At 58.2% G+C, this 113,963-nt stretch carries 102 protein-coding genes and 1 tRNA gene (1 of these 103 running past the window's edge); 58 read left to right on the top strand and 45 right to left on the bottom strand.

The window, feature by feature from the left end:
* Window positions 1–2,237, bottom strand: partial view of a glycosyl hydrolase family 2 protein gene (locus HNR46_RS11250; RefSeq protein WP_184018817.1) — the 5' portion only. The gene continues 97 nt to the left of window position 1, outside the view; only the first 2,237 of its 2,334 coding nucleotides appear in the window; it begins with the start codon at window positions 2,235–2,237; the stop codon falls past the left edge of the window.
* A gap of 119 nt (window positions 2,238–2,356) precedes the next feature.
* On the opposite strand from HNR46_RS11250, the gene HNR46_RS11245 reads away from it, so the two are divergent.
* From HNR46_RS11245 to HNR46_RS11210, 8 genes are all read left to right on the top strand, one after another.
* Complete coding sequence (locus HNR46_RS11245; protein WP_184018815.1) at window positions 2,357–4,336, top strand: DNA gyrase/topoisomerase IV subunit A; 1,980 nt, start codon at window positions 2,357–2,359, stop codon at window positions 4,334–4,336.
* Between the two features lie 63 nt (window positions 4,337–4,399).
* On the top strand, window positions 4,400–5,116 hold the full coding sequence (locus HNR46_RS11240; protein WP_184018813.1) for an NlpC/P60 family protein: 717 nt from the start codon (window positions 4,400–4,402) through the stop codon (window positions 5,114–5,116).
* Between the two features lie 20 nt (window positions 5,117–5,136).
* Window positions 5,137–6,597 carry an MBL fold metallo-hydrolase RNA specificity domain-containing protein gene (locus tag HNR46_RS11235; protein WP_246418051.1) on the top strand — a complete coding sequence of 487 codons (1,461 nt, stop codon included), beginning with the start codon at window positions 5,137–5,139 and terminating at the stop codon, window positions 6,595–6,597.
* 65 nt (window positions 6,598–6,662) lie between these two features.
* Entirely contained in the window at window positions 6,663–7,742 is a 1,080-nt protein-coding gene (locus HNR46_RS21400; protein WP_184018811.1) for a GNAT family N-acetyltransferase, read from the top strand.
* Between the two features lie 4 nt (window positions 7,743–7,746).
* Window positions 7,747–8,472: an aminotransferase class IV gene (locus HNR46_RS11225; RefSeq protein WP_184018809.1), complete on the top strand. Its 726-nt coding sequence runs from the start codon at window positions 7,747–7,749 to the stop codon at window positions 8,470–8,472.
* A gap of 95 nt (window positions 8,473–8,567) precedes the next feature.
* Window positions 8,568–9,620, top strand: coding sequence for a sugar phosphate isomerase/epimerase family protein (locus HNR46_RS11220; protein ID WP_184018807.1), 1,053 nt, complete (start codon window positions 8,568–8,570; stop codon window positions 9,618–9,620).
* A gap of 10 nt (window positions 9,621–9,630) precedes the next feature.
* Complete coding sequence (locus HNR46_RS11215; RefSeq protein WP_221285124.1) at window positions 9,631–10,797, top strand: Gfo/Idh/MocA family protein; 1,167 nt, start codon at window positions 9,631–9,633, stop codon at window positions 10,795–10,797.
* Between the two features lie 5 nt (window positions 10,798–10,802).
* Entirely contained in the window at window positions 10,803–11,669 is an 867-nt protein-coding gene (locus HNR46_RS11210; RefSeq protein ID WP_184018805.1) for a ThuA domain-containing protein, read from the top strand.
* 194 nt (window positions 11,670–11,863) lie between these two features.
* Here HNR46_RS11210 and rpsU read toward each other — a convergent pair whose 3' ends face one another.
* The 5 genes from rpsU to HNR46_RS11185 form a co-directional block, all read right to left on the bottom strand.
* Entirely contained in the window at window positions 11,864–12,121 is a 258-nt protein-coding gene (gene rpsU / locus HNR46_RS11205) for a 30S ribosomal protein S21 (protein ID WP_246418050.1), read from the bottom strand.
* Between the two features lie 127 nt (window positions 12,122–12,248).
* On the bottom strand, window positions 12,249–15,422 hold the full coding sequence (secA, locus tag HNR46_RS11200; protein ID WP_184018803.1) for a preprotein translocase subunit SecA: 3,174 nt from the start codon (window positions 15,420–15,422) through the stop codon (window positions 12,249–12,251).
* A gap of 194 nt (window positions 15,423–15,616) precedes the next feature.
* Entirely contained in the window at window positions 15,617–16,405 is a 789-nt protein-coding gene (locus HNR46_RS11195) for an SDR family oxidoreductase (RefSeq protein ID WP_184018800.1), read from the bottom strand.
* Window positions 16,406–16,467: 62 nt separating this feature from the next.
* A complete protein-coding gene (locus HNR46_RS11190) occupies window positions 16,468–17,205 on the bottom strand; it encodes a hypothetical protein (protein ID WP_184018798.1) in 738 nt (245 codons plus the stop codon).
* A complete protein-coding gene (locus HNR46_RS11185) occupies window positions 17,156–17,989 on the bottom strand; it encodes a fructosamine kinase family protein (protein WP_184018796.1) in 834 nt (277 codons plus the stop codon). Before HNR46_RS11185 ends, HNR46_RS11190 begins: the two co-directional genes overlap by 50 nt.
* A 58-nt stretch (window positions 17,990–18,047) precedes the next feature.
* Here HNR46_RS11185 and HNR46_RS11180 point away from each other — a divergent pair, with 58 nt between their 5' ends.
* Window positions 18,048–18,431 (top strand): hypothetical protein, encoded by a 384-nt coding sequence (locus tag HNR46_RS11180; protein WP_184018794.1) that lies wholly within the window; start codon window positions 18,048–18,050, stop codon window positions 18,429–18,431.
* A gap of 1 nt (window position 18,432) precedes the next feature.
* On the opposite strand, the gene prfA is transcribed toward HNR46_RS11180, so the two are convergent.
* Both prfA and rpsP read right to left on the bottom strand, forming a co-directional pair.
* Window positions 18,433–19,503, bottom strand: a complete 1,071-nt coding sequence (gene prfA / locus HNR46_RS11175; protein ID WP_184018792.1) for a peptide chain release factor 1 — start codon at window positions 19,501–19,503, stop codon at window positions 18,433–18,435.
* A 139-nt stretch (window positions 19,504–19,642) separates the two neighbouring features.
* Complete coding sequence (gene rpsP, locus HNR46_RS11170) at window positions 19,643–19,894, bottom strand: 30S ribosomal protein S16 (protein ID WP_184018790.1); 252 nt, start codon at window positions 19,892–19,894, stop codon at window positions 19,643–19,645.
* Window positions 19,895–20,102: 208 nt separating this feature from the next.
* On the opposite strand from rpsP, the gene HNR46_RS11165 reads away from it, so the two are divergent.
* Together HNR46_RS11165 and HNR46_RS20920 are read left to right on the top strand one after the other, a co-directional pair.
* A tRNA-Pro gene (locus HNR46_RS11165) sits at window positions 20,103–20,179 on the top strand.
* A gap of 358 nt (window positions 20,180–20,537) precedes the next feature.
* Window positions 20,538–20,888 carry a hypothetical protein gene (locus HNR46_RS20920; RefSeq protein ID WP_246418049.1) on the top strand — a complete coding sequence of 117 codons (351 nt, stop codon included), beginning with the start codon at window positions 20,538–20,540 and terminating at the stop codon, window positions 20,886–20,888.
* A gap of 454 nt (window positions 20,889–21,342) precedes the next feature.
* On the opposite strand, the gene HNR46_RS11155 is transcribed toward HNR46_RS20920, so the two are convergent.
* Window positions 21,343–21,966 (bottom strand): response regulator, encoded by a 624-nt coding sequence (locus tag HNR46_RS11155; protein WP_184018786.1) that lies wholly within the window; start codon window positions 21,964–21,966, stop codon window positions 21,343–21,345.
* Window positions 21,963–23,972 (bottom strand): sensor histidine kinase, encoded by a 2,010-nt coding sequence (locus HNR46_RS11150; RefSeq protein ID WP_184018784.1) that lies wholly within the window; start codon window positions 23,970–23,972, stop codon window positions 21,963–21,965. Before HNR46_RS11150 ends, HNR46_RS11155 begins: the two co-directional genes overlap by 4 nt.
* 124 nt (window positions 23,973–24,096) lie before the next feature.
* On the opposite strand from HNR46_RS11150, the gene HNR46_RS11145 reads away from it, so the two are divergent.
* The 9 genes from HNR46_RS11145 (at window position 24,097) to HNR46_RS11105 (ending at window position 32,708) form a co-directional block, all read left to right on the top strand.
* Window positions 24,097–24,900 (top strand): MotA/TolQ/ExbB proton channel family protein, encoded by an 804-nt coding sequence (locus tag HNR46_RS11145; protein ID WP_184018782.1) that lies wholly within the window; start codon window positions 24,097–24,099, stop codon window positions 24,898–24,900.
* Window positions 24,897–25,373 (top strand): biopolymer transporter ExbD, encoded by a 477-nt coding sequence (locus HNR46_RS11140; protein WP_184018780.1) that lies wholly within the window; start codon window positions 24,897–24,899, stop codon window positions 25,371–25,373. The genes HNR46_RS11145 and HNR46_RS11140 overlap by 4 nt, the downstream gene beginning before the upstream one ends.
* A gap of 6 nt (window positions 25,374–25,379) precedes the next feature.
* Window positions 25,380–25,802 (top strand): ExbD/TolR family protein, encoded by a 423-nt coding sequence (locus HNR46_RS11135; protein ID WP_184018778.1) that lies wholly within the window; start codon window positions 25,380–25,382, stop codon window positions 25,800–25,802.
* Window positions 25,803–28,235 (top strand): LamG-like jellyroll fold domain-containing protein, encoded by a 2,433-nt coding sequence (locus HNR46_RS11130; RefSeq protein ID WP_221285123.1) that lies wholly within the window; start codon window positions 25,803–25,805, stop codon window positions 28,233–28,235. It begins immediately after the preceding gene.
* Between the two features lie 179 nt (window positions 28,236–28,414).
* Complete coding sequence (locus HNR46_RS21395) at window positions 28,415–29,548, top strand: ABC transporter permease (protein ID WP_221285122.1); 1,134 nt, start codon at window positions 28,415–28,417, stop codon at window positions 29,546–29,548.
* Between the two features lie 7 nt (window positions 29,549–29,555).
* Entirely contained in the window at window positions 29,556–30,329 is a 774-nt protein-coding gene (locus HNR46_RS11120; protein WP_184018931.1) for an ATP-binding cassette domain-containing protein, read from the top strand.
* Between the two features lie 8 nt (window positions 30,330–30,337).
* Window positions 30,338–31,339, top strand: coding sequence for an MlaD family protein (locus tag HNR46_RS11115; RefSeq protein WP_184018772.1), 1,002 nt, complete (start codon window positions 30,338–30,340; stop codon window positions 31,337–31,339).
* 26 nt (window positions 31,340–31,365) lie between these two features.
* Window positions 31,366–31,962 carry a PqiC family protein gene (locus HNR46_RS11110; RefSeq protein ID WP_184018770.1) on the top strand — a complete coding sequence of 199 codons (597 nt, stop codon included), beginning with the start codon at window positions 31,366–31,368 and terminating at the stop codon, window positions 31,960–31,962.
* 65 nt (window positions 31,963–32,027) lie between these two features.
* Window positions 32,028–32,708 carry an outer membrane lipoprotein-sorting protein gene (locus tag HNR46_RS11105; RefSeq protein ID WP_184018768.1) on the top strand — a complete coding sequence of 227 codons (681 nt, stop codon included), beginning with the start codon at window positions 32,028–32,030 and terminating at the stop codon, window positions 32,706–32,708.
* 21 nt (window positions 32,709–32,729) lie between these two features.
* On the opposite strand, the gene HNR46_RS11100 is transcribed toward HNR46_RS11105, so the two are convergent.
* The 6 genes from HNR46_RS11100 to HNR46_RS11075 all read right to left on the bottom strand — a co-directional run bounded on the left by HNR46_RS11100 (window position 32,730) and on the right by HNR46_RS11075 (window position 37,646).
* Window positions 32,730–33,359 (bottom strand): YqaA family protein, encoded by a 630-nt coding sequence (locus HNR46_RS11100; protein ID WP_184018766.1) that lies wholly within the window; start codon window positions 33,357–33,359, stop codon window positions 32,730–32,732.
* Between the two features lie 102 nt (window positions 33,360–33,461).
* On the bottom strand, window positions 33,462–34,508 hold the full coding sequence (locus HNR46_RS11095; RefSeq protein WP_246418046.1) for an NAD(P)H-dependent glycerol-3-phosphate dehydrogenase: 1,047 nt from the start codon (window positions 34,506–34,508) through the stop codon (window positions 33,462–33,464).
* The gene (plsY, locus tag HNR46_RS11090) at window positions 34,465–35,172 is read right to left on the bottom strand and encodes a glycerol-3-phosphate 1-O-acyltransferase PlsY (RefSeq protein ID WP_184018764.1); all 708 of its coding nucleotides are present in this window, start codon (window positions 35,170–35,172) and stop codon (window positions 34,465–34,467) included. Before plsY ends, HNR46_RS11095 begins: the two co-directional genes overlap by 44 nt.
* Window positions 35,173–35,196: 24 nt before the next feature.
* Window positions 35,197–35,955 carry a hypothetical protein gene (locus HNR46_RS11085; protein ID WP_184018762.1) on the bottom strand — a complete coding sequence of 253 codons (759 nt, stop codon included), beginning with the start codon at window positions 35,953–35,955 and terminating at the stop codon, window positions 35,197–35,199.
* Between the two features lie 54 nt (window positions 35,956–36,009).
* Window positions 36,010–36,717, bottom strand: a complete 708-nt coding sequence (locus HNR46_RS11080; RefSeq protein ID WP_184018760.1) for an SDR family oxidoreductase — start codon at window positions 36,715–36,717, stop codon at window positions 36,010–36,012.
* Window positions 36,714–37,646, bottom strand: a complete 933-nt coding sequence (locus HNR46_RS11075; RefSeq protein WP_184018758.1) for a thioredoxin domain-containing protein — start codon at window positions 37,644–37,646, stop codon at window positions 36,714–36,716. Before HNR46_RS11075 ends, HNR46_RS11080 begins: the two co-directional genes overlap by 4 nt.
* Before the next feature lie 135 nt (window positions 37,647–37,781).
* Here HNR46_RS11075 and trpS point away from each other — a divergent pair, with 135 nt between their 5' ends.
* Both trpS and HNR46_RS11065 read left to right on the top strand, forming a co-directional pair.
* Window positions 37,782–38,747 (top strand): tryptophan--tRNA ligase, encoded by a 966-nt coding sequence (trpS, locus tag HNR46_RS11070; protein ID WP_184018756.1) that lies wholly within the window; start codon window positions 37,782–37,784, stop codon window positions 38,745–38,747.
* 258 nt (window positions 38,748–39,005) lie between these two features.
* The gene (locus HNR46_RS11065; RefSeq protein ID WP_184018754.1) at window positions 39,006–39,329 is read left to right on the top strand and encodes a hypothetical protein; all 324 of its coding nucleotides are present in this window, start codon (window positions 39,006–39,008) and stop codon (window positions 39,327–39,329) included.
* 77 nt (window positions 39,330–39,406) lie between these two features.
* On the opposite strand, the gene HNR46_RS11060 is transcribed toward HNR46_RS11065, so the two are convergent.
* A complete protein-coding gene (locus tag HNR46_RS11060; protein ID WP_184018752.1) occupies window positions 39,407–39,811 on the bottom strand; it encodes a hypothetical protein in 405 nt (134 codons plus the stop codon).
* A gap of 361 nt (window positions 39,812–40,172) precedes the next feature.
* On the opposite strand from HNR46_RS11060, the gene HNR46_RS11055 reads away from it, so the two are divergent.
* From HNR46_RS11055 to HNR46_RS11040, 4 genes are all read left to right on the top strand, one after another.
* On the top strand, window positions 40,173–40,925 hold the full coding sequence (locus tag HNR46_RS11055; protein ID WP_184018750.1) for a YebC/PmpR family DNA-binding transcriptional regulator: 753 nt from the start codon (window positions 40,173–40,175) through the stop codon (window positions 40,923–40,925).
* 17 nt (window positions 40,926–40,942) lie between these two features.
* Window positions 40,943–42,787: a transcription termination factor Rho gene (rho, locus tag HNR46_RS11050; RefSeq protein ID WP_184018749.1), complete on the top strand. Its 1,845-nt coding sequence runs from the start codon at window positions 40,943–40,945 to the stop codon at window positions 42,785–42,787.
* Between the two features lie 293 nt (window positions 42,788–43,080).
* A complete protein-coding gene (locus HNR46_RS11045; protein WP_184018747.1) occupies window positions 43,081–45,762 on the top strand; it encodes a valine--tRNA ligase in 2,682 nt (893 codons plus the stop codon).
* Between the two features lie 46 nt (window positions 45,763–45,808).
* Window positions 45,809–47,074, top strand: coding sequence for a DUF4332 domain-containing protein (locus tag HNR46_RS11040; protein WP_184018745.1), 1,266 nt, complete (start codon window positions 45,809–45,811; stop codon window positions 47,072–47,074).
* Here the strand turns inward: HNR46_RS11040 and HNR46_RS11035 are convergent.
* The 4 genes from HNR46_RS11035 to HNR46_RS11020 all read right to left on the bottom strand — a co-directional run bounded on the left by HNR46_RS11035 (window position 47,064) and on the right by HNR46_RS11020 (window position 50,321).
* Complete coding sequence (locus HNR46_RS11035; protein ID WP_184018743.1) at window positions 47,064–47,855, bottom strand: MBL fold metallo-hydrolase; 792 nt, start codon at window positions 47,853–47,855, stop codon at window positions 47,064–47,066. The genes HNR46_RS11040 and HNR46_RS11035 overlap by 11 nt on opposite strands.
* Window positions 47,852–48,724, bottom strand: coding sequence for a 4-hydroxythreonine-4-phosphate dehydrogenase PdxA (gene pdxA, locus HNR46_RS11030; protein WP_184018741.1), 873 nt, complete (start codon window positions 48,722–48,724; stop codon window positions 47,852–47,854). Before pdxA ends, HNR46_RS11035 begins: the two co-directional genes overlap by 4 nt.
* 7 nt (window positions 48,725–48,731) lie before the next feature.
* Entirely contained in the window at window positions 48,732–49,739 is a 1,008-nt protein-coding gene (locus tag HNR46_RS11025; RefSeq protein WP_184018739.1) for a peptidylprolyl isomerase, read from the bottom strand.
* 153 nt (window positions 49,740–49,892) lie between these two features.
* A complete protein-coding gene (locus tag HNR46_RS11020; protein ID WP_184018737.1) occupies window positions 49,893–50,321 on the bottom strand; it encodes a hypothetical protein in 429 nt (142 codons plus the stop codon).
* 133 nt (window positions 50,322–50,454) lie between these two features.
* On the opposite strand from HNR46_RS11020, the gene HNR46_RS11015 reads away from it, so the two are divergent.
* A complete protein-coding gene (locus HNR46_RS11015) occupies window positions 50,455–50,628 on the top strand; it encodes a zinc ribbon domain-containing protein (RefSeq protein ID WP_184018736.1) in 174 nt (57 codons plus the stop codon).
* Window positions 50,629–50,954: 326 nt separating this feature from the next.
* Window positions 50,955–51,545 carry a ribosome biogenesis GTP-binding protein YihA/YsxC gene (gene yihA / locus HNR46_RS11010; protein ID WP_184018734.1) on the top strand — a complete coding sequence of 197 codons (591 nt, stop codon included), beginning with the start codon at window positions 50,955–50,957 and terminating at the stop codon, window positions 51,543–51,545.
* Between the two features lie 9 nt (window positions 51,546–51,554).
* Here the strand turns inward: yihA and HNR46_RS11005 are convergent, their stop codons facing one another.
* The 5 genes from HNR46_RS11005 to nuoD all read right to left on the bottom strand — a co-directional run bounded on the left by HNR46_RS11005 (window position 51,555) and on the right by nuoD (window position 56,144).
* Window positions 51,555–52,004, bottom strand: coding sequence for a DUF805 domain-containing protein (locus tag HNR46_RS11005; protein ID WP_184018732.1), 450 nt, complete (start codon window positions 52,002–52,004; stop codon window positions 51,555–51,557).
* A 126-nt stretch (window positions 52,005–52,130) separates the two neighbouring features.
* On the bottom strand, window positions 52,131–53,543 hold the full coding sequence (gene nuoF, locus HNR46_RS11000) for an NADH-quinone oxidoreductase subunit NuoF (protein ID WP_184018730.1): 1,413 nt from the start codon (window positions 53,541–53,543) through the stop codon (window positions 52,131–52,133).
* Window positions 53,544–53,553: 10 nt separating this feature from the next.
* Window positions 53,554–54,135: an NADH-quinone oxidoreductase subunit NuoE family protein gene (locus HNR46_RS10995; RefSeq protein ID WP_184018728.1), complete on the bottom strand. Its 582-nt coding sequence runs from the start codon at window positions 54,133–54,135 to the stop codon at window positions 53,554–53,556.
* 21 nt (window positions 54,136–54,156) lie between these two features.
* Window positions 54,157–54,876 carry a thioredoxin-like domain-containing protein gene (locus tag HNR46_RS10990; protein ID WP_184018726.1) on the bottom strand — a complete coding sequence of 240 codons (720 nt, stop codon included), beginning with the start codon at window positions 54,874–54,876 and terminating at the stop codon, window positions 54,157–54,159.
* Between the two features lie 17 nt (window positions 54,877–54,893).
* Window positions 54,894–56,144: an NADH dehydrogenase (quinone) subunit D gene (gene nuoD, locus HNR46_RS10985; RefSeq protein WP_184018724.1), complete on the bottom strand. Its 1,251-nt coding sequence runs from the start codon at window positions 56,142–56,144 to the stop codon at window positions 54,894–54,896.
* Between the two features lie 206 nt (window positions 56,145–56,350).
* Here nuoD and purD point away from each other — a divergent pair, with 206 nt between their 5' ends.
* From purD to HNR46_RS10960, 5 genes are all read left to right on the top strand, one after another.
* Window positions 56,351–57,604: a phosphoribosylamine--glycine ligase gene (gene purD, locus HNR46_RS10980; protein WP_184018722.1), complete on the top strand. Its 1,254-nt coding sequence runs from the start codon at window positions 56,351–56,353 to the stop codon at window positions 57,602–57,604.
* A complete protein-coding gene (gene pyrR, locus HNR46_RS10975) occupies window positions 57,601–58,122 on the top strand; it encodes a bifunctional pyr operon transcriptional regulator/uracil phosphoribosyltransferase PyrR (RefSeq protein ID WP_184018721.1) in 522 nt (173 codons plus the stop codon). The genes purD and pyrR overlap by 4 nt, the downstream gene beginning before the upstream one ends.
* Window positions 58,119–58,928 carry a hypothetical protein gene (locus HNR46_RS10970; protein WP_184018720.1) on the top strand — a complete coding sequence of 270 codons (810 nt, stop codon included), beginning with the start codon at window positions 58,119–58,121 and terminating at the stop codon, window positions 58,926–58,928. Before pyrR ends, HNR46_RS10970 begins: the two co-directional genes overlap by 4 nt.
* On the top strand, window positions 58,918–59,841 hold the full coding sequence (locus tag HNR46_RS10965; protein WP_184018719.1) for an aspartate carbamoyltransferase catalytic subunit: 924 nt from the start codon (window positions 58,918–58,920) through the stop codon (window positions 59,839–59,841). Before HNR46_RS10970 ends, HNR46_RS10965 begins: the two co-directional genes overlap by 11 nt.
* A gap of 86 nt (window positions 59,842–59,927) precedes the next feature.
* Window positions 59,928–60,668: a purine-nucleoside phosphorylase gene (locus tag HNR46_RS10960; protein ID WP_184018718.1), complete on the top strand. Its 741-nt coding sequence runs from the start codon at window positions 59,928–59,930 to the stop codon at window positions 60,666–60,668.
* A 12-nt stretch (window positions 60,669–60,680) separates the two neighbouring features.
* Here HNR46_RS10960 and mfd read toward each other — a convergent pair whose 3' ends face one another.
* Window positions 60,681–63,836: a transcription-repair coupling factor gene (gene mfd, locus HNR46_RS10955; protein ID WP_184018717.1), complete on the bottom strand. Its 3,156-nt coding sequence runs from the start codon at window positions 63,834–63,836 to the stop codon at window positions 60,681–60,683.
* Window positions 63,837–63,946: 110 nt separating this feature from the next.
* Here mfd and HNR46_RS10950 point away from each other — a divergent pair, with 110 nt between their 5' ends.
* Complete coding sequence (locus HNR46_RS10950; protein ID WP_184018716.1) at window positions 63,947–64,681, top strand: peptidoglycan recognition protein family protein; 735 nt, start codon at window positions 63,947–63,949, stop codon at window positions 64,679–64,681.
* The gene (locus HNR46_RS10945) at window positions 64,678–65,082 is read left to right on the top strand and encodes a YkgJ family cysteine cluster protein (RefSeq protein ID WP_184018714.1); all 405 of its coding nucleotides are present in this window, start codon (window positions 64,678–64,680) and stop codon (window positions 65,080–65,082) included. Before HNR46_RS10950 ends, HNR46_RS10945 begins: the two co-directional genes overlap by 4 nt.
* Before the next feature lie 12 nt (window positions 65,083–65,094).
* On the opposite strand, the gene HNR46_RS21390 is transcribed toward HNR46_RS10945, so the two are convergent.
* A complete protein-coding gene (locus HNR46_RS21390) occupies window positions 65,095–66,171 on the bottom strand; it encodes a LuxR C-terminal-related transcriptional regulator (RefSeq protein ID WP_184018712.1) in 1,077 nt (358 codons plus the stop codon).
* A gap of 127 nt (window positions 66,172–66,298) precedes the next feature.
* Between HNR46_RS21390 and HNR46_RS10935 the strand changes: the two genes are divergently transcribed.
* From HNR46_RS10935 to HNR46_RS10925, 3 genes are all read left to right on the top strand, one after another.
* Window positions 66,299–68,356: a penicillin-binding transpeptidase domain-containing protein gene (locus tag HNR46_RS10935; protein WP_184018710.1), complete on the top strand. Its 2,058-nt coding sequence runs from the start codon at window positions 66,299–66,301 to the stop codon at window positions 68,354–68,356.
* A gap of 136 nt (window positions 68,357–68,492) precedes the next feature.
* Window positions 68,493–68,918, top strand: a complete 426-nt coding sequence (locus HNR46_RS10930) for a DUF6941 family protein (protein WP_184018708.1) — start codon at window positions 68,493–68,495, stop codon at window positions 68,916–68,918.
* On the top strand, window positions 68,918–69,721 hold the full coding sequence (locus HNR46_RS10925) for an SDR family NAD(P)-dependent oxidoreductase (RefSeq protein WP_184018706.1): 804 nt from the start codon (window positions 68,918–68,920) through the stop codon (window positions 69,719–69,721). Before HNR46_RS10930 ends, HNR46_RS10925 begins: the two co-directional genes overlap by 1 nt.
* Before the next feature lie 39 nt (window positions 69,722–69,760).
* Here the strand turns inward: HNR46_RS10925 and dnaB are convergent, their stop codons facing one another.
* The gene (dnaB, locus tag HNR46_RS10920; RefSeq protein WP_184018704.1) at window positions 69,761–71,188 is read right to left on the bottom strand and encodes a replicative DNA helicase; all 1,428 of its coding nucleotides are present in this window, start codon (window positions 71,186–71,188) and stop codon (window positions 69,761–69,763) included.
* Window positions 71,189–71,376: 188 nt separating this feature from the next.
* Between dnaB and HNR46_RS10915 the strand changes: the two genes are divergently transcribed.
* The gene (locus HNR46_RS10915) at window positions 71,377–71,826 is read left to right on the top strand and encodes an SRPBCC domain-containing protein (RefSeq protein ID WP_184018702.1); all 450 of its coding nucleotides are present in this window, start codon (window positions 71,377–71,379) and stop codon (window positions 71,824–71,826) included.
* Between the two features lie 48 nt (window positions 71,827–71,874).
* Window positions 71,875–72,294, top strand: coding sequence for a hypothetical protein (locus HNR46_RS10910; RefSeq protein ID WP_184018700.1), 420 nt, complete (start codon window positions 71,875–71,877; stop codon window positions 72,292–72,294).
* Window positions 72,295–72,348: 54 nt separating this feature from the next.
* Here the strand turns inward: HNR46_RS10910 and HNR46_RS10905 are convergent, their stop codons facing one another.
* Window positions 72,349–72,594, bottom strand: a complete 246-nt coding sequence (locus tag HNR46_RS10905; protein ID WP_184018698.1) for a glutaredoxin family protein — start codon at window positions 72,592–72,594, stop codon at window positions 72,349–72,351.
* Window positions 72,595–72,609: 15 nt separating this feature from the next.
* A complete protein-coding gene (tyrS, locus tag HNR46_RS10900; RefSeq protein ID WP_184018696.1) occupies window positions 72,610–73,794 on the bottom strand; it encodes a tyrosine--tRNA ligase in 1,185 nt (394 codons plus the stop codon).
* 124 nt (window positions 73,795–73,918) lie between these two features.
* On the opposite strand from tyrS, the gene HNR46_RS10895 reads away from it, so the two are divergent.
* Complete coding sequence (locus HNR46_RS10895) at window positions 73,919–74,503, top strand: hypothetical protein (protein WP_184018694.1); 585 nt, start codon at window positions 73,919–73,921, stop codon at window positions 74,501–74,503.
* A gap of 13 nt (window positions 74,504–74,516) precedes the next feature.
* On the opposite strand, the gene HNR46_RS10890 is transcribed toward HNR46_RS10895, so the two are convergent.
* The 3 genes from HNR46_RS10890 to HNR46_RS10880 are packed head-to-tail and all read right to left on the bottom strand — an operon-like array spanning window position 74,517 to window position 80,622.
* A complete protein-coding gene (locus tag HNR46_RS10890; protein WP_184018692.1) occupies window positions 74,517–75,173 on the bottom strand; it encodes a hypothetical protein in 657 nt (218 codons plus the stop codon).
* An 11-nt stretch (window positions 75,174–75,184) separates the two neighbouring features.
* Window positions 75,185–77,173 carry a BamA/OMP85 family outer membrane protein gene (locus HNR46_RS10885; protein WP_184018690.1) on the bottom strand — a complete coding sequence of 663 codons (1,989 nt, stop codon included), beginning with the start codon at window positions 77,171–77,173 and terminating at the stop codon, window positions 75,185–75,187.
* Entirely contained in the window at window positions 77,170–80,622 is a 3,453-nt protein-coding gene (locus HNR46_RS10880) for a translocation/assembly module TamB domain-containing protein (RefSeq protein ID WP_184018688.1), read from the bottom strand. The genes HNR46_RS10885 and HNR46_RS10880 overlap by 4 nt, the downstream gene beginning before the upstream one ends.
* A gap of 96 nt (window positions 80,623–80,718) precedes the next feature.
* On the opposite strand from HNR46_RS10880, the gene HNR46_RS10875 reads away from it, so the two are divergent.
* The 6 genes from HNR46_RS10875 (at window position 80,719) to HNR46_RS10850 (ending at window position 87,706) form a co-directional block, all read left to right on the top strand.
* Window positions 80,719–81,519: an ion transporter gene (locus HNR46_RS10875; RefSeq protein WP_184018686.1), complete on the top strand. Its 801-nt coding sequence runs from the start codon at window positions 80,719–80,721 to the stop codon at window positions 81,517–81,519.
* A 176-nt stretch (window positions 81,520–81,695) separates the two neighbouring features.
* Window positions 81,696–83,348, top strand: a complete 1,653-nt coding sequence (locus tag HNR46_RS10870) for an ATPase, T2SS/T4P/T4SS family (protein WP_184018684.1) — start codon at window positions 81,696–81,698, stop codon at window positions 83,346–83,348.
* A 25-nt stretch (window positions 83,349–83,373) separates the two neighbouring features.
* Window positions 83,374–85,050: a GspE/PulE family protein gene (locus HNR46_RS10865; protein ID WP_184018682.1), complete on the top strand. Its 1,677-nt coding sequence runs from the start codon at window positions 83,374–83,376 to the stop codon at window positions 85,048–85,050.
* An 84-nt stretch (window positions 85,051–85,134) separates the two neighbouring features.
* On the top strand, window positions 85,135–86,439 hold the full coding sequence (locus HNR46_RS10860; protein WP_184018680.1) for a type II secretion system F family protein: 1,305 nt from the start codon (window positions 85,135–85,137) through the stop codon (window positions 86,437–86,439).
* Between the two features lie 36 nt (window positions 86,440–86,475).
* On the top strand, window positions 86,476–87,036 hold the full coding sequence (locus HNR46_RS10855) for a type II secretion system protein (RefSeq protein WP_184018678.1): 561 nt from the start codon (window positions 86,476–86,478) through the stop codon (window positions 87,034–87,036).
* Between the two features lie 91 nt (window positions 87,037–87,127).
* Window positions 87,128–87,706, top strand: a complete 579-nt coding sequence (locus tag HNR46_RS10850) for a hypothetical protein (RefSeq protein WP_184018676.1) — start codon at window positions 87,128–87,130, stop codon at window positions 87,704–87,706.
* Here HNR46_RS10850 and HNR46_RS10845 read toward each other — a convergent pair.
* Window positions 87,700–88,272, bottom strand: coding sequence for a hypothetical protein (locus tag HNR46_RS10845; protein WP_184018674.1), 573 nt, complete (start codon window positions 88,270–88,272; stop codon window positions 87,700–87,702). The two genes, HNR46_RS10850 and HNR46_RS10845, sit on opposite strands and share 7 nt — an antisense overlap.
* A 133-nt stretch (window positions 88,273–88,405) precedes the next feature.
* On the opposite strand from HNR46_RS10845, the gene HNR46_RS10840 reads away from it, so the two are divergent.
* Genes HNR46_RS10840 through hemB form a run of 3 tightly spaced genes read left to right on the top strand, consistent with a single transcriptional unit; the run spans window position 88,406 to window position 91,004 of the window.
* On the top strand, window positions 88,406–88,603 hold the full coding sequence (locus tag HNR46_RS10840; protein WP_221285121.1) for a hypothetical protein: 198 nt from the start codon (window positions 88,406–88,408) through the stop codon (window positions 88,601–88,603).
* 25 nt (window positions 88,604–88,628) lie between these two features.
* Window positions 88,629–90,014, top strand: coding sequence for a cysteine--tRNA ligase (gene cysS, locus HNR46_RS10835; protein ID WP_184018670.1), 1,386 nt, complete (start codon window positions 88,629–88,631; stop codon window positions 90,012–90,014).
* A gap of 3 nt (window positions 90,015–90,017) precedes the next feature.
* Complete coding sequence (hemB, locus tag HNR46_RS10830; RefSeq protein ID WP_184018668.1) at window positions 90,018–91,004, top strand: porphobilinogen synthase; 987 nt, start codon at window positions 90,018–90,020, stop codon at window positions 91,002–91,004.
* A 21-nt stretch (window positions 91,005–91,025) separates the two neighbouring features.
* Here hemB and HNR46_RS10825 read toward each other — a convergent pair whose 3' ends face one another.
* The 6 genes from HNR46_RS10825 to glmM all read right to left on the bottom strand — a co-directional run bounded on the left by HNR46_RS10825 (window position 91,026) and on the right by glmM (window position 97,084).
* The gene (locus HNR46_RS10825) at window positions 91,026–91,406 is read right to left on the bottom strand and encodes a DUF3127 domain-containing protein (RefSeq protein WP_184018666.1); all 381 of its coding nucleotides are present in this window, start codon (window positions 91,404–91,406) and stop codon (window positions 91,026–91,028) included.
* A gap of 24 nt (window positions 91,407–91,430) precedes the next feature.
* Window positions 91,431–91,907, bottom strand: a complete 477-nt coding sequence (locus tag HNR46_RS10820; protein ID WP_184018664.1) for a dihydrofolate reductase — start codon at window positions 91,905–91,907, stop codon at window positions 91,431–91,433.
* 2 nt (window positions 91,908–91,909) lie between these two features.
* Entirely contained in the window at window positions 91,910–92,719 is an 810-nt protein-coding gene (locus HNR46_RS10815; RefSeq protein WP_184018663.1) for a thymidylate synthase, read from the bottom strand.
* 306 nt (window positions 92,720–93,025) lie between these two features.
* Window positions 93,026–94,867: a glutamine--fructose-6-phosphate transaminase (isomerizing) gene (gene glmS / locus HNR46_RS10810; RefSeq protein ID WP_184018662.1), complete on the bottom strand. Its 1,842-nt coding sequence runs from the start codon at window positions 94,865–94,867 to the stop codon at window positions 93,026–93,028.
* Between the two features lie 15 nt (window positions 94,868–94,882).
* Window positions 94,883–95,722 carry a hypothetical protein gene (locus HNR46_RS10805; protein WP_184018661.1) on the bottom strand — a complete coding sequence of 280 codons (840 nt, stop codon included), beginning with the start codon at window positions 95,720–95,722 and terminating at the stop codon, window positions 94,883–94,885.
* Window positions 95,723–95,731: 9 nt separating this feature from the next.
* Window positions 95,732–97,084, bottom strand: coding sequence for a phosphoglucosamine mutase (gene glmM / locus HNR46_RS10800; protein ID WP_184018659.1), 1,353 nt, complete (start codon window positions 97,082–97,084; stop codon window positions 95,732–95,734).
* Window positions 97,085–97,246: 162 nt separating this feature from the next.
* Between glmM and HNR46_RS10795 the strand changes: the two genes are divergently transcribed.
* Window positions 97,247–98,584, top strand: a complete 1,338-nt coding sequence (locus HNR46_RS10795; RefSeq protein ID WP_184018656.1) for an alkaline phosphatase family protein — start codon at window positions 97,247–97,249, stop codon at window positions 98,582–98,584.
* On the opposite strand, the gene HNR46_RS10790 is transcribed toward HNR46_RS10795, so the two are convergent.
* Window positions 98,559–99,383 (bottom strand): histidinol-phosphatase HisJ family protein, encoded by an 825-nt coding sequence (locus tag HNR46_RS10790; protein WP_184018654.1) that lies wholly within the window; start codon window positions 99,381–99,383, stop codon window positions 98,559–98,561. The two genes, HNR46_RS10795 and HNR46_RS10790, sit on opposite strands and share 26 nt — an antisense overlap.
* A gap of 68 nt (window positions 99,384–99,451) precedes the next feature.
* Here HNR46_RS10790 and HNR46_RS10785 point away from each other — a divergent pair, with 68 nt between their 5' ends.
* Complete coding sequence (locus tag HNR46_RS10785; protein WP_184018652.1) at window positions 99,452–100,525, top strand: phosphate acyltransferase; 1,074 nt, start codon at window positions 99,452–99,454, stop codon at window positions 100,523–100,525.
* Between the two features lie 36 nt (window positions 100,526–100,561).
* Here HNR46_RS10785 and HNR46_RS10780 read toward each other — a convergent pair whose 3' ends face one another.
* The 3 genes from HNR46_RS10780 to HNR46_RS20635 all read right to left on the bottom strand — a co-directional run bounded on the left by HNR46_RS10780 (window position 100,562) and on the right by HNR46_RS20635 (window position 103,624).
* Window positions 100,562–101,416, bottom strand: a complete 855-nt coding sequence (locus HNR46_RS10780) for a transglutaminase family protein (protein ID WP_184018650.1) — start codon at window positions 101,414–101,416, stop codon at window positions 100,562–100,564.
* Window positions 101,417–101,559: 143 nt separating this feature from the next.
* Window positions 101,560–102,573, bottom strand: coding sequence for a PLP-dependent cysteine synthase family protein (locus HNR46_RS10775; protein ID WP_184018648.1), 1,014 nt, complete (start codon window positions 102,571–102,573; stop codon window positions 101,560–101,562).
* A gap of 19 nt (window positions 102,574–102,592) precedes the next feature.
* Entirely contained in the window at window positions 102,593–103,624 is a 1,032-nt protein-coding gene (locus HNR46_RS20635) for a TlpA family protein disulfide reductase (protein ID WP_221285120.1), read from the bottom strand.
* Between the two features lie 584 nt (window positions 103,625–104,208).
* On the opposite strand from HNR46_RS20635, the gene HNR46_RS10765 reads away from it, so the two are divergent.
* The 6 genes from HNR46_RS10765 (at window position 104,209) to HNR46_RS10740 (ending at window position 113,665) form a co-directional block, all read left to right on the top strand.
* A complete protein-coding gene (locus tag HNR46_RS10765) occupies window positions 104,209–104,844 on the top strand; it encodes a VPLPA-CTERM sorting domain-containing protein (RefSeq protein WP_184018646.1) in 636 nt (211 codons plus the stop codon).
* Between the two features lie 121 nt (window positions 104,845–104,965).
* Window positions 104,966–107,377 carry a lectin-like domain-containing protein gene (locus HNR46_RS10760; RefSeq protein ID WP_184018644.1) on the top strand — a complete coding sequence of 804 codons (2,412 nt, stop codon included), beginning with the start codon at window positions 104,966–104,968 and terminating at the stop codon, window positions 107,375–107,377.
* A 61-nt stretch (window positions 107,378–107,438) separates the two neighbouring features.
* Complete coding sequence (locus HNR46_RS10755; protein ID WP_184018642.1) at window positions 107,439–108,068, top strand: PEP-CTERM sorting domain-containing protein; 630 nt, start codon at window positions 107,439–107,441, stop codon at window positions 108,066–108,068.
* Window positions 108,069–108,094: 26 nt separating this feature from the next.
* Window positions 108,095–108,997, top strand: coding sequence for a GNAT family protein (locus HNR46_RS10750; protein ID WP_184018640.1), 903 nt, complete (start codon window positions 108,095–108,097; stop codon window positions 108,995–108,997).
* Window positions 108,994–111,354 carry a tetratricopeptide repeat protein gene (locus tag HNR46_RS10745; RefSeq protein WP_184018638.1) on the top strand — a complete coding sequence of 787 codons (2,361 nt, stop codon included), beginning with the start codon at window positions 108,994–108,996 and terminating at the stop codon, window positions 111,352–111,354. The genes HNR46_RS10750 and HNR46_RS10745 overlap by 4 nt, the downstream gene beginning before the upstream one ends.
* 298 nt (window positions 111,355–111,652) lie before the next feature.
* Entirely contained in the window at window positions 111,653–113,665 is a 2,013-nt protein-coding gene (locus tag HNR46_RS10740) for a carbohydrate-binding protein (protein ID WP_184018636.1), read from the top strand.
* Window positions 113,666–113,963: the final 298 nt, after the last annotated feature.

The raw sequence follows: 113,963 nt of genomic DNA, 5'->3' as shown, positions 1-113,963 counted from the left end.
TGATGACTGCCTGCGGCGAGCACGGGGAGGGCCAGCGCTGCAGGGTTTCCAAAGAGGGTCCCGATGGGCTCTCCGTCGATCTTCACGCTGCCCGTCTGGGAGACTTTTCCGAAATCCAGCAACCACCGATCCGCGCCGTCGGGCAATTCAAAATCGAGGTGGTAGCGCACCGGGTCCGTAGTGAGGGCCCATTGGGGATCGGCCAAAGTTCGCCAGGAGCCGAGAAGCGGCAATTCGAGCTGACCTCCGTCCTGAAACGTCAGGGTCCAGAGGCCCCTCAGATCGATTCCGGGTAGCCGTTGAGGCCACCGAGGAGGGGATTCCAAGGGCTGCCGGAAAGTCCGGATGAGGCGGGACTCGTGAGGCTCAAGCCGGAGAGGAAAGCGTATCCGGCCGTATTCAGTGGATTCGGTGGCGACGGTGCCGGCGCGATCAGGAATGGCGGGGTCGAGAAGGACCAGTGCCGAGGCGGGCCGGGAGAGTTCCACTTCGGTATCGACGACCTTGTCGGTGGGATTCAGCAGCCAATAGTGGTGACCGTCTGCATGGTGGCGGCGGATGCCTCGAAGCCCTGCGGCGGCGAAGGATTCCCCGCGAATTCCGAGTTTTTCAGCGAGTCTTACGGGGTCGTCGTCTTCCTCACTGCGGTGAATATCCTCAAGTGCTTGGACGAGAGTTCCCCGCCGGATGTCGGGTGCTGGATACCCGGGCACATCTGTTGGCCAGTCCCCGAGGATGCCGATTTTCCCGCCACGGCGGGAGAGATCGCGGAGTAGGATGGCGGTGGTTTCGGGCAGGCGTTCCACTTCCGGAAGCATGATGGCTTGGTAGAGCAGCCCTCCGAGAATGATCCCGGATTCGGAAGCGGTGGCGCTGGCCAAAAGGCGATCACTGACAATGTCGTAGGAGATCCCGGCTTCATCCAAAGCCTGCATGGCATGGCCGAATCCGCTGGAAGCCATCCAGAGGAGACGTTCGTCGGGGTCATGGGGGAGTCCGCCCCGAGTGGCGAGGAAATCGTGATATGGGTAGTAGAGAAGCAAATCCGGATCTGGCGCTCCTGATTGGAGGATGGTCTGAATCCGGGTGACCCAGTCGGTGAGCGCGGGAATTCCCAGGTGAAGCGCGGGGTCGATAGGAGGGAATTCAAGTTGGTTGGCACCTCGGAGCCACAGGGCTTCGCAGCGGCGCCGGATTTCGTTGGGGGATGAAGTGAGCCCCCCCACGACCACTCCTGTGATGAGGGGTTTGAGGGCAAAGTGGGCGGCGGATGCGGCGAACGGAGGATCCGCCGGATCGAGAACTCCTGGAATATCAGCGATCGCTTGGAGGTCGATGGGGTTTCCTGGATTGCCGCGGAGCACGGATCGACTCAGGGCTCCTTCTTCCTGGGTTCGGAGCCGCCAGGCATCCAGAGCATCAAGGTGCATTTCGCCGAGGGTTTCGCGGTAGTCACTGACGACACGCAGGGAGTTTCCCGGGTCTCCTTGGCCAAACAGAGCGGGAAGTTGCTCGCGCAGGTCGTAGCCACGAAGCTTCTGGAATGCGTCGAGGAGGGCCGGGCTCCAGCTTCCTTCGGTCGCGGCGGTGCGTTCGAAAACCTTGGCCCGAGGCGGCAATAGGCCCTCGGCTTCAAGGGGCTTTTCCTGAAAATCTAGCCACAGAGTCATGGCGTAAGCGGAAAAGGGATCCAGTTCTTCTCCTGCCTTCCGAGTGCCGAGTCCGAAAACTCGCCAATCGCCGACGGGCGCGGGCCAGGCAAGGGTGCCGTCTTCTCCAAGGTACGGGGTCAGATCCATCGGCGCTCCTTGATGGGGCCAGGCGCCCAGGGTTTCAAAAGTGCGATCGGGGAGGGAAAGGGAAACCTCCTGGCCGCCCTGAATCCTGTCCGAAAAGGGTTCGAGGACCTCGGAACGCAATTCGTCAAGTGCGGTGGCGGGTCGGGGTAAGGCGTTGAGGCGGAGATCGAATCCCAATCCTCCTCGCTGTGCCTCGGCCGCGGCGGCGCGTGCTTGCTGCTGCCAAGCGGAAGCATCGCTTCCCATGGCGGGGAAAACCAGGCCGCCCCAACCGTCGCGGGCGAGCGCATCTCCATCGGGCCCGGAGTCTTCGCTTCCAGAGTCGGAAAGGGTGAGTTCGAGCCACGGCCGCGCATCTGCAGGTGCCTCTGGCCAGGTGGTCACGGGGGACGCGGTCACCTCGCCAAAGACGGCGGTGAGCCCAAGCCCCGCTTGCATGCCTCGCTTTGCCCACCCCATCATCCGCGCCCATCCCCTAGGGCATGGGGCTTGGGAGGACAAGCCCGTCTCCCAATTCCCCCTTGCCGGGTGCTTAAGAACGCTTAACGATCTGCTCCATGAGTCACGACCCCGATCAGCACGCCTCCCTGGGCGAGATGTATTCGGACTATTTTTTGGATTACGCATCGTACGTGATTCTTGAGCGGGCGGTTCCGCATCTTCTGGATGGGTTTAAACCCGTCCAGCGCCGGATTCTTCACTCGATGAGGGAATTAGACGACGGCCGCTACAATAAGGTGGCCAATGTCATCGGCAACACGATGAAGTACCACCCCCACGGCGACGCTGCGATTGGCGACGCGACGGTGAACCTCGGGCAGAAAGATTTGCTGATCGATACCCAGGGGAACTGGGGAAACACGCTGACAGGGGACGGGGCCGCGGCACCTCGATACATCGAGGCACGGCTGACGAAGTTCGCGTTGGATGTGATTTTCAATCCCAAGACGACTTCTTGGACTCCGAGTTACGACGGTCGCAATAAGGAGCCGATCACTCTGCCCTCGAAGTTTCCTGTCTTGCTGGTTCAGGGCGTCGAGGGCATCGCGGTCGGTCTCGCGTGCAAGATGCTACCGCACAATTTTAATGAAGTGATCGACGGCTGCATCGCCGCCCTGAGAAACGAGGAATTTGTGTTGGTTCCGGATTTCCCGACAGGAGGGATCATGGATGCCAGCGACTATCGAGACGGTCTGCGTGGCGGGAAGGTGCGAGTTCGTGCGCGGATCGAGCTGGAAAAGAAAAATCTCCTGAGAGTGGTAGAGATTCCTTTTGGAACAACGACGGGTGCCCTGATGGACTCGATCGTCAGCGCTGCGGACAAGGGCAAGCTCAAGATTTCGAAGATCGAGGACAATACGGCCGAGTTTGCCGACATTCTGGTGCACCTGCCGAGCGGTGTGGATGCGGAAATGACTCGCGACGCCCTGTTTGCCTTCACGGACTGTGAGCTCAGTATTTCACCGAATGCCTGCGTCATTGTCGATGGTAAGCCGCAGTTCATGGGGGTGTCTGAAATCCTCCGGCGCAATGCCCAACGGACACGGGAATTGCTGGGGCTTGAGCTGGAAATCAAGCTCGGGGAGCTCAATGAGAAGTGGCACTTTAGCTCTCTGGAGAAGATCTTCATCGAGAACCGGATCTACCGCGATATCGAAGAGTGCGAGACGTGGGAGGCGGTGATTCAGGCGATCGATGACGGCTTGAAGCCGTTTAAGAAACTGCTGAAACGGGAGGTGACCGAAGACGACATTGTTCGCCTCACCGAGATCAAAATCAAAAGAATCTCCAAGTTCGACTCATTCAAAGCGGACGAGGAAATCCGAGCGTTGGAGCAGTCGATCGACGAGACCGAGAAGTACCTGCGCAATTTGACGAAATTCACCATTCGCTGGTTCGAAGAGATTCGTAAAAAGCATGGCAAGGAGCGGGTGCGCAAGACGGAGATTTCTTCGTTCGAGCGGGTGGATCGGACTCAAGTGATTCTGGCGACGGAGACGTTGTACCTCGATGAGAAGAACGGATTCGCCGGGTATGGCTTGAAGAAAGAGAAGCCATTGGAGAAATGCTCCACGCTGGATGATGTGATCGTCTTCACCGGTGAGGGCGGAATGAAAGTGCAGAAGGTGGCGGAGAAGTTCTTTGTCGGCGCTCGGCCGCTGCGCGTGTCGATTTTCCGCAAGGACGAGGATTTGATCTACTCGTTGATTTACCGGGATGGACGCGATGGTCCGCTGATGGCGAAGCGCTTCCGGGTGGGAGGAATCACTCGCGACAAGGAATACGATCTCACGGGAGGCAAGAAGGGCAGCCGGGTATTTTATTTCGCCGTCCACAAGTCGGAAGAGGAAAGCAACGACCAGTTGTTGATCGTGCATCTCAAGCCCGCCTTACGCCTGCGCAATGTGTCGCGACCGTTCAATTTTGGTGAGATTGGGATCAAGAGCCGGGGAAGCCGGGGAAATATTGTGACCAAATTGAATGCGGATCGGGTGGTCCGGGCACCCAAGGACTATGATCCGGAGATGGGGGCCTGATGGGAGCGATGAGGACCAGAAAAGCGCTTTCCGTGGTGTCGAGGCGGTGCTTGTTTGGTTCTCATGTTCAAAAGGCTAGCGGGGTTGATGGTGGTCTGTTGGGTGGCGATGGGGATGATCCTTCGTCACCCGGTTTCTAGCGGATGGCTGCGTCTGGGCTGGGTTCTTTGCGGTAGCTCAGCGCTGCTTTTGCTGTTGGCTTTGGTGTGGCGGAAGCGGGTGTGGAGGTGGAGTCTCGTGGGCAGTGGCGCGTTGGTTTTGTGGGTCGGTCTTCTATTGCCGCAGCGGGCAATCGAGCCCACGAAGTTGCGGAAAGGCTATCTTGAGAGGCTCGTCCATTACCGGGGGACGCCGTATTTTTGGGGCGGAGAAGGACGTCAGGGGATCGATTGTTCCGGACTACCCAGGCGGGCGCTTCGAGATGCGTTGGCAGAAGAGGTGTTCCGAAGGGGAAATGGCACCGCGCTCAGGGCTCTCCTGGAAATGTGGTGGTTCGATAGCAGCGCAAAGGCGCTTTCTGAGGGATACCGGGGATGGACGCGAAGCACGGGTGTTCACGGGACGGTTTCCACTCTGACCGATGAGAAACTTGAACCTGGAGACCTGGCCGTGACGGAGGGGGGAGTGCATGTGATGGTGTATCTCGGTGAGGGCCAGTGGATTCAGGCGGAACCGGATCGGGCAAAGGTCGTCGTCAGTGATGGGAAGAGCGATCCAACCGCTTGGTTCGATCTCCCGGTGGGGGTCCACCGGTGGTCATTGCTCGACGGAGGTGGATGATCTTGAGATTCCGCGGAAGCATGACAGCATCTTCCTTTGCAGGAACGGAATCCCGGGTGAGGCTGTTAGTGATGAAGTTGAAGTTTTGCGGCGCAGCCGGCACCACGACGGGTTCCCAGCACTTGCTGGAAGTCAACGGGAAGAAGATCCTGCTCGACTGCGGTCTTTACCAAGGTCGGAGACAGGACGCCTACGAGGTGAACTGCTGTTTCCCCCACTTCGATCCTGCTGAGGTCGATATGGTGGTGCTGTCGCATGCTCATATCGACCATAGTGGGAATCTTCCGAATCTGGTCCGCAAAGGGTTCAACGGGAATATTTTTGCGACATTCGCCACCCGCGATCTCTGCGCGATCATGTTGGCGGATAGTGCTCATATTCAGGAGCAAGACGTCGAATGGCTCAACAAACAGCGAGCGAAGGACCGTTTGCCTCCGGTGGAGGCTCTTTATCGCAAAGAGGATGCGGAGCGCTGCCTGCGGCAATTCGTGACGGTGGGCTATGAGCGTCCCATGCTGATTGCGGATGGAGTGACGCTCACCTTTTTTGATGCGGGGCACATTCTGGGAGCGGGACAGGTCCTTCTGGAAGTCATCGACAAGGAAGACAGCGGGAAGCGAAAGCGGTTTCTGTTCTCCGGGGACATCGGCCGGGGAGAAAACGAAATCCTCAACAACCCAGTGGCGGTGCCGGATGTGGATTTTCTCCTGATGGAATCGACCTACGGTGGTCGGGAGCACGAGTTGCCTCCCACGGGGGCGGACGAAGCCGTGGCGGAGGTGTTGGAGCGGGCTCTGAAGCGCGGGGGTAAGGTGATGATTCCTGCCTTTGCGGTCGAGCGGACCCAACAGATGCTGTATGTGCTGAACCGGCTGTTTCACAGTGGTCGCCTGCAGCGGGTGCCGGTGTTTGTCGACAGTCCGCTGGCGGTGGGAGCGACCGAGATTTTCCGGCTGCACCCTGAGTGCTTCAATCAAGAGGTGTATGAGTTTCTCTTTGAAGACGGGGTGGATCCCTTCATTTTTGAGGGGCTTCAACTCGTGCGGGCGGTGGCGCAATCGAAGAAGCTCAATGATGTGCACGGCCCATGCATCATCATCGCAGCGTCGGGCATGTGCGAGGCAGGGCGCATTCGTCATCACCTGAAAAATGGCATTGGTGATCCGCGAAATACGGTGTTCTTCGTGGGTTATTGCGCCGAACACACTTTGGGTCGTTTCATTCGTGATGGCCGCAAGGAGGTAAACATCTTCGGGGACCGGCATGAGGTGCGAGCCGCGGTCGAGGTGGTGGATTCTTTTTCAGGCCACGCTGATCATTCGGAGTTGCTGGATTACTTTCACGCGACGGGGGGTGCCAAATCGAAGGTGTGGCTGGTTCACGGTGAGCCGGATCATTCGTTGGCGTTGTGCGATGCCTTGAGAAAGGAGCACGAAGGGGCGGTCGACGTTGCGGTGCTGGGAGAAACTGTGGAGTTTTGAAATCCTCTGGCCCGATGCCCTTTCAAGCGCTTGCGCGGTCGGAAGGGCATTGCTAGGAAGCGCGCGTGGCGGTGCAAAGTGACGTCAGAGCTGTGCTTCAGTATGTGCCGCAATTCCGCGGTCGGATCTTTGTTGTACTGATTGAGGCGGGCTTGTTGCCTGAGCCTGCGGTCGCGGAGACCCTTCTCGATTTGGCGGCGTTGGAAGATGTGGGCGTGAAGCTGGTGTTGGGGGTCCTTGGCGGCGACGTGACGGATCTTTATGATTGGACGCTGGAGTGCGAAATCATGGCGGCGCGATGCCCCAAGAAATTGGGAGAGTCCGGTGCGGTGGAGGAAGCCAGAGCCATTCTTGGGCGCGGACAGACGGTGATTGTCGACGCCTCTTCGCAGGACCCCTTGGACGACAAGGTCGTGGATTTCACGCTTGGAATCGGCGCGGTGAAGTTGATCGCGTTGCTGGAGCAGGCGATTTTGATCGATGGAGTGCCAGTGCCGGCTGTTCGAGCGGCGGATGCGGTGGAACTCGCAGGTCAGGAAAACGTGACCGGTGGTGCCCTATTGCGCGCAGCGGCAAAGGCCTGCGACAAGGGCGTGCCGCGGGTTCACGTGCTCAACGGCCGGCGTCAAGGGGTGCTGGTCGACGAATTGTTTTCCAACGAGGGCGTGGGGACCATGATCCACGCGGACTCTTACCAAGAGATTCGGCCCTTGCGGGAGGAGGACATCCCGGAGCTGCTTGGAATGATTGGCCGCTCAGTGCGGCGGACGAAACTCGTGCCTCGCAATTACGAGGACATTGCCCTCAAACTCGACGACTACCGCGTGATGACGGTCGACGACAACGTGGTGGGCTGTGTGGCGCTGCACGAATACCCTGCTGAGCACCTCGCCGAGGTGGCGTGCTTGTACGTCAAGCTGTCCCACGAAGGCCGAGGCTATGGCGCGGATTTGGTCCTGCATGCCGAAGCATTGGCAGTCCAGCGGGGGGTGCCACAGGTGTATGCCCTGACCAATCGTGCCGCAGAATTCTTTGAGCACCGAATGGGCTATTCTCCGGCCGAGAAAGACGTGCTCCCGGCGACTCGGAGGGCTCAGCTGGAAGCCAGTGGCCGGGATTCGCGCGTATTTGTGAAATCGCTCTAGGGTCATGGAAGAGGGTGCCGCGACTTGGATCCTCGAAGGCGAACCGACGCCGGGAGACCGGGGAGGGACGCATGGTTTGGGGGTGTTTGAAACGATGCTTGCCGTGGATGGGTCCATCGTGAGCGCCCATTGGCATGGTGAGCGGCTTTTAGAGGGATGTCGGGTGCTGGATCTCGCTGTTCCCGACTGGAGCGAGGTGATCGACGCCATCGAAGTGCGATTGGCTGGGCACAGGGGGCGTTGGCGGGTGCGGGTGGCGCGAACGGCGGGGGCAGGCAGCCTGAACAGGCTGCGGGGCCGGGGGGAACGAACCTATGTGACCGTGGCTCCGTGTGCGGATGTGCCGCTCACCTTGAGGGTGGCAACGGCATCTTGGGCTCGCAATGAATCCTCGCCGCTGAGGGGGGTGAAGTGCCTGAGCTACGCAGAAAATTTGCTCGCGCTCGATGAGGCGAGACGAGGAGGGGTCGACGAATTGATTTTTTTCAATACGCGAGGGGAGTTGTGTGAAGGAGCGACGACCAATGTCTACCTGGAGATCCAAGGGCAGCTTCAAACACCCCCGCTCACTTCCGGTTGCCTGCCGGGAACGTTTCGAAGGGGGCTTCTCGAGTCCGGACGGGCAGAGGAGAGGGTATTGACGCGGCGCGAGGTGGGGGCGGCTGAGAGGATTTTCCTGAGCTCGGCGACGCGAGGATTGGTTCGAGTTTCCGAGTGGATCGGGTTCTGAAGCGCTGCGTGATCGAGTGGGTGGCAGAATGAGGCATTTTAGGCTGTCCGGTTTGAAAGGATGGCCCCTAGCTTCACGCATTCTATTCATCCAACATGCCTCGACCCGTTACTCTTTTCACTGGCCAGTGGGCGGACCTGCCCGCGGAAGAATTGTTCCCGAAAGTCAAAGCCATGGGCTTCGATGGCGTCGAACTCGCCTGCTGGGGCGATCATTTTGACGTTCAGGCCGCTCTTCAGGATCCCGACTACATTCCCCAGCGCTGGGAGTTGCTGAAAAAGCACGACCTCGGTTGTTATTCGATCTCCGCGCATTTGGTGGGACAGGCGATTTGCGATCCAATTGATGCCCGCCATGAATCGATCCTGCCCTCCCACGTGTGGGGCGATGGGGAGCCCGAAGGGGTGCGACAGCGCGCTGCACAAGAGATGATCGACAGCGCCAGAGCCTGCCGGAAGTTTCTCGACGCCGGCAAGGAATGGATGGCGGGTCGGACGCCGGGGTCCGGCAAAGCGGTGGTCAATGGCTTTACCGGTTCGTCGATTTGGCACGCGTTGTATGCCTTTCCGCCGACCAGCCAAGCCTATCTCCAGGCGGGCTACGACGATTTTGCGAAGCGCTTTCTCCCCATTCTGGATGCGTTCGAGAAGGAAGACGTCTATTTCGCACTGGAAGTGCACCCGACCGAAATTGCTTTTGACATCGCGAGTGCGGAGCGGGCGGTGGAAGCGGTGAAGGGTCATCCTCGATTTGGATTCAACTACGACCCTAGTCACCTCGGATACCAGGGTGTCGACTACGTGAAGTTCATTCGGCACTTCGCAGATCGCATTCACCACGCCCATATGAAGGATGCTTGGTGGGGGCACGGAAATGGTGATGTCGGTGTGTTTGGAGGCCACACTGATTTCTGTGATGCCCGCCGGTATTGGGATTTCCGCAGCGTGGGTCGAGGAGACGTGCATTTCGAGGAGGTGATCGTTTCGCTCAATGACATCGGCTACACGGGCCCGCTCTCGATTGAGTGGGAAGACGGGCGGATGGATCGATTCCACGGTGCAACGGAGAGCTGTGCATATGTGAAGGATCTTGATTTCCCTGTGAATCAGGCCGCCTTCGATGCCGCCTTTGATCGCAAGAATCAGTGAGTTTTCAAAAATGAGCGCATTCAAAAGAAAGATTCGTTACGGCATGGTGGGAGGGGGCCAAGGGGCCTTTATCGGAGCGGTGCACCGCATGGCCGCGGCCATGGATGGACAGCTGGAGCTGGTGTGTGGGGCGTTTTCGTCGGATCCTCAGCGTTCACTCGATTCAGGTGCTGAATTGTTTCTGAAGCCAGAGCGTTGCTACGCGACCTACCAGGAAATGATGGAGAAGGAGGCCGCTTTGCCGGCCGACGAGCGCATGGAGTTCGTCTCCATCGTGACTCCGAACCACGTTCATTTCCCGGCGGCTAAGGCCGCACTGGAAGCGGGGTTTCATGTCATGTCCGACAAGCCGGCTACGCTGGATTTGGCGGAAGCCAAAGCCTTGGCGCAAATCGTGGAGAAAACGGGCCTCCTCTACGGCCTGACCCACAATTATACCGGCTACCCCATGGTGAAACAGGCCCGCGATATGATTTCCGCAGGAGCGCTGGGCACGATTCGCAAAGTCGTGGTCGAGTATCCTCAGGGATGGCTGGCCACCAAATTGGAGGACACGGGCCAGAAACAAGCGGCTTGGCGCTCAGATCCGAAGAAGTCCGGTGCTGCGGGCGCGTTTGGGGACATCGGGAGCCACGCAGAAAACCTCGCCGAGTTCATTTCCGGTTTGGCGATTGCAGAGCTGGCGGCGGACATCACCACGTATGTGGACGGTCGATTGTTGGATGACGACGGCAACGTGCTGCTGCGCTTCGAAGGCGGAGCCAAAGGAGTGCTCCATTGCTCGCAAATCAGCGTTGGCGAAGAGAACAACCTGAACATTCGCGTGTGGGGTGAGAAAGGCGGCCTGGAATGGCACCAGAATGCCCCCAACACGCTGCTGGTGAAGTGGAGCGACAAGCCAGCAGAAGTCTATCGTCGGGGAGCAGGCTATCTCTCCCCCCATGCCGCGGCCGCCACTCGCACCCCGCCGGGCCATCCGGAGGGCTATCTGGAAGCATTTGCCAATCTCTACAAAAACTTCGCCAACCACATTCGGGCCGTGGTCGACGGGATCGATCCAGATCCTGTTTCGATGGACTATCCTCAAATTGCTGACGGAGTGCGTGGAATGGCCTTCATCGAAGCGGTGGTCGCCTCTTCGAAGGCGAATGCTGCCTGGACGAAACTCGATCTTTGAAACTCATGAAACCTGCGATGATGTTGTCGATCGGAGTCTGTGGGGCGGCTCTTTTGTTGGCCGCCGCGCCTCCAAAAGAGGTTCCTCCAGCAGGTGCTCAGGAAAAGATCGCGAAAGCCCTTCCCGCGGAGGCTTTGGCCAAGCCAGCGAAGCCGCGGAAAGTCCTCGTGTTCTCGAGAACTGCCGGGTTCCGGCACGAATCGATTGCTACCGGAAAGCTGGCTCTCGCTGAACTCGGCAAGAAGACCGGAGCGTTTGAGGCGGTGATCAGCGATGACCTGGCCCTGTTTGAGCCGGGGAAGATTGATGCTTTCGATGCCATTCTGTTTCTCAGTACGACCCAGAATGCGTTCGATGGAGCTTCTGACGAGAAGGCCCTGCAGGACAGCCTCATGGCTTTTGTGAAGGGGGGAAAGGGCTTCATCGGCATCCATGCCGCCACCGATACTTTCTATCAGTGGGCCGAATATGGGGAGATGATGAACGGCTATTTCGATGGCCATCCATGGACTGCCGACAAGAAGGTACACATCGATGTTGAGGCCGGTGCAGAGGGCCATCCTCTGGCCGAGATGTTCGGGGGTGAACCGATGGAATTCCAAGAAGAGATCTACCAGTTCAAGAATCCCTATGATTCGTCGGAAGTCACGATGCTGCTGCGCCTCGATCCTTCAAAGAGCGATCCGGTGGGAGGCATGAATCGGCAGGACAACGACTACGGCGTCGCCTGGGCTCGCCACTGGGGGGAAGGCCGCGTGTTCTATTGCTCACTCGGGCACAATCACGACATGTATTGGAATCCGAAGATTTTGAAGCATTACCTGGCCGGCATCCAGTGGGCACTTGGTGATCTGGAGGCGGAGGTGAAATAACGCAGCGAGTTTTCATCGCTCGGCCGGTCTCCGTGGAATGCGGGGAGCCGGCCGTTTTTTTTGGGGGAGAGATCGAAAAGGGGAAGGCGCCACCTGGAGGATGGGAGGGGGAGTGGTGAGTCTCCTGGCAGGCGACGAAAAAGGCGGGCACCGTGAGGTGACCGCCTGATTCGAAGAAAGGACTGGGAAAAGATTTATGCGCTGGTCTTGGCAGCGGCCTCTTCGGCCTTGGCCTCCTGAGAGGGGCTCACGTACTTCCAACGGACCTTGTGACGCTTAGGAGCGGTGCGTTGCTTGCGAAGCTTGCGCTGGGTCGGGGACTCGAATGCCCGACGGCGGCGCATTTCCTCGAGGATGCCCTCGGTGTCGAGCTTGGTCTTGAGGCGCTTGAGTGCCCGGTCAACGGGTTCGCCTTTTTTAACGATTACGCCACGCAATTGTTGTTCGGTCATGTGTATCAGTCGTCCTTTCGAGTCGGGGCGCGGAGGCTATCCACGCCGGGAATGATGTCAAGTGAGGAGTTGTGAGAGTGGGGCCTTCTGGTGAAAAAACCGTCCAGAAGGCCCAGAAAACTCCCATTTACGCCTCTTTGCCGCAGCATTGTTTATACTTCAGCCCAGAGCCACAGGGGCAATCGGCATTGCGACCGACGGTATCGATATTGAAGCTGGGTCGGCGCTTCGGCAGGTTGAGTTTCAGCTCTCCACTGCCGGCGGAAGCGTCTGCGACGAGGTTTCCTGAATTTCCTGTGGAAGCGGGTCCTGCCACGGGCGGGCTTGGTGCCGTCTGGCGTTCCTGCATGGCAGCGAAGTGCTGGCGCAGGAACTCCTCAATGCGGTGAGCGGAGCGGAAGAGGTTATTGAGAGCCTCTTGGTCGATGTTGCCCATGAGATCGACGAAGAGCTTGTAGGCCTCATTCTTGTATTCGATGAGAGGATCCTTTTGGCCCTGAGCGCGGAAGGAAATACCTTCGCGCAAAGCGTCCATGTTGTAGAGGTGGGCCTGCCATTGTTTGTCGATGGCGGCCATGATCATCCGACGCTCTTCGTTTTCGACAATCTCGGGCGGGAGATTCTTCACACGGGCCGAGTAAAGCTCCTTCACCTTGCCGACGATCATGTCGGAGATCGACTCCGCGGTGGCGTTCTCGATGTCGAGATCCTGAGGTGTGATCCGAATCGGGAGTGTGCCGTTGACCCAATGAAGCAGCTCGTTGTAGTCAGGAGACTCGTCGTCGCGTTCGCTCAGGTAGTCTTCGACTTTGGCAGGGATGGTCTTTTCGATGATTTCGGTCACCAAGTCTCCCGGATTTTCCGTGGTGAGCACCTCATTGCGGTAGCCGTAAACGACTTCGCGCTGTTGGTTCATCACATCGTCGAATTCGAGAATGCGTTTTCGCCAGGTGTAGTTGCGTTGCTCGACTCGTTTCTGCGCGGTTTCGACCGACTTGTTCAACCATGCGTGTTCGAGGGCTTCGCCTTCTTCCATGCCGAATCGCTCCATCATGTTGGTCATGCGATCGGCTGCGGCGAAGTTCCGCATCAGGTCATCTTCGAAGGAGATGTAGAACTGGCTAAGACCGGGGTCGCCCTGACGGGCGCAACGTCCGCGCAACTGGCGATCGACGCGGCGGGATTCGTAGCGCTCAGTGGCGATCACGAAGAGGCCGCCCAGTTCGGCTACGCCGACACCGAGTTTGATGTCGGTGCCGCGGCCGGCCATGTTGGTCGAGATGGTGACGGCGCCATGTTGGCCGGCGGCGGCGACGATATCGGCCTCGCGGGCGTGGTTTTTGGCGTTGAGGACCTCATGGGGGATTTTGACCCGCTTGAGCATCCGCGAAACGGTTTCAGAGGCATCCACGGAAGCGGTGCCGACGAGAACTGGTTGGCCTTTTTGGTGGGCTTCCTCGATCTTCTTGATGACCGCGTTGTATTTTTCGCGGCGCGTCTTGAAGACTTGGTCGTTGAGATCCTTCCGTTGGTTGGGACGGTTGGTGGGGATGGGAAGGACGTCGAGTTTGTAGATGTCCGAAAACTCGGCAGCTTCGGTTTCAGCGGTGCCTGTCATGCCCGCCAGCTTTTCGTAAAGGCGGAAGTAGTTCTGAATGGTGATGGTGGCGTAGGTCTGGGTCTCCTTTTCGATGACCACACCTTCCTTGGCTTCGACCGCTTGGTGAAGTCCATCGGACCATCGACGACCGGGCATTTTCCGGCCGGTATTTTCATCGACGATGACGACTTTGCCTTCTTCGACGACGTATTGGACGTCCTTCTCGAAAACGCAGTAGGCTTTGAGAAGCTGAGAGATGTTGTGCATCTTCTCGGCCTGCTGATCCATGCGAGCTTGCGCCTGCTCTTTGCGCTCCACGCGCTCTTCATCGGTGAGCTCTGGATCCGCGTCGATATCGGCGAGCAAGGTGCCGAGATCAGGCAAAACAAAGGCATCTGGATCGCCGGGAGAAAGAAACTCACGACCCATTTCCATCAGGTCAGCGTCGTTCGCCTTCTCATCGATGGTGAAGTAGAGTTCTTCCTTGATGGCAAAGAGCTCCTTCTTTTGGGCGTCTTGATAGAAGGAGAGTTCGGTCTTTTCGAGCAGGCGCCGCACGTCGGGCTCCTGCATCATCCGCATGAGTTGGCGGTTGCGAGGCTGACCGAGTTTGACTTTGAAAAGGTTGCGTCCGGCGGCGTCCTGGTCGGACTCAAGGAGGTCTTTCGATTCGTTGACCAGCTCATTGCACAGCGCGGTTTGGCGCTTTACCAACTGATCGACGAGCGGCTTGTAGCGGTCGAACTGATGGCTCGAAACGGTGGATGGCCCGGAGATGATGAGGGGAGTCCGAGCTTCGTCGATGAGGATGGAGTCGACCTCGTCGATGATCGCAAAGTAATGGCCCCGTTGCACCTGATCGTCCTTGGAGCCGGCCATGCCATTGTCCCGCAAGTAGTCGAAACCAAACTCGGCGTTGGTGCCGTAAGTGATGTCACAAGCGTACATCTCGCGGCGCTCCCAAGGAGCCATTTGGTTTTGGATGCATCCTACGGTGAGACCGAGGAATTTGAACAGGGAGCCCATCCAATCGGAGTCCCGGCGGGCGAGGTAGTCATTGACGGTGATGACGTGAACGCCGAGGCCGGTGAGGGCGTTGAGGAAGACGGGCAGGGTGGCGACGAGTGTCTTGCCTTCACCAGTCTGCATTTCAGCAATCATGCCGCGGTGGAGGGCGATGCCACCGACGAGCTGAACGTCGAAGTGCACCATCTCCCACGTCAGCGGAGTGTCGCAGACGGAGATCGTCATGCCGCTCATGCGCCGGGCGGCGTTTTTGACCACTGCGTAGGCTTCGGGAAGGATCTGATTGAGGAAACGGGCGCGAGATTTGACGAACTGAGGTTCGATTTCTCGGAACGCCGCCTTGGCCGCTTCAATGGATTCGACAGAAGCTTCAACCGTTCCCGGTAGGGTGGGAAATTCTTCGCGGAGCGATGCCAAGCGTGCTTCCATCGCGGCGGCAGCAGTTTCCAGAAGTTCGCGGTCACCCCGTTCGAGCTGGGGTTTGGCGGGCGCTTTCAGCTCATGATACCGAGAAAGATGAGTGCGCCATTTGTCGGTCAGCTCCCGGAGTTTTTCCTCCGGCTCCTTCTGGAGCGCTTCCTCGATTTCCTTGCTGCGTTCGACCGTGGGGCGGATGCGCTTGATCTCGCGTTGGTTTTTCGAGCCAACGATTTTCTGAAGGAGCCACTTGATCATGAGAAAGCCGGGTTGGTTGCCGTGGTGGAGGCGGCCGGGGCGGCGTCTTTACACCCGCGGTCGGCGGGGTGCAAGCCGCACGGGGAAATCAATTTCCCACGATTCGACATCGGTGCAAGCGAGCAGCCCGCCTTGCGAGGGGGGAATCCTCCTCAACGAGACGGGGTCCGCCATGCGGCCGCCAGGGGGTGGGGTCAGATCTTCATGGCATTGAAGCCACCGTCGACGACGATCTCTGAGCCGGTGATGAAGGCACCGGCGCGATCCGAAGCTAACAGCAGCGTGGCACCGATGAGATCGTCCGGTGAACCAAAGCGGCTCATGGGCGTTTGGCGAAGGATATCGAGGACGCGGCCTTCATCCAGCACCTTGCGATTTTGCTCAGCAGGGAAGAAGCCCGGAACGATCGTATTGACCCGAATGGAGTGCTCAGCCCACTCGCGGGCGAGGTTTTTCGAAAGATTGTGGACCGCGGCCTTGGTCGCGGAATAGGTGAAAACTCGGCTGAGTGGCACGATGCCGGACATGGAGCCGAGGTTGATGATCGATGCGGGGATGCCTTGATCGATGAAATACTTCCCGAATGCCTGACAGGCCCGGAACACCGCGGTGAGGTTGGTGTCCACAATCCGGTGGAATTCCTCATCGGTGATTTCAAGGAAAGGGGTGGGGGAGTTGATCCCCGCGCCGTTGATAAGGATGTCGACTTGGCCGGAGCGTTCGACCACTTTTTGAATCAACTCCTGCATCGAGGCCGTGGAGGTGACATCGACCGGCATGAAATAACCTTTGCCACCGGCCTCCTCGATATGGGCGAGCTTTTTCTCGGCCTTTTCACGGATGCGGCCGACCAGCACGACTTCACAGCCGGCCTTGGCGAGGCCCTCGGCCATCACGCCGCAAAGTTCCCCAGTGCCGCCAATGACGACGGCGACCTTTCCCTGGAGCCCAAACATGTCCTTCAGAAACGCAGCGGTTTGCATGGCGTGGAGCATGGCCGAGGGTGCCAAGGAGGCAAGGGGGGAATCTTGGCATCCCTCCAGGGTCAATGCTTGGAAGTCGCGGTGTCTTTCATCCCCAAGTAGCGCCAAGGAGCATAGCCTTCGCGGCGGAGCTTCGACACGGGAATTGAGGCCGCGTTGACTCGCCAGACGGGAAACGGGCCGGCTTCGTAAGCCAAAATATGAGAGCCCTCCCGATCCCAGCCTGCAAAGAGGACGACGTGTCGATCATTAAGGAGGATATCTCCGGGTCGCAGGTGTTCCCAGGCCTTCAGCTGTTGGCAGATATGGGGAAGTTCGCGGGTGGAGACGGAACGGTCCAATCGCCAGCAACGGGACACGAATCCGGAGCAGTCGATGCCGCAGGCCTGCCTGCTGGTACCGGCGTCGCCGAGATTTCGCTTCGCGGGTGTGGAAATGTCTCCGGCGGCCTCGCCTCGTTGGAGGGAGGAGAGAAACTGGCGCGGCGTGTCGAAGCCTCCCCATTGGTAGGGCATGCCCGTTGCCGAAACCCCCGGTTTCCACCATCCGTGGTCCATCCCGTAGTCGGCGAGACCCAGGTCAGGTGTGTGGACCGTGATTCCGGCCACATCGGGGCCGTGGAGCTGGTGGCGTTCCTCAGGCAGCCAGGAAAGATGCCGGTAGATCGATGCCGTGCGCAGCGCCTCCGTGCGGGTGACCGTGGCGGCGGGACCCGGGATGGCCAGCGGGTCGGGTGCGCAGGATGCCAGGCTAAGACCCGCGGCGCAGGTGATCGCGCGCCTGATGAAGGTAGTTGCCACCGAAAAGGAGAGCGTGATTGAGAAGGTGGTAGAGATGGTAGGTATCATGGATGAGGGAAACCTCTGCCGGAGCCGGATGATGATGGCGATAAGCTTGATAGAATGAAGGGCCAAATCCCCCAAAGAGCCGGGTCATGGCGATGTCGCACTCAGGATCCCCATGGTAAACGGCGGGATCGAAAACGACGGGGGATCCATCCGCCATGAACGCCTTATTGCCACTCCAGAGGTCGCCATGGAGACGCGAGGCAGGGGGGCGGGGCGGCAATCGATCCGGCAATCGGTCGAGATACGGATCCGCTTCCGGGAGTCCGTGGCCTCGAGCCCTTAGTTGCTCGATCAGAGGAAGCAGCCGTTGATCCCGAAAAAAGTCGGCCCAAATCTCGGTGTTCAGGTTTCGCTGAGGAGTGGACCCAATAAAATTGTCGGGATGGTCTCCATAGCAACGACCGGTCGTTTGATGCAATGCGGCTAGGCGCTCTCCCAAGGCTCTTTCGTCCCCATGGAGGTGGAGGTCCAATGCTTCCAATGCCAGCCAAGCCAGATCGTCGGCGATTCCGCAACCGAGGACCGCCGGCACCCGGAGAGTTGAAGTTTCAGCGATGGATTGCAAACCAGTGACTTCGGCTGCCAATGCGGAGTGGTGGGGGAGCGGGCTGATCTTGAGGAACCAAGGTCCCCAAAGATAAGTCACGTGGCTGTGGCCGCCGGCGACCGATCGCCATGCGCCCGAAGGCAAAGTCCCGAGAGATGAGCTCAGGGCAGATCGAAGCGCGGGCGACATGACAAAACTCAACTGAATTCGACTGAATAAAACGGCCCGCTGCGGCTTTTTAGGAAGGATGAAATCGTCGATTTCGATAATGTCGGCCGCATTGTTGGCGGGAAGTCACTGGGCATGGGCTGCTGAACCGACTCAGGAATTGAGCGAACCGGAGGCGATTCGTTTGATCGCGCTCAATGACGAAGTGCGAGCAGACCCCATCCATGTGGTCTCGATCGTCGAAGGGGTGAGGCAGTGTGACCAATTTCAGGAAAACCACGTCCGGCGAGTGACGGTGATCCGACCTGTCAACGAGAGCGGAGGAGTGGTTCGAAGAGCGGGATGGTATGACTTCAGCTGGACGGCGGAATATGGCTGGTTTTTGCAGGAGGCGGTGCCCAGCCGGGGCGGCGATCAAATGCGCGTGGTCAGCCAACTAAAGGGAGAAATCTTTATCAAGTGACTCACTGCAAACCGGCGAGTCGCTCCGCCATTTCCGCACGTTGCAGGCCACCGGTCAGTTCCTCTAGCGCACCGTTCATGATCGCGTCGAGATTGTGGGAGGTGTAGCCGATCCGGTGGTCGGTGACCCGACTTTGTGGGAAATTGTAGGTCCGAATCTTCTCCGAACGGTCCCCGGATCCAATCAGGGTGCGGCGATGGGCCGAATACTTTTCCTGCTCTTCGCGGACCTTCATCTCATAAAGCCGAGAGCGTAAGATTTGCAGGGCACGTTCCTTGTTCTGGCCCTGAGAGCGCCCGTCTTCACAGCGCACCATGATCCCGGTGGGGAGGTGAAATACCTGCACCGCGGATTCGGTCCGATTGACGTGCTGGCCACCGGCGCCGCCGGCCCGGCAGACTTCGATACGCAGTTCGTCCGGTTTGAGTTGGACGTCGACCTCTTCGGCTTCCGGGAGTACGGCGACCGTCACCGTCGAGGTATGGATGCGCCCTTGGGTCTCGGTCGCAGGTACTCGCTGAACCCGATGGACGCCACTTTCGTATTTCAGAAAGCGAAATACTTCATCTCCGGTGACCCTCAGCACCACCTCCTTGAAGCCGCCCACTTCGGACGGGGACGATCCCAGATGCTCGGATTTCCACCCTCGGTTTTCCGCGTGGCGCTGGTAGAGCCTCATCAATTCAGCGGCGAACAGAGAAGCTTCATCGCCGCCAGCCCCAGCGCGGATTTCAATGATCGCGTCGCGATCTTCGTTCGGATCTGCCGGCAAGAGGGCGTACTGGAGTTTCTCTTCCAGGTCCGGCAATTCGGATTCCAACCGTTGGAGTTCGAGGGATGCCAGCTCGGCCAGTTCAGGATCTTCGCCGCGGGCAAGCTCCTCGTTTTCGGAGCGCTCGGTGCGACCCTTTTCGAGTTCTTCCCAGATCTCAAGCGTCTCTTTGAGGCGACGATGCTCTCGCATGATCTCGCCAGCCCGACGGGAATCCGAAAACAATTCGGGATCTCCCATGATTTCGTTGATTTCCGCGAATCGACGGCGGCGTTGAGCGATCAGGGTGGCGAACTCCATGGACGGCGAAAGGTGGCAGGCATGCGCGGACAGAGCCAAGAGGAATTCTGTAGGCTCCCGTGAGCCCATGCCCACAAAAACAACGACCGCGTGCCCGGTGAGGCGCGCGGTCGTGAAAAATCCCGATTTTCCGAAGCGCTTAGGCTTGGGCGGCCGTGCGGGCCTTACGGATGATGCTGGAAACCGTCTCGGACGGCTTGGCGCCATTGCTGATCCACTTGTCGGCCTTTTCCAGGTCGATCGTGTAGTTAGCACCTTCCTTCATCGGGTCATAGGTGCCCACTTGCTCAATGAAGCGGCCATCGCGACGCTTGCGGCTGTCGACGGCGACGATCTTGTAGTAAGGACGGTCCTTGGTTCCTTGGCGGTTGAGGCGGAGAGCGACGGCCATGATGATGAATGTGTAGTAAGAAAATCGGGTCCGCAGACTGCGGGCGGGCGCGGAACTTGTACGGTAGGCGCCTTCTTGCCAAGCAGAATCTTGGCGAATTCTGGGGCTGAAATCACTTCAATTCTGAAGCCCTTTGCAAAGAAGTGTGCTTTTCGTCGACTTTCCCGCTTGCCAAGGGACGGGGAACTGTCGAATTTCCCGCCCGTTCCGGGGCGTAACTCAGCCTGGTAGAGTGCCTGCTTTGGGAGCAGGATGTCGTCAGTTCGAATCTGGCCGCCCCGACCACCCATTTTCAACGGCTTGCAGTGTTTTCGCTGCAAGCCGTTCTTGTTTCCCGTGAGGAAGGATCGTTCGTTTCGCGCGTGTTCACGGTTTGGGGGTGATGGGGCGTGGCGCCTTGGACCTCCTGCGACAAGAGAGGAAGATCGCGATTGAGGGTGAGAGGAATCTCCCCATCTTCTTGGCAACGATCGCTCAAGGGGAGGGGATGGCTCAAAATTCGTGGGTCGAAATGGATATCGGTGCTCTTCACAAGGGCGATTGGGCTTTAGGATGCAGGTCCGTCTCATGGAAGCCTGGGGGGACTCGACCGGGTACCCAGCGAGCAGTCATTCCTGATGACGAGTCTAAGAAATCCATCGTCATGAACTTTTCCGCCGAATACCGAATTCAGGGGATTCTTGGTAGCCTCCATGCGCCCTTGATTGTGGGTGGGTGCCTCTCGACTGGCGCGATTTTGAAAGTGAGGGGGTATCCTGATGAGTTTACGGAACTTCCCCTGCGGCTGGCATTTGTGCGAAACTGGGGATTCTTGCTCATTCTGATTCCTCTGGGCTGGGTCGTTCTGACGATCTGGCTCGAGCGGCACCAAGCGATCTGGTTTTCGAAGAGATGGACAGTCGCAACGGGGATCGCGGTAGGAGGAATGATGGGCTGGTACCTTTTGGGTACCTTGGTTCTGGCGGGCTCGTCGATCATCCAGAAACTGGGGTGAACCGAAATGAGTGAAGAGGACCCCGCAGTCGGAGCCAGAGAAGTCCGTATATTGGGGTAGGGTTCTGGCGGCGTCAGCCAACCCGCAAAACCGAGAAACGAAAGAGAGGAACGCAAAGCGCCGAGTTCAAGGTGCGGGTGAGCCTTGAGGTCCTCAAGCTGGTCAAGACCGTCAGCCAGATCGCACCGGATGAAGCGATTCATCCGGTGAAGGTCAATGCGCCACGCGCCGCCGGTCCGAAAGATGTAGAAGATGCCGTTGAGGATGCTGCGCCGCGAGTGCTCCCGCGGACGACCCCGCAATCCCATCGGGCAACCAGGAAAAAGCGGGCGGAAGATTTCCCACTCAGAATCGGTCAAGCTGCTCGGATACTCGCGCATCCCGAGTTTCTTCGATACCTAACAAAACTAGTACAGCTTGAAATCCGCGCGGTGACGATTCTTCAGACAGCCTCTTAGGGACGGACCCAGCCGCGTTGGATGGCGAGTTTGACGATGCTTGTGCGATCGGGAGCGTCCGTTTTTGCGAGGAGGTTTGAGACGTGGAGTTTGACGGTGTTTTCCGAGATTCCTAGGGCAGCTGCGATGAGTTTGTTCGGTTGGCCATCGACGATGAGATGAAGAATTTCGCGTTCTCTGGGGCTGAGCGGAGTGCGGGAGCGGTGTTCGCGGAATTTTGCTGCAATGGTGGGGGGAAAGGAAGTTCCCCCTTCTGCGACAGCGCGAATCCCTGCGAGGAGTTGACTGCGGGGGGATGATTTGGGGAGGTATCCCGCAGCGCCCGCTTCAAGCGCACGAGCGATGTCGGTTTCTGTTTCGTCGACGGAGAAGACGATCACTTGGGTGGAGGGATCACGATTTTTGAGATGTTCCAGGAGGTCGAGGCCGTCACGATCTGGGAGTCGAAGGTCGAGGAGGATGAGATCGGGCCGCAGAGTGCTGTGAGCCAAGAGGGCTTCGGCGGCGTTGGCGGCTTCGCCACAGATGGTGAGGTCGGGCTCGCTCTCCAGGCTGCTTTTGAGTCCCGCGCGAACGAAAAAATGGTCGTCCACGATGAGAATGCGAAGGGGGGGCTTCATAGGGGCAGGTGCAGGGTGACGGTGGTGCCTAGGCCTGGCGCGGAATCGACCGCGAGTTCGGCATGCATGCGATCTGAACGTTCTTTGAGATGGAGGAGCCCGAAATGGGGGCGCTGCGACGCGTAGGGAGCAGCAGGGTCAAAACCCTGTCCATCGTCGTGGATGCTGAGGCGAATGCGATCCGGGAGGTAGTGGAGATGAAGTTGAATGGATTGCGCTTGGGCATGTTTGAGGGCGTTGGCGGTGGCCTCTTGGGCGCAGCGAAGGAGGTTGAACTCCGTGGCGGAAGGGAGGGGGCGCGTTACGCCTGTAATCTCCACGGTGACGGTAGGGGGGGCGGATGGATGGATTTCCTCGACGAATTGGACGAGGGCGGCGGCCAGCCCCTCTCGTTGGAAGGTTTGTGTCCTGAGTTCAAATACCGAGCGCCGAGCTTCCTCGCGACAGTGGTCGAGCATGCGAACGGCTCCCGCGGCGAGTTCGCGAACGGATGCGGGGGAGTCGGCAGTGCGATCTTTTAGGGCACCGAGTTGCAAGTGGAGTCCGGCGAGGTACTGCTCAAGGCTATCGTGAAGTTCGCGACCCATGCGTTGTCGTTCTTCGACGAGGGTGCGGTGGACGAGTTGCGCCTGGATCAGGCGGGTTTGGCGGGCGACCTGGATTTTGAGGGAAGTGAGCCCAAGGATGATCGCCGTGACGACGAAAGCTGCGCCGATCAGCAAGGCGATCTGACGCGACGGGGTGAGCCATGGTGGTCCGGAAAGAATGGTGAGATCACGGGAATTCCGTAGTCGAAGTTGTCCTTGATCGGCGACTCCTGTGACAAGGATCCGCGCTCCCGACTCAGGGGGGGCGGAGAGTGGGGGGGCGGTCGCGGCGATGGTGTGGCCATTGCGATCTTCGATATGAAAATCGGAGCCTGTGGAGAGGTTGCGGAGATCGCGAAGGGTGCCTTCGAGGGTGACAAGCGCGCCTTGGAGAGTGGCATCATTCAATTCGCTCGGTTGGGTCACACGGGGGGCAGGAGGGGGGCCTTGAGCGAGGACTTTGATGATGCCATCGGTGAGGGTATTTCCCGACACGTAGCCCACCGCAGTGACGATATCGCCGAGGTGGAAGGACTGCTGTTGGGTGGTCTCGATCCAGGTGCCGAGGTGGCCATCGGTGAGGAAAAATCCTTGATTGGGCACGACGAGGGAGATGCTGCCATCCACTCGGATTCGATGGGCGCGGATCTCGGGTGGCAGGTAACGTCGAAGATCGGAGAGTGCGGTGGGAGCCTGGTCGAAGGCTGCAGTGGTGGAGGCGGAGTCGCTTTGGATCCAGGAGGCATCCCCAATGAGGAGATGGGCATCTTGGAGGCGTCCTAGGGCATCGCCGCCGCCGGCGACGATGCCTCGGAGCTCGATTTCCTGGTTCACCTCCATGACGGGGTTTCCGATGTCGAGGTTGTTTCCGAGAGCTTGGATGCTGCGTCCGTCGGGTCCGCTCAGTAGGAGAGAAATTCGACGCGGTCCTAATCCGGGTGCGGCATCGATTTCGCGCACGGTGCCATGGATGCTGACCCATTGGTCGTGCCAACGCCCGGTTTTGAGTTGATCGAAGGGAACGGGGAGAGGCTCGGGCAATTTTCCTGCGCCGAGGGGGATGAGCTCGACGGGGGCGGGAGCGTCCTCGCTGGAGGGGCCAGCGATACTTGGGGAAAATTCTCCTGCCCAAGTGATACCCCGGAGGCGGACATGATCGCCGATGGCGGCCGTGACGGAACCCGGTGTTCCGGCTATCCCGGGGCGGAAGAACACGGAGCCCGTCTCATCGTGGATGAAAGCGTGACCGGTAGTGGCGTCGAAGTAGATGACGACTCCCTCGATCTCGACGGGGATTCGAGCTCGGGCTTTTTCCGGGGTGAGGGCGCGGACTTGACCCACCTGGGTCAAGACGTCTGGAGCTCCGAACCCGAGCCGAGGAAGGAGGAAGAGAATCAGAACTAGGTGGCGAAAACCCATTGGGGAGAGCGTTCCTCGCTTTAGCAAGAGCAGGACCCGGCTCCAATAGTAGGATTAGGTAGGGGTGAGGATCTTGTGAGGCACGGAGCATTACGGTGGGATGGGACAAGTTTCTTCCGTCACTATGTTTCCTAGAATCCGCCTGATTTCCCTGGCCGCCATCTCCGGCTTTTTGTGGTTCATTGCCGCTTGGGCTCCGCGTCTCGCCCACGGCGAAGAGGGGGTCGAATCAGCGCCAGCGGCTCAAGTCGAGGCTTCGGAGGTCGATCCGCTGTTGATTGAGAACCCGATGGAGTCGCAGCTTGTCCAAGTGGATTGGCTTGAGGAGATGTTCGAGGGGGGATTGACGATGGTGGCTTTGGCGATCCTTTCGATTGGGATGTTGGCGGTGCTGTTGGAGCGCCTCATCACGCTGCGGCGGGGGAAATTCATGCCCCCGGCGTTGTTGAAGGAGGTGCGACCGATGTTCCATGAGAGGCGGTATGATGACATTCTGGCGGCCTGCAAAAGGCAGCCATCGACGGCGTCGGAGATCATTTGCCATCTGGTGGAGTTCCGTGGCACGAATTTTGATGTTTTGCAGTCAGGGGCGACGGATATCGGAGCGAGAGCCGTGCTGGATCAGGAGGAGAAGTGCAATCCACTGAGTGTGATTGCGGGGATTGCTCCCTTGTTGGGTTTGCTGGGGACGATGATTGGGATGATTGAGGCATTCAAGTTGGTGGAGGTATTCGGCGACGAAGGAGGTGCGTCGCTGTTGGCGGGTTCGATTTCGAAGGCCCTGATCACGACGGCGGTCGGTCTGATTCTGGCGATTCCAGCGCTTCTTGGATACCATTGGTCGCGACGTCGCGTGCATCACATCGCGAGTTCGATCGAGGTCGAATCGGAGGCTCTACTCAAAGATTGGTTCCTGAATCGGAAATGAATCTTCGCGCTCATCGCAAGCGACCTGCGGAGACCGGTGTCTTGCTCTCTCCTCTGATCGACTGTGTTTTCCTGCTGTTGGTCTTTTTCTTGGTCACGAGCATGATCAAGCGATTTGAGCGGCAGATTCCGGTGACTTTGTCGGATGACACATCGGCCATCACTCCTGAACCGAATGATGATTCGTTTCCGATTGGGGTGGATGATGGTGGCACTTTGTATGCGCCTGTGGGCCAGAATTGGTCGGGTGTTCGGACGTTCAAGCCGCTTGAGGCTCCAGGGGAGTGGCTGAAGAATTTGCTGGCCGAGCGTGGCAGCGAGAAGCCGGTTACTGTGGTGGTGGAACGAGGCACTCCATTTCAAAAGGTTATTGATGCTCAAGATCGCCTTGAGCAAACGGGCTTTGGTTCGATCCGTTTCCGTATTCGCGATTTTCCGTTTCAACAGACGGGAGATTCCACCCGAAACGACTGACTTTTCATGCGCCTCCGATCCCGCCGCCAACCCGAACCTGATGTCACCATCGGGCCCTTGATCGACTGTGTCTTTTTATTGCTGACCTTCTTCTTGGTAGCGACGATGTACAAGAAGAAGGATCGGGACATTGATATCGTGCCACCGGAGTCATCATCCGCGGTGAAGTTGCCGCCGGACGATGACCAATGTGTGATTGGAATCAATGAGAGCGGCGAGGTTTTCTGGCAGGGCGAAGCCGTGTCACGCACTCACTTGCATGCTGAGTTGGCGAGCATCGCGAGTGCCCATCCCGAGCAACGGATTCGGCTTGATGCGCATTTTGAAACTCCCTTTGAAAAGGTGGTGGAGATGCTCGATGCTTGCAAATTTCGAGGTCTTTCGAATGTAGGCATTCGCACCTACGATGATCGCTATAACGCCCGTTGAATGATGAAGAAGGTGTTCATTCTCTCGATTGTGCTGCACGCGATTTTGCTGGGCTTGCTGGCTCCGTGGATGAAGACGCGGATGCGGTTTGATACGGTCAAGGAGGCCGAGCGGACGGAGGAGGTTCGGCAACGGGAGTTGGCGCGGCAGGAGCACGATCGGTTGAAACGGGAACGTCAAAAGCTGGATGAGAAGACCGCGTTGAAGTTGAAGAAAGAGGTGGAGGTGACGAAGAAGGAGAAGCTTCGTCGGGAGGTTGAGGAGCTCCGGCGATTGCGGGATGAGATTCTTGAGCGGCAGCATCGTGAACTTTCGGAACTGAAGAAGCGCCAGCAGAGGGACATCCTTGCGCATGCTCAAATCGACTTCAAGCGGGAGGCCGAGGTCCTCAAGTTGCATGTGGGGCGTGCCGTTGAAAACATGGGTCGGCGCAACTTTGTGGTTGGGGGATACCAAAATGGTTATGAACGCAGTGCCAAAGGTCAGTTGGACGAGGTGATGCTGTTTGGCGCTGCGTTGGCTCCTCCGTTCGAGGCGGTGCCCCTGCATGGTTTCTCGTTCGACGGGGATTTGAAGGATGGGGTGACGGGGCGCGAAGGGTTTCTGGATCGCGATGCCCAATTGGTGGAGAGTCCCGAAAGAGGGGGACAGGTTTTGTTAGGGAACGGGGTGAATTCTCGCGCGGAGTTTTGGCCAATCGATTTGGGGGATGCGTTCTCGGTGGTGGCGATGGTTTGTTTGGAGGCCAAGGTTGAGCGGCCGCAGGTGTTGTTTGCCAACAGCCATTCGGGTGAGAATCAAAGTGGGTTTCGGGTGTTTGTGGAAGCGGCGGAGAGAGAGGCGAAGGGTGGACAAATTGTGATTTCTACCAGCGACGAGGAGTCGATGGGTCAGGAGACTCGATCGTTGCCGGATGCCTTGGGATTCGGAGTCTGGCACGAGGTGGCGGTGGTGATCGACAAAATGGCCAGCGTGGCGCGGATTTACGTGGATGGCCGGGACGTGACGCAGTCGGACGGGCACCTGGCTGCGGGTTTCTTCAGTGGGGGAACGACGATGGACGGTTCGGCGAGAAAGATGGCGGAGGATCTTGCGGAGCATGTTGCGAGAGAGGTTCCCTCTCCTGAGAATGCCGAGGGCTTCCGGGAGGAGTTGAAGGCGCTCCAAGCAAGATTGGACGAACGCTTGGAGGAGATTCCCGATTTGCACGATGTGAGGGGCGAGCTGTATGAATCGAAGCGGGCGGCTGAGGCGATGGATAAGAGTCTCGCGGGACTGGAGTCCTTGACGGACTTGGCGGAGATGAATGATACGGAAAGCTCAGTAGCGGACAAGATGCACCCAGCGAGGACGTCGGAGAACGCGACTCCTGCGGAGCTTTACGAGGAGGCGAGCGGTATCGAGCAGCAGTTGAGCGAGGCTTATGCTGACGTGAGTGCGGTGTCTCAAGCGGTGACGGAGAACCAGAGTTATGCCGAATCTCGTGGTGGTGCGCAGGTTTATGTACCGGAGCGTCCCGACCTGAGCGTTGAATTGGAGAGGTATGAACCGTTGCCTGAAACCGTGGGGGAACTCGGCGCGTATCGAGACCATCTCCATCAGGCAGTTCAGGAGGTAGAGGATATGGCCTCGCGGGCGCGCGGTCTGTTGGAGACGTCTGGGCAACGATCCTTGACGCAGTCGCGCGAGTTCGATGGCAATGCTTTTGCTAGGAGTGCTGCGCGAGTGGAGGCGGCACGTTCTCAAAATGACTATGGGGTGGTGGTCGACATGACTGGAGGTGGGGGCGTGGGGGGAACTTCGTCGGGGATGCGCGGCGATTTCAGCGGGGAGGGTGCAAACATGGCAGCTTCCCAGGGGAAGCGAGAGACGATCCGTCTCGATCAGGGTGCGATCATGGCCAAGGCTTTGCCCGGCCGACGTTTTACGGAGAAGAGTTTACGAAGTGGGTGGTTGTATCTGGATACGTGGTATTTGGTCGGGCCGTGGGAGAATCATGGAGATGTGGACTTCGAGGAGAAGCATCCTCCAGAGGAAGAGATCGATTTCGACGCCGTTTACCGTGATGGAAAATTTTCGGATCAGCCGGATCATCCGCAGAGAGAGTTGCGTTGGGAGTTCTATCAGAGTGATTCGGTACGGTGCCAGCCTCCTCATGTGTTTGGGGCGAGTACGTATTACGCATACACCGAGGTTTGGTTCGAGAATGATCGCGATATGTTGATTGCGGTGGCGAGTGACGATGCGGCGAGTGTCTGGCTGAATGATCAATTGATCTGGCAGGACCGTGGTCAATCGGCTTGGAACCTCGGAGAAGGTTATCGCCGCGTGCATTTCCACAAAGGCTACAACAAGATGTTGATTCGGATCGAAAATGGTCCGACGCATTGCATTTGGAGTGTTCTGCTGTGCCCTCCGGAGGCGATGCAGTAGGTCGTCTGGTCTCGTTCGCCGATGTCTGAAGATGGCATCGAGATCTGAGATTTTGCTGGGGAGGGGTCCGGATAGCTTGGGGTGGAATCCCGCTTGTTTCTTTGGTGGGCTTCTTCTAGCAATGAGGGGTGCGGAGATTCTGGGAATCCTGCATGGCCCATGACTGCCCCTCGAGAAGTGTGAAGGAATCGCCTGTCAGCTTGAAGTGGACCGACACCGAGGAAGGGCGGTTGTTGTGTATTTCGGGCCCTTGGACTTTGCAGCAGGCGCGACCGGATTCAGAGGAGGTGTTTGGGGGACTGGCGGGGCTGGCTGCGGGTGCTCGACTGGAGCTCGATACTCAAGGGGTTTCCGCTTACGACGCGTCGTTGGTTTCGCTTCTTTTCGCCGTGGTTCGAAAGGCACGGGAAAGAGGTTTGGAGGTGGACTATCGTGCGCGGAGTCAGGAGGGAGTCAGTCGGTTGCTCCAATTGGCTCTTTGCGTTCCTGAGGACAAATCGAGGGCGGAGCGGGAAAGGGAGAGAGACTTCTTTTCGCGGGTCGGGGAAGCGACGATCGAGAAGTATGATGCATTCCTCGATGTGATGCATTTTGTCGGGGAGGCGGTGTTGTCTGTTGGGCGTCTCTTGCGTGGGCGAGCCATTTTCCGGAAGCAGGATCTTTGGACGACGGTTCAGGGTTGTGGTTCGGAGGCGCTGCCCATCGTTTCGCTGATCAGTGTGCTGATCGGGATGATTTTCGCATTTGTGGGCAAGGCGCAGTTGGATGCGTTCGGGGCCTCGATTTATGTGGCGGATTTGGTGGCGATCGCGATGGTCCGGGAGATGGGTTGCGTGATGACGGCGATCATCATGAGCGGGCGAACGGGAGCGGCTTTTGCTGCGCAGATTGGATCGATGAAGGTCAATCAGGAGGTGGACGCTTTGGTGACGTTCGGCTTCAAGCCTTTTGATTTCTTAGTGTTGCCGCGGATGCTCGCGCTGATTTTGATGCTGCCCTTGTTGACGATTTATTCGAACATTGTGGGCATTGTGGGAGGATTGTTGGTTTCGTGGTTGTCGGGTATTCCGGCTCTCGTCTACTACCATCAGACGGTGGCGCGGCTCGATCTGACGCAGATGTCGCTGGGAGTGATCAAGAGTGTGGCCTTTGGGATTGTGATTGCGGGAGCCGGATGTTTGCGAGGGATGCAATGCGGCAATAGCTCGACGGCAGTGGGAATGGCGACGACTCGTGCGGTGGTGACGTCCATCACGGCGATCATTGTCATCGACTCCCTGTTCGCCGTTTTGTTCACTGTATTGGATATCTGATATGGAGATGATCGAAGAAGCTCCCCAGATCGAGGTGAGGAATCTGACCATGGCCTATGGCTCCAAGGTCATCATGAAGGATCTCAATTTCTCGATCGAGAAGGGCGAGATTTTCGCGATCATGGGGGGATCGGGGTGTGGGAAGAGCACCTTGTTACGGCATTTGATCGGGTTGAATGAACCGGCTCGCGGTGAGGTTCTCTATCACGGGGAGAGCTTTACGCGGGCTCCCCAGGACCGGAGGGCGCAAATCATGCGCGGTTTTGGGGTGCTCTATCAGTCAGGGGCACTTTGGAGCGCACTGACCTTGGCTGAGAATGTGGCGATGCCATTGGAGGAGTATACGGATCTGCGGGCGTCTGAGATTGCGGAGTTGGTTCGCTACAAGCTCGCGTTGGTAGGGTTGTCGGGATTCGAGTCGTATTATCCTGCGGATATCAGCGGAGGCATGAAGAAGCGGGCCGCATTTGCACGGGCGATGGCCCTGGATCCTGAAGTGCTTTTTTTCGATGAGCCTTCGGCTGGGCTGGATCCGATCACCTCGCGGAGGTTGGACGAACTGATTGTGCAAATCAGCGAAAGTATGGACCGGACAGTGGTGCTGGTAACGCATGAGTTGGCCAGTTTGTTGAGCATCGCGAAGCGGGCGATTTTTCTCGATGTCACGACCAAGACGCAGGCGGTGATCGGAGATCCACGTGAGCTCAAGGAGCGATCGGATTTGCCGCAAGTGCGTGAATTTCTCAATCGAGGCGACGGCCCCGTTCCCTGCTCTTCTTGAATTTTGCCATGAGTCACAAAGTTAACCCCACCGCTATTGGGATGTTCGTCACTGGAGCCATCGTGATTGCCGCCTTGGCGCTGATTGCAGTGGGGAGCGGCAAGTGGTTCCGTGAGGAGCAACATTTCATTTTGTATTTTCAAGGGGACGCCAATGGACTGGCAGTGGGGTCCGATGTGAGAATTGGGGGGGTATCGCTCGGTGAGGTGGAGGACATTTCCATTCAGATCGACCCGCGGACGAATCAGAAGATCGTTCCGGTGGTGATCGCGATCGACGAAAAGAGGGTCCGCCGGATCAATCCTGACCATGAGGATGCTTTCGACTTCGAGGAGAGAGAGGATCAGGAACGGTTGGTGGCCCGTGGATTGCGTGGGCGCCTGAATCAGGAGAGCTTCGTGACGGGGGCTTTGTTTGTGGAGCTCGATTTCCTACCCGGAGAGAAGGGCTTTCAGTATGAGCCGTCGCTGCGGCCCGATCTGGTTCAGATTCCCACGGTGCCAGCGACGATTGACAAGCTGTTGGAGACGATTTCCCAGAGTTTGGACAAGATTGGTAACATCAATTTCAGTGAGTTGTTTGACGAGATCGGGTCGTTGGTGAAAACGACGGAGGGCAAGGTGGATGCCTTGGATGTAGAAGGAATCAACCGAGGGCTTCTCGAGGTGACGGAGGATCTTCATAAGGTGGTGGGCAACCCAGAGCTGAAAACCGCGGTGAACGATTTGAAGGAAGCGATGGCGAGTTTGAAGAGCGCGTCGGCGACTCTGGATCGCGAGTTGGATCCCATTGCGGGCGAGTTCCGGGAGACTTTGGAGAAGGCGAACGAGAGCATGGCCCGAATTGACGGAGTGGCGGAGAATCTTGAGGACTTCACTTCGAATGACGGAGTGGCGGTGACCCGGATCAATGATGTGCTCAAGGAGTTCAGGCGAACGGCCGATGCCTGGACGGAATTGGCCGATTTTCTCAAACGCCATCCGGAATCGATACTCTCTGGTCGCGAGTGAGGTTTTCGCATCCCCATGTTATCGCCATGAAACGCCTGTTGATTCTCTGCTTCGCTGCACTGCCATCGTGCGCACTGATGTTCAAATCGAAAGACGACCGGAACTACTATGCCTTTCAGGTAACGGCTTCGAATCCGGTTGGGCATCGCCCTGAGCTGCGTGCGCACATCCGCTCTGTGAGGATTCCTGGATACCTCGATCGGGAAGAGCTGGTTTATCGAACCGATGCGAATGCCCTGGAAGTTTTCGATCGAAAATTGTGGGGTGAGTCGCTCGACAAGGAGATCGCGCGAAACATGGCTGCAAGTTTGCGTCGCTTGTTAGGTACTTCGCAAATTGTGGCGCTGGACAGTGAGTTGGCGCGCAGTGGGGGGGCGCGAGCGACCCTTGACGTGGAATTGACCCAGTTTGAGCGAGGCAGTGACGGGGCGGTCCGATTGGAGGGGATTTATGCCATCCGGCAGATGGGAGAAGAAGGTGCGGTGAGCAATCGATCTTTTGATTACACAGAGCAGGTGGCGGAGGTTCAGGGGGCTGCGGATCATGCGGAGGCGACGGTCGCTGCGATGAACCGGTGTCTGGATCGCCTCAACCTTCGGATTGCCCGGGACTTGCTTCGCTAGGTGCGGGGGACTGGCCGACAGGGAGATCGCTTGCGCGGCCGGGATTTTGCGGGATGCTTGGGGGCATGAAGAAGATTTTTCCGATTTTGGCCGTTGCTGCATTGGTGGCACCGGCATTTTCACAGTCTGCGGAGCAGATCATGGAGCGAGTCAGGATTGGTGCGACGCTCCAGAACGCGGATCTCAGGGGGGAAATCGACGGGAAGAAGAAGGACACGGATGTTTCGTTGTTTCTCCGGGAGAAGGATATCCAGTTCGCGTTGGAGAATGGAGCGCAGCGTTTTCACATGCGACTGGGGGATGAGCAGTATGATTTGTTTGAAATCGTGAATGGGAAGACGCTTCGGTTTGCGGATTCCAAACTGCAGCAGCCGATCGCCAGCAGCGATTTGACGTATGAGGACCTGTCTTTCCGATTTTTGTACTGGCCGAATCCGAGTCTTGAGGGCTCTGAGCGGGTCAGCACCCGGGATTGCTGGAAGATTCGGGTGAACAATCCGGGGAACAAGGGGGCCTATGGCTTGGTTTACGTGTGGGTGGACAAGGAGTATGGAGCCTTCATGAAGGTGGAGGGCTTTGACCGCAAAGGCAAACGCATCAAGCGCTTCCAAGTCAGCGACGTGATGAAGATTCCCGGTGGAAAGTGGACCTTAAAGAAGATGGAAGTCGCGACGATGAACGGAGACCGGGCGACATCCCGGAGCAATCTGACATTTGAGAAGCCCAAGCCGGGTGGCAGCCGATAAGTTCAGATGGGCTGGGGGCCCTCAGTGGAAGAACTTGAGGGCCACGATGCCAACGACGACGAGGACGCCAAAAGCGAGGAAGCACCATTCGAGGTGTTTCTCGATAAACGGCCGGACTTTGGGGCCAAAGAGACGAATGATCCCTGCGACGACAAAAAATCGGAATCCTCGGCCGAGAATCGAGGCGAGGATGAGCATGGGGAGATTGTAGGTCATCATCCCTGAGAACACGGTAAAAACCTTATAGGGGATGGGCGTGATGGCGGCGATGAGGATGCCCCAAAACCCGTATGCTTCATACCATCCTTCGATTTGAGAGCGGACGGCGCCACTGGAATCGAAGGCGTTGAGGAGTGGCAGAGCGACGCTTTCCCGCAGGCCCCAGCCGATCAACCATCCGGCGATCCCTCCCACGACGGAACCCGCCGTGCAGATCAGGGCATAGCGAGCCCATTTTTTTCGAGCCCCGAAGCACAGAGCCAGGAGGAGAACGTCGGGAGGAATTGGGAAAAAGGATGATTCTGCGAATGCGATCGCGAAGAGGGCCCAAGAGCCGCCGGGGCGATCAGCCCAGGAAATGGTCCAGGCATAGAGGCGGCGGATGAGTCCTGGACGAGTTTCAGGGGCGGTGGGAGCGAGGTCTTCAGACATGGGGAAGAGCGACGGTCGGAATGGGATGCGAGAAGAAAGAGAGGGTGAAGAGCAGGTGAAATCTTGGGCCTGATAGCAATCGGCGGGCCCGCGGCAGCCGGATCAGTCGGTTTCTGGTCGAGGGTCGCGATTGAGGAGTTCGCTGAGTGCCTTGGCGGCGGGCATGTCCTTGTAAAGGATTGCGTGGACGGCGTCGATGATGGGGGTTCGCACGCCAGCGGTACGGGCGGCTTCGTAGATGGAAAGAGTGTTGGGGACGCCTTCTGCGACCATGCCAAGGCTATTGACGGCATCGTCGAGTGACTGACCTTCGCCGAGGGCCTTACCGACGCGGTGGTTTCGGGAGTGTTCTGAGAAGCAGGTGGCAATGAGATCGCCCACTCCAGAAAGGCCGGCGAAGGTCTCGATGCGTCCTCCGAGGTGGGTGCCGAGGCGAGTCATCTCAGCGAGGGCGCGAGTGACGAGGGCGGCGATGGCATTGTCACCCAAGCCGAGGCCGAGAGTGATTCCGGCAGCGATGGCGTAGACGTTTTTGATGGCGCCGCCGAGTTCGATGCCGGCGAGGTCATCGCTGGTATAGCTGCGGAAATGTGGAGCGGTGAAGAGTTGCTGAAGCAGGGTGGCGAGTTGTTCGTCCCGGCAACCGATCACGGCACAGGTGGCGAGGTCTTGGGAGATTTCTTCAGCGTGGTTGGGGCCGGAGAGGACCGCAATGGGGTTGGCCGGGCACTCTTCTCGAAGAATGACGCTCATGCGGTCACCGGTGCCGCGTTCGATGCCCTTGGCGCAGGAGAGAAGGACGGTGGTCTCGGGCAGGCCATGTTGGGCGAGCGAATGGGCGACTTGTCGAGTGGCCGAGGTGGGGACTCCAAAGACAATCAAGGGATGACGAACGGCATCTTGCAATTCGGTGGTGGCGACCACGCTCGGTGGCAGGCTGGCGCCGGCGAGGTAGCGGGGATTGTGATGGGTTTGATTGATGGCCTCGACGACTGCGGCGTCGCGGCCGACGAGCACCACTTCATGCAGCTTTTGACCGATGAGATGAGCGAGGGCGGTGCCGAAAGAGCCCGTCCCCAAAATGGCGGCGGAGGAAAACATCAAGTCAGGCATTTTTGGATTTCCTGGAGAAGCGGTGCTCGGTGCCATCGCGCAGGCGCTGGAGATTGCTGCGGTGTTTCCAGATCGCGAGGGCGGCGATGACGATGGAGAAGACCAGAAGGGGTTTGTTCCAGGTTCCCGCGGCCAGTTTCCCGTGAAACCATGACCCGAAGAGGATCAAAGGAGGCAGGACTGCGGCGGCTCCGATGGAAGCCAGCGAGACATAGCGGGTGGTGAAAAATAGGATCAGCCAGACCAGGAGAAGGATGACGACCGCGGCGGGGGCCAAGGCGATGAGGACGCCTGCGGAGGTGGCAATGCCTTTGCCGCCTTTGAAACCGACCCAAGGCGAGTAGTTGTGTCCGAGAATGGCGGCGAGACCGCAGAGCACTTGCAGAAGTTGGGCGAGCCACTGTTGCCCGGCCGGGAGGACGGTTCCCCAGGCGGTGAGGGAGTCGATCTCCATGGGGTTTTCCTGACCTTCGTAGCGGATCAAAGTGATCGCCACGGCGACCGGGAGGTAGCCTTTGAGGGCATCAAGGATCAGGCAGGTGATGCCATATTTTTTGCCGACCACACGGAGAACGTTGGTGGCGCCGATGTTTCCGGAGCCATGGGCGCGGATGTCGATGCCTTTGAGTTTGGCAATGATCAATCCGAAGGGCACCGAGCCCAGCAGGAAGGCGAAAAGGGGGCAGAGCCAGAGTTGCATGGAGATTGGGGAGAGACGGAGGTTTCAGAGTTTCCAATCTTCCGCGACCCACGGGGCGGGAAGAACGCGGTGATGGATTTTTTTCCCAGCGTAGCCGGTGATCGCGTCGTCCGGATCGGGTTGACCGTGGAAAACGAGGATCTTGGCTCCTTTGGGCTTTCGCGGAGGAACGACCAAGTTCAGCGGGAAGGGGGGGCGGACGTTGAATTTGAAGCTGCGGACCCATGTTTCCGGCCACCAGTATCGCTCCTTCATCGCATAGGTGAGGAAGTGCTGCTCGGTGACGAAAATGGAGCGGTTCTCAGCACGCTCGATTTCTGCCATGAAGGTGTCGTAGATGTACTGCGATTTGCCGGCTTCGAATCGGAAGATCGAGGAGTTTCCAATCTCTGGGCGCTTCCCGAAGAGTTGTTTGCGGCGCTCCCACCAGTTGTGGATGATGCAGTTTTTCCCCGGCATGTAGTCGAAGAAATCGTCGATGGAATCGAGGATCACGAGATCGAGGTCGAGAAACAACGTCGGGCCCTGCAATCCACAGAAGCCATCCTGAGTCATTACGAGCTTGAGGAAAACGCTCGGCCATCCGGAGGAGACGAGTCCGGGATTGGGGGGAAACGGGAAGATCTCGACCTCGGGAAGCAGGTCGGCAGGATGGTTGGTGAGGCAAATGAAACGGAACGGGCGCGAGAGGTTCCGCTCAATCGAGCGGTAGAGCACGTTGACGTAATGGGCGGGGTAGCGGGTGCCCCACTTCATGCAGATGATGTTGACGCGGTCGGCCATGCGTTGGGGCGGATTGCGGAGGTTGGCGGCGGAAATGCCAAGCGGAATCGCGGTTCAAACCCGCTGGTCGGAACTGCGCAGGGTGATGTCACCGATTTCCACATGCGGCGGAGTCTCAAGCAGGTGCAAGATGCTGGCGGCCACATCTCCTGGCTGCAGCATGTGCATGGAAGCCCGCGTTTGGCGCAAGGTCTCCTCACGACCGCGAAAGTAGTCATCCAAGAGAGGAGTGTCGACAAATCCGGGAGACACGCTGCCTACCTGGACGGGGAGTCCAGCGGCCTTGATTTCGAGGCGAAGAGAGTCGGTAATGGCTCGAACGGCAAACTTTGTCGGAGCATAGAAACCTCCGCCGGGAGGAACGCGATGCCCGCTAAGCGAGGAGACATTGACGATGCGTCCGCCGGATTTTGGGAAATGTCTCAGTGCCAATTGGCTGCACAGGGCCAAGCCCATCACATTGACGCGCCACATCTCTTCCCAATCGGCCGGATTGCCATCGAGGATCTTCGATTGATAGGCCACGCCAGCGCAGTTGACGAGAGCATCGAAGATCTCGAGTTTGGAGAAGGCGGCGGTGATTTCCTCGCGGTGGGTCAGGTCGACAGCCAGTGGGCGAACGCCATCGGGAAGGCGACCGGGGCTGCGCGAAAGTCCGACGACCTCCGCACCGCGGGCGAGAAGTTCCTCGGCCAACGCGCGGCCAATGCCGCTGGAGGCACCGGTGACGACGATCGTTCTATCGGCGAGGCGGCTGGTCATGAAGCGAGCTTTTCAGCCGCCTCGGGGCTTGGCAACCCTTCGAAAAGCCGGGGCAGGTCGGGAAGGTCGGCTTGGGTGCGTGCTCGCTGTGCTGAGAGGATTTGATCCCGGTGATAAAGGAAGGCGCCTGGCAATTGAAGGCCGTCGCCAGCCAAATGGCCCATTCCACAGCCACGCACCAAGGCGACGAGAAGAGGAATCCAAACGGGCGGACCGAAAAGCTCCCAGAATCCTCCCTTCCCCAATCCAAATGCGCGGTAGAGTTCACATCGGGGATCGGCAATGCGGGCAATCCCACTGCGCGTGGGAAGATAGTTCTCTTCTCCTCCCGGAACCAGCATGTGGACGAGGACGAGGCGCGCCTGATGACGCTCGGTTTCGTCCTTTAGGGTCTCGAGTTCGCGCAAGATCTTGCGAGTGAAGGTGCAACCGAAATGGCGCAGGAAAACCAGGCAGACTGTTTCTTTCTCAGCGGCGTCCCGCAGCGATTCGCCTGTGGAAAGTCGGTAGTGGGCGGTGGCGTCCAGGAGGCTCATGCCATCGCCTTGGGCGGGGCGACCCAGATGGGATTCGAGGAGGGTCCAAAGGATGCAGGCCAGTGGAATCCAGCAGAGGAGATCATCTCCGGCGATCAGCAGAAATCCCGTGGCATTGAGGGTCCCACCCAACCATGAGGCGATCGATAAAATCAGCACCAGAGACGATTTCAAAAACCCAACCAGAACCAGTGCCCAATGTTGGAAGGGGGCACGGGAGGCGATGAGAAATCCGAAACCGAAGGCTGCGGCTGCGAGACCAATGGTCTGCCACATGATGGTCGATTCGAGTGGATCTTTGCGAACCAGTCGAAAGAAGCCGGAGGGATGGACATTCACCCATAGGCCGAAAACCATGTAGCTGAGACCTGCGACCACGAGAACCACCCTCATCCATCGAGGGATACTACAGCGGCCTTGAGGGCAGGAGAACGGCATGGCGGAGCCTAGGCGGATTCGGGGACGACGCAAGCTGCTCTGTGTTGCAGGTTCTTGACCGGCGGGGCGCGAGTTCTCATGGTCCGCCGCATGCGCATCCTGACCGGTCTGCAACCCAGCGGAAAACTTCACGTCGGCAACTTTTTCGGCGCGATGGAGCCTGCCGTGAAGCTCCAGGAACAAGGGGATGCCTTTTATTTCATCGCCAACTACCACGCGATGACGACGGTCCGGAATCCGGATGATCTGCGAGCTTACACGCGTGAATTGGCGGTGGACTTCCTCGCATGTGGGCTCGATCCCTCGCGCTCCGTCTTTTTCCGTCAGTCCGACGTTCCGGAGGTCAACGAATTGGCGTGGATTTTATCGACCGTTTGCCCGGTCAGCTTGCTCGAAAAGTGCCACTCCTATAAAGACAAGACCGCCAAGGGCTTCACGCCGAATCACGGTCTGTTTGCCTATCCGGTGCTGATGGCTGCGGACATTCTCCTCTACGACGCCAATCAGGTTCCCGTTGGAAAAGACCAGAAGCAGCACCTCGAAGTGACCCGCGACCTCGCCGGGAAAATCAACGAAGCCTACGGGGAGGACACTCTGGTAGTGCCGGAACCGATCATTCGCGAAAGCGTTGCTGTGGTGCCGGGGCTGGACGGGCAAAAGATGAGCAAAAGCTATGGCAACACCTTGCCATTGTTTGGGGAAGAAAAGCCCTCGAAGAAGCTCATCATGAAGATCAAGACGGATTCGACGCCTGTGGAGGAGCCCAAGGCGATCGATGATTCCTTGGTTTTGCCTCTCTTCCGGCTATTTGCCGACGATGCCTCCTACGAAGAGATGTTGTCCCAGCATGAGAGTGGAGGCGTTGGCTATGGCGACTTCAAGAAGCGCTTGGCAGAAGCCTATTGGGACTACTTTGCCCCGATGCGCGCGCGCCGCGCCGAACTCGAAGCCGACCCGGGCTACATTGACCAGGTTCTTTCGCAGGGAGCAGAGAAAGCCCGCTCCACGGCTTCGGTGACGCTCGATCGAGTGCGCAAGGCCGTGGGGATTGTCTGAGGGGGGAATCGGTGGTTCGCCCAAGACTTCGTGGCGGGGAATCGTGCTCCGAGGTGCCAGGGGTCGGAGGAGCTGAAAACCGGCTCATCCGAGCGGGGGGGGTATGGCATGGATTTGTTATGTCGTGATGGATAGTCCGCCGAGTTTTGAGTTATTTTTAAAATAAGCCCAACGAGCGATGTGGAAGTTCTAAAATCAAATTTAGCCGGATGAATCCGCACTCGCCATGGCGGGGTCCCTGCAGGAGGGTGGGGGGAGATGACGACGGATGAAATTCAGGCATACATCGATGAAGCGGTGCGTTCCCGGTTTGAGGGGCTCGTAACGGACTCGATGGAAATGATGACCAGTGATGGGGGAGATGGTCGTTTTTTTGGGAAAGTTGTGGCCGTCCGATATCGGGGGCTTCCCCAAGTGCCGGAGATCTATCTCGCGATTGGGACGACAGAAGAGGGCGCGCAGATGGTGAAGTTTGGAAGATCGGAATGCGTGACACCGATGGAGCCCGAGTTGGACTTTCTTCTCCTGAAGGAACTGCAGATTTCTAAAAAAGAATCGGAAAGCGATGGTCTGAGCGCTTGATCCTTAGGGGCATCATGGACGGGATGCGTGCGATCTTCTCTGAGGGGAGAGAGGGTGCTTCGCGGCCTTGGCATGGATCAGTCGCCCCATTCTTCTTCTTCAATGAAGTCCATCACGAGGTCGAGGAGTTCTTCGATGGCAGCGGGGAGTTCTTCTTCGATGCTGGCGAGATACTCTTCCTCTGTTTCGCTGTAGTCGTTGCGATCTTCGCTGCGGGTCTCGCACCAGCGGCTGGCGTTGAGGGGGTCGACGATGCCGGTGGCACCGACGAGGTCGAAGGATTTGATCACCCGTTGGTGATTCACCCCACTTTGCCAGAATCCGTGGAGGCAGTCTTCGCTTTCGAGGATGGGGACGGTCTCGTAGATATCCATGAGTGCCCGCTCTTCGCGGCTGAGCTTGCGCTCGGAGGATTCACTTTCGAGACGATCGATGAGAATCTCTACTTCGTCTGGCCATTCGATTGAGTCTTGCATGCGCATCGCGGGCGGGGTCTAGGACGAGGAGGAGGCGAGGGTAAATGCAGAAATGAAGAAATGCGATGGACGGTGGAGGCTTCGTCGATGATTGGGTTCCAAAGGGGGACTTTCTGCTCGAAAACTTTTGCTTTGCCAAACCAACAAAGGGGCGACAACCTACCGCCGTTCGCGTGGTGATCGACCTGGGATTTTTCAGGTCATCCGGGAATGAAAGCCCCAAGCCTCCGGTGACGAACCCGTCTGCTGGAGTCATTCGCAAACCGGCCCATCCCTACCGATCCGTGGCACGCTACCGTGAGCCGGAATGCATCCGGGCGGTCTCTGCCGGACGGATTTGTCCCTCTTCTATTCCTTTATCTTCTCAATGGCAGGTCACAACAAGTGGTCCAAGGTCAAACACATCAAAGCGCGTGTGGATGTCATTCGCGGCAAGGTGTTCAGCAAGTGTGCCCACGAAATCGCCATTGCGGCTCGCGATGGCGGCGGTGATCCGACCATGAATGCCCGATTGCGTGCAGCGATCGACGGAGCCAAAGCGGTATCGATGCCCAAGGACAACATCGAACGTGCCATTCGCAAAGGCACGGGAGAGTTGGGTGGGGACGCCATCCAAGAGGTGAGCTACGAGGGTTATGGTCCTGGCGGTGCGGCATTCATCGTGGAAGCTGCGACGGACAATCTCAATCGCACGGCGGCGGACATTCGTTCGATCTTCTCGAAGGCAGGAGGCAGTGTGGCCACCCCGGGCAGCGTTTCCTATCAGTTCGACCGCAAGGGAGAAATCCGCTTGGAGGCACCGGGCTTGGGTGAGGATGACCTGATGGTCATGGTGATCGAGGCAGGAGGTGACGCCTTGGAAGAGGAGAGCGACGAGTGGGTGGTGCATACCTCTCCCACCGAATTGTTTGCGGTTGCGGAGAAGCTCCGTGCCGAGGGGCTGCTTTTGAAATCTGAGAAGCTCGTCTCGCTTCCCCAGAATGTCACGATGGTGGTCGATGCTGACCAAGCGCGGCAGTTGGTGAAGCTTTACGACCAACTGGACGAATGCGGAGACACTCTGAACGTCTTCACGAACTTTGAATTTTCCGACGAGGTGCTTGAGGACCTCGATTCTTGATTTTCCTGACACCAGCGATGAGCGACGAAATCCCGAAATCCTCGACCGCCGAAGCGACGGAGTCGACTCCCAAGCCGAAGGCCAAGAAGGCCGCCAAAAAGGCGGTGAAGACCGCGGCCAAGAAGGCTGTGAAAAAGGTCGCCACCAAGAAAACGGCTGCGAAAAAGACGACGGCCAAGAAGGCGACCGCCAAGAAGACCGCGGCAAAGAAGTCGGCACAACGTCGCTCAGGAGACGAGGCCCAAGGGCGTCTCGACTTTGAATCGACGGCGCCAACTTCGACGGGTTCCGCTGCGTCGGCTCCGCCTGTGGCGCCCGCATCTGCCCCTGCGCCAGTGGCCGAAAGCAAGCCAGTGGCTCCTGCGAAGGTAAGGTCGACCGAGGCTTCCGCGCCCTCAGGAGCCCGTGAGTCTTCTGTGGCCGTTGCCGAAGACCGTGGGAATCGTGGAGATCAGCGGTCCTCATCCGATCGATTCGGTGGGGAGCGGGACGATTCGGAGGGTTCGGGACGCGGGAACCGGTTTGGACGCGTTCCAGGGGGGGGGCGGATTCCTCGAGATCCTCGTGAACATGAGTCTCGGGATGATGCGGGCGGGCCCGATGATCCCAGGGGAGAACGCCGCAAGCGTCGTCGCCGGCGGCGCAGGAAGCGGGGGCGGGAAGGTGAGGGCGAAGGGCCTGACGAGGGAGGAAATGGTTCTTCCCATGCACCTGTTCCGAACGAGAGGAGGACGCCTGCGCTGGAAGGTCCTAAGTTGGAAGCCAACGGATTGTTGGAGTTGGCTCCCAAAGGATTTGGTTTCCTGCGGGTGCCTTCGAAGAAGTTCGAGCAAGCGAAGGATGATATTTTCGTGTCTCCCGAGTTGATTCGGGCACACGGCCTGCGCCTCGGTCAATGGATTCACGGCCTCTATCAGGAAGGCTCCCGAGGGCCGCAGCTGGTAGAGATTTTGGAGATCAATGGGGACGAGCCTTCCAAGGCGAAGAAATGGCCAGCGTTTGAAGAACTCAAGGCGGTGAATCCGAACAAGCGGATCTCCTTTGAGACCGAGGGCAATCGTTTCACGACCCGGGTGGTGGATCTGATGTCGCCCGTGGGAAGAGGTCAGCGAGGCTTGATCGTATCCCCTCCGCGTTCCGGGAAAACGACTCTGCTCCTGCACATTGCGGAAGCCATTCGTGAGCTTCACGAAGAGACTCTTCACCTCATCGTGCTGCTGGTAGATGAGCGTCCTGAAGAAGTCACTGAGTTCCGGCGCTGCCTTCCTGGGGCAGAGATTTATGCCAGTTCGAACGATGAACATCCGCGCAATCACACTCGGATCGCTGAGCTGTGCATCGAGCGCGCCAAGCGATTGGTGGAACAGGGGAAGCATGTTTTCCTGTTGATGGATTCCATCACCCGTTTGGCCCGCGCTTACAATGGCGGGATGAACGGGGGCAAGAAGCGTGGCATCGGCACGGGAGGGATCACGGTGGGAGCCTTGGAAACCCCTCGTCGATTGTTTGCGGCAGCGCGTAACACGCGAGAAGCGGGATCCTTGACCATCCTAGCCACCGCGCTGGTGCAGACTAACAGCCGCGCAGATGAGGCGATTTTTCAGGAGTTCAAGGGCACCGGAAACATGGAGTTGGTGCTCGATCGGAAGATTGCCGAGAACTACATTTACCCGGCGGTGGACATCTTCAAATCCGGAACTCGACGGGAAGAATTGATTCTGCCGGAGCACACCCTCCACAAGATTCACATGATTCGGCGGGGGCTTTCCGGCCACCGACCCATGGAGGCGATGGAGCGGCTGTTGTTTTTCTTAAAGAAATTCCCGAACAATCCGCAGATGTTGCTGGAAATCAAAGGATGAAGTTTGGTTAAGGAAGCCGGGATTTCAAATCCCGGCTTTTTTCTGAAAAACCCGGCTCCCGGTGACGTTTATGATGAGGAAGGCGGGCTGCGGTTCGCCTCACCAGCGGTGCCATTCCTAAAAGCTGGTGCCTCAAACGATTGGTCCGGCCGGGACACGAGGTTTTTTGGGTTTTTTCCTCGCGATTCCGGCCGGATCTCGCGTTTTGGCGCGAGACGAATGTCGCACAAAGGTGACTTCAGGCGTTCGGGTTTCTTTACAAAATCCGGGGGGTTTGGCATCCCTCCGCCGCAATGTCGGACCTGCCCAAAGCGTACGAGCCTCAAGCGGTTGAGGCCATGTGGTATGATGCCTGGTTGAAGGGGAAATGCTTTGAAGCAGATCCTTCTTCGGACAAGCCCGCCTACTCGATCGTGATTCCTCCCCCGAATGTGACAGGGATTCTTCACCTCGGCCACGTTCTCAACAACTCCCTTCAAGATATTTTGGCTCGTCGGGCTCGTCAGACCGGGCATGAGGTGCTGTGGTTGCCTGGGACGGACCACGCCGGCATCGCGACCCAAGCCAAGGTTGAGCGCGAGTTGCGGGAGAAGGAGAATCTGAAACGCCGAGAAATGGGCCGGGAGGCGTTCCTGCAGCGAGTTTGGGAATGGAAAGACAAGCATGGCGGGATCATCATCAAGCAGCTCAAGCGCTTAGGGTGCTCCTGCGATTGGTCTCGTGAGCGTTTCACGATGGACGAGGATTACACTCGCTGGGTGAGTCAGGTCTTCGTCGATTTGTTCAAAGAAGGACTGATTTATCGAGGCAAGCGCATGGTGAACTGGTGCCCGGTTTCTTTGACGGCGCTCTCGGATGAAGAGGTGATCATGACGCCTCAGCGGTCGAAGTTGTTCACCATGAAGTATGAGCTCGCCGACGCCCCGGGGGAGTTTCTGCAAATTGCGACCACTCGTCCTGAGACCTTGATGGGAGACGTGGCGGTGGCGGTGAATCCGAAGGATCCACGGTATGCTTCGTACATTGGCCGGAAAGTTCGGCGGCCCTTCCCGGCCGCGGAGATCCCGGTGATTGCCGATGACCATGTCGATATCGAATTCGGCACAGGTGCCCTCAAGATCACCCCGGCACACGACAAGGCGGACTTTGAAATCGGGCTGCGACATGGCTTGGCGATCATCGATGTCTTGCATGCGGATGGTCGGATTTGTTGCCCGGAATGTCCTGAGCTGGACGGTCTCGATCGGTTTGCTGCCCGGAAAAAGGCGGTGGCGATGCTTGAGGAGCGCGGTTTGTTGCTGAAGGAGGAGGAATACGAAAACCACGTTGGGTTTTCGGAGCGGGCCAATGTGCCGATCGAGCCGCGGATTTCGATGCAATGGTTCCTGCGCTATCCGTGCGTGGATGAGGCCGCGGCCGCGGTGGCCGATGGTGACATTGCTTTCCGACCCGAGCGTTGGCAAAAGACCTATGCTCACTGGATGGAGAACCTGCAGGATTGGTGCATCAGCCGTCAGCTCTGGTGGGGGCATCAGATCCCGGTATGGTATCGGAAAGACAAGCTCGAAGCGCTCAAAGACGCCGAGGCTCTGGGCATGGACGATTTGGATCAAGGTGACATCCACGTGGGTGTCGAACCGCCTGCCGATGAGTCTGAGTGGGTGCGAGACGAAGATGTCATGGACACGTGGTTCAGCTCTTGGCTGTGGCCCTTTGCGACCATGGCAGGGGTGGGTGAGGAGTCCACATTGTTGAAGAAATTTTATCCGACCCGTGATTTGGTGACCGGTCCGGACATCATTTTCTTCTGGGTCGCTCGGATGATCATGGCGGGCTACCGCTTTGCAGGGGAGCTGCCATTCAAGAACGTGTATTTCACTTCGATCATCCGTGACCTCAAGGGCCGGAAGATGAGCAAATCTCTCGGCAACTCACCGGATCCGATCGACCTGATGGATCGCTATGGCGCCGATGCCCTGCGATTCGGCCTGATTCGGATCGCTCCGGTTGGCAGTGATATTCGATTCGACGAAGTGCAGATCGAGGAGGGCCGAAACTTTGCCAACAAGATCTACAACGCTTGCCGGTTCCGGCAAATGGCGGGCACGGAGTTGAAGGTGATCTCCTCGGAGACCGTGGTGCGGCCGCACCATGTCGACATCATGGCGAAGGTGGATGATTTGGCGGAGAATTTGCAGGCTGCTTACGCGGAGTATCGTTTTGGCGAAGTGGCACACCTTCTTTACGAATTTCTTTGGAACGAGTTTTGCGACAAGTTCCTCGAGGCGGTGAAGGCGGACTTGCGAGAGTCGGCGACTCCTGCCGCCCGCGATGCCACTCTTGGGGTTTTTGATGCGGTGATGGCGAAGTATCTTCAGTTGTTGCATCCTTACATGCCGCACATCACGGAGGAGCTGTCCTTGAAGATGGGTTATGTGGCGGAGGGTGAATTCCTGATGCAGAAGGAATTGCCCGCTGAGCCGCTGGTTCCACGACGTGAGGTGCGTGACGCGATGCAGGCGAAGGCCTCTGCCGTGTATGACGCGGCCGGCCGATTGCGCAACCTGAAGGCCGAATATCACGTGGCCACGCGTCGGGATGTGCGATTTGTCGTCAAAGGAGCGCCAGCGTGGTTGCCGGACGAAACGGATACTTTGGCGCTGTTGGTGGGAGCAGAGAAGATCGATCTTGATGCCACCTACGAAGCTCCGAAGGGAACACCGGCCAGTTTGACGGGCTTGGGAGAGTTCTACATGCCGCTGGAAGGTCTGATTGATGTGGAAGCGGAGAAAGATCGTCTCGGGAAAGAGATGGAGAAGATTCGCAAAGAGGTGGCAAAGTCAGAAAGCAAGCTGGGAAATGCCAGCTTTGTGGAACGTGCGCCGGCGGAAGTCGTTGAGCAGGAGAAATCGCGGCTCGATGAATGGAAGACGAAGCTAGGTCAGCTTCAGGAAATGCTGGAGGCCTTGGGTTGATTCCTGGTCTCCGAACTCTCATGCTCATCTCGTAATCCACTGCCGAATGCCCTCGCTGAAGACCCTGACCGGAATCGCGGAAGAAGAAATCGAATTGCTGGAAGCCGCTGGCTATCTGGAGACCGCGCATTTGCAGAAGGTGGATGCGGGGACTCTGCTTGAGGAGCTGGAGAAGGCGAATGAGGTGCTTGATATCGTCGAAACTCTGCCTTCCCAACGGAAGGTGGAGTCGTGGATCCGCAAAGCAAATACCAAGGGTAAAGGCTCCGGTTCCCGCAAGGCTTCTGGCGCCGAGCCGAAGGCCGACACGAAGAAGGTCAAAACCTCTGCCCCCAAGGGAAAGGCTGAGCTTTCCGAACCGGAGATTTCTTCGGAAGAAAAGTCGGAGGAGGGGGTATCTGCTGCAGAAGCGGAGAAGGAAGAGGCGGGGGTGATGAATGAGCTCGAGGAGAGCTCATTGGTGGTTGAGGAGGAGGTCACGAAGCCTTCGGAACCTCAGTGGGTGAATCATGAAGCGGTGGAGGAGGTTCGTGAGATGATCGAACGTTCTCCCTTGGCGATTCCCTTGCCAGTTGCGCAGTTGGCTCAGCAAGGCATCGCGCCATCGGCCATTGCGGTGGCTCCAGTTTTGAATCGGGCTGCGGGCGATCTTGAAATACGAGCCACCGCGGCTCGCTCGTATCGGTCGGAACCTGCCAAACCGCGTGCGGCGGCCTCGCCACGGAGTTCTCGAAGAACCGCGGATGCTCCTCCCGAAAAGCGTGGAATCGACGTGAGCCGGGTGCGCTCGATGGAGGAGGCTGATGAGTCGGAAGTTGCTCAGCCATTGCCTCGTGGGCAGGTGGATGAGCGGGTCAAGCTGCTCACGACCGCTCGGGAGTCGACCAATAAAGGCAAGAAGCGTGACAGCCGCCGATTCATCCGTGGCGTGCTCCACGATCGACCAATCTTGGTGTGGATGGGCTCGGTGATCGTGCTTCTTTTGGTGACGGATATTCCGTTGGCTCTGATCTCGGCCGTGCTGCTGATGATCTCTTCGCAGAACTCAGAAGCGATGGCGTGGGTTCCCCAATGGCTTTTGGTGTTCCCCTTGATTCTTCCGGTTCTCGGACTCCTCTATCTGACGGTTGCGATCCGAGTGAAATGTCGGGTTTGTGGGCAACGGCTCTTTGTGCCGCGTCACTGCCTCAAGCATGTGAAGGCCCACCACGTTCCGGGATTGGGTCATATGATTCCAACGGCCATCCAAATCATCTTGTTCTGCTGGTTCCATTGCATTTTCTGCGGAACGGCAGTGCGCATCAAAGAGTGAGGCCCTTGCGATCCCAGCAAGGCACGAAGGGATTGTAAGTTCGTTCGAGGCCCACGGTGGTGGCGGCGCCATGGCCGGGCAATACCCAGGTGTCTGCGGGGCGGCCTTGCCAGGCTGCCGCGAGAGTCGAGCAGGCGGATTGGAAAGCCTCGGGGCTGGGGCATCCGCCCATCGAGCTGGCGAAGACCGCATCGCCGACAGCCAGGGCGACGGAGTTTGGAGCGGAGGTCCGCCGGATTTCGTAGCCCACAGCCTGAGGATGGTGTCCCGCGAGGTCAAAGGGAGCTATTTCGAAGCCGGCGATGGAATATGGGCCGGAAATCGCATCCCCGGGAAGGATGCGACGGATGTTCGGGCCCAGTGCGGATAAGCCGCCGATATGATCCCGATGCGCGTGAGTGATGAGAAGGCAGTCCGGGAGGCGACCCGCCAATGCGGCATGGAGGTCCGCAGCGGTGAGCCCAGAATCGATCAGTAAGCTGCCTTCGGAGGATTCCATCCACCACGCGTTGACCGTTTCGTCTTCGAAGGGGAGTTCGAGACGTTCGATCCAGAGTTCCAATGGGGGGAATGGCCGATCCGTGGTGGCAACGGCTTCCAAGCCGGGTAGGGAGAGGCCGAGAGCTTCTGCCAAGAGCTCAGGAGGGAGGGCTCCTGCGTCCAAGCGAACGCGAAAATCTGCGAGCTTCATGCCGAGAGCATCGGCGATGCCTGCGGGTTCGAGGTTCTGGCCGAGAATGGCCTTCCGCACGACATCCGCGAGTGTGTCGTAGAGGGTCATGGTGGGCCCGCCAATCGAGCTGCCGTGTGGATGGCGGCGATCATCGAGGAAGGAGACGCGAGGCCTTTGCCAGCGATATCGAATGCGGTGCCATGGTCGGGACTGGTCCGAGGTTTGGGCAGACCGAGGGTGACGTTCACCGCCGTGTCGAAATCGATCAGTTTCAGAGGAATCAATCCCTGGTCGTGATACATGGCGAGCACGGCATCAAAACGGCCTTGTGCCGCATCCCGGAAGACCGCGTCGGGAACGCAAGGGCCGACGAAGGTCGCGTCATCGATCGCGGAGAGCTCAGCGATTGCCGGCGCGATGAGTTCAATTTCTTCGCGGCCAAACTTGCCGGATTCTCCGGCGTGAGGATTGAGGCCAGCCACCGCAATGACGGGCTCTCGGCGCAGTTTTTGGCGGGCGAAACCCGCCAGCAAGAGGCCAATGCGGACGATTTCGTCGGTGCTCAAGGAGCGGGCGACTTCCTGATAGGGGATATGGATGGTGGCGAGGCCAACGGTGAGATGATCCCCAGTCAGACACATCGCAAAGTCTCTGACTCCGGCTTTTTCGGCAAAGAACTCGGTTTGACCGGGGTGGCGAAATCCGACTCTTTCGAGCTGGGATTTGGCGACGGGACCGGTGACGACAGCGGCGATGCCTGGATCTGAGATCCAACGTGTGGCGGCCTCTTCGAGTGCGTTTAGGCTGGCGAGAGCCGAACGTTCGTCGGGTTTTCCAAGGACTCCTGCAGACGGATCCCCGACGATTTCGTAGTCAAATTCTGGCGGGAGTCCGGGGGCGGCGAGAGCCGCTTGAATCACCTCCGGCCCGATGCCGGCAGGGTCACCAAGGGTGATCAGGATCTTCCGCTTCGCCATGGCGAGGTCACTTGAGCTTGATGTCGATCATGGCGCGGCTGCGAAGTTCCTCGATCCACTTGTCGTAGCGTTCCGAGGTTTTCTTGGCGCGAACCCGTTGGTCGATCAGTTCTTTGACTTCGGAGAGGGGAGGTGCGGGGCCTTTTTGGATACGCTCCACTTTGGCGATGGTGAATCCAGCGGGGTCTTCAAGAGGGCCGATCACCTTGCCTTCTTCGGCATCGAAGAGGATGGCTGCAAACTCCGGAGAGAGATCGGGTCGAGGGACATGGGTTTGAAGGCCGCCTTCGCTGGCAAAGGCATCGGCGGAGCTTTCTTTGGCGAGCTCGGCAAAGTCGGCACCTTCCTTCAGCTTCTCGGCGAGACTTTCTGCTTGGGCCAGCTGGGTGTCGGGAGTGGCCAAGGGATTGTTGGCATCGATGCGGGGGATGAAGATTTTCCGGTAGTCGATGATGTCCTTCGAGGTATCGCGCAGGTTATCCTTTGCCATGCGGTACTCTGCATCGATCTCCGAAGGCATGGGCGGTGCCGCATCCTTGAACTTCTCTTGGCGCATGGCCTGCACGATGAGCTTTTCGCGAGTGAGTTCACGGTACGACGACATGCTCATGCGTCCCTTGGCGAGTTCATCGCGGAGTTTTTGCATGTCACCGCTATAGAGCTCACGGACCTGCCGTTGAATTTCCTGATCGACGACGCGGTCGGGCAAGTTGGCGCCCTTTTGCTCGCGCTTCCGGAATTCGCTCATGATCAACTCCCGGTCGATGAGTTCTTTGAGCACCTGATCGCGAACCTCTTTGAGTTGGCGCTCGAATTCCGGACCACGGCGAGGGAACTCGGCCATCAGGCGGCCCACCTCCGGGCCCATCATCATGCCGACATCTTTGGCGGTGATGAGGCGAGAATTGACGGTGGCAGCGATACGGTTGACTTCCACCATGCCACCTCCCTCGGGAGACTGAGCCGTCAGAGGGGATAGCAGGGCAAGGGAGAGTCCGAGGACGCGGAGGTTCATCGTGAGCACACCGGATGCTTTGCCGCGGAATATGGGAATGCAAGCGGCGAAACGGTCGGTATGCGCCCCAAATCTTTCAAAGGAGGCGGCTGGGAGATTCTATCGGCCCGGGGATGCCGGGCCGAGGTGGGGAGGAGAGGATTCGGAGCCGAATCACTCTGGAGTGCCTTCCGGTTCCGGTTCCTTCAATTCTTCAAGGGTCTCTTTGGCTTGCTGGAGGGCGTCCGTGGTGGCTTCTTTGGCCTCGGAGGCGGCTTGGGCGGCCGCATCGGCGGCTTCCGATGCCATTTCGCTGGCGCGGTCTCCGGCATTTTCCGTGAGGTCTTTGACCTGGGCGGCAGCGTCCTGAGCTCTCTCGATCGCCTCGTCTCCAGCGGATTTGGCCTCATCCGCGGCTTCTTCCAGTTTCTCCATGGCGGCCTCCGTGCCGTCCTTGACTTGCTCGCCGACCGTTTCGGCGGCCTCCTTCACGGAGTCGGCGGCGCCAGACATCTTTTCCTTCATTTCAGCTTGGTCGGATTCTGAGCAAGCGGCGAAGATCCATGGCAGGCTGGCCATGATGAGAGCTTGAGTGAGTTTCATCTTGAATGGGGTGGGGTCGATGTGAGGCGGGGAAAGCGCGTCTTCCCTTTTCGCTGATTCCATCTAACATGGATTTCGGCCCGGGGTCAAATCATCACGCCCCGGAGAATCCCAAAATTCCAGTTTTTTGATCATGGAACTCGTTTCAGTTCAATGCCCCACCTGTTTTGAGTGGTTCGAGATCGCTCTCCCGGAAGCGGGAGGTGGTGCCGTGGAGATGGACTACGACTGCGAGGTGTGCTGTCGGCCCATGGTGATCGTGGTCCACGATGGCGAGGCCTGGGCGAAGTCGTTGGGCGACTCGTGAAAGGGAAAAAAGACCGCTGTGCCGTCCCCGGCATTGTGAGCCACGTTCCAGTGTCTCCGTAGGTGGGGCGATTGGTCCATTCGCAGACTTCCTAACAAGGCGTGTCTTTGTGGCGGATCCAATGAAATGCCCCGTATTGATTCGAGTCGGTCCGGGCACGTTGCCGTAAGCGGACGAACACAGCAGTCGGGCGGAGAATACCGCGACCGGCCCGCTTGGCAAAAGGTTTCGTCATCGAATGAACTGCGTGATTTTTCCGAGAAGACGATCGGATTTCTCTTGCGCTGGACCCGGTTGGCGTCGCCTGCCACGCTTTGCGTCCGACCATGAAGATCATTTCCGCCGAGTTCGAAACAAGTGCCGCAGGGATCGAAGATTCGCCTGCCTGGAACCTGCCGGAATTCGCCTTCATCGGGCGTTCGAATGTGGGCAAGTCCTCGCTCTTGAATTTGTTGGTGATGAAAAAAGACCTGGCTCGAGTTTCCGCGCGGCCAGGGGCCACTCAATTGGTCAACTTTTTTAGAATCAACAGGAAGTGGGCATTGGTGGACATGCCGGGGTATGGGTATTCGAAGACTCCTCAGGCATTGCGTGAGGGCTTTCGTGAAGCCGTTTCGGGTTACCTGGCGGGACGCGAGCAGTTGCGCTGCGTCTTTGTGTTGATCGATTCCCGGCACAGCCCGCAGAAGATCGACCTGAATTTCTGTGGTTGGCTCGCAGAAAATGGGATTCCGTTTGTGCTGGTTTTCACCAAGACGGACAAATCGAAAGCGGGGAAGGTGAAGGAGAATATGGCCGCTTTTGTCTCCGAGTTGCGTGAAGTTTGCGACGGTGAACCTCGTACCTTCTTGAGTTCTACGAAGACTCAGGCAGGGCGGGGTGAAATCCTGGAATTCATCGACCTCGCCCTGCGGTGATGGTCGCGCTCAGATTGGGTCTTCTCCGTATTCGTTGGGTCCGACTGTGCCGCGGAGGCAGCCGACCTCAATGAATGACCAAAGTCCGCCAATGATCGGGATGAAGTTGATCAGGCACCACCAACCCGGCTTGCCGCGATCATGCCAGCGCTTGATTTGAAGAGCCAACGAGATCCAGGTCATCGGGATGTAGAGAAGGCCGATGATGAGAGCGGCCACGGAGCTCATTCCCGTGGGGTTGCCTGTTTCTGGATCGATGCTGCCGCCAGTAGCGGCCGACAAAATCCCGGCGAAGACGATGAAACCGAGCCCGATGGCCAACGATCCCGTCCAGAAAGTGCGACGTGAGATGCGTCCGGTGAAGCCGAAGAGGACTTGTTTGGTGCTGAGAGGGGTGGGTGATCCGCTTGGAGAAGGTCCGTTGCTGGGGGCTTGGTAGGGATTGGATGAGCTTTCCATTTCGTCTAACAATTGCGTGAATCCCCCTATGAGAGCAAGTTGGAATCGTCGGAGCCTTGAAAAACAACGGACCGGATTCCTGAGAAATCCGGTCCGGGATGGGAATGAGCTGGCGGAAAAAGCAGATTAAGCCTTTTGCAAGTAGCGGCGTTGGGCTTCGCCCTCCGGACTCATGCGGACCGTTTCATTGCTGTCGCTGGTTTCGGCCAAAAGCTCCTCGCGGAATTTGCCGATGATGGCTTCGACAGGCCAGGACGAGGCTTCGCCGAAGGCGCAAATGGTCTTGCCGTCAATCTGGTAAGCGACGCTTTCCAGAAGCTCGATGTCGGCGGGAGTGGCTTCGCCCGCGACGATGCGGTCGGAGATTTTGCGCATCCAGGTCGAGCCTTCGCGGCAGGGGGTGCACTGGCCGCAGGATTCGTGGGCGTAGAATTGGTTCAGGTTGTTGAGGACCCAGGACATTTTCCGGGAGTCGTCGAGGACGATGACTCCTCCCGATCCCGCCATGGAGCCGCAGGCGGCCAAGGAGTCAAAATCCATGGGGATATCCCAGAAGGTGATGGATTTGTCGCTGCCTTCCGGGCCTTGGCCTCGCAGGGTGAACGATTCGTCGCAGCGGAGAATTTTGGAAGACGAGCCACCGGGGATGACGGCTTTGAACTCCCGGCCATCTTTGGGCCCTCCACACATGTCGTAGAGAAGCTCGCGCATGGTGATCTTGCCCACCTGCACTTCAAAGTACCCAGGCTTCTTGACGTCTCCAGAAACGCAGAGGATCCGGGTGCCATTGTTGCGAGGAACGCCGAGCTTGGCGTATTCGTCGCCGCCCATGCGGATGATGTGTTTTACGTGGCAAAGGGATTCCACGTTGTTCACGATGGTGGGGCACATGTAGAGACCCAACGCCGCTGGGAAATAGGGGGGCTTGATCCGTGGATAGGCGCGCTTGCCTTCGAGCGATTCGATCAGGCCGGTTTCTTCACCGCAAATGTAGGCTGCGGCCCCACGGTGGACATAGATTTCGACGTCGAATCCGGATCCTAGCACATTGGCACCGACGAAGTTCCTTTCGCGTGCTTCCGCGATGGCCTTTTCGAGGATTTGTGCTGCTTCGGGGAATTCCTCACGGATGTAGATGTAGGCGACATGGGCGCCCACGGCGAAGCAGGAGATCACGATGCCCTCGACGAGCTGATGAGGGTCTTGGTGGACGATGTAGCGGTCCTTGAAAGTTCCGGGTTCCGATTCGTCGCAATTGCAGATGAGGTAGACCGGTTTGGTGTTGTTGGGCGGGATGAAAGTCCACTTGATCCCGGTGGGGAAGCCGGCGCCGCCACGGCCACGCAAACCGGATTTCTTGACCTCTTCGGTGATGGCCTTGGGCTCCATGGCCATGGCCTTCTTGAGGTCTTCGTAGCCGCCGTCGTTGAGATAGGTCTCGATCGAAGTGTCCCAGCCTTCGCGGTCCACATTCTTGAAGATCAGGCGGTATTCGCGCGGATCGGGTTCCTTGCCGGGCTTGTAGGTGATGTTGGACATGCCGGGGAATTCAGTGGTCGTTCGAAGAATACTGGTCGAGCAGGGCCTGCGCCTTTTCGGGGGCGATGGCTTCGTGGAAATCGTCGTTTACCAAGCACACCGGAGCGGTTCCGCAGGATGCGAGGCATTCGGCGAATTCGACCGACCAAGTGCCGCAAGGAGAGACGGCAATGGGATGATGATGGGGGTCGAGGGAGGCGCGGTCGATACCGGTCAGCTCGCAGAGTTGATCCATCAACTCGTAGGATCCGCCCATGGCGCACGAGAGAGTGCGGCAAACCCGGATGTGGAATTTGCCAGGAGCAGATTGACGGAAACCAGGGTAGAAAGTGACGACCTCGAGAACCTTGATCGGTTCGATTCCCACGCGCTGGGCGGTCCATTCGATCGCGGCGGCAGAGAGGAAACCGTGGTGGTGCTGGATATGGTGAAGGATCGGCAGCACGGCCGAGCGCTTGCGGTCCTCGGGGAACTGGGCGAGGCGCTTCACGGCTTCCGCCTCCAACGCCTCGTCGGCGGCAAATGGCGGGAAATGCTTCGTGCCCGGAGTTTCCGGGGAGGCGATCAAGGACTCAAGGGAGCTATCGGACATGAGCAGAAGGTCAGGGAAGGGTCAGTCTTTGAGCAGGCCAGCCAGATGGTTCATGACGACGGTGGGGCCGACATAATTCTCTCCCTCGTAACTGGTTTTGAGAAGTTTGCCCTGGAGGTCGGTGAGCACCAGATTTGGGATGCCGGTGCCGGGGTGGCGGAACTCCTTTTTGAATTTGGAAGCCTTGGAGAGTTTTAGCTGGGGCCAGGGCATTGCCATTTCCTCGGCGTATTCTTCCATGTCATCCTCGTTGCTGTCGGAGGTGATCAGGACGACCTCAAACTCGGCGTTCTTGTGCTCGTTGTAGAATTCGACCAACGATGGGGTGAATTTGTGGCACGGGCCGCACCAGGAAGCCGTGTAGTAGAACAGGTAGTACTTCGTGGGCTGGACGAAGTCCTTGCAGCGCTTGAGGTGTTTGCCGTCGAGCTTGATCAAATTGCCATCGAGGACGTCATCGAACACGCTGGCGGTCAGCTCCGGGGTCGCGGTGGCGAAATCAGCTGCTTCGGCTGACCATTTTTTCAGTTTGGCGGCGGAATCGTCGGAAAGCTGAGTGGCTGCAACTTCCACGGTTTTTCCATTCCGCATGCGGAAGGTGCCAACGGTGTCGCCGTCCTTTTCGACTTTCGAAATGAGTTCGAGCTCGACGGATTTGCCCTCGCTATTGGTCCACGACTCGAAGCCGGCCGTCGCGAGGCCAGAGCCGATGGTGGCGAGGAGGAGGAGAATGGTTTTCATCGGGGAAACCCGTAGCATCAGCGGTCGCACTCGCCCATCACGAAGTCGAGCGAGCCGAGGATGGCAGGGATGTCCGAGACCATGTGGCCCGGCAGCAATTTCGAGCAGATCGAAAGGTTGCAGAAGGAGGGGCTGCGGATTTTCAGCCGGTTGGGCACTCCGCCGCCGGTTGAGTGGATGTAGAATCCGAGTTCACCCTTCGGGTTTTCAGCGCCGAAGTAGACTTCGCCCGATGGGGCATCAATGCCCTGAGTGGCGACGATGAAGTGGTGAATGAGCTCTTCCATGGACATCAGCACGCGCTCTTTCTGCGGCAGCATGCTCTTTTCGTGGGCCAGGTTCACGGGGCCCTCCGGCATGGTGTCCAGGACCTGCTTGATGATGCGGATCGACTGGCGCATTTCCTCCATACGGACGGCGTATCGCGCATAGCAATCGCCCTCGTCGGCGATGGGCACGTCGAACTCATATTGTTCGTAGCCGAGGTAGGGGTTGTCTTTGCGCAGGTCACGGACGACGCCAGAGCCGCGCAGGTTGGGTCCGGTGATGCCGTAGGAGATGGCGCTGGCGGCGGAGATCACGCCGATGTCGCACATCCGGTCGCGGAAGATCTTGTTGTTGTCGAGGAGCTTGCCGACTTCGTCGATGGTCACCGAGCACTCATCCAGGAACCGCCGCACGGTGGCTTCGAAGCCAGGGGGCATGTCGCGCAATTGGCCGCCGACACGGGTGTAGGAGGTGGTGAAACGAGCTCCCGTGAGCTGCTCGCACATGTTGTAGACCTTTTCCCGCTCGGTGAAGGTGTAGAGGAAAACGGTCATGGCGCCGACGTCCATGGCACAGACTCCGACCCCAAGCATGTGGGAGGAAATCCGCGCAAGTTCGCAGCAAAGAACCCGGAGAGCCTGACCGCGCGGAGGCAGTTCCCAGCCCATCAGCTTCTCGACGGCGGTGGCGTAAGCGACGTTGTTGGCGAGAGGGGCGAGGTAATCGAGCCGGTCCGTGTAGGGCACGAACTGGTTGTAGTGCATGTTCTCGGCGATTTTTTCATCGCCCCGGTGAAGGAAGCCGATATCGGGATCGGCTTTGGTGATCACTTCTCCGTCGAGCTCGAGCACGAGCCGAAGCACTCCGTGAGTGGCGGGGTGGGATGGTCCCATATTGAGAACCATCTTCTCGCCCATCAGGTCCTCCGTTTCCGAATGGTAATCGGAAGCCTTGGAGACGATGTCGGGAGCTTGGTATTCAGTGGAGGTCGGACTGCTCATGAAAACGCGCGGCGGGAGGAATAAGGAGGTAAGTCCGTGTCGCGGGCAAGGGGTTTGTGAAAATTTTCACAAGGTGCGGGGCAGCGATGGCCGTAGGGTTTTCGCGGGTCGGTGGGGGTTGAGGGGGCGGAGTTGTCGGGGTGGGTCGGGGTCGAAGCCTTTTCGGAGTTGATGGAGTCCGAGGGATGCCCGAAAAGGGGCCGGCAATGAAGATTCTCGTGGTTGGGAAGGGAGGACGCGAACACGCGTTGGTGAGAGCGCTCGGGGAAAGCCCGGTCGCCCCGGAGGTGTTCTGTTTTCCGGGCAGTGATGCGATTTTGCGCATGGCCAAGCCGGTGGAAGCCGATGGTTTGGAGTCACTGATCGAGTGGATGAAGCAGGCGTCTGTGGATCTCTGTGTGGCGGGGGAGGAAAGCTATTTGGTGACCGGGGAAGGTCTCGCGAATCTGTGCGAAGAAGCGGGAATTCCTTGCTGGGGGCCGCCCAAGGAGTCGGCCCAACTGGAGGCTTCCAAAGCTTTCGCCAAGGCATTTCTTGAGCGCCACGGCATTCCAACCGGGAAGGCAAGCACCGTCACCACGGTCGACGAGGCCCGGGCTGCGATCGCAGGGAACTACCCGGTGGTGCTGAAGTTTGACGGACTTGCGGCGGGCAAAGGGGTGGCGGTGTGCACGGATGAGGGGATGGCGGAGGAGTTCTTGGAGGAGGTGATGGTGCAGCGTCGCTTTGGCGCGGGGGACCTGCTGGTCGAAGAATGCCTGACAGGTCCGGAAGTTTCGGTGTTCGCCGCGGTGATTGATGATCGTTACGTGATCTTTACTCCAGCGCGGGACTACAAGCGGTTGGGGGAGGGGGATCTTGGACCGAATACCGGGGGGATGGGAGCCGTGGCTTCGCGGAAATTGGTGTCTTCTGAGGTGCTTGAGCAGATCGAAGCAACGATTGTGGCTCCAACCGTGGCGGGCTTGAAGAAAGATGGCCTGCCATATCGGGGGTTTCTTTATTTTGGTCTGATGCTGACGCCGGATGGACCGAAGGTCATCGAGTACAATTGCCGGTTCGGGGATCCGGAATGCCAGGCGGTGATGCCGCTGGTGGGGGGGGATCTGGCCTCGTTCTGCCTCGCGGGTGCCAAGGGTGAGTTCGCTCCCGAGCTGCTTCGCTTCGATGAAGGCTGGAGTGTTTGTGTGGTCCTGGCATCGGCGGGTTACCCGGAAAGCTCGCGTTCAGGGGATCGGATTGAGGGGTTGGATCAGGTCTCGCGAGTGGATCATGCCGGAACTCGGTTGAACGCGGAGGGAGTCTGGGAAACCAACGGGGGTCGAGTGCTTGCGGCGGTGGCCGGGGGGCAAGACCGAGCCAGTGCGGTTGCCGCAGCGCATGCGGAAGCGGACAAGATTACTTTCGAGGGTGCACAGCGCCGTCGTGATATCGGAATCCTTCATTTTGAAGAGGCATGAGTCGATTTTTAGACGCTGAAGCGATTGAGGCTGGAGTTCAGGCTTTGGCGCGAGCCATTCGAGAGCGGGTAGGGGAAGCCCCTGTCGCACTTGTCGGAATCCGCAGTCGCGGCGATGAAGTCGCTGAACGGGTGTGCCGAGTGCTTGCCGAAGAGGATGCGGATCTGCTCTATGGGACTCTCGATATTTCTCTGTATCGCGACGACTACGAGCATCTTCATGAAAACCCTCAACTGCAGGGGAGTGAGATCGATTTTGAGATCGAAGGGGCGCACATTATTCTCGTGGACGATGTGCTTTTCACGGGGCGCACCACGCGTGCGGCGCTCGATGCTTTGTGCGACTACGGTCGACCAGCACGCATTGAATTGGCTGTCTTGATTGACCGCGGGCACCGGGAAATGCCGATTCAACCAGATTACGTCGGGATTCATTTGGAGACCGAGCGACGGGATCACGTTTACGTCTTGCTCGAGGGCACGGATGGGGAAGATAAAGTGGAAGTTCGCCCTGCATGAGTGCTCTGCCGGAACGTCGCAAATCCGCCGAGGAGTTGGCGAAACTCCGCGCTTCTCTCGGCATTGATGGTGACGCTCCGCCTCCGCCTGATTTGAAACACCAGGCGCCTCCTCCGCCACTGGCCCGCAAGCCGGATGGGAAGAAAGAATCCCCATCGGCTCCGGCAGCGAGCAAGAAAGCGGGGGTGAAGAAGACCGCCGCCAAGAAGGCAGCGAAAGCGGGTGAGCCGGCGTCGAAGGCGGCCCGTGGTCCCTCGGCCCCCTCGGCATCGGCAGTCCTGGAGGCGGAAGAAGGCCGTTCTGCGGCGCAGACGCCGAAGGTCGTTCGATCGCTAAAAAAATCTGAGCAAGGCCCGATCCGCCAAGCCAAAGTCCCTGTCGCAAATGGGGAAGGGGCTCTGCCGGCCCGGCGGCATACGGAGGAGGAACTGCGCCGGTTTCGCCTTGGCGAGAGCAATCCAGCGGATCTTCCCGCCGCGCAATTGGCAAAGTTGACGGCAGCGTGGTGGGTGATCGCTCCCCTCTATGCTGTGGGAGTGGTGGGATTGATTCTGTCGTTTTCGATGGAGCAGCAGGCGAAAACTCAGATGACCGGAACCCTCGCTCGTCTGGCTCTTCGGCCGAATGCGCCGCAATGGTTTTTCAGTCCCTTGGCGGTTGGCTCGGGAATCATGCTTTTGGGTGCGGGATGGATCGCATGGAAGCGGACGCGTTCCGCTCACCACGCGGGATTCATGACGATCCTCGCGATCCTCTTTGTCACGTTCGGCATTCTCCATTTTTTCCCTGAACTGCATGGCTCGTAAAGATTTGCTAGAATTGGCCCGCCTCGATCGCGGGGAAATCGACCGCATCCTCGATCAGGCGGTGCCATTCAAGGAGCTGTTCACCCGATCGGTGAAGAAAGTTCCGGCCTTGAAGGGGAAATCGGTGTTGATGTTGTTTTATGAGCCGTCGACCCGAACCCACTCCTCGTTTGAAGTGGCAGCCAAACGATTGTCGGCTGACGTGACGAATTTCGATGTGCCGCACTCTTCGGTGGTGAAGGGTGAGTCGGTGAGGGAAACGGTGGAGACCTTGCAGGCCATGCGCACCGACTACATCGTGGTGCGTCACGGACGCAGCGGTTTGCCGGAGATGATTGCCCGCCAAACAAAAGCCAGCGTGATCAATGCGGGGGATGGCGCCCATGCGCATCCGACGCAGGGATTGCTCGATGCGTTCACGCTCAAGGAAGTGTTTCCTGAGCCGGAGCGGAAGAAGGTTCTGATCGTGGGCGATGTGCTGCACAGCCGGGTCGCCCGATCGACGACCAACATTTTTCTGCGTCTGGGGGTCGAGGTGGCCTTTTTGGGGCCTGGATCGTTGTTGCCGAAGCATGGGGCCGAGCAGGTGAAGCGATTCACGGACTACGCTACGGCCATGGCTTGGGGGCCGGATGTGGTGTACCTTTTGAGGGTGCAGATGGAGCGTCAGGATGTGCAGTTTTTCCCAAGTTTGCGCGAGTATCATCGAGTCTACGGGGTTACCACGCAGCGATTGAGGGAGTTGGACGACAAGGGGATTTGGCTGATGCATCCCGGCCCGGTGAATCGGGGGGTGGAGCTGTGCGATGAAGCGATGGATTACCATCGGAGTTTGATCAACCGGCAGGTGGAGAACGGAATCGCAGTGCGGATGTCTGTGCTGTACTCGCTGAAGCCTGGTGGCGAGGAATAGGGTGTGGGCGGGGGGCGACGGGAGAGGTCGCAGGAAGACATGGGTTTCGCTTTTTCATCGGGCGCAGATCGAGCTAGCGTGACGGTATGAAAGGATGCGTGGGGTTGGTACTGGGATCGGGGTTGGGCTCGATGCTTGACCGGATGGAATGGGGAGAAACTCTGGACTTCGGGGACATTGGGTTGCCGGTTTCAGGCGTCGCGGGTCATCAGGGGAAGATGGTTTTGGGCCGATTGGACGGAGCACCCCTGGTGGCGATGTCAGGGCGGGTGCACTTGTATGAAGGGCACGATGCCAAAACGGTCACTGCTGGTATCCGATGGATGGCGGAGCGGGGGGTCGGAACGGTCGTGTTGACCAACGCGGCCGGGAGCTTGCGGGAAGATCAACCTCCGGGAAGCTGGATGGCGCTTTCGGATCACCTGAATTTGACGGGGACCTCACCATTGGAGGGTGGGCCGAATTTCGTCGATATGAGCGCGGTGTATGACCTTGAGATTAGCGAGAAACTGCGGGCCATCGCGGCGGGTCATGGGTGGCACATGGGCTCGGGCGTGTATGCCGGGTTGCGGGGACCGCAGTATGAAACGCCTGCGGAGATTCGGATGCTCCGCACGCTGGGTGCGGATGCGGTGGGCATGAGTACGGTGCTTGAGGCCCTTGAAGCGAAGCGCTTGGGTCTGCGCGTCGTGGGGCTTTCCTGTCTCACCAATTATGCTGCCGGGATGCCGAGTGCGACCCTGGATCATAGCGATGTGATGGCGACCGGTAAATCAGCAGCCGAGCGCATGATTCGAGTTCTGAAGGAGTGGCTGGAGAGCCGCTGACGTGGGCGCGAGTCAGATCGAGCGAATCATCCGGATGGCCTCCTCCAGCATCTCCTTGGGGTGCGTGGCGGCGAGTCGAGGGAATCGTTTTCCTTCTAGGAAAAGGTAGTCGCCGTTGCGGTGAATCATGAGTCTTTGGCCCTGAATTTCCACGGAGGCGATGCCGACGTGGGCGGCGAGGAGGCGAAGCCGAGTGACGTCGAGAAGGTGGCGAACAGGATCAGGCAAGCGACCGAATCGATCCGTCCAGCGTCGAATGAGGGCATCGAGTTCACGCTCGTCGGCGGCCTCCGCCAGTTCGCGGAAGGCGGAAACACGGAGCTGGGTATCCTCGAGCCAGGAACCTGGTAGGTAGGCGGGCAACCCTTTCCTCGGATCTTTGAGGTGGGCGGCCTCGCGCACCATGAGGAAGTCGGCTTTGAAAGAGCATTCGTGGCGATGAATCGCCTGTTTTCCGCGGAGACGGTCGACGGATTGGCGAAGCAGCCGGCAGTAGAGATCGAATCCGATGGCGGCGATTTGTCCGGATTGTTTGGTGCCGAGAAGGTTGCCGGCACCACGGATTTCAAGGTCGCGCATGGCAATGCGGAATCCGGAGCCGAGGGCGGTGTATTGCTTGATGGCGTGGATCCGTTTGCGGGCATCTCCCGTGGTGAGCATTTCCCTCGGGAGGAGAAGGATGGCGTAGGCTTTTTCTCCTGCGCGGCCCACACGCCCGCGGAGTTGGTAGAGATCGGCCAGTCCGAAACGGTCCGCGCGATCAATGAGGATCGTGTTCGCATTGGGAATGTCGATGCCGGTTTCGATGATGGTGGTCGCGAGGAGAATATCCGCCTCGCCATTGACGAAACCTCGCATGACGAGCTCAAGCTCGTCTTTTTCCATTTGGCCATGGCCGACGAGGATGCGGGCTTCGGGCACCAACTCGGCGAGGCGATCGCGCACGAATTCGATTGATTTGACCCGATTGTGAAGGAAGAACACCTGACCACCGCGGGCGAGTTCCCGACGAATCGCTTCGCGGATCACGCGCTCATCGTAGGGGGTGACGGTGGTGTGGACAGGAACGCGATTGGGGGGTGGGGTGTCGATGGTGGACATGTCCCGGGCACCCATTAGGGCCATGTAGAGTGTCCGGGGGATGGGGGTCGCAGAGAGGGTGAGGACGTCGATCTGACGGAATAGTTCTTTGAAGCGTTCTTTGTGCTTCACGCCAAAGCGTTGTTCTTCATCGATGACGGCGAGCCCGAGGTCTTTGAAGGCAATGTCGGTGGAGAGCAGCCGATGGGTGCCGATCACGATGTCGACGGAGCCATCGGCCAGGCCTTTGACGGTGGCCCGGGCCTCGGAAGCGGTGCGGAAGCGATTGAGCAGATCGATGCGCACGGGATAGTCGCTCATCCGTTCTCGGAAGGTCCGCCAGTGCTGTTCGGCGAGGACGGTGGTCGGGCAGAGGATGGCGACTTGTTTGCCACCGGTGACCCCTTTGAAGGCAGCGCGAATGGCCACTTCGGTTTTGCCAAAGCCGACATCGCCGCACACCAGCCGGTCCATGGGTTTGGCGGACTCCATATCGGCTTTGGACTCGCGGATTGCCCGCAGTTGGTCCGGAGTCTCGGTGTAGTGGAATGATTGCTCGAATTCCCACATCCAGCGGGAGTCAGGAGGATGGGCGAATCCCTGGTCGGTTTGGCGCTCGGCCTGGATTCGGAGGAGCCGGGCAGCGTAGTCGAGGATGGCATCCTCGGCTTGCTTGCGAACTTTTTTCCACGCGGTGCCACCCAGTTTGGAAAGCTCTGGGTCTTTTCCTCCGAGCCCAACGTAGCGACCGACGAGGTGGGCTTGGTCGATGGGTACGGCAAGGGAGGCTCCATCGCGGTATTCGATGAGCAACTCCTCATGGTCCTCGCCACGCCGGATTCCGGAAAAACGGCCGATCCCGTACTCGGAATGAACCACCAGATCTCCATCGTTGATTTCCTCGAGTGATGCTTTGGCCTCAGCTGCCCGGCGGCTCGAGCGGGAAGACGTTGTCGCGGAGGTTCGGTAGCGCCCAAAAATTTCTGCGGAGGAAAGAATGGCCAACCGGGCGGAGGGAACCGTGAAGGATTCCATCAATTCACCCATGAGGGGCTGGAAGTAGCTCTCGGAGCCGTCAGGGAGAAGTTCGAGAAATCGGGTGGCTTCCCCCTGGTTGGCGAAGACCACGGCGGTTGTCCAAGCATCGCGGTGCCAGCGGGCGAGTTGCTGGATGAAGGCGTCGCGACGGATTTCTTCGAGCACGAAATCGCCTGCTTCAAAGCGACCAAAGGGCTCCGCGTGGCAGGCGGTGGAAAAATCTTCCTCGCGGTCGGAAGTGGCCGGCTGGGAGGTGATGATGACGGACGCGTCGCTGGTCGAAGGATCGTCAGTCAATTCGATGACGAGATCGTCCGGGCGGAGGTAATCGGCGACACGGCCATCCAGATCAGGCTCTGCGAGGGCAAATTCAGCGTGATCGACCTTGCGAGCAGAAGTTTGCGAATCGAGGTCGAATTCGCGGATCGACTCGATCTCTGTATCGAAGAATTCGATCCGGAGAGGGAGGGGGACATGCCAAGGAAAGACGTCGAGGATGCCGCCGCGGACGGCAAATTGCCCACGGCCTTGAACGAGTGGGGCGCGTTCGAAGCCTTCGGCTGAGAGTTGATCGATCAGCCCCGAAGGATCGAGAGAGGCGCCACGCTTGAGGACAATGCGGGATGAGGAGAGGCGTTCAGGGGCGGGAGCGGGATGGTCGAAACAATCGGGTCCGGCGAGGATGACACAGCGCTGAGCCCGGCGAAGTTGATCGAGCGCATCGACTCTTTCCGCGGCGGCTTCGGGGTCGGGGGCTTCGTCTCCCTGAATGCCGGTGACGGGGTCGGGGAGGAGGCGCGCGCGAACTCCCCAAAGGCGAAGTTCGGCGGCGAGGCGTTCCCGGTTTTTCGGCGAGGGATCGAGAATCCAAGCGCGCGGCCGAGGCGCGGGGTGAGAGAGGATGAGGGCGAGGATCCAGGCGCGGGCTGCGGGATCGACATGATCGAACACAGTGGTGCCGCCGCCTGAGGCCACGGTGGCCAGGCGCTGGGCGAAATCAGATTGGTCCGCAGCGGGGCGAAGCCAGCGGTCAGGCGCCGGAGCAGGCACGGGCGGACGATGGCGGACATGGAAGGCTTTGGCAAGAAGGCGGAAAAGGGCTTAGCCCCCAGGATTTCCCGGCTTTGACTCGCAGGAGGAGCATGGTATTTCGGTGCCGTATGCGTTGGTCATTGTTCTTCCTGCCGTGGGTGGTGCTGGGATTATCCCAGTGTTCACAGGTGGCACCTCCACCCGGATTCAGCGATGTCAGCGTGCCGGTGTTTGGGAGTCGGACGAATGCGGCGAGTGTGGCTCAGGTGCAAAGTGGAGGTGTGGAAGGATTGCGGAAATCAATCCATTTGAAGGTCGATTTGGTGCCCAAGGGGACCCATGGCCGAAAGGTGATTCGCCCGATGAATCCACGGTACATCACCATCCATTCGACTCAGAATTTCAGCGCCGATGCCGAGCGTCACTCCCTGGCCTTGAAGCGAGGTGCCCTGCGCGCTCCGAAGCGCAAGGGCGGGAATCGGATCGGCTATTTGATCTGGCATTTCACGGTCGATGACCGTCTGGCCATTCAGCACATGCCCACGAATGAGCAGGGCGAACACGCTGATTTTGATGGTCCGGGAAACAACTATTCGATCGGGATCGAAATGTGTGAGCAGCGGGGGAGCAACCTGCAGTCGACGATCGATCGAACCGCGCGGCTGACGGCCTATTTGATGCATCGGCATCAGATTCCCATCAGCCATGTGGTTCCGCACTACCATTGGCCGCGACATGGAGTTAGCCAGCCGCATAAGAATTGTCCACACTTCCTCCTCGATCATGGTCGGCCAGGACGGAAATGGAGCAATTTCCAAAGCCTGGTGATGAAGTACTACAACGCGGCGAAAACTCCGGCATGAGCGGTGGATCGTTCGGCAGTCCGGGGAATGCCGATGTTTGGTTGGATCCCGATGTCTACTATGTTTGCCAAAGGTGCACCGCGTGTTGTCGGTGGCCTGGGGACGTACGGTTGGAGGAAGAAGAGATCCCCAGGATCGCGAACTATCTGAAGCTGTCTGAGGAGGAGTTTCTTGACCAGTATACCCGTTTGCGAGCCCATCGAAATGGGTTGTCTCTCATTGAGAAGCCCAACCACGAGTGCATCATGCTCGAAGACGGAGGATGCCGAATCCACGCGGTGAAACCGGAGCAATGCGCGGGCTTCCCCAACAAGTGGAATTTCGCCGGGTGGCAGGAGCTGTGTGAGGCCAAGCCGATCCCGATGTCCGAGGCGCGGGCACGGGGTTGGGTCAAGGAGTGAATGGGGGCGGGCCTAGAGAGGCTTGCCGGCTTTAAGGTCGAGATAGCGGCGAGCGGCGGCTACGCGATTCTCAACGTTGAGACGTTGAAAGATGGCCTCCATGTGTTTTTCCACCGTGCGCGGGCTGATGCCGAGAATGGTGGCGACCTCCCAACTGGTTTTGCCTTCGGCGATCCAGTCCATGATTTCGCACTGTCGTCCGGTGAGCACCGATCGTGATCGATCCTGGGGAACGGGCTCCACGTGGCTGGCGCCGATGGTGAAAAGGTAGAATTGGCGCAGAGCGTTGGGAAGAACGTAGAAGGAGGCGACGCCCGCTCCGAGGTCGAGATCGACGGCTTGGAAGCGGGCGCGAAGCGGATCCTGCCAGGAGCTTTCGACGCGGGACATCACGCGCTTGAGCTCGTTGTCATCGAGTTGTCGGAAGGCCTCGTCGGCGGGCCAATGCGCTTCGACGAAGCGCAGGGCCTCATGGTTGACCGGCATCACACCACCGTCCTTTTTCATCATGAAGGCCGTGACCGGACCGGATTCGCTCTGGTTCATGAAGAAGTGGTGGACTTCCCGCTCGACGTTCCGTCCCGCAATCCGCTCGCAGATGGTGTTGGCGGTGAACACGACCAGTCGGAAGCGCTCCAGCTCTTCAGCTTGGAATTCCCCATCCTGACGGTGGATCAGCAGCAAAGCACTGCGCCGACACCAGGTGAAGAGCTCTCCCACCAAGGTGTCAGAGATAGCGCATTCGGGGGAGAGACGTTTGAGGAGATCGGATTGGCGATACACCTCTGAAGGCATGAAGGAGGAGACGGCGAAACCCGGGTGATCGCCCAACGGAGTGAGGATTTTGTGGCCGAGAGGATGCTGGGGCAGCATCGCGTTCAGAGAGAGCAACATCTCGGCCGAGTCCTCTTCAGGAAAATGAGCGCCACGAATCATTTCAACGCGGCTATGGTCGAAGAGTTGATAGACCGATCCACAGCATCCTCCGGTGATCGGTGGTAAGCCGGCCACCAAGAGGTCGCACAATTCCTCAAAGGTGGTGGCGGACTTCAGGTGGGTCAGCAGGGTAAAGATGGAGTCTCCGAACACGTATTTTTACGGGTGATCTTTCGAAAAACTACACGTTATCGTGGACATAGCCAGCATGGATGTCCGGGAAGGGTCGGAATCTTTGGGCGTTGCCCTCTGTGCCGAGCGACTCTAGTTTGGCGGCCGGATGTGGACTCCCCTTAAAATCGCGCGGGTGGCGGCCTTGGGCCTCATCACCGGAATTCCGGCTTGGGCGCAAAATACGGAGGCAGTGGATGTGGGGGCGATGTCGGCCGACGATGCTTCCATTTTCAGCCGCAAGGACGCACGGACGATTCAATTGGAGATTCCAGCTCCAAGGGGGCCGATTTTGGACCGTGAGGGGTTCCCGTTGGCTCAGAACCGGGTGGTTTATCGATTGGCGGTTCAGTATGAGCAATTTTCGAATGAGGATCGGGATGCGATCGTCGCTTGGGGGCGTCAGCGAGTGGCCGCGGCGAAGGTGCTGCTTGCGGAGGTGGCGGAGCCGTCAGATGAGGAACTTTATCAGCACTACCGTCATCGGAGATGGTTGCCCTTGCCCATTTCGAGTACGTTGACTCCGGAAGAAGCGGAAGCGATTCAGAAAAAGCTCCCGCGCGGCATCGAACTGCAGGCGATTTACGAGCGATACTATCCCGAGAAGGAACTCGCGGCGCATGTGATTGGTTACACTGGGCTTGAGGGAAAGTTGCCGACAGGGCCGATCAATCTCAATGAGCCATTGTGGGAGAGGTCGGAAGGGCGGGCCGGATTTGAGAAGCTTTTCGACAAGGAGCTAAGGGGAAGCTCGGCGACCCTGCGGATGGTTTTCAATGAGAAGGGAGAGATGCTTCTTCGGGAGCAAAAAGGGCGTCCGCGGACGGGTGGAGCCTTGGTTTCGACTCTCAATCTTCGGTGGCAGCGGCAGGCCGAAGAGGTGTTGGATGACCACGCGCGGCGAGGAGCCATGGTGGTGATCGACGTGGTCACGGGTGAAGTTCTCGTGATGGCGTCCAACCCCAGCTATGACCTGAACAAGTGGATCCCGGGAATCAGCCACGAAGATTACGACGAGCTGAAGAACAGCGCGAGCACGCCGCTTTTTGCGCGGGCATTCCAAGGCAACTATCCTCCGGCTTCTTCGTTCAAATCGGTGGTGGCGCTGGCGGCATTGAACGAAAAGGCGATTCGGCCCGAAACGACGGTTTACTGCCCTGCCTATTTGGAATTTGGAAATCACAAGCTGTGGAACTGGTCAAAGAAGGCGGCAGGCGACTTGACCGTGGTGAGTGCCTTGAAGTGGTCGAACAATCCGTGGTTTGCTCAGGTTGGCAATCGGGTGGGTTCATCCAGTCTTTTTGCGATGGCCCGGCGTCTTGGATATGGGAAAGAGTCAGGACTGCCATTGATTGGGGAGTCGGCTGGGTTCTTGCCGACGCCGGAATGGGTGCAGAAGACGGCCAAACGGCGGATCACGGAAGGTGACGTGGCGAACTGGTCGATTGGCCAGGGAGCGGTGCTAGCGACCCCCTTGCAGGTGGCTCAGGCCATGGCCGGAATCGCCAATGGAGGCGTTTTGCCCAAGCTGCATTTGGTGATGCAGATCCAAGACAGCTACGGGAGAGTGATCGAATCCGCCCAGGCCGAGCGACGCAATTGGTTGAGTCTCGACCCTGAAGCGGTGGCTACCGTCAAGGAAGGCATGCGTGAAGTGGTCGATGGCGGAACGGGATCACGAGCTTCGCTGGATTGGATCGAGGTGTGCGGGAAAACGGGAACCGGACAGTGGGGGTTGGATAGCAAGCATCAACGGGTGGCTTGGTTTGCTGGGTTTCTCCCGGCAGAGGAACCGCGATTGGCCTTTGCGTGCCTCTATGAAGGGCGTCCCGGCGAAACGGTGGGTGGAGGACGCAATGCCGGGCCCATGGTTCCCGCCTTTTTCGACGCGTTTCGTGAAGAGATTGAGGAGATGTGTGCTCCGGCACCGAAAGCGGTCTTGGTGGTGGATGAAGTCGCTGAGCAGGAGAAGAACGAGGGGATTCTGCGAGCTTTGCCGGTGAGTCCATTGGACGAGCAGCAATTGGAGGCGGATGGAGAAGGCGCTGTCGAAGAGATCCCCTCGGCGATCCCGGTGGATGAAGGTGATCTGCCGATGGATCCTTCCGCCATGGAAGAGGCGGTCCCTCAGGCTCTTCCCGTGGATGAAGGGGAGTTGGGAGATTGAGAATCATGGCGTGTCTGGCGGGGAGGTGACAAAATTTCGTCGGTTCCACGCTGGACGGGTCGGTCCGAAAGGTTGAAGTTGGCCGCCGAGCGGCCGGATCGGTCGGCTCCAAACCCTCAGTTCAAACCGAGATCTCATGGATATCCAAATCGCGTCCCTTTGTGACTTCGCCGCCGACTACAATGGCAAGCTCGTCGTGAGCGGCACTTTTGACACGCTCGCCGCCCGCGGTCTGCCGGTGGCCCACCCGATGTGCGCGCTCGCCCTCCGCTTTTGCTTCACTCAGGAAGACACCGGACGTCACAAGCTTTCGATCAACATCATCAACGAAGATGGGGAGTCACTTGATCCGCAGAACATGCCGATCGAGCCGGAGTTCGAGGTGCAACTTCCTCCCAATGTTCCTTTCCTGACCCGGAACTTGATCATGAACTTGCAGGGTTTGCGATTCCCGGCAGCAGGGATCTACTCGGTAGACATCAGCTGCGATGAGGAGTTGATGATGCGTCTGCCGCTGCGCATCGTGCATGTCGAGCAACCGGCCGGCACTCCGCAAGGCTGATGCCTCCGACGTCCTTCTACGCATGTGCGCTGGTGACCGGAGCTTCTTCCGGTCTCGGTGCCGAATTCGCCCGGCAACTCGCCGGGCGATGCCATTTTTTGGTGCTGACGGCTCGTCGAGCTGATCGATTGGAGGTCCTCGCCGCCGAGTTGGAAGCCGACCATCCTCATGTGAAAGTGGTCACGGTAGCCGCCGATGTGGCCGAGGCCGTCGATCGGCAGCGCATTTTGGAAGCTTGTCTGCAAACGGGCGCTGTACCCGACCTGTTGGTCAACAACGCCGGCATGGGAGACTACGGGGAGTTTGCCTCGGCGAGTTGGGACAAGCTGGAAGCGATGATCCGCGTCAATGTCGAGGCTCTGACGGCGATGGCTCACGCACTGGCACCCTTGATGATCGAAAGGGGAGGTGGCCACATTCTCCAAGTCAGCTCGCTGGCGAGCGTGTTGCCGATCCCTGACTTCGCGGTTTACGCCGCGACCAAGGCTTACGTCTCCAGCTTTTCAGAGGCCTTGCGGATCGAACTGCAAGAGCACGGCGTGCACGTGACGGCGGTCTGCCCAGGGCCGGTTCACACCGAGTTTGGTCACGTGGCCCGTCGAGGTGCGGCAGGAAAAGAACACCCACTACGAGAGTGGTCGTACGTGGAGGCCCGGCAGGTAGTCTCAGAGGCCTTGGCGGGCGTTGAAATCAATCGGCCGAAGGTCTTTCCCGGATGGAAAATCGCTGCAGCGGCGGTGATTCTCGGTGCATTGCCGTTGGCGCTGGTTCGGCTGGCGATGTCGACTCGTCCGCGGCGTTGATCCACGGACGAGGTCAGCTGGCGATCAAGCGGGAGCTTCTTATTGGGGTTCCTCATCGCGGGCTCGGGTCTCGAACCGCATCCACTCTGCCATGAAGGTGAGAGGCACGTGACCGGTTTCACCGTTCCGGTTTTTGGCGAGCACCAATTCGGCTTTGCCAGCTTCGGCTTCCTTGTCTTCTTCGGTTTCAGCGTAATAGGCGGTCCGATAAAGAAGTCCGATCATGTCGGCGTCTTGTTCGATCGTCCCGGACTCTCGAAGGTCGGACATCCGTGGAACACCGAGGGACGAACCGGTTCGGCCTTCCGGGCCCCGGTTCAGCTGAGCGAGAACGACAATGGGCACTTCGAGTTCTTTGGCGAGGGCTTTGATCCCCGCAGAGATTTCACCGATTTCCCGTTCACGGGAGTTGGCGGCCTGGCGGCTATTGGATTTCAGAAGCTGAAGGTAGTCGATCGCGATGAGGCCCACGCCGTCCTCCCGCTTTCTGCGACGAGCCTTGGCTCGTAGGGTATCAATTGGAATGCCGGCCGTGTCATCCACCCAAAGCTTGGATTCACCGATTTCCTTGATGGCACGCTTGAGCTTTCCGATTTGATCCTTGGTGGGCTTGAAGCCTTTGCCGAGTTTGCTCATGGACAGCCGGGCGCGGGAAAAAACCAGACGTTGTACGATCTGGAAGGCGGTCATTTCGCAAGAGAACACCATCGTGGGCACGCTCTGATCGACGCAGATATGCTCGACGATGTTCATCATCAACGAGGTCTTACCCATTGAAGGTCGGGCCGCGACGACGAACATTTCCCCCGGTTTCAGGCCCTTGGTCATGCGATCGAGGTCGCTGTAGCCAGTGGCGACGCCTTGGACCTCCATTTCACCTGCGAGGATCTCCTGAAACTTGGTGAAGACTTCGAGAACTGACTCCTTGATGGAGAAGCCGCGAGTCGATTCACGGCCCTGTCGAATGGCGAGCACCTCTTGTTCGACTCGATCCAACAGTTGGTTGGTGTCTTCGGGATTGTCGTAGGCTTCGGAGATCGATTCGGTGCAGGTGCTGATGATCGAACGAAGGACATATTTGTCCTTCACGATCGTCAGGTGGGTCATGAAGTGAGCGGCGTTCGGAGCATAGGTGTAGATGTCCGTGATGGCTTGTGCCCCGCCCACGTGGTCGAGAATGCCCCGGTCGTGCAGGAGTTGGAAAAGGGACACGAGTTCCACCTCGGTGCCTTTGTCGTTGAGCTCACTGAGGATTTCGTAGAGCAGGCCGTGTCCCGGAAGGTAAAAGTGGCTCCGCGTGAGGCCTTCTTCCTTGGCGCGGCCGATCCACTGCTCGGGGTCCTTGAGCATGGAGGAAAGAATGCTCTTTTCCGGCCCCAAGGCGTGCGGGAGGGACCGCGAAGCGTCGTCATGAGATTCGGACCGGGGAGCTTTCTGAAGGGCGGGTGCGCTGGTGTCGGTGGCCATCGGGGTGCCGAGATTGCGATGGAAGAGTCCGGCCGGTCAATGAGGGTAAGTGTGAATAACTGAATCGCGCGCACAGCTGGGAACTTGGGGATCTTGCCGTGGCAACCGGGATCCTCTAGAGATCGGTCAACCGTGAGTTTCTGGAACCAAGGTCGGTCGAACGAGCCTCGCCGTTTTCTTTCACCGAGATGTCACTATTCAATCAATCCCGGACGTTTCCGTATCCACCCGAAGAGGTATTTGAGTCGATTCGCCGACCGGAACTCCTTGCTGCCTGGTGGGGACCGGAGGGTTTTACCAATACCTTCGATGTTTTTGAATTTCGACCGGGAGGGTTGTGGGTCTTCACGATGCACGGTCCAGATGGGCGGGACTATCCCAACGAATCGAAGTTTTTGGAGATCGAAGAGCCTTCCCGCGTGCGACTCCGGCACACGGTATTGCCGATTTTTGAGCTGACGCTTTCGTTGGAATCAGTGCCGGGGGGAACGGAGATCACATGGGAGGCGGAGTTCGAAAATGAGGAATTTGCCGAGCAGATGCGCGATTTTCTCGAAACGGCGAATCGCCAGAATTTGGATCGATGGGCCGAGGTGTTGCTGCAGTTCTACGGGCCTCCCGAGGAAAGTGCGAATTGATCGCTTTTGCGTGGCGCAGCAGCCGAAGTGGAGTCATTTTTCAGAAGCATGAAAACGATCCTTTTTGCTCCGTTGGTCCTTGGTTGGATGGTGGCCTCCTGTGAGAAGCACGAGGTTCCTAAAGCCACTGTCGTGGTCGAAGAAGATGTCGGGGAGGCGTCCATGATGGTGGAAGTGTCCGACACGGATGGGGAGATGGTGGTCGAGACTCCAGAGGTGGTGGAGGAAACGGGGGAGGAACTCGAGGAAACGGTTGAAAGTCGCCCTACGCCTGGCGATCGGCTCGACCGGGCGATTGAGGCGACGGGTCAAGGGCTCCAAACCGCGGGCGAAAAGACTGAGGAGGGCGTGAACACCGCGATCGAGAAGACCGGGCAAGGGGTGCGCACGGCGGCGGAGAAGACGGGACAATTCCTACAGCGAATGGGCGAAAAACTTGAGGGCGCTGCGGAGGATGCAAAAGACTGATCGCGTTCGATTTTTGAAGGGCCATTCGTAGCAGTCGAGTGAAATCGAGGGCGACTACGAGGCCCGACGTATCTTCTCAAGAAAGGGAATCAGTTCATCGACCCCGAAATCGGCCAGCACCTCGCCGTCCCAGTCGAGGGTGGGGGCTTTGGTTTGTCCGGAGATTTCTTTCATGGCCGCCATGGCTTCCCGGTCACGAAGGACATCGACCACATCGTATTCGATTCCTTCGCGGCGCAGGTAGGCTTCGGCGTCGATGCACCAAGGGCAACCGGACTTGATGTAGAGAAGCGGGCGCATAGGAGTGAGCGGAATTTAGGCGTCGGGGCCGAGGATGCGGACGGCGTGTTTTTTGGAGAGTTTCAGCACATCGCCCGCAGCCGGCGTGACCGAGGCATTGGGGTCCGTGAGTTTTTCGCCGTTGAGTTGAATCGAACCGGTGGTGATGAATTGCTTTTTCAGCTCACCATTGGATTTGCTGATGCCGAAAGCCGATTGGAAGGCGAGGGCAGCGAGAGCCAGTACCGTCGTTTCACCCGGGTGGGGCAGTTCCGGAAGCTCGGAAGCAGCGAGATCTTTTTTCGAGAAGCGGGTCTCCCAATCGGATCGCGCGGCTTGGCCCGCCTCGTCGCCATGGTAGCGGGAGGTGAGCTTTTCCGCGAGGCTCTTCTTGGCATCCATGGGGTGCAGCGATGGGTCAAGCGACTCCCCGAGCAGCAACAAGTAGTAGCGGGCCATGAGCTCGTCGGAGACGCTCATGAGCTTGCCGAACATCTCCTGTGGCTCGTCGTTGACACCGATGTAGTTGCCGTAGGACTTCGACATTTTTTTGACGCCATCGAGGCCCTCGAGAAGAGGAACCAGCATGACGACTTGTTGGGGCTGGCCTTCTTCTTTTTGGAGGTCGCGGCCAACCAGGATGTTGAAGAGCTGGTCCGTGCCGCCGATTTCGACGTCCGAACGGATCTCGACAGAGTCCCAGCCTTGCATGACGGGATACTGGATTTCGTGAAGTCGAACCTCCTGAGCGTTGTCGAGACGATTGCGGAAATCCTCACGCTGCAACATCTGGCTGAGGGTGACCCGGCTATTGAGACGCAAAACATCCTCATAGGTCATTTTGCGGAACCAGTCACCGTTGAAAACGATTTCGGTTTGATCTCGGTCGAGGATCTTGAACGCCTGCTCGGTGTAAGTTTTGGCGTTCTCAAGGACCTCATCACGGGTCAAAGGTGGGCGCGTGGCGGAGCGACCGGAGGGGTCGCCAATGGTCGCGGTAAAATCCCCAATGAGGAGGACGGCTTGGTGACCGAGTTTTTGGAATTGGCGGAGTTTTTCGAGCGCGACGGTGTGACCGAAGTGAATGTCAGGAGCCGTGGGATCGACGCCCAGCTTGATGCGAAGCGGTCTGCCCAGGCGGAGCTTTTCGAGCAGTTCCTTTTCCGAGAGGACCTTGGCGGTGCCAGCGGTGAGGAGAGCGAGTTGATCTTCAGGGGTCACGGGCTGGGTCTAGGTTAGCCGGGCTGACATGACAAGCGGCGAGGTCACGAGTCGCGAAGGGGGCTCCTGGGGTGGGCAAATCACGGGTTGCGGAAGCCGCGCAGATTTGCCAGCTTCCGCGTCCATGACGAAGTGCATCCGCGGTGTGTTGATGGTTTCCCTCGTGGGGTGGCTGGCTTCATGTGCGGGTGATCCCTCAAATAGCGGAGCTTCTGCCAGTGGCGGAGCGGCGGAATCGGCGGCCGCGGCGGCACCCACAAAGAAGGGATTCGACAAGTTTTTGGCCTCGAACCCGATGTACTCTTCCAGTGGGCAGAGGAAGGAAGCCAGTGAGGGTTTTCAAACCAACTCGATGTTCAATAATGAGTTGAGCAAGAAGGAGATTTCGGCGAAGGATTATTCCAAGAAGTCCTTTTGGGGGACCAAGGAATACGCGAAGAAGGTTTACGGAGGAGATACGGACGGAAGTCGTTTCCTCACAGCGGCCAGAGAAGGCAGCCAGGGCGCGCGCGAAGGTGCCATGGTGTCGGGTGCCGATGGCCAAGCTTACAATACCGGAACCTATCGGACGGGTGACGCCCGCGAATCGGGCCGGTCGGAGATTTCGAGAACTTCCGACGCGGAGACGGATGTGCGGCGGGAAGTGTGGAAGCAACCCGAGGTCCGCGGCTATTCGGTGGAGGACACTCGCGGGATGATGGGGCGTTGAGGGCGTGACTTTTTCAGTCCCGCGGGAGCGACGAAAGGATGGCCTTGCGGAGGTCTGTCCATTTGACGGGGCGGCCCTCGAGGAATGATCCCACCGCAGCGGTGACCCGGATGGAAAGAAGCCCTGGATGACGATCACGGAGGAAGCTCTGGAGGTCGTGGGAACCGGTTGTCCCGGTGCGCACGGTGCCTTCGGGAAGGAGATTTCGTAATCCGGCTGCCCAGCGATCGAGCCAGGCGAGTTCATCGGTTCGCCGGCCGTCGCAGGATAATTCCACGGCAGCCTCGGCCAGTGGAGCCGTATCGATGGCGAGGTGGATGGTGGTTTCTCGGCGCATCATGGGGATGCGAATCCGCGAGTGAAGTGTTTCCAGATAGGTGGACTTTTGGCGTTCGTCGAGTTTGCGCCGTTGATCCTCGGTGAGCTGCCGACTGACCTCGCTCCATCGATCCTCGCTGTCGGGGTGCCGGGAAAGGTCAATGAGCAACCGACTGACATCGGCATGGACGAGAGGTGAGTGGACCTGAGAGGCGATTCCCTGAGCAAGATTGAGAGCTCCTGGAGACCAGCCGTGGGAGGCGATGAATTCTTCATGGCCTCTAACGGAAGCTTTGTGCCATTCAGGAATGGTGGAGACTGCCGATTCGCAGGAGGGGATGATCGAGCTCATGGGAGAGGGGCTCAGAATGCGGTGCCGATCGCGAAGTGGAAGGTGCCAGATGGATCGTGGCCGTCGCGTGTTAGATTGTGGCCGTATTCAAACCGCACCGGACCGATGGGAAGATCAAGCCTCAATCCGAGGCCGATGGCAATCTTTGGGTCGTCGAAGCCGAAGTCTTCCCATTTTCGGGTCAATCCACCGGCATCGACGAAGGCCACGGCCCGCATGGGACCTGCGATGAGTTGGCTGTATTCGACGTTGGCGACCCATGATGCCTGACCGCCGACGGGATAGCCGGTGTAGGACCAAGGACCGAGTTCACGTTCCCGAAACGAGCGGACGCTGCGCGCGCCACCGTTGAAGAGGCGAAGGTCGATGGGGAGGCGATCGGCGCCGGAAAGAGGGATCAGCAGATGGTTGCGAAATCCGAGCGACAGCTGGCCCCCGGAGCCAATGGGGTGGTGGTAGGAGGACTCGACTCCCAGCTTGGCGTAGGAGGAACTCTCGTTGCCAATGGCGGCACCGAGTTCCAGAGGGGTTTCGATGTGCCAACCTTTGGTGGGAAGAACGGGATTGTCACGGTGGTCGAGTTTCTGGCTGAGGCGGATGAATGGATTCTGATAGCTGGTTTCCCCGAGTTCTGATGGGAACAATCCGTCCTCCGTGAGGTGGTTGTAGCTCCAACCGATGGAGGCTTCGAGGTCGTAGGCCTCGGTGATGGGCCACACCACGCCCCCTTCGAGGCCCATGCGGAGCACATCGTATCCTTCGTTGTCCCGGGTGTTGGCGAAGAGTCGAACTTTGCCACTGAGGTCGCTGCCACGAATCCAAGGATCGGAGATCGAGACTTCGCCAAGTAGCGATCGTTGGGAAGCTTCGAAACCAGAGCTGAGATTGAGGATTCGGCCCCAGAGGTTGCGATCGTAGTAGCCCGCTCCGACCAATGCTCCTTCGTAGGAATCGAAGCCGACATGGGTCGAAATGCCGCGGGCGTCGGCTTCGGCAATGGTGATGAGGGCGTCGACCTGTCCGGGGGCCACATTTTCCAAATCGGTGCGAACGGAAGAGAAGGCTCCGGTGGAAACGAGGTCGCTGATGCGATCGCGGGCGAGGTTCCCGTCGATGGGCACCCCTTTGAGATCCTGGAGGCGAATGGTGATGCGCTCGGGATTGGTTTTCTCGGTGCCCGCGATGCGGATGTCGTGGAGAATCAGCTGCTCGCCTTCCGTGACGGTGAATTGGGGGCGAACCTGATTGTCCCAGGCATCGAGGCGCATGCGGACTTCGGCGCGGAGGAAGCCTTCGTTCTGATAGGTTTGTTCGACCTTGGAACGGAGCAAATTGAGATTGGCCGTGGAGGCGGGTTGACCGGTGACGCTGGTGAGTGCTTCGCGCGTTCCAGGGGCCATCTGACCCTCCAGTTGGGGAGGGGCGATGACCGCCATGGGGCCGGAGTCGATTTTGATGACAAAGTCGACTTTTCCGGTATCCGGATTGTTGGTGCGGGAGGCGACGGAGATCTTCGAATGATAGAATCCGAGACTTTGCATCTGGCGCTGCATCAGGGCCATGCCCTCTTCATCATCTCCTTCTTCAAGTGGGATGTCGGAAAAGCCGGTGGCGCGTTGGCTGGGCCTGAGCTTGAAGAGATCGACGAGGGTTTCGTAGAGGTGCTTGTTCGGGATGCCGAGGACTTCGATCGACCCGAGCAGATCGCGTGGACCTTCTTCGATTCGGATTTGAATGAGCTCTGGGCTGAGGATCTTCCAGTAGAGGGTCGCCTGATTGAAGCCGGCGTTGTGAAGCGTCTGCTCGATCAGGAAGGCAGCGTCGGCAGCTCTTGGAGGCGTGGCCGGGTTGTTTCGAATGTGGTCGAGGCGACCGGCGAGGGCGCTGAGCAGTTCGCCTTCAGAAATGCTCTTGGCGCCGATGACCCGAATTTCCGTGTCCTTCGCGATGGCGCAAAGGGGAAGGAGGAGGGCAGCGGTGATGGGGAGAGAGGGCTTCAACGGAAACGGATAAGATAAGTGATTTTGGATCGGGTATTGCCTTGTTCGCTGATGCCGGCGGTGAGCAGCCAGTGGTTGTCCAATTTGAAGGCCACGGAATTGTACTTGCGGCTGGTGTAGGGATCTTGCTCTCCGACCTGGAAATCGACCCGATCGAGGACTTTGAAAAGCGGGCCGAGTCCGGGAACGTGCCCGAGGCGTCCTCGACGGAACTCTTCGATCACCAGCTGGGCGGCCCGAGCGGTGGCAGCGTTGGTGTCTTCGATGCCGCTGGTGGTGGTCCCGGATGCGAGGAGGGTGTAAACTTCGCTCTCTGGTAAGGGCGGGTTGGAAGTCGGTTGAATTTGAGGATCGGAAACCGGGCCATAGACATAGAGGTCGATTTCATAGGGGCGCACCGAAGAGTGACCTTTGATATCAAGGATGGGATCAAAGGGATGATCGGGCCGCAGAACCACGAAACCCTTATCGATGTTAAGGGTACTGAAGGGCAGCTTGGCAGAGACTTCGCGGAGAGTGATTTTGCCATCTGGCCGGGGGGCACCCACCGTTCCCGTGATTTTGGCGGCGAGGTAAGCTTCTCCTCCAGCGATATTGCCTCGAACGAGGAAGGGGTTGGTGGTGCCAGCGCGCAAATCGAGTTTCCAATCGCGAAACGGCGCGGGAATGGACGCGGTGAGGTCCTCAGGTTTTCCCGTATCGACTGAGGGTAATTCAGGTTCAGCCACGGAACGGACCGGGCCGCCGAGTGGCAGGATTTCGACGTCGCGGTGGAATAGGCTATCGACGACGCCAAGAGAGCCAGAAAGGGTGGCGGACTCCCACGGGCCTCGGAGGGCAAGGTCTGCATTGAGGCGGACGATCATCGAGTCATCACGGATGGCGGGCAGGGATTTGGCCTGTAGCGTGACATCGAGTGGGCCTGGCTTTGCGTCGACCAAGTCGAGAGTTCCTCGGGCGTTGAGAGAGCCTCCCGAAACGGTGGCGGATAGCGTTTCGAGTGTGACTTTTTCCGGAGTGGCGGTGAGCTCCATGGTGCCATTGGAGACTCGAGGAACGGACGGATCGGCCGTTTCGAATGTTCCCCCTTCGAGGTGAAGCTCCGCGGTCGGTTTCGGTTCTCCAACCGTGCCGGTGACTTCAGCGTCGAGATTCACGGTTCCGGCCAATCGGCGTGCCTGCGGGACGAAGTCGGAGAACAGGTCGAGCTTCAAGTTATCCAGCCGAACGGTGGCTTCTAAGGGGGCGTTGCGGACGGTCTCCGGATCGTTGGCCCAAAGTTCGGGCTCCCAACGGGTAAAGGCGTCGATGATGGCGGGCGGATACTGAGGGGTGGTGATTTGCCCTTCGAGTTTCAGAGTCGTCTCGCGGCCCACCGCGTGGAGATCGGCGCTGACAGGGGGGGCTTGATGGACCGAATCCAGCTGCATGTCCGCCGCCCACAGCGTGGCATCGAGGATGGGCTCTGCCGGGGTGCCGGTGAGTTGGATCGCCACTTTCCCGCGGCTGGCATCGGTGAAGCGCACAGTCTCCGGGAGAAAAGGATGAAGGCGTGCCAAGCGGAGCTCGGTGGTGGTGAGGTCGATTTCGGCCTCTTCCTCGGAGCGAAGGATGGCCTTCCAATCGGAGGGGTCGCCGGGGACCGGGAGGCTGGCCTTGCCATTGACCAGAAGGTCCTCTCCGTCGTGCCACTGGAGCTCGGTCAGTGCCAGGCGGTGGTGGGAAAAGTTGGCGGCGGTATGGATGCGCTGCGATCCCGTCGTGGCGGAAAGGTTGGAAACCTCGACCGCCTGCGGCCAGTCATAGGTTGCGTTTGCCGTGATGTGCAGCGGATCGTTTTCCGGGGACCACGTCACGGAGAGTGCCGACAGTGTGAGATTCCCCTGATGTTGGGATTCTTTGAGATCGCCAGTGCCTTGCCAAGAAAGGGAGTTTTCGAAACCTTCCGGAATCGGAATCCCAAAGGGTTCGCACCATGGGGCCAAGCTCGCCGGGCTCCACGCATTTGTGGTGAGCTGCGCCTGATATTGGGTGGTCTCGAAATCCCAAGTCCCCTTGGCTTCCACGGAAGGTATCCGGAGCAGAAACCCCAGGGGCGCTTCGGGAGCCCAGGTGCCTTCCAAATGAAGGGGAGGGGCAGCTGAGCGCGGGGTCACATCCAAGACCAACGAGCTTTGGCCGATTTGACCTTCCTCAAAGCGCAACGCGCCTTTGGCGGTCAGTTCGGCATCGGGTGGAGGCGGACGATCCTCGCTGCCGAGTTCAAATCGTTGGCGAACCACCTCAAGTGGGGCGTTTAGCTGGTCGATTCGTAGATCGACTAGGGCAGAAAGAGGAGTCCAGCTTTGATCGGGATCAAGCTCCGCGGTGAGCGCGAGGCGGGCGGAAGAATCGAGAACCGTTCCGTTCAACTTGGCCTCGAGATGATGTTGGGAAAGATCGCCGGTGAGGAGGAGATCGCGGGTCGACCAGTCATCGTAGCTCACTCCTTGCGTTCCGAGGGTGATTTGAATGGAGGGATCGGACCATCCATGCTCGAGACCGCCGATGGTGAGATCGAAGGTGGTCACTTCGCCCGCTAGGGGAAGGGTGAGGTCGGCTTTCTTCAGCGTCTCAGAAAGCGAGAGAGGAGCGCGATCGGACAAGTGGGCGGTGGCCGTTTTGAGATCGGTCTCAAGATCAAGACGGCTTTGGTCGATCTCGATACCGGTGGAAAAAACGGGTGGCTGATCGAGTTGGAAGCGGGCGGCAAGATCGCGGATGCGGACGTCGCGAAGCAATTCGAGTTGATCGAGGGTGAGGCGATCGCTTTCCCAGGTGAGTTCGGTGGTCTGGGCGGGGACCGTGGCACGGTCAGTGATCTTCATTTCTCCGAGGCCGAGGCGGAAATCGGAGCTGCCGGGATCGTGCTGCAAGGAAGAGGGGGCGAGCGAGAAGAGGGTTTCGGAGCCGCGACGGATCTCCACGCTCAGCTGGGCGAGTTGGAGGTTCATGGGGGCCAGCCTTTCGTGGAGAGATCGGAGCAGCTCGGCCGGATCCGCTGGCGGGGAGTCGTCGGACTCATCCTGAGGAGGGGCTTTGTCGAGATCGACCTCGACATGCAGACCCTCAACCATGATGCCGTCGACTTTCCCCTGAATCACGGCGGGCCATCGGTAGCGCAGCTCCACTTGGTCGAGTCCAGCCACCTGAACGAGAGCATCGCCTTCTAAAGAAACTTTCCGGACGCCAATCTGACCGGAGCTCAGTCGACCGTCGAATTCCAACGATCCGGTTAGGCCCAGGGCTGGAAGGTAGTGGCTGGAGGCTCGTTGGGCGATCCAGCGCCAGCCGGGGCCATTGAACCAGAGGAGGCCGCCAAGGAGCGCAAACAGCATCCAGAGCCGCTTTTTTTTCCAGACAGGTCGGCGGAGTTTTTTAGGGGGAGCTTCGCGAGGTGACTCAGCCATCGCGGATTACGATGACTCGCCTCGCTCAATTCGCAACTCCGGGATCCGTCTTTCGGGAGGCTTGATCGCAAATCGGCTCGTTGTCAGTCTGCTGCCATGAGCCCGAGGCGGGAAAAATGGCGGGAAATCATTTTTGAGGCGGAAACCCCGGCAGGGAAGGCCTTTGATGTGATTCTGTTAGGGCTGATCTTGGTCAGTGTGGCAGCGGTGATGGTGGAAAGCATCAAGGAGGTGCGGCAGGCGATCGGGTATCCTCTTTGGATCCTTGAGTGGATCTTTACCGGAATTTTCACCTTCGAATATGTTGCCCGGCTGTGGGCTTCGCGTCGCCCTTGGGCCTATGCGCGGTCTTTCTATGGGGTGGTGGATCTGCTCTCGATTTTGCCGAGTTTCATCGGGCTGTTGTTGCCGGGGGGGCACGCTCTGATGATTGTGAGGATTTTGCGGGTTTTGCGGATTTTCAGGGTCCTTAAAATGGTCCGCCACATCAACGGAGCGGAACTTTTGATGCGGGCGTTGTATGCGAGCCGGGCCAAGATCACCGTCTTTTTTACTGCCTTGGCGACCATCGCGCTGATCTTTGGGACGCTGCTTTACCTCGTCGAAGGGGAGGAAGGGGGCTTCACCAGCATTCCGGTCGGCGTGTATTGGGCCATTGTGACGATCACCACCCTGGGTTACGGCGATATTTCTCCCTCCACAGGGTTCGGGCAGATGCTGACGGCCTTCCTGGCATTGACAGGATATGCGATCATAGCGGTTCCGACGGGCATTGTTTCGGCTGAGATCAGTAAGTTGGATGGAGACGAAAGTACCGACGCGTGTCCTTCCTGCGGGGTCCACGGGCACCTGCCGGATGCGCGATTCTGTCGGCGTTGCGGTGCCCCCATGGAGTGAAAGGAGGGGCATCGTCCATACCGTGTTCCTACCAGCCTTCCGACTATTCACGAAAGCCCGCCCCCGTAGGTTGACAAATGGGGAGCGGCTTGCCCAATGTCCGGCACCGCTGATGGTGGAAAACCGAGGATTTCCACCCGTTTTTCAGCTTAGAAAGACCTTTCCAAAACCCACCCGTGTTCTCCAACGAAGACTATCTAGCCGATCTGCTCGTCGAATCGGGCGCTGTGACTCAGGAACAGGTGGACCATGCCCGTGCCAAGGGTGGTTCTGCCGTTTCCAACCTGATCGCTGACACTGAACTCACTGAGTCGACCATTTCTCTCGTGCTTGCGCAAAATGCCGGGCTTGAGACGATCAATTTGGATGAGGTCACCGTCGGCCCCGACGTCAATAGTGCCATTCCTGACGAGATTGCCTGCCGCTATCGCGCGGTGCCGGTCGCTGACGATGGTGTCTACCTGACGGTGGCCGTGGCGGATCCTTTCGACTTCGAGACGATGGATAGCTTGCCGCAGGTTTTGGGGCGGGAGGTGTTCTTCGTCGTGGCCAATCACAGTCAGGTCGCCGCGTTCCTGAAGCAATTCTATGGTGCTCGCGACCAGCACGACATGCTGGATGTCGCCGGATCCCCGGGAGCCGAAGGGGAGGATAGCGATGCTCCGATCATCAAGCTCGTGCAGAATTTGCTTTCCGAAGGCATGCGGATGCGCTGTTCGGACATTCACATCGAGCCTTTGGAGACTTCCGTACGAGTGCGTTACCGGGTGGATGGTCGATTGATGGAGGTCGACAATCACCCGAAAAAGCTTCTTCCAGCGATCATTGCGCGTCTCAAGGTGATGAGCGGCACGATGTCGATCGCGGAAAAACGTCTTCCTCAGGACGGCCGGATCCAACTTCGAGTTGGCGGTAAGGAAGTCGATTTGCGGGTTTCCTCCGTGCCTTCGAACCACGGGGAATCGATCGTCATGCGGATTCTCGATAAGTCTGCCCTGGTTCTCGGGATGCCTGAGCTGGGTTTCTTCTCGGATGACCAAGCGACCTTCGAGGAACTGATCGGTCTTCCGGACGGGATCATCCTGGTCACCGGTCCGACGGGTTCGGGAAAGACCACGACGCTTTACACCTGTCTCAATGTCATCAACCGACCCGACCGTAAGATCATCACCGTGGAAGACCCGGTCGAATATGAGCTTCCCGGGATCAACCAGGTGATGGTGAAGGCGGATGTGGGCATGACCTTCGCCGCCGCTCTGCGTGCGATGCTGCGGCAAGCTCCGAACATCATCATGATTGGTGAGATTCGGGACAAAGAAACCGCCAACATCGCCATCAATGCGGCCCTTACGGGCCACTTGGTGCTTTCCACCCTGCACACCAATGACGCGCCTTCCGCTGTGGCACGTCTTGCTGACATCGGCATCAAGCGATTCCTGATCGCATCCGCGGTGCGCGCCGTGCTGGCCCAGCGCCTCACCCGGAAGCTCTGCCCGGCCTGCAAGGCTCCGGCCGAGTTGACCGAGAAACAGATGCGTTCCTTGAATCTTGATTCCTCACGCCTGGGCGATGCGACCATCATGGGCCCTGTCGGCTGCGAGAAGTGCCGCGGTGGTGGTTACAAGGGCCGGATGGGGATCTTCGAGCTGTTCAAGATCGACGATGAAGTGCGTCACCTCGTGAACGAGAACATGGCCTCGGCCCAGCTTCGCAAACGAGCCCGCGAGTTGGGCATGCGCACGATGCGTGAGGACGGCATCCGCAAGGTGCTGGCTGGCCTCACCTCGGCCGAAGAAGTGTTGCACGTGACCATGTCGGACGCCGATTGATCCTGAATCTCAAAAACCCTTTTCCATGGACAATAACCAATTGGTAGAACTCTTCGTCAGCCGCGGGCTGATTGACCGCTCGCTGGCTCAAGAGGTCCTCAACGAGTCGAACAACAGTGGCAAGGACGCCGCTGAAGTGCTTGCGGACTTCCAGGTGATTCAGCACCGGGAGGATGTGTGGCCTGTTGTGGCCTCGGAGCTTGGAGCTCCTCTGGTTGAATTGAAGGGATGGACGCCTCCCGAGCACCTGGCCGGTTTGATTCCTGCAGCGACAGCTCGATTGCATGGCGCATTGCCGATCAATTTCGATGAGGAAGGCCTGCACGTTGTGCTGGTCGATCCGATGAATCCGCAAACGCTGGAAGACCTCCGCTTCTCGCTGGATCGGGAATTGGTGCTCGCTGTGGCGCCCGATTACTTGGTCGAGGAGAAACTCAACGAGGTCTACGGCAATGACGGATCGGCAATGGAGTCGATCCTCGATCAGCTGGAATTTGGTGGCCCCGATGGCGAGATGAGCGCGGCCGAGTTGGAGAATGAGGCCAATTCCGCTCCCATCATCCGTTACGTGGATTTGGTGCTCTATCAGGCCATCAAAGAGAAAGCTTCGGACATTCACTTCGAGCCCTTTGAGACTGACTTCAAGATTCGTTACCGGGTCGATGGCACCCTGTATGAAATGGCTCCGCCACCGATTCACTTGGCGCTGCCGATCATTTCCCGGGTGAAGGTCATGGCGAACATGAACATCGCCGAGCGCCGCGTTCCTCAAGACGGTCGGATCGTGAAGCAGGTTGGCGAACGTCAGGTCGACATGCGGGTTTCCTCGCTGCCGACTCAGCACGGTGAGTCCGTGGTGCTTCGGGTGCTCGACCGTTCCTCGGTGAACCTCTCGCTGGAGAACTTGGGCCTCCCTGGCCACATCTACGAATACATCACGGAAACGATCGAAAAGCCGAACGGCATTTTCATCGTCACCGGTCCCACCGGTGCGGGCAAGACCACCACCCTCTATGCCGCATTGCGTCGCATCAACACGATCGACCACAAGCTGCTGACGGCGGAGGATCCGGTCGAATACGACATCGATGGCATCGTGCAGATTCCCTGCAATGAAGGCATTGGATTGACCTTCCCGCGGGTGCTTCGCGCCTTCCTGCGTCAGGACCCTGACCGAATCATGGTGGGGGAGATGCGGGACATGGAGACGGCTCAGATCGCCATTCAGGCCTCATTGACGGGTCACTTGGTGCTCTCCACTCTGCACACCAATGATGCCCCGGGTGCGGTGACTCGATTGATCGACATGGGCGTGGAGCCTTTCCTGGTCGCTGCCTCCCTGGAAGGGGTGCTGGCCCAGCGCTTGGTCCGGACCATCTGCGCGGGCTGCAAGGCCACCTATGAGCCGAGCGAAGCCATTCTTACCCAGCTTGGAGTGTCTCCCCATGAATTGGGGGACAAGGATTTCTATACAGGAAAGGGATGCGATGTCTGTGGCCAGACCGGTTACAAGGGCCGGGCGGGTCTCTACGAACTGCTCGACATCAATGAGCCCGTCCGCGAGTTGATCACCGACCGAGCTCCGACGGTGGTCATCAAGCAGAAAGCCATGGAACACGGCATGACCACGCTTCGCGAAGACGGTCTGCGGAACATCTACCTTGGCAAGACCACCATCGAAGAGGTTCTCAAGTACACCTGATTCCTACCCCGACGCATTTTCGATTCGCCAGCAGGCGGGAAAATGCGTCAAAAATCCCATCACCGACTCCCAAAAAAAACGACCATGCCGCAGTATCAATTCACCGCCGCCGATTCCAAAGGCGAGCAGCTTTCGGGGACCGTCGACGCGACGTCGGAGGCCGAGGCCATCAATCAGCTTCGCTCCCAAGGCTACTATCCGCTTCAAGTCGTGGAAGCGGGCAAAGGACAGCTGGCCGCCGCCAAGAAGAAAGCTGGCGCAAAAGGCAAGAAGACCAAGGCGGTCAAAGGCAAGAAGGGCAAAGCTGCGAAGGCCAAGACTGGCGGACGCATCAAGCCCAAGGCACTGATGATCTTCACCCGTCAGTTGGCGACCCTGATCGACTCGGGTTTGCCGCTGTTGCGTGGTCTGACCGTGCTCGGCAAGCAGGAGCCGAACCCGGTGTTGAAGGCCACCTTGGAGTCTCTGGCCGATGCCGTGCAATCGGGCTCGACCTTCTCGGAGGCGCTTTCCCAGCACCCCAAGATTTTCAACAAGCTCTACGTCAACATGGTCAAGGCCGGTGAGCTGGGCGGTGTGCTTGAAGTCGTGCTGGTCCGTCTCGCTGAGTACCAAGAAAAGGCTCAGAAGCTGAAGAACAAGATCGTCTCCGCTATGGTCTATCCGGTGATCGTCATGTTCATCGCCGTGGCCATCTTGATCTTCCTCATGTTGGTGATCGTGCCGAAGTTCGAGTCGATGTTCGCTGAAATGGAGAACGCGACGCTGCCACTGATTTCCCAAGTGGTGTTCGGAACTTCCCGCTTCTTCCTCAGTGCGAGCGTCGGGCCGATCCCGAACGTGGTTTGGTTCTTCCTCGTGATCGCCCTGATCGTCGTCGGATTCAATTCCTGGGGCAAAACCAAGGGTGGCCGCAAGACGATCGATACCATGAAGCTCAAGGCACCGATCATTGGTGACATTCAGCGCAAGAGCGCTGTCGCCCGTTTCTCCCGGACCTTGGGAACTCTGGTGACCTCGGGTGTGCCGATTCTTCAGGCTCTGAACATCACCCGCGACACCGCAGGGAACGTGGTGATCTCCGGTGCCATCGACAAGGTGCACTCGGCGGTCAAGGAAGGGGAATCGATCGTGACTCCTCTCCAAGCTTCGGGCGTGTTTCCGGGGATGGTGATCTCGATGGTGGACGTCGGTGAAGAAACCGGTCAGTTGCCAGAAATGCTCCTGAAGGTGGCCGACGTTTACGACGATGAAGTTGACAACGCAGTGGGCGCTCTTACCTCCATTCTTGAGCCCATCATGATCGTTATCCTCGCTCTTGTCGTGGGCTCGGTGGTGTTTGCGCTCTTCCTGCCGCTGATTAAGGTGATTCAGGAAGTTGGTCAGTAAGCATCGACGATGCGTCAAAAACTCAATCAAACTTCCATGAAATCGAATCTTCGACTTCGATCCCGCGGCTTCACCTTGATGGAGTTGCTGGTGGTGATGGCCATTGTGGTCGCCCTCGCTGCTCTGACGGCAGGAGGCTTCAAAGTGGTGAAAGAGAAGCAACGCCGCGAGCAGGCACGCGTTCAGGTCAATCTGATCCAAATGTCGCTCGAAAGTTACGCGACGGATCATGGCGAGTATCCGCCGAATCCAGAACAGAACGCCAAAAATGGCACGGATGAGATTTTCAACGCGCTGTTTGGCGATCCTCTCCAGGAGGGTACCAACATCTATTTGGCCGAACTCGATCCGGAGAATGACACTCAAGACTGGCTGCAGGGGCAAAACGGCACTCAGAACCTGACGATCTACGATCCCTGGGGAACCGAGTTCTTCTACCGGACGAATGATCCCGAAAATCCGGATCAAGTGATTGCCGCGAATCCTGACTTCGATCTCTGGTCAGCGGGTCCCGATGGCAAGACCGATGCAGGTGCCGCTGGGAGCTACGACTCTCAGTCTCCTGACAACCAGGATGATATTCGCGGTTGGGATTGATTCCTGACAAGCCGCTCTCGGTGAGAGGAATCCTCTGGACGCCAGGGATTCCTCTCGACCTTGTAAGCTGCAGACCTCTTGCTTTGCGCCGATGACTGAAGATTCCTCCGAAATGCCGACTCCTGAAGTGGGCGACGCGCCCAAGGCGGCGAAGAAAGCCGTTCGCAAATCCTCCCGCAAACGTGCGGCGAAGAAGGCGCCTAAAAAAATTGAGGAAGCGGAAGGATCCGCTCCGGCAGCTGAGGCGGTTCCGGTAGAAAGAGCAGAAACTCCGGCGGCTTCGCCCAAGCCGGAATTTTCTGAAGTCAGACGGGAACCCTCTTCGGAATCGGCGGAGAACTTCTCCGATTCCGATGATCGGGGGGATCGGATTCCGGTGATGGAGGAGCCAGCAGGGGGCTCGGATGAGCATGGTTCCGGAAAGCGTCGTCGTCGCCGCCGGCGGAGAGGTGGTTCAGGCGGGGAGGAGCGAGGAGAGGAACGGACCCATCCTCCTCAGCGTCCGACTTTGGATCCTGAGCAAGTTGCCAAAAAGGCGTGGAAGATCTTCTTGGCTGAAGTCAGCGAAGAGGGATTGGCTCTGATCAATGACAACGATGCTCGAGAGCTGAGCCGCCGCAGTTTTCGGTTAGCCGAACTCTTCCTCGAAGAGGCTTCAAAGCATCACTGAGGTTCTTTCCCAAGATCTTTTGTTGAGGCGAGCAGAGCGCGAATCTTCGCGACCTGCTCGCTTTTTTGCGTAGCTTCGGCGAGTTGCAGACGCAGTTCAAGAATGTCTGGATGGTGGAGATCCTGGGGATTCATGTCCGCAAGGAGTTCCGATGCGCGATTCCAATCGTCGATGGCTAGGCACCCTTCCAGTTCGTCCCGAAGGGTGAGGGAGGCGCTCTCAAGGGGGGCTTCGGAGTAGGTCGCCCAGCGGGCCTGTTCGGGGAGTTTGTCCGCTTCAGGGCCGGTCACTTCTTCCAGATAGACGTAGTCATCGCCTTCACGCACCTGGCGGAAATGATTGAAGATGAGAACGGCAAGGAGGCCGAGACCTGCGAGCGAAATCTCCATCAGGAAGGGCGTGCTGACGATCCCTGATAAGAGTCCGAATGCTTCGCCCACTGCGCCGGGAAGAAATCGACCCAGGGATGCGATCACCAGGACCAAGCCAACGGAACCAATAACTCCGGCTCCGACCAGGATTTGTTTTCGGCGACTGGGTTCGTCAGTGGAGTTGGGGCGTGCCATGGATGGAGGTAGAATGGGGGGGCTTGGAAGATTTCGCAACTCCCAGGAGAAAGACTGATATTTAAAAAGAATTGATTATTTTCCAAAAAGAGATTCTTTGAGGGGCGTGTTTTTGCTCCGATTTCTCACTGGGATGGCCGTCTTAGCCGGGGGTGCTGCCTGTGCGAGTCGATTTTTTTCAAAGAATGCGGTGCATACTGGCGTGTCGGCACCCTCTGCCGTTTCGCTTTCCATTCCAGTGGAGGTGATCGAGGTGGGCGGGGATCCGGTGGTGAAGCGCATTCCGATTGATGCGACGGGTGGATTTTCCATGGAGAGGCGGTTGAAATGATCCCGGCCTGCCGCTAACAGGCGTCATGCGCCTGTTCGACACCCTATCCCGCGAGACGCGGGAACTCCGCCCATTGGATGGTTCGACGTTTCGCTTCTACTGCTGCGGACCGACGGTTTATGGGCCGGCGCACATTGGGAATTTCCGCACCTTTGTTTTGCAGGACGTATTTCGGCGGGTGCTGGAAACGGGCGGGACCCGCACGTTGCACGTCCGTAACATCACCGATGTCGACGACAAAACGATTCGCGATTCTCAAGCGGCGGGGATGCCGCTGAAGGCTTTCACGGATCAATGGAAGGATAAGTTCCACGCCGACTGCAAAGACCTGAACTGTCTTCCTCCTCACATTGAGCCCGGTGCGGTGGAACACATCCCCCAGCAGATCGCGATGATTGAGGCTCTGGTGGAGAAGGGACATGCTTATGCTGCCGCGGATGGTTCAGTTTATTTTAGGATCGCCTCCTATCCAGAATATGGCCGCCTGAGCCATCTGGACACTCGTGAACTGGTGTTGGGTAAGACCCAGGAGCAGCGGGCGAATGCCGATGAGTATGAGAAGGACAGCGTGGCAGATTTTGTTCTGTGGAAGGCGCGCCGGCCGGAGGATGGAGAAAACTATTGGTCCTCGCCGTGGGGAGAGGGTCGGCCGGGATGGCATTTGGAGTGCTCGGCGATGATTCGCGAATACTTGGGTGAATCCTTCGATCTGCATTCCGGAGGAGTGGATTTGGTGTTTCCCCACCATGAAAATGAGATCGCACAAAGTCGTTGTGCCTGCGGAGGGCATTTCGCATCGCATTGGTTTCACACGACTCACCTGTTGGTCGACGGAGGAAAAATGTCGAAATCCTTGGGGAATCTGTATACCTTGAAAGATTTGGCGGAGCGAGGGCACACCCCCATGGAGGTGCGCTACGTGTTGATTGGTGCACATTATCGGAAGCCTCTCAATTTCACTCTGGAATCGTTGCAAGGAGCACGCGAAGCCTTGTCGAAACTCTCAAAAGGAGCGCGGAATCTGGCTTCAAAAGCAGGGGAGGGGCATGTTCTGACGGACGCCGGATTCGGTCCATTTCAATCGGCTTGGGAGGGACTGATGGACGACCTGAACACTCCGGCCGCACTCGGGGGGCTATTCACTGGATTGAAAGAGTCCGCCCAGCTGGAAGGGGCGGATGCGGCTGCGGCGCTCGCGGGATTCAATCGGGTACTGCGGGCCTTGGGGTTGCAGCTGCCCAAGGAGGAAGTTGCGGAGATTCCTGAGGCGATTCGAGTCCTGGCCGAGGAGCGCTGGGAGGCCCGACAAGCAAAAGACTGGGCCAAATCGGATGCTCTCCGGGATGCCCTTGCGGCTCAGGGGTGGGTGGTGAAGGATGGTCGCGACGGATACGAAATCCAACCAGCCTGATCGATGCACCTACGTCCTCGCCGCAACCGCCGCACGTCTGCCATCCGCGCCCTGGTGCGGGAAACGACTCTTAGCCCGTCGGATTTCATTCAGCCCCTGTTCGTGCATGATGGTACGGAGGATATTGCGATCGCGTCGATGCCAGGGTGCACCCGCTGGTCATTGAGCGGGCTGGTGAAGGAGGCTCATGAAGTTTTTGCCGCAGGTGTTCCTGCGGTGGTGTTGTTTCCTGCCATTGCGGAGTCGTTGAAGACTCCGGGAGCCGAGGAGGCATGGAATCCAGATGGCTTGGTTCCTCGTGCCATCCAGGCATTGAAAGAAGCCTTACCCGATCTGTGCGTGATCACGGATGTGGCCTTGGATCCTTACAATTCGGATGGTCATGACGGTTTGGTGGAGAAAGACGAGCAGGGAGGATTGCACATCCTGAATGATGAAACGGTCGAGGCGCTTTGTCTGCAGGCTTTGTGTCACGCGGATGCCGGAGCCGACATTGTCTCGCCTAGCGACATGATGGATGGACGGGTGGCGGCGATTCGATTTGCCCTCGATCAAGAGGCGTTCGAGCAGGTTTCGATTCTGAGCTACGCAGCCAAATATGCCTCTGCTTACTACGGCCCCTTCCGGGGAGCACTCGATTCTGCACCAAAGGCAGGGGACAAGAAGACTTACCAAATGGATCCAGGAAATGCCCGTGAAGCGATCCGTGAGGTGGCTCTTGACGAGGCGGAGGGTGCGGACATGGTTTTGGTGAAGCCGGCGGGTCCCTATTTGGATATCATTGCCCGAGTGCGCGAGAGCACCACCTTACCGGTGGCCGCGTATCAGGTGAGTGGCGAATATTTGATGATTGAGAGCTCGGCCGCCGCCGGGTGGATCGACGGCCGTGCTGCTGCGCTTGAGTCCCTGACGGGAATCAAGCGGGCGGGAGCAGACATGATCATGACCTACTATGCCAAGCGCGCTTCGCAATGGCTGAAGGAGGCCTGAGGGGATCCGGCCTAAGGGGCCTTAAAAAGGAATGTCGTCGGACTCGTCGGGTTCGTTGTCGAAAGCGGCGTCCATGGAACTGTTGACCTTTTGGCCGCCGGAAGGTGCAGGTGCTGCCGATGTTTCACCACTCGCCCGTTCGATGCGCCAAGCGTTCAGGTTCACGTAAAAGCGCTCCTTGTACTCGTTGCCGCGGATGTCGAACTGGACTTTGACTTCATCTCCGATGGAAAGGCTGTCGAGCTGGGCGATCTTGTCTTTCACGCTCTCGAACTTGATCATCTGCGGGTAGTTGCCATCGGGGACTTCGACGACGAATTCCCGTTTGGTGAAACCGCTGGCAAACGTTTGGGTATCGAAAAGCTTTTTGAGGGTGCCGGTGAGCTCGTAGGACTGAGACATGGGAGGAGTTTCAGGAATCGGATTTCAAGTTTCAAGCGGAGGCTTTCGCCGATAGCGAAGGACTTCGAAGGTATCGTGGGTTTCAAGAACCTCGGGGGCCAAAAAATGATTCTCGAATTCCGGGAAACGGGTGTCTCCGGGATAATCGTGGAAAACATGCGAGACGAGCAACTCGTCCAGCCGGGGAAGGAAAGCTCGATAGACCTGTGCACCTCCGATGATGAAGACTTCTTCCTCCAGATCGAGGTCATCGAGTGCACTAAGAGTCGGGAGAATTTCGATTCCAGGCGCGCTCCACAAAGGATCCCGGCTCAAGACCAGGTTGCGGCGCTTCGGGAGCGGGCGGCCGATGGATTCGTAGGTCGTTCGTCCCATGACGATGGGATGACCCGATGTGGTGCGTTTGAAGAACGCGAGGTCCTCGGGAAGGTGCCAAGGCAGAGTGCCTTGCAGGCCGATCACACGGTCCGCGGTCATGGCCACAATGGCGGTCAGTTTCATGATCAGACGGACACCTCAGCCTTGATGTGCGGGTGAGGATCGTAGTCGGTGAGAGTGAAATCCTCGAAAGAAAAGTCTTCGAGCCGGGTGACCGTAGGATTGATCTGCATGGATGGCAGAGGCCGGGGATCCCGAGTCAGTTGGAGGCGGGCTTGGTCGAGGTGGTTCTGGTAGAGATGGAGATCGCCGAAGGTGTGAATGAATTCGCGGGCTTGATAGCCGCAAACCTGAGCCAGCATTTGCGTCAACAATGCGTAGGAAGCGATGTTGAAGGGGACTCCGAGAAAGAGATCGGCCGAGCGCTGGTAAAGTTGGCAGGAGAGTCCGGGTTGTGCGGAATCGGGCTCATGGACGAAGAACTGGAAAAGGCAATGGCAGGGAGGCAGTGCCATGGATTCAATTTCACCCGGGTTCCAGGCGACCACGAGATGTCGGCGAGAATGGGGTTTCTCTTTGAGGTCGCGGACTAGCTCGGCGATTTGATCGACTTGGCCACCGTTGGGGCGTGGGAAAGATCTCCATTGTCTTCCGTACACCGGTCCTAGGTCGCCCTTCTCATCTGCCCACTCGTCCCAAATGCGGACGCCATGTTCTTTGAGGTAGGCAATGTTGGTGTCGCCTTTCAGGAACCATAGGAGTTCATGAATGATGGACCGGAGGTGGAGCTTCTTGGTGGTGAGGCAGGGGAATCCTTGGCGCAGATCGAAGCGGACCTGGCGCCCGAAAACCGCCCACGTTCCCGTGCCGGTCCGGTCGGCGCGGTGCTCCCCGTTCTCGAGAACATCGCGGAGGAGATCCAGGTAGCCTTGCATCGGGAGGCATGCTGGGGACGCTGACGAAAACCGGCAAGGCCTCATTGATGCAGGAATTGGTGATCCGTGATCGCGTGATAGGAGAGCGAAGAAATGCGTTCATGCTCCCGACGTCTTCACACGGAACCGCCCTGCGGAAATCGTGGATGCACCTTTCACGACAAGCGATCCCCCAATGGCTTGCGGAAAGACAATTCCCCCGAAATGAAAGTCCCCGGACGCTGGTGACCCCCACCGACGTCCGGGGATTGATTTTTCAGGAGGGGGTAGAGAGGGAGTCCTTTCCGATCGGATCTCAGTCGGTGACTATTCGACGGTGACGGACTTCGCGAGGTTCCGGGGTTGGTCGATTTCGCAGCCGCGGTGGCGGGCAATGTGGTAGGAGAGGAGCTGCAGGGCGACGGCGGTCGGAATGGTGGAGACCAGAGGATGGCAGGCGGGGATCTCAATGACGTCGTCCATGAATTCCGCGGCTTCGTGGTCTCCTTCTGTGATGACGCCGAGGATGCGAGCGCCACGTGCCCGGCACTCTTCAACATTCCCTAGGGTCTTGTCTTTGCCTGGGATATCGTTGGCGAGTGCGATGACAGGGGTGCCTTCGACCAGCAAGGCAATCGGGCCATGCTTGAGCTCGGCGGCGTGGTAGCCTTCGGCGTGAATGTACGAGATCTCTTTGAGTTTGAGGGCTCCCTCCAGGGCCACCGGGTAGAGATATCCCCGCCCAATGAAGAAGGTGTGTTCGTGGTCTGCGTATCGCTTGGCGATATCTGCGATACGGGCACTTTGGGTCACGACCTTCTCGACCAGTTCGGGGAGTCTCTCGATTTCCCGGGCGAGGCGCGTTCCTTCTTCGCGGGAGAAGCGTCGACCTCGACCGAGTTTGAGAGCCATCATGAGGAGCACCGCCACCTGGCAGGTGAAGGCCTTGGTCGATGCCACGGAGATTTCAGGCCCTGCGTGCAAATACACGCCGCGTCCCGTTTCCCGGGAAATGGTGGAACCGACGACGTTACACAGTCCCATCACAAAGGCGCCTTTCTGATTGGCCTCACGGACGGCAGCCAAGGTGTCGGCCGTTTCTCCAGACTGTGAAATGGCAACGACGAGATCGCTACGAGTGATGAGGGGGTTGCGGTATCGGAATTCAGCGGCTTGTTGAACCTCCGCGTGGACATCGGCGAGGTCTTCAAAGGCGTACTCACCGACGAGCCCTGCGTGAAGGGAGGTTCCACAGCCGACCATGACCACCCGCTGAATTTCCGCGAGGTCGCGAGCAGACGATCCCATGCCCGAGAGCACCGACGAGCCGAGGTTGAAGTCGAGTCGGCCACGAATGGCGTTGCGCAGGGCATCGGGCTGCTCATGGATCTCCTTGAGCATGAAATGCTCAAAGCCTCCTTTTTCCGCCGCTTCGGCATCGAAGCCGAGTTCCGCCACCTCGCGGGTCACCGGAACCTGATCAAGATCGCGAATTTCGACATGATCGGCCGTGACGATGGCGATGTCATTGTCCTCCAGATAGATCACCTGCCGGGTGTGGGAGATGATCGCGGAGGCGTCGGATGCGATGATAGTTTCACCGTCGCCGACTCCGATCACAATCGGGCTGCCGCGGCGTGCGGTGATGATGCGATCGGGTTCGCGTGCGGAGACCACGGCGATGCCGAAGGTGCCTTCCACTTGATGGAGGGCATCGCAAACGGCTTGGAACAAATCGCCCTTATCGTTGTCGCCAATCAGATGGGAGAGGACTTCAGTGTCCGTCTCGGAGTAGAAGTGATGCCCTTTCGATTCGAGGCGGGTTCGCAGAGATCGATAATTCTCAATGATGCCATTGTGCACGAGCGCGATGTCGCCGCTTTCATCAAGGTGCGGGTGAGCGTTGATTTCAGTTGGCGGGCCGTGAGTGGCCCAGCGGGTGTGGGCGATGCCGGTATTGCAGCGGGCAAATCGTTCCGCGGGCCAATCGTGTCGGGCCTTTTCGTGAAGGGAGGCAACTTTCCCCGGGGCTTTGCTGACAATCACCCGGCCATCCTCCAGCACGGCAAGACCTGCAGAATCGTAGCCGCGATATTCGAGGCGGCGAAGGCCGTTGATGAGAATGGAGGGGGCGGAGGCTTTACCGATGTATCCGACGATGCCGCACATGATGTGAGAAAGAAATTAGAGTGAGCTGGGGAGGTCAGTTTTGACGATTTGTCCCGGGAGAGTCGAGGTGCCCGTGCCCAATTTTCGGCCGGGATAAATGGATGTGTGAATGCCGGTGTGGACGCCATCGCCGATGATCGTGCCGAATTTCCGGCGACCGGTATCAACGAGAGAGCCGTCGATCAGGGTCCGATGGTTTTTGCCATCGTGGCGCAGATTGGAGGTCACCGTGCCGGCACCCAAATTGACTTTTTCGCCGAGAATCGAGTCGCCGACGTAGGACAGGTGTCCGACGTTGGTGCCGGAGAGCAGGATGGAATTCTTGATTTCAACAGCATTTCCGACGTGGCAGCGGTCGCCAATCGAAGTGCTCCCCCGCAGGTAGCAGTTGGGGCCAATTTTGCAATCGGAGCCGATGACCACATTGCCCTCGATGACGACTCCAGGAAGGATGCGCGTTCCAGGACCGATCACCACCGCTCCATCGATGACGGCGAGAGGGTGAATTTGACCAGTCGAGCGAAGGGTGGCCATGGTCTCGAGGTCGGCCTCCATCGCACCAACGTAGAGTTCTTGAGCCCGTAGCAGGTCCCAAGAGTGGACGATGAGGAAAGACTCCTGCGCGGGAAGCTTGGAGTCGTCAGAAGCGGAGGATGTTTCCAGCCAAGCGAGGCGGGTACCCGAGGCGTCCATCAAAGAATGGGCGCCGCTTGTCTTGAGCTCTGCGAGGTCGTTTGGAGAGATCCAGGCGTGAGGATGAAAGCTCCAGCGGGAACCCCAGGCTCGGTGGTGGTCTCGAAGGGGACGATTTCCAATCGGGAAATCGGGGATGCTGCGGTGGTCGAGGACAGGCATGGTGGCGAGTTAGGCGGCTCCGAGTTCTTGCTGGACCACGCGGATGAATCGGCCCGTCCATTCCTCCACGGTGGCGGCGTCTCGGTGTTCCACAAGAATGCGGATTTTGTTCTCGGTGCCGGAATAGCGGATCAATTGGCGGCCTTCGTTCCCGAAAGCCGCTTCTGCCTCCGCCATGGCCTGATTCAGCAAGGGGAGGGTGGAGATAGGTGGTTTGGAGGCCACGGGAAGATTGATGAGTTTCTGGGGAAACTCCGTCATGCAGTTCGCCAATTCTGCCAGAGACGCCTGCCGGCGCTTCATCATTCCCAGCACTTGGAGTGCGGAGAGGATGCCGTCGCCCGTGGTGGCGTGGTCGGCGAAAATCAAGTGTCCGGAGTTTTCTCCGCCAAAGGAGCTGTGGTTCTCTCGCAAGGCTTCAATGACGTGGCGGTCGCCCACTGCGGTGGTCAGCACCCTGATGCCGTTCTTTGTCATGGCTTCATGGAGGCCGAGATTGCTCATCACGGTCACCGCAATGGTGTCGCCTTTCAGCTTCCCTTGTTCCTTCAATGCCAATGCGCTGAGGGCGAGAATGCGATCGCCGGAAACCGGGGTCCCGGTGGCGTCGGTGAAAATCACCCGGTCGGCATCCCCATCAAAGGAAATCCCGAGATCCGCTCCGTGGGCGCGCACAAGTTGTCCGGCATGTTCCGGATGCAGAGCTCCGCAGCCGTCATTTATGTTGATGCCGTCTGGGGTGCAGCCCGTCTTGATCACTTCTGCACCGAGTTCCCGAAAAATCAGGGGCGCGATGAACCAGGCGGCTCCATGGCCGCAATCGACGACAATTTTGAGGCCATGCAGTGGGATGTTGTCGGCCGTGTGCTTGGCATACTCGATATAGCGGCCCCGAGCATCGTCGATGCGGTGTGCTTTGCCAATTTGAGCCGGTGGTACTGCAGGGGCATCGCCTTCCTCTCCGAGAATGTGGCGCTCGATCCATCCTTCAAGCTCGTCGTTGAGTTTGAATCCATCGGGTCCGAAAATCTTCAGGCCATTGTCTTCGAAAGGATTGTGCGAGGCGGTGAGCATGATGCCAGCTGCGCAACCCATCGATTTGGTAAGGTGGGCAATCGCGGGGGTGGGGAGGGGGCCCGGTAGGTAAACATCCATGCCCGACGACACCAGGCCAGCCGTCAAAGCGGTCTCTAGCATGTAGCCTGATATCCGGGTGTCTTTTCCAACCACCACCCGATGGCCTCGCTGACCCTTCGATTTGAGCACCTGGGCGACCGCTTGACCCACACGGAGAGCGACTTCCGGAGTGATCGGAAATTCATTTGCCCGACCTCGAATGCCATCAGTCCCGAAAAGCTTCATGGGGATTTTTAGTTCAAAAAATCCTGAACATGCAATTCGGAAATGCACGAAAAGTGGGGGTCGGCAAGAGAGGGATAAGAGTGATGTTCACAAAAAACTGAACATTTCATCAGGCGAGGATTTGATCTGGCATCGTGAGCAGGCTGGCGGAAGGGTGGGGCCATGCAGAGAACGGCAGTGATCAATGTCGTCGGGCTTTCTCGATCCTTGCTGGGTGAGAGAATGCCGCGTCTTACGGCATTTGCGGAAGAGCGGGGGACTCAATCGTTTGCTCCGGCTTTTCCCGCTGTCACCTGCACTGCTCAGTCCTCAATGCTGACGGGCCAGCCACCATCGGATCATGGGATTGTGGCGAATGGCTGGTATGATCGCGAGTCCGCAGAAGTGCGATTTTGGAAACAGAGCAATCGCTTGGTGAGGTCGCCCAAAATCTGGGAGGTTCTGAGAGCTAGGTATCCATCCTTCACCTGTGCGAATTTATTCTGGTGGTACAACATGGCCACTGCCGCAGATTTCGCGATGACTCCCCGGCCTTTGTATCCGGCAGATGGTCGCAAGGTTTTCGATATTCACACTCAACCCTTGGAGTGGCGAGAGGAAGTAAAAGGGGACTTGGGGGACTTTCCTTTTCCTGCCTTTTGGGGGCCTGCTGCTGGAATTGCCGCCTCGGAATGGATTGCTCAGGCAGCTCGCTGGACCGAAGAAAAGGCACAGCCGACCCTATCCCTCGTCTACCTGCCCCATCTGGACTACGGTCTGCAAAAGTGGGGGCCAGAAGCGCCTGAAATGGTTGCAGAATTGGAGTCCATTGACCGGGTTGCCGGGGAACTGATCACTTTCTATGAGGAGCGTGGCATTGCGGTCCGGGTGGTATCGGAATACGGCATTGAGGCGGTCGACCGGCCAATTGCGATCAATCGCGAACTTCGCAAGCAAGGCTGGCTCCAGGTCAAAGACGAACTGGGTCGAGAAACTTTGGATGTTTTCGGCTCTGAAGTGATGGCTGTGGCCGACCACCAAGTGGCCCATGTCTACTCGGTTCACGGTCCGACTTCGGAGTTGAGGAGCTTCTTGCAGAGTCTCGATGGGGTGGCCGAAGTGCGGGACTCGATCGACGGGGACCGCAGTGGGGATTTCGTGGTGGTGGCGGAACCGGGAGCTTGGTTCAGCTATTATTTCTGGGAGGACGACGCGAAGGCACCGGACTTTGCGCGAACCATCGATATTCACCGCAAGCCAGGGTATGATCCGGCCGAGTTGTTTTTGGATCCCGCGCTGGCATTTCCGAAGTGGAAAATTGCCAGGTTCCTCTTGAAGAAGAAGTTGGGCTTACGAGGTTTGCTTGAAGTGATTCCTCTGGATGCCAGTCTGGTGAAGGGCTCTCACGGGCGCGACCAAGTGGCCGAGGGTTTTCAGCCCGTGATTCTCGGCGCCAAGAGCACGGTCTCGTCGGCAGAGGCCGTATTCGATGAGATCATTCGTACGGTTGAAGGGGAGTGAGGGGACTAAGAGGCTCGAAGCTGCGTCGGCGGTCCTCGAAAAGAGCTGTTTCTCGATAACCGCACGCATGGGCGAGGGTGATGGCTCTTTCGAAGTCCCGCGCCACCTCGGTGGGGGCATGGGCATCGGAGGAAATGACCAGAGGGATTCCGGCTTGGTGGGCCAGTGAAAGGAAGCTCTCGCTGGGATACGCCTCGGCACAAGGTTTGTGCCAACCCGCGGTATTGAGTTCGATCGCTTTGCCGGAATGGGCGATGGCTTCGATGGCCGGCTCGTAAAACCTGCGGAGGTCCCCGGCGGGACGAAAAGAGAATTTCTTGATGAGGTCGGGGTGGCCCAAAATGTCGAAAAGCCCGCTTTGGGCCATGCGAGCGTAGGTTTTCCAATAGTGGTGCCAGACCGCATCGACGTCCGTCTCCGCCCAGCGACCGAGCCACTTGGGATTGTCGAAATCCCAGTCGTCAAGGTAATGGACGGATCCGATCAAGTAGTCCCAGGAATAGCGTCCGGCGAGGTCCTCGATCCACCCCTCGCATCCCGGTAGCCAGTCGCATTCCAACCCCGCGCGGACGGGAATTCGGTCCGCAGCATGGCTGCGGGCCCGCTCGATGAGCCGAAAATACTCGGGGAGTTCTTTTTCCTCCATCCTCCAGTCGTCGAAGGGTTCGGGGAGAGCTGGTGCATGGTCGGACATGCCGAAGGCACTGATCCCTGAGGAGATGGCCGCGTCCACGTAGGCTTCCGGCTCCCCTTCGGCGTGGCGGCAAAGTGGCGTGTGCGTGTGGTAGTCTGCAGGCATGGGCGATTATGGGTTGCGGCGGTTTCCTAACGGGCTCTATCTTCGCTGGGGAGCGCCCACGATTTTTGATGAACCTCGAAACAAGCCAAGTCCAAGCTGTCGCGCGATTTACCGACCCCTTGATCGCGCAGTTGAAACGACATCCGAAACGGGTGGTTTTCACGGATGGGGAGGACTTACGCGTGCTGCATGTCGCAGCGCGGCTCGTCGAAGAGCAAGCGATCGTTCCGATTCTGCTCGGGAATATCGAGGCGATTCGCGCCTTGGCGGCAGAGCATGGTGTCAGCTTGAAGTTCGTCAAAGTGCTGAATCCTGCTCAAGCAGCTGACTTTCCGCTGTTTTGCCAGCGTTACGAAAAGATCCTTCGCTACCGGGGAGCGGTCACCGACAGCATCGAACAGGTCGTTTCCCGTCCACATGTCTTTGGGGCCTTGATGATCCAATATGGCCAAGCGGACGCGATGGTTGGCGGCAACAACTCGATGCCAACGGCTTTGTTCCGGGCCTTGATCCAGAGCATCAAACCGCTTCCGGAAGTGCCGAAATTCTTCGGCGTGACGGTGCTTTCGGCGCCCCATCTTGCTCATTTTGGCGAGGACGGATTGGTTTTCCTCGCCGACACGGGGATGATTCCCGAGCCGAGTACGGATGATCTTGCTGCCATTGCGATCGAGACCGGCAAGCTCGCCCGCCACATGTTGGGCCGAAAACCACGAATTGCTCTGTTGAGCCACTCGACCAAGGGATCAGCAGGAACCGCCCCGGCGCGTAAAGTGGCCGCCGCTGCCGCGATCGCTCGCGACCGGGTTTCTGAGGAGGGGTTGGATTTCTGGATCGAAGGCGAAGTTCAGGCCGACGTGGCCATGGACCCCGCTGCAGCGGAGTGGAAACTGCCGAATCCCGTCGACCGCAGTTCGGCAGATGTGTTGGTGTTTCCCAACCTTGATGCCGCCCACATTTCGTTGAAGCTGCTCCAACACTGTGCGGGGGCCGTGAATTTCGGTCCCTTGGTGATGGGTTTGGCCCGGCCAGTGGCTCAAGTCCCGAGGACAGTCTCTGAAGAGAGTCTTTACGGAACCGCTGCAGCCGTTGCGGTGGAAGCGATCAAGTATCACCAGCTCTATCCCGACGGGGAAGTCTGACGCTTGCGACCGAACATCCGGACAAGCTTCCTGAGATCAGGAAGCTTGGAGGCTTTCTGCCATGCGCGCGAAAAGATGTGATTCCTCATCCTGATCGTGGACCGCAAAGGCGGCTTCCACGTCTTCGATGATGCGCAAAAGCAAGTCCCCAGGGGTAAAAGGTGCTCGGAGATGCTCGCGTACCGCTGGGGACGCTTTCATGATTCTCTGAGTGAGCACCTGCGGGTCGATTCCGCGAAGGCCCACTGCGGGGTCAAAAGTAAGGTGCCCTTGGCTGGATTCAGGAATCACCAAATAAAAGGCTCCGGGGAAGTCGACACCCCGCATCTGCGCACCCAAACGATGGGCAACCAAGAGGAGAACCGCACCCAGTCCCAGAGAGTTGCCCTTTCGACCCTCGGCGAGAGCAGCGAGGTCATATTGCTCGGGGAGGAGGCTGCTTTGACGGTCCGCTTGCAGGTGCCGGGAGAGCAGATAGGCGCACATTCCTCCCTCTCCGCCCTTGGAGAACGCAGGCTCGGCTTCCTCAGCGAGGAAATCCAGTGCGTCTCCCAGAGGTTGTCGCACGCTCACTCCATCGTGGAGAAAGTCCGAAATGAGTCGCAGCAAAGACTCTGCGCGCTCCCAATCTTCGGAAAGTGCCTGGAGGCCGCGCGTCGGCACCACCCACTCCATTTCCAATCGTCTCCGCCGAGCGGGTCGCAGTAGCCGCCCCAGCATGGTGGACTCTTCTGTGGTGAGAGAATGGGGAAGCGTATCGACCCAATCGCTCACGTCGCCCTCATAGACTTCGAGCTCGCGAACCACGGAAGTGCGCACCATTGGGGTGTCGTCGTCGAGGAGTCGAATCAGGGTCGCAAGGTGCTGGGTGCTGGGTGGCGAAGTCGGCATGGAGGGTTCTCTTGGGCGGCGGCCCACAGGATCAAAATCCCAGGACCTTCCGGCAAGAGGGAATGACTGAGGAGCACGGCGGATTCCCGCTGGCTCCAACTTCAAGCCAGCGGAGTTCGAGTAGGGATTGGAATCTCAACCGCTCAAGACCGGCAAAGAACGGACTCTGTCGGCATCCCCACGGAGTTCGATGCGACTGGCGAAGAGCTTTCGAATGCATCGACGTGCCGAGATGCCTCGAAAAGACGAGTCGAGTAATAGCGCTCTGCACGATCGCAAAGAATCGTCACGACTTGGGCATCGGGCCCCAGCATTCTTGCCATTTGCAAGGCGGCACAGACGTTGGCGCCGGAAGACGTCCCGACGAGAAGTCCGTACTCCGCGGCCAGGCGCTGCGTCATGGTCAGCGCTTCCTCGCTGGACACTTTGATTCGCTGATCGATTGGAGCGGATAGAACCAGAGGAGGTACAAAGCCGCCGGCAATGCCTTCAATTCCATGACAGCACGGCATCTCGCCGGAGAGCATCGCAGACTCTGCGGGTTCCATAGCGACGACGCAAGCGGATGGATGCGCCCGTTTGATCGCTCGCCCGCAGCCAGTGAGGGTGCCTCCGGTACCGTAGCCAGAGACGAACGCGTCGACCCGCTGGCCAGGGACTTGACGAAGAATTTCAAGCGCGGTGCCTCTTTCATGGTCCTCTGCATTCAGAGGATTCTCGAATTGTCGGGGCAGGAAATAACGGGAGTCATTCTCCGCCATCTGCTGGGCCAGGTGGATGCCCGTTGCGTACCCTTGGGTGGGCTCGAAGAGTTCGATTTCTCCTCCCAAATGGCGGATCAGGTTTCTTCTCTCGATGCTTGCGGTCCGGCTCATCAAAATCTTCACCCGATAACCTTTCGCGGCTCCCACCAAAGATAGGGAGATGCCGGTGTTCCCCGAGGTGCACTCAAGGATGATGGAATCCCTCTGTAGCATCCCATTTTCCTCGGCATGCTCGATGATATGACGAGCGAGCCGGTCCTTGATGGATCCCGAGGGATTGAGGAACTCGGCTTTGGCGAAGATCCTTAAACGCTCTTTTCGAAAAGGAAGTTCCAGCAAGGGCGTTTGGCCAATCAGGTCCAATACCGGAGGACGCGTCGAGAACGAAGGCATCGGCTGAAATAGGAGAGGATTACTGGGCCAACAATTTCTGAATCTTGCTCTCAAGATCCTCTCGGCCATTGAGGTCGGCCAGTCCGCCCGTTTTATCAATCAGCCACATTTGCGGAATGGCGCGAATCTTGAAGCGCTTTCCAAGCTCGTTCTCCCAACCCTTTCCGTCAAAGTACTGAGGCCATGTCATGTTCTCGCGCTTGGTGACGCGAAGCACGTCATCCTTCGACTGATCAAATGAAATCCCCACAACTTCGAAGCCCTGGTCATGATATTTCCGATAGGCTTCGACGATGTGGGGAACCTCCTTCATGCAAGGTCCGCACCATGTCGCCCAAAAATCGATGAGCACCACTTTGCCTCGAAGGCTCTGGAGATCGATTTCACGACCGTCGATGGCCGTGAAATGAAGGCTCATCGGTTGTTGGAGAAGTGCCTCTTTTTCTGCCTTATCCTTTGCGATGGCAGCGAGCTTGTCTGCTTCTTGCTTCTCAGCTTCTGCGACGAGCTTGGAACCCCGTTCGGGCAGGATCGAAGAGAGCTTTTTGCCAAGCTTGATTCGAAAATCGATGGGTTGTTCCGACCACTCGCCGACCGCTTCAAAATCGTCGAGACGCTGGACCAATTCAACGTCACTGCCTGTCGCGTAAGCCGCTTTGAGGAGATAGAGTCGAAAGATGCGCATCGGCCCTTCGGCGACATCTGATTTTTGCGTTAGAGCCACGAGATCGTTTTGGGCCTTGGCAAGATCCTGATGGGTGTCTCCCAATAGATAGGCATCAATCACGAGTTGGGCGTGAATGCTGCGTGCGGTATCGGCTTGGGAGCTCTCAGGGAAATCTTTGAGGTAGCCGGAAAGCTTCCCAATCAGCGCCTGATAGTAGGAGAGCTTCTGATCGGATGTTTGAAGCGGGCCGTGGTGTGCGAAGGTCTCCATGACTCCTTTCCAACGGTCCTCGGCCGCCGTTGGGGCGTCGGCGGCCGATTCGAAGGAGGTCAGGAGTGCTCCCGCCATCAAGAGCGGAAGAGCGAGGGATAGTGGTCGGGTCATGAGCAATGGTAGAGAGACAAATCGTCTAGAAAACTCGGCGTCCATGGGACTGGGGTGGTGGTGGTCTCACCGCAAATGGGAGATAGCCGAAAAATGGATTTGAAGCGATTCCCGTGCCGCCAATCGAGAAAAATCCGGAATGAATGATGTGTCTAACAGGTATATTTCGTGGAAACCGTTACCGGGAAACGATTCTTTGTTTTATATTTGGGTCGAGATCGCAAAACGACTCGAACGGGAGTGGTCCATTGATCCCGAGGTGGAGGTGGATCCACTTTCCATGGAAGATCTGACAGAGAGGGCATCCACGATGGGAAAAATTCCGCAGAATTCCGGATTTGCGACTCTTTGGGTGCCCCGGAATGGAGGTTTCCGTGGAAGATTCGGAGTGGGTATAAGCTGTGTATGGTGAGTTTTTTAGAGAGAATGAGGGCGAATCAAAGAAACGTTCCTAATCCCGATTAACCTTACTAATCTGATTTGGATTTGAGGGTTTACTTTGAAACTTGTTTGACACGGATCGTGCTGACTAAGCCTCGAAGGAGACCCAAGTCCTTCCCATAACCCATGACTCTATCCTTTTCATGATTCCGGCCTGGAAGACCAAAATCTGGCATGTCGGATTGGCGGCAAGTACTGCAAGCGGAGTATCGAGCGGAGCGATCGTCTATCAATCGTTCGAAAAGACACTTAGCGATCCGGACACAAACGCGTCGAATACCAGCTCATCTTTCGCAGCGATCACCTTCAATGGAACGACGATTGCTTTAGGTCAAAGCAGTTCTGGAGGAGCCGCGTCGATCGGTGCGATTGAGCAGTTGAGCGCGAGCAAGGATCCCATGGCGGCGTATCTTGAAGCTTCCTCTGGTTACGTTCAGAGCGCCGAGTTGCTGACATTTGGCGAGGAAATCGGTTTCGCTTTCACGCAGACAGAGACCATCATGGACTTTCCTGAAGGATCTGCGTCCGATGTTTACTTAGGAGTTTCCACTCCGAGTGATCAATATGGATGGATCCGTTTCAGCTATACGGAATCCGGGAAGACAGTGACCCTCCATGACGCCGCGTTTCAGGAGGAAGCGATGGTTCCGATTTTGGCGGGTGAGACCGGAGTTGCTGGAGCTCAGACGATCATGAGCGTCCCTGAACCGGCTGCTGCCACACTGCTGGGCTTGGCCGGGGGGCTTTCAGCTCTGCGACGTCGTAGGCAGATGGGCTGATCCATCGGATTTTGTGGTGTGGAGCCTGTCGGCGAAGATTGGCAGCGCTTTCGATGATTTTAGGTAACGCGTGGTCGCCGAGAAGATCGGCGAAAATATCATGAATGGTTTCTTTCAAGCGATGAAGTTGTGGACAAGATGTCGGATCGTTTCGATCGCCGGCTTGTTGTTCTTGGGGTTGTTCTCTTCCGCAGTGTCTGCGATCACCGTGGAGTATCAGTATTATCGTTTCAAGCCGATGAAACTGCGCTCCAGCACGGCGGAGGTCCAGCTATCGGAGTTTCAGTTTTACCACGATGGAGTGTTGGTTACGGGGGCTACCGTAACCGATGAAGGAGGCTCGACTCCCGACAACGAAGGTCCGGAAAAGGCCTTCGATGGAAGCGTCGACACCAAATGGCTCAATCGGACTTTTAGCGCGGCAGGTCTGATTTTCAATTTCGGCAGTCCGACGGCGATTGATCACTACAACTATATCACAGGAAACGACTTCACATCTCGAGATCCCATTTCATGGACTCTGGAAGGGAGTGAAGATGGCTTGGATTGGGTTCCATTGCATGCCGTGTTGGACTATCCGGTGACGACCTCTCGGAAGGTCGCCGCCTCGGAAAGTGATTTTGAATTGCCGGAAGAGGTGACTCCGGTTGTGGCGGTCTTCGAACTGTTTGACCTGCTGCAACCGCCGTTCTTTGAGAACGGAACGTCATTGGAGCTCTATTATGAGGTGCTTTTTGCCCAAGAGGTGACATTGACGGATGATGCGGGTTCGCCTCCCATTGAATTTCTTGATCCTGAATCGGATATTCCAGTGGTGCACCCTCCTGACAACCGCATCACGACTTATACTTTGACTGCGATTTCAGGTGGCGTCAGCACGCAAGCGAGCTTTCAAGTTCGCACTTCGGCGCGCACTCCTCAATCGTATCGATACGTTCGCTTTGTTCCGATCCAGGTTCGCGATGGCGGGAGTATAGTTCAACTCTCAGAATTTCAGTTTTTGAGCGAAGGTCTCAAGGTCATGGTGGAGTCCGCGACCAATCCGGGTGGGTCGAATCCCGATAATGATGATGAAGGCGCGGCTTCCTTGGTGGATGATGACGAGACCACAAAATGGTATTCAGCGAATCAATCACCCGTGATTTTTGATTTCGGAGCCATCAAGACTTTCGACGGATACGACTTCTCGACGGCCAACGACTACACGGGCCGCGATCCGGTTCGGTGGGCCCTCGAAGGGAGTGTCGATGGAGAGGTCTGGACCTTGATTGAGAATGCCGCCGAGATGGATTTTCCTGTGACGACCTCCCGATCGGTGCCGATCGGAGAAATTCCGGTTGCGGGAGTGGAATCTCGTCCGGTGGTGGTGCTTGAGACCCTCACGCCGTTTATCGTGGAAGGAGAGTCACTGTGGATTTCGTACTCCACGATCGGCGCGACAAGGATCTCGATGTCTTCGGTGGGAGAGTTGGCGGAATCAGCAGGGAGCATTCAGGTTTCTCCGCTTGAGACGACTTCCTACCAACTTACCGCGACGGGACCGACGGGAGTCGTGGGCACCGCGGAACTTGAAGTTGAGGTATTTCATCCATCGGGTGTGATCGATTATCCGGATTTTGCGGAGTCAAGTGAGATGAGCTTGGTGGGTGCTGGTCAGATCCTCAATGACTTCGGTGTCTTCCAGCAATCTCCTGATGCCATGCGGTTGCGGCTCACAGGTTTGGTGACGAATCAGACGGGCTCGGCCTGGTCGATGTCCAAAGTGCCTCTAGCCAACGGATTCGAGACGATCTTTGATGCCCAACTGGCCTTCCCAGTTTACGTCAATGGTGCAGATGGTCTGGCATTTACGATCCAAAACCAGGATGAGAAGTTCGTCGCCGCGCCAAGTCTGGGGCTTCTTTTCCCTGATAAATCGGTTTCGATTGTCCTCGATTCCTACGATGACGTGGACGGGGAAACCCAAGCCAATTTGGAGGTCTTCGTCGGCTCCACTCAGGTGGCCATCTACAATCTTGATCGCGACGGTTTGAACTTGGCCAAGGGATACAAGGGAATCTACTTGGTGACGCAGCCGACCGATGACCCCTATCGGATGCGGATTCTCTATGAACCCGGTGCTCTGAGCATTTACGTCGACGAGGTGTTGGTGGCAGACCGGTTGCCCATCGATTTGACGGCGGCAGGTGCCGTCGACGAGCAGGGAAGGGGATTTGTCGGATTCTCGGCGAAGACCCGGCATATCGTTGCCTATCACGACGTGGTCAATTGGGTATTGACTCCATCGGAATCGACTCCGTCGTCGGAGTTGGCGATTCTTGGGCAAACTTTCGATCTTGGAGCAGTTCCTCCTCTTGCTACCTTGGTGGTTTCGACGGTTGAGGGCGTCCGCTATCAGGTGATGGAATCGTTGGATCTGCAGGAGTGGATCCCAGCGGGAGAGCCCTTCACGGCCACAGGTGCGGTGAGCACGGTGGAGGTCGGGATAGGGGTGAGCGATCGGCTCTTCCTGCGAGTGGAAGAGGTCGAATAGAGATTCAGGTTCCCATTAAAATGGGCGTTTGCTAGTGACTCATTAAGAACCATTCAGAGATATGAAGAAAAAATCCAATTCCGGCAGAATGCCGTCCAGTCGTCTTGTGGAAGCTGCTTCTACGGTGGCTGTCCTAGGAACCGCGGCCTCTCATGGAGCGGTGGTCTATCAGAGTTTTGAGCTGACCTTCCAAGACTCGGATCCCTTGATTCAGGAATCGGGCTCGGTTGGGGCCGTGTTTCATTTCGATGGATCCCAGATCAGCTATGATCAGACGGAGACCAATGGGTTGGGTTTCTACTCGTCGGACGACTACCAAGAATCTGGATTTGATAAAACGATCCCCGGCGGGCGTGAGGCGTTTGGCTACCAGCAGACCCAAACGATCCTGAGCGCAGGAGATACCGTTCAGGCGGGATTCGTGGCGGCAAACGAGATGGAGCTTTTGGAGTTTTTCGGGAGTGAATCGGATCAGTACGTGGGGGTTAGTACCCCTGCTGGTCAGTTGGGATGGGTTCGTTTCAGTTATACGGACGACGGCGACACGGTGACGGTGCATGATGCGGCATTTGAGACGGTGGCGAACACTCCCATCGTCGCGGGAGCGGTTCCGGAGCCCTCAGTGCCGGTTTTGACGGGCTTGCTCGGAGGGGTGGCGGCCTTGCGGCGTCGCCGTCGGGTGATTGCTTGATTTCGTTGCGGTGACGAACCCAGTGGATGAGTGAAGGGCTCCGAGCGACGGCTGAGATTGTGATCAAGGAGGCGACTCCGGCGGATCGCCTCACTCTTCGGCTCGTCACATGGCCTGGGTTGCCGGCTTGGGTGGCGGAATCGGAATCCCTAGCCATCGCGGTGGCCGGTCAGCGGGAAATCCTGTTGGGTTGTTCGTGGTGCAAGCATTGGTCGGGGGTTCCGACTTTGGGGATCGCAGTGAACCCTCAAGTTGGAGTGATTGGCGCGGTTCGTGAAGCTTTGCTGGATGCCATCGAGCTGAGGTCTGAGGAGGACCGTTATTGGGGTCGGTGGTTGAATGTGGATGACCCCGAGCGGAAGGTCCTGATAGAGAGGGGTTTTCAGGCGGTCCAATCGTTGCGATCTTATCGCATTCCGATCACGGCGTCGGGTCACGCGAGGTTGAGTTCGGCGGAGGAGAAAGTGAGGAGACGGCTGATCTCTCGTGGCCTGGAGCTGGGGAGTTGGGATGAGGAGAACTGGATTGAGTTGCGTCAGATTTGTCTTCGCGAGCGACTGATATCTCGACACGAACTCGACTATCTTGCTCAAACTGGAGCTCTTTCAATGCGGACATCTGTGGTGGCGATGGTAGCGGGGGAAGTGGTGGGATTTGCGCTGTTGATGGACCGTCGGGCCTTTGAAGGTGCTGTGTTGCATGTGTCTCCAAAATGGCGGTCCACCGGAATCTGCACCCTTTTATTGGCGGAGTGCGTGAAGAGGAAGTTGGCAGAAGATCCCGACTGTCAATGGATTGAGTTCAGGGGCGATCCCGCGGCTCATCCGGGGAGTCGATCCATCTGTCTTCGATTTGGTGGGGTGGAGAGAGATGTCCAAGTGCGAATGATGATGCCCGGGTTGGGATATTCGGCGATTTCGACGTCATGAAGAGATCGCTCCTGATTGTCGTTGAGGGATTGGGTGCCGGTGCTGAGGAATGCGCCATGGCAAAGGAGTGGCTCAAAGGAGTGGGGAGTTGCGCTCCTTCCCCACGAGTCCACCGCGTTTCCGGAGTTTCCTGTCCTTCCCGTTGGGGAAATCTGGCCACCCTGATGACCGGAGTTTCTCCGGACCAGCATGGGGTGTTGAGCACTCAGATTCCGACGGTGGATGGCGTATGCCTGCGCTCGATCGTTGCCCAGGACCGTCAGGCTCCGGCATTTTGGGAGCGATTGGATCAGGCAGGCGTGAGGACCTGGTCTGTGGGGTGGCCGTCGGTGGTGGGCGCCCACTTGATTCACGGTGCCGCGATTGATCGAGAATTTGGAAATGATCGAATCCCTTTGGAGCCCGAGTCTCGCTCCCGTTTGGTGGTGCCTGCTCGAGAGTATCCCCAAGTCGCGGAGTGCTGGATGAAATCAGCGGAGCTGCGTGTGGATGAACTCGCGGCCTTTGTGCCAAGATGGCAAGAAGTTGATCAGTCCCGAGATCCCTTGCTGGCGCAGGTGGCGGGTGTTGTGAGTCGGTGTGTTTCCCAACACGCGGCCTTTCTTGAAGGCCCTCAAGAGAGCGGTAGCGAGGTTTCCAGCTGGGTCGTTTCCCTACCGCTGGAGTTCAAGCGTTTGGTTTTGAGGCGGGCGCCGCCTTCGTTGGAATCTCTGGTGGAAGCCGGCTGGGCTCTCGTTGGGGCCATGGTTACGAGCCTGAGTCAGCAGATGGGGGACGGTGATTTGATGTGGTTGGTGGGCTTGCCCGATCCCGACCCAGGTGGGTTCACGGATGTCCCGGGCATTCTGCTTTCGGCCGGGGATGATGCGGATGGTTGCGTTTGGGAAGGCGCACTCGCCTTGACTCAGCTTGCGGACCATTTGTTGAAGCGGCATGGCGCTGAACCTGTGGCATTGCAACGGGAGCGGGCCTTGTTTGGGGCGGAGCTCCCTGAAGGAATTCACCTATCTGAATGCGCTCTTCCGGTTGCTCGGTGGTGGGTTGAAAGGGTTCGCCTTGCAGGGCTGACCCTGGCGCGGCAACGCGAGTGGGAACGTGCCATCCCGTACTTTGAAAGAGTTCTGGCATGGCGACCCGATGCCGTCGATGGGCTCGTGCAACTCATCGAGGCCCAATATTTCGCAGGAGATTACCGAAGTGCGCTCGAAAATGCCAAAGACCTGCAGTTGGTCTCCGGTCCGGACGATCTCCGTTCTTCTCTCATACGTGCGGGACTGGAGGCGGCTACCGGCAATCTCCTCCTCGCTCACCAAATTCTTGAGAAGGTTCCGGAGCAAACGCCTTCAGAGCTTCAGCTTGGAGTTTTCTATGCCCGAGTGCTGGTTCATCTTCGAATCTGGGATCAGGCAGAATCCCTTTTGGGAGAGTTGATCAAGACTTCACCCGAGAGGCCCGATTTATGGATTTTGCAGGCTCGCTGCCTTTTGGGAAGAGGCGAGCTGCTTGAAGCGTGCACGGCTTCTTACCAGGCATTGTTGATGGATTCCACCCAAGCTGAAGCCCATGAAATTCGTGGCATGGCATTCCTGCAATTGGGGATGTTGAACGAAGCATGGAAGGCATGGTGGGACGCCGTTCGCCTCCAGCCGGATCGTCGTCGAATTTGGGGTCAACTCCGAAGTCTTGGGCTCAGAATGGGAGTCGATGCGGAGTCCCTTGCTGAGATCGAAAGTTCCTATCAAGCAGCAAGAGACCGTGCTCGGGAGCAACAGGAGCGAGTGGTTGAGATGGCGCAGGCGCGGCTGGATTCGAAAGGTCCGTCCGCGGTTGAGCGCCATCAAGGCAGATCACTTCCAACGGTCCAAGTGGATGCAGGACGGGTCTATGGAGTGATCGTCCCCAGTGGGGTGGATCCGCGATGGGTTGCTTGGCAGTTGGAAAGGTTATCTGAAGGACTTGCAGGACGACTCCTGGAGCACGATGTCTCCCGGCCTGATGATTGTGTTCCCGATCTTCCTGAAGATCGCGTTCACATCATGCCCGCCGCTTGGCTCTATCGACTTCCTAGGAGTCAGGGTTATCATCTCATCATGATGGACCGAGAGGGTGTGGAAATATTGAGGGATCGAAAACATCTGCCAAATCAGTGGCAGTGGTTACCCCAGCTGGATCTCGAAGAGGCGCTTGCCCGCGAAAGGGCGGCATTGCTTCATTTCGGGGAAATCTCACCGAACCTGCAGTTGAGCCGAGTGGCGTTTGATTCAGGAGTACCCGGCGAAAGGATGGCTGATGAAGGCCGAGTCCTTTCGCGTTGGCTTGTTTCCGTGGCAAGACATCTGGGTGCTGTCGCCACTTGACGCGCGGCTCCTTGAATAGAGGGGGATGGGGGCTTTTCTCGTTATGAGGCCTGTGGGGGGGCACGGTCCGAGCCAGCCCATTGGCAGATGTCGAAAAACGGCGGCTGGATGCTAAGAATTTTCGCTCTCAAGCCATAGGGTAGCGTCGGCCAGAAGATGGTCGAAATTGGTTATGGGCAGTCGACAACATTTTGGATCACCGAGCGCAGCATTGAAATTCTCATCCGCCATGCCGTGGTGGAGAAAAACCACGAGATGGTCTCTTCTTGCCATTTATTGGGGGACCGGCCTTTCTCTGATGGCAGCCAATAATCCTCTGAGTCCGATCCGCGCGACGGCCTACGATGAGAAATCGGGAGACATCCGCACCGAAGCTTGCGTCGAAGGCGGGGAGAATCTCGCCTCGGTTCACAATGGCGAGTGGGTCGTCTATGAGGATTTCGATTTTGATAGCGGGGTGGCTGCGTTCAAGGCGCGTTTTGCGTCGGTCCGCGAAGGGAAAATCGAGGTCAGGCTGGATCAGGTCGACGGTCCGCTACTGGGGGTCGCGGAGTTCGATAGCACGGGCGGCTGGCAGAAGTGGGATGACATCGCTGTCAATGTGGACAACTCCCAGGCCGGTGTGAGGGACGTTTACTTGGTCTTTCGTGGGTACACCCAGTCGGCGCTCGTCAACCTCAGCGAGTTCACCTTTCTCAAATCGACCGTATTGGAGAATCGCGCCACGAACATGTCCCTTCGTTTGGATGAAGTGGACGACGAACCGCAAGCCACACAGTCTTGGGGTGTTCCAGAGACTGGGTTTAGGGATGATTTTACTGCAGGTCTCACACATTGGAATGTCCATCACATGGAAATTCGGGAGGCTGGAGGAACTCCCTTCATGGTATCCAGCGATGAGGAACTTGCCTTTGCAGTGACTCCCGATGTTTATATCAACAAGACCGATACGGGTGGAGAATGGCGGACCTTGGCGCAGGCCACACTTTCGGTCCGGTTGATGGCAGATTCTGAGAAATCTCGGCCGGGTTTCGGCTTTGCTTCTCGAGACGGTGAAAGGGCGGTATTCGTCACTCTGAATCCGGAAAAAAATACACTCGAAGCTTATCGAAAGACTCAGGGGGGTGAACTCAAGTTGATCCATTCTCATCCCCGCAAGCCCTCTGAGCAGGATTGGCGGCTTAAGGTGGGCACTCTGTATGATGTGCGCATGGACTGGTCGCCCTACTCGAACGGCATGATTGTGTATCTGAGGGAATCCTCGGGAGCACTCATCACCAGCTTCCGTACCGTCATCGATCTTCCCGCTGCCCGTCGTCCATTTCTGATCAGTCAAGGTGGCCCCGCAAAATTCAGCCAAGTAAGATTCGACCCCACCCTCGATCACTGGAACTTCAAATGGGAGTGGAAGAAGGAGCCCATTCTTGCCAGCGACGTCTGCAATCCAGCGGTATGGAAGGGGACCGATGGGAGTTTTTACATGGTTTGGAGGAAATTCGGTCACGACACGTTCCATGGAACGGCTACGTCCACCGATGGTGTCCATTGGACTCGGCTCCATGACGAGTTGCTCAAGTGTACCGGCGATATGAACGTCCTCCGGGATCCCTTCGGCGATGGGCATGTATGGATCACGGGAGGTAGTGCTAATCAGCCGTGGTGGCGGTCAGACGAATCGAGCCGCTTCGTTGAGTGGGAGGAGACCGGGAAGGATCTTGGGGATATCCACGGCAACAACCGCATTCAGGAATTCATCGATACGGCACGTCATCCTGAACTCGCGCCGATTCGTCTTCGGGGTAAAAATTACCGCTTCATTGGCTACTGCGAAAACTGGGAAGATGAACCGAAGCCCCACACCGTGGTCCTTCTCTCCAATACCCTCACGGATTGGGTTCTGGCTGACCCGGAGCCGATTCTGCCCCCTCGGGATGATTTCTGGGGGGAAAAAGGCAACGCCTTGGGCTCCGCCTTTGTCTTGCCTGATGGCAACATTCTCACGGCGATCTGCGCCTGCACTTTCGACGGGTACACCGGTGCCTCAGAGCCGAGCAACATCAGCGCCATTTATGATGGGAAGGAGCCTTGGAAGCGTCTCCGATTGGGCACACTTCCCGACGCGCCCGTTTCGAAGGAGGGGACTTGGTATGAGGGCCCCAATTTCGGTACCGCCTATTTGTATGATGACCAGAGTGATACACTCTTTTTCTATGGCGGTTTCCACGACTACTTTGTCGGAATGATGCGGGTGAGGAATTTCCTCCAAACCTACTATCCGGAATCGTATCAAAATCGCTCTGGAAGCAGGTAGGCGCTTTCAGGCCACGGTTTTTGAACCTCAGAGGGTCGACTAGGTGAAGGCCTTCTTTGGTTTTTAAAGGAGCCTACAGGCGACGCGTGCCCTCCGGCGCACTGCGCGGAGAGCCGTAGGGGGCAATCAAGGCATCTTCGAAAGCTTGGCCGGCAAGCACGTGACCGAGGAACTGACGGGATCAGCAGTCGATGATGGTCCCACTAGTGCATCGTCAGAGAATTAACAGGCATACGATCTGCTTTAGCGAAGCATGCCCAAAGCGTTACCGCCCTTGAAAGTCAGCAAAAAGCAACGC

It is taken from the genome of Haloferula luteola (assembly GCF_014201715.1).
In the GTDB taxonomy this organism is placed as follows: domain Bacteria; phylum Verrucomicrobiota; class Verrucomicrobiia; order Verrucomicrobiales; family Akkermansiaceae; genus Haloferula; species Haloferula luteola.
Note: the sequence above shows the minus strand (reverse complement) of the source record. Positions and strands in the feature narration are given on the sequence as shown.

Bases quoted from the DNA above. Each gene is read 5' to 3' on its own strand.
- HNR46_RS11210 (WP_184018805.1), top strand. From the start codon at position 10,803: ATGAAACCTGCGATGATGTTGTCGATCGGAGTCTGTGGGGCGGCTCTT.
- glmS (WP_184018662.1), bottom strand. From the start codon at position 94,867: ATGTGCGGCATCGTCGGATACATCGGTAAAGCCTCCGCCCCCTCCATT.
- HNR46_RS11240 (WP_184018813.1), top strand. From the start codon at position 4,400: ATGTTCAAAAGGCTAGCGGGGTTGATGGTGGTCTGTTGGGTGGCGATG.
- HNR46_RS10775 (WP_184018648.1), bottom strand. From the start codon at position 102,573: ATGCCTTCGTTCTCGACGCGTCCTCCGGTATTGGACCTGATTGGCCAA.
- HNR46_RS10895 (WP_184018694.1), top strand. From the start codon at position 73,919: ATGACGAAGTGCATCCGCGGTGTGTTGATGGTTTCCCTCGTGGGGTGG.
- HNR46_RS11015 (WP_184018736.1), top strand. From the start codon at position 50,455: ATGGAACTCGTTTCAGTTCAATGCCCCACCTGTTTTGAGTGGTTCGAG.
- HNR46_RS11215 (WP_221285124.1), top strand. From the start codon at position 9,631: ATGAGCGCATTCAAAAGAAAGATTCGTTACGGCATGGTGGGAGGGGGC.
- purD (WP_184018722.1), top strand. From the start codon at position 56,351: ATGAAGATTCTCGTGGTTGGGAAGGGAGGACGCGAACACGCGTTGGTG.
- HNR46_RS10855 (WP_184018678.1), top strand. From the start codon at position 86,476: ATGAAATCGAATCTTCGACTTCGATCCCGCGGCTTCACCTTGATGGAG.
- HNR46_RS10935 (WP_184018710.1), top strand. From the start codon at position 66,299: ATGTGGACTCCCCTTAAAATCGCGCGGGTGGCGGCCTTGGGCCTCATC.
- HNR46_RS10760 (WP_184018644.1), top strand. From the start codon at position 104,966: ATGAAGTTGTGGACAAGATGTCGGATCGTTTCGATCGCCGGCTTGTTG.
- HNR46_RS10740 (WP_184018636.1), top strand. From the start codon at position 111,653: ATGGCAGCCAATAATCCTCTGAGTCCGATCCGCGCGACGGCCTACGAT.
- HNR46_RS10965 (WP_184018719.1), top strand. From the start codon at position 58,918: ATGGCTCGTAAAGATTTGCTAGAATTGGCCCGCCTCGATCGCGGGGAA.
- dnaB (WP_184018704.1), bottom strand. From the start codon at position 71,188: ATGGCCACCGACACCAGCGCACCCGCCCTTCAGAAAGCTCCCCGGTCC.
- HNR46_RS11155 (WP_184018786.1), bottom strand. From the start codon at position 21,966: ATGAAGCCCCCCCTTCGCATTCTCATCGTGGACGACCATTTTTTCGTT.
- HNR46_RS10820 (WP_184018664.1), bottom strand. From the start codon at position 91,907: ATGAAACTGACCGCCATTGTGGCCATGACCGCGGACCGTGTGATCGGC.
- pyrR (WP_184018721.1), top strand. From the start codon at position 57,601: ATGAGTCGATTTTTAGACGCTGAAGCGATTGAGGCTGGAGTTCAGGCT.
- prfA (WP_184018792.1), bottom strand. From the start codon at position 19,503: ATGGAGTTCGCCACCCTGATCGCTCAACGCCGCCGTCGATTCGCGGAA.
- HNR46_RS10990 (WP_184018726.1), bottom strand. From the start codon at position 54,876: ATGAAAACCATTCTCCTCCTCCTCGCCACCATCGGCTCTGGCCTCGCG.
- HNR46_RS10880 (WP_184018688.1), bottom strand. From the start codon at position 80,622: ATGGCTGAGTCACCTCGCGAAGCTCCCCCTAAAAAACTCCGCCGACCT.
- HNR46_RS11005 (WP_184018732.1), bottom strand. From the start codon at position 52,004: ATGGAAAGCTCATCCAATCCCTACCAAGCCCCCAGCAACGGACCTTCT.
- pdxA (WP_184018741.1), bottom strand. From the start codon at position 48,724: ATGGCGAAGCGGAAGATCCTGATCACCCTTGGTGACCCTGCCGGCATC.
- HNR46_RS10825 (WP_184018666.1), bottom strand. From the start codon at position 91,406: ATGTCTCAGTCCTACGAGCTCACCGGCACCCTCAAAAAGCTTTTCGAT.
- rpsU (WP_246418050.1), bottom strand. From the start codon at position 12,121: ATGACCGAACAACAATTGCGTGGCGTAATCGTTAAAAAAGGCGAACCC.
- HNR46_RS11055 (WP_184018750.1), top strand. From the start codon at position 40,173: ATGGCAGGTCACAACAAGTGGTCCAAGGTCAAACACATCAAAGCGCGT.
- HNR46_RS10780 (WP_184018650.1), bottom strand. From the start codon at position 101,416: ATGCCGACTTCGCCACCCAGCACCCAGCACCTTGCGACCCTGATTCGA.
- HNR46_RS11185 (WP_184018796.1), bottom strand. From the start codon at position 17,989: ATGTCGCCCGCGCTTCGATCTGCCCTGAGCTCATCTCTCGGGACTTTG.
- HNR46_RS10960 (WP_184018718.1), top strand. From the start codon at position 59,928: ATGAAAGGATGCGTGGGGTTGGTACTGGGATCGGGGTTGGGCTCGATG.
- HNR46_RS10815 (WP_184018663.1), bottom strand. From the start codon at position 92,719: ATGCAAGGCTACCTGGATCTCCTCCGCGATGTTCTCGAGAACGGGGAG.
- HNR46_RS11235 (WP_246418051.1), top strand. From the start codon at position 5,137: ATGACAGCATCTTCCTTTGCAGGAACGGAATCCCGGGTGAGGCTGTTA.
- glmM (WP_184018659.1), bottom strand. From the start codon at position 97,084: ATGAAGCTTTTCGGGACTGATGGCATTCGAGGTCGGGCAAATGAATTT.
- HNR46_RS10915 (WP_184018702.1), top strand. From the start codon at position 71,377: ATGTCACTATTCAATCAATCCCGGACGTTTCCGTATCCACCCGAAGAG.
- HNR46_RS10890 (WP_184018692.1), bottom strand. From the start codon at position 75,173: ATGAGCTCGATCATCCCCTCCTGCGAATCGGCAGTCTCCACCATTCCT.
- HNR46_RS10860 (WP_184018680.1), top strand. From the start codon at position 85,135: ATGCCGCAGTATCAATTCACCGCCGCCGATTCCAAAGGCGAGCAGCTT.
- HNR46_RS10750 (WP_184018640.1), top strand. From the start codon at position 108,095: ATGAGTGAAGGGCTCCGAGCGACGGCTGAGATTGTGATCAAGGAGGCG.
- HNR46_RS11045 (WP_184018747.1), top strand. From the start codon at position 43,081: ATGTCGGACCTGCCCAAAGCGTACGAGCCTCAAGCGGTTGAGGCCATG.
- rpsP (WP_184018790.1), bottom strand. From the start codon at position 19,894: ATGGCCGTCGCTCTCCGCCTCAACCGCCAAGGAACCAAGGACCGTCCT.
- hemB (WP_184018668.1), top strand. From the start codon at position 90,018: ATGCACCTACGTCCTCGCCGCAACCGCCGCACGTCTGCCATCCGCGCC.
- HNR46_RS10845 (WP_184018674.1), bottom strand. From the start codon at position 88,272: ATGGCACGCCCCAACTCCACTGACGAACCCAGTCGCCGAAAACAAATC.
- HNR46_RS11075 (WP_184018758.1), bottom strand. From the start codon at position 37,646: ATGAGGGTGGTTCTCGTGGTCGCAGGTCTCAGCTACATGGTTTTCGGC.
- HNR46_RS11115 (WP_184018772.1), top strand. From the start codon at position 30,338: ATGAGTCACAAAGTTAACCCCACCGCTATTGGGATGTTCGTCACTGGA.
- HNR46_RS11035 (WP_184018743.1), bottom strand. From the start codon at position 47,855: ATGACCCTCTACGACACACTCGCGGATGTCGTGCGGAAGGCCATTCTC.
- HNR46_RS11040 (WP_184018745.1), top strand. From the start codon at position 45,809: ATGCCCTCGCTGAAGACCCTGACCGGAATCGCGGAAGAAGAAATCGAA.
- HNR46_RS11060 (WP_184018752.1), bottom strand. From the start codon at position 39,811: ATGCGCATGCAAGACTCAATCGAATGGCCAGACGAAGTAGAGATTCTC.
- HNR46_RS10805 (WP_184018661.1), bottom strand. From the start codon at position 95,722: ATGCCTGTCCTCGACCACCGCAGCATCCCCGATTTCCCGATTGGAAAT.
- HNR46_RS10795 (WP_184018656.1), top strand. From the start codon at position 97,247: ATGCAGAGAACGGCAGTGATCAATGTCGTCGGGCTTTCTCGATCCTTG.
- HNR46_RS11140 (WP_184018780.1), top strand. From the start codon at position 24,897: ATGAATCTTCGCGCTCATCGCAAGCGACCTGCGGAGACCGGTGTCTTG.
- HNR46_RS10745 (WP_184018638.1), top strand. From the start codon at position 108,994: ATGAAGAGATCGCTCCTGATTGTCGTTGAGGGATTGGGTGCCGGTGCT.
- secA (WP_184018803.1), bottom strand. From the start codon at position 15,422: ATGATCAAGTGGCTCCTTCAGAAAATCGTTGGCTCGAAAAACCAACGC.
- HNR46_RS10875 (WP_184018686.1), top strand. From the start codon at position 80,719: ATGAGCCCGAGGCGGGAAAAATGGCGGGAAATCATTTTTGAGGCGGAA.
- HNR46_RS11105 (WP_184018768.1), top strand. From the start codon at position 32,028: ATGAAGAAGATTTTTCCGATTTTGGCCGTTGCTGCATTGGTGGCACCG.
- nuoD (WP_184018724.1), bottom strand. From the start codon at position 56,144: ATGAGCAGTCCGACCTCCACTGAATACCAAGCTCCCGACATCGTCTCC.
- HNR46_RS11225 (WP_184018809.1), top strand. From the start codon at position 7,747: ATGGAAGAGGGTGCCGCGACTTGGATCCTCGAAGGCGAACCGACGCCG.
- HNR46_RS10970 (WP_184018720.1), top strand. From the start codon at position 58,119: ATGAGTGCTCTGCCGGAACGTCGCAAATCCGCCGAGGAGTTGGCGAAA.
- HNR46_RS10905 (WP_184018698.1), bottom strand. From the start codon at position 72,594: ATGCGCCCGCTTCTCTACATCAAGTCCGGTTGCCCTTGGTGCATCGAC.
- HNR46_RS11020 (WP_184018737.1), bottom strand. From the start codon at position 50,321: ATGAAACTCACTCAAGCTCTCATCATGGCCAGCCTGCCATGGATCTTC.
- HNR46_RS10995 (WP_184018728.1), bottom strand. From the start codon at position 54,135: ATGTCCGATAGCTCCCTTGAGTCCTTGATCGCCTCCCCGGAAACTCCG.
- HNR46_RS20635 (WP_221285120.1), bottom strand. From the start codon at position 103,624: ATGACCCGACCACTATCCCTCGCTCTTCCGCTCTTGATGGCGGGAGCA.
- HNR46_RS11025 (WP_184018739.1), bottom strand. From the start codon at position 49,739: ATGAACCTCCGCGTCCTCGGACTCTCCCTTGCCCTGCTATCCCCTCTG.
- HNR46_RS11095 (WP_246418046.1), bottom strand. From the start codon at position 34,508: ATGGCACCGAGCACCGCTTCTCCAGGAAATCCAAAAATGCCTGACTTG.
- HNR46_RS10925 (WP_184018706.1), top strand. From the start codon at position 68,918: ATGCCTCCGACGTCCTTCTACGCATGTGCGCTGGTGACCGGAGCTTCT.
- HNR46_RS11085 (WP_184018762.1), bottom strand. From the start codon at position 35,955: ATGGCCGACCGCGTCAACATCATCTGCATGAAGTGGGGCACCCGCTAC.
- HNR46_RS10765 (WP_184018646.1), top strand. From the start codon at position 104,209: ATGATTCCGGCCTGGAAGACCAAAATCTGGCATGTCGGATTGGCGGCA.
- HNR46_RS10945 (WP_184018714.1), top strand. From the start codon at position 64,678: ATGAGCGGTGGATCGTTCGGCAGTCCGGGGAATGCCGATGTTTGGTTG.
- HNR46_RS10785 (WP_184018652.1), top strand. From the start codon at position 99,452: ATGAACCTCGAAACAAGCCAAGTCCAAGCTGTCGCGCGATTTACCGAC.
- HNR46_RS10910 (WP_184018700.1), top strand. From the start codon at position 71,875: ATGAAAACGATCCTTTTTGCTCCGTTGGTCCTTGGTTGGATGGTGGCC.
- HNR46_RS10755 (WP_184018642.1), top strand. From the start codon at position 107,439: ATGAAGAAAAAATCCAATTCCGGCAGAATGCCGTCCAGTCGTCTTGTG.
- HNR46_RS11145 (WP_184018782.1), top strand. From the start codon at position 24,097: ATGTTTCCTAGAATCCGCCTGATTTCCCTGGCCGCCATCTCCGGCTTT.
- HNR46_RS10790 (WP_184018654.1), bottom strand. From the start codon at position 99,383: ATGCCTGCAGACTACCACACGCACACGCCACTTTGCCGCCACGCCGAA.
- HNR46_RS10850 (WP_184018676.1), top strand. From the start codon at position 87,128: ATGACTGAAGATTCCTCCGAAATGCCGACTCCTGAAGTGGGCGACGCG.
- HNR46_RS11065 (WP_184018754.1), top strand. From the start codon at position 39,006: ATGACGACGGATGAAATTCAGGCATACATCGATGAAGCGGTGCGTTCC.
- cysS (WP_184018670.1), top strand. From the start codon at position 88,629: ATGCGCCTGTTCGACACCCTATCCCGCGAGACGCGGGAACTCCGCCCA.
- HNR46_RS20920 (WP_246418049.1), top strand. From the start codon at position 20,538: ATGAACTTTTCCGCCGAATACCGAATTCAGGGGATTCTTGGTAGCCTC.
- HNR46_RS10930 (WP_184018708.1), top strand. From the start codon at position 68,493: ATGGATATCCAAATCGCGTCCCTTTGTGACTTCGCCGCCGACTACAAT.
- HNR46_RS11180 (WP_184018794.1), top strand. From the start codon at position 18,048: ATGAAATCGTCGATTTCGATAATGTCGGCCGCATTGTTGGCGGGAAGT.
- HNR46_RS11100 (WP_184018766.1), bottom strand. From the start codon at position 33,359: ATGTCTGAAGACCTCGCTCCCACCGCCCCTGAAACTCGTCCAGGACTC.
- rho (WP_184018749.1), top strand. From the start codon at position 40,943: ATGAGCGACGAAATCCCGAAATCCTCGACCGCCGAAGCGACGGAGTCG.
- nuoF (WP_184018730.1), bottom strand. From the start codon at position 53,543: ATGTCCAACATCACCTACAAGCCCGGCAAGGAACCCGATCCGCGCGAA.
- yihA (WP_184018734.1), top strand. From the start codon at position 50,955: ATGAAGATCATTTCCGCCGAGTTCGAAACAAGTGCCGCAGGGATCGAA.
- HNR46_RS11110 (WP_184018770.1), top strand. From the start codon at position 31,366: ATGAAACGCCTGTTGATTCTCTGCTTCGCTGCACTGCCATCGTGCGCA.
- HNR46_RS11120 (WP_184018931.1), top strand. From the start codon at position 29,556: ATGATCGAAGAAGCTCCCCAGATCGAGGTGAGGAATCTGACCATGGCC.
- plsY (WP_184018764.1), bottom strand. From the start codon at position 35,172: ATGCAACTCTGGCTCTGCCCCCTTTTCGCCTTCCTGCTGGGCTCGGTG.
- HNR46_RS11135 (WP_184018778.1), top strand. From the start codon at position 25,380: ATGCGCCTCCGATCCCGCCGCCAACCCGAACCTGATGTCACCATCGGG.
- HNR46_RS11130 (WP_221285123.1), top strand. From the start codon at position 25,803: ATGATGAAGAAGGTGTTCATTCTCTCGATTGTGCTGCACGCGATTTTG.
- trpS (WP_184018756.1), top strand. From the start codon at position 37,782: ATGCGCATCCTGACCGGTCTGCAACCCAGCGGAAAACTTCACGTCGGC.
- HNR46_RS11245 (WP_184018815.1), top strand. From the start codon at position 2,357: ATGAGTCACGACCCCGATCAGCACGCCTCCCTGGGCGAGATGTATTCG.
- HNR46_RS11220 (WP_184018807.1), top strand. From the start codon at position 8,568: ATGCCTCGACCCGTTACTCTTTTCACTGGCCAGTGGGCGGACCTGCCC.
- HNR46_RS10865 (WP_184018682.1), top strand. From the start codon at position 83,374: ATGGACAATAACCAATTGGTAGAACTCTTCGTCAGCCGCGGGCTGATT.
- HNR46_RS11195 (WP_184018800.1), bottom strand. From the start codon at position 16,405: ATGCAAACCGCTGCGTTTCTGAAGGACATGTTTGGGCTCCAGGGAAAG.
- HNR46_RS11080 (WP_184018760.1), bottom strand. From the start codon at position 36,717: ATGACCAGCCGCCTCGCCGATAGAACGATCGTCGTCACCGGTGCCTCC.
- HNR46_RS10950 (WP_184018716.1), top strand. From the start codon at position 63,947: ATGCGTTGGTCATTGTTCTTCCTGCCGTGGGTGGTGCTGGGATTATCC.
- HNR46_RS11150 (WP_184018784.1), bottom strand. From the start codon at position 23,972: ATGGGTTTTCGCCACCTAGTTCTGATTCTCTTCCTCCTTCCTCGGCTC.
- HNR46_RS10840 (WP_221285121.1), top strand. From the start codon at position 88,406: ATGGCCGTCTTAGCCGGGGGTGCTGCCTGTGCGAGTCGATTTTTTTCA.